Below are 81954 nucleotides of genomic sequence, written 5' to 3' on the forward strand. Positions count from 1 at the left end.
CGTCCGACGCTCTGGTGGGCGATGACGATCCTTTCAACAGCAAGCAGCAGCGGATGATGCGTGATTTCTATGACGATAAGCTGTCGCAAACCTTGGCAGCCCAGCATCGTAGCGGCATTGCCGACCTGCTTATCAAGCAGTTGGGTCAGCGAGAAAAGCCGTGATAATCGCCAACAATTTAAGTTTCAGGCGCAGCCGGTCGCTGAATGACAACAGGCAATATGCAGCCACTAACGCATTAAAACCGGATCAAGGGTAAACGATGAGCATGATGACAATCGCCTGCAGCGGTGCGCAGGCGGCCAAAATAAGAATGAACACCACGGCAATGAATCTCGCCAACCTCAAGACGGCCGGTTACAGCCGTCAACATGCCGACCAGAGTGCTGTAGGTCCTGTGGACAGCGCTCATCTCAGTCCCGGAGGAGGTGTTCAAGTAGAGCGAATTCGCCGGATATCCAGCCAGTATTTAACCGGCCAAGTGCGCAGCAGCATCAGTAAAAGCGAATATTACAAAAGCGGGCAAACCTTTTTGACGCCGATGGAATCGCTGTTGGGCAACTCAAATTCCGGTTTGGCCGAGGGGATCGACAAATTCTTTGCCACGCTGCATGGAGCCACTACTCAGCCAGACAACAACGCCGTGCGCCAGGCGGTGATCAACGAAGCGCAGGCAATGGCGACTCGGTTTAATAGCGTGAACGATTTTATTAAAAATCAGCATGTTGCCATACGCAGCCAGCGTGAAAACACAGTATTGACCGTCAATGCGTTAAGCAAGGATATTGCCAGCTATAACAGCAAGATAGCAGATTTGGAGGCCACCGGTTCCAATTCGAATACGATGCGCGACCAGCGCGACGAGCTGGTGAAAAAACTCAGCGGCTACATGGACGTCAAGGTGCTGGAAGACAGTCGCGGCAACTATAAGGTCTCGTTGAGCAACGGAGAGACGCTGGTCAGCGGCAGCAGCACCGGTAGGCTTTCTGTCAGCACTCTGCCCAACGGATCGCAGGAAATAGGTCTCGCTTTTGCACAGTCAAAAAGCAGTATCGGCCTCTCCTGCGGTGGAAAACTGGGCGCGATAAATGATTACGAAAATACCACATTGAAAACCATGCAGAGCGCCGTCAGTGATATGGCCGAGAATATGGCCAGGGAGATGAATCAACAGTTAGCAAAAGGGTTTGATTTACAAGGTCATGCCGGTAAGCCACTGTTTGTATTCAATGCTAAAGGTTCTGACGATTTGCTGCAAATAACTCAGATCAAAACCTCTGAGCTCGCGTTATCCGATAAAAAGGGCGCAACGGGCAATGACGGCAACCTTTTAGCTCTCATCGCACTGAAAAACAAAAAGTATTCGTTGAGTGGCGCAACCCCTGCCAGCTTAGGGGAAAACTGCGCGTCAATGGTCAGCGCGATTGGTATCACCAGTCGTCAGAACCAAAGCGAATCAACAGCGGCGGATGATATTTTGCAGCAGGCCGAAAGTCAGCGTGATGGTCTGAGCGGGGTCAACATGGATGAGGAAGCAATCAATCTTCAAGACTGTCAGCAAGAATATCAGGCCAACATGAAGGTAATTGCCACCGGAAATCGAATTTTCAGCGATCTTCTGGCGCTGTTCTAAGCCCATGCATAACAAGGAATTTCTATGAGAGTCAGTAGCACGTATCTGACAGCGATCATGACCCGCTCCTTTGAACGTAACAGCGGAAAAATCAGCAAAATCATCGAACAACAGTCAACGGGCAAACGGGTTAATTTACCGTCGGATGACCCGATTGCCAGTTCGCAGCTGGTAAATTTACAGCGTGAAAACAGCGCGTTAAAACAGTTTCAAAGCAATATTAGCCGTTTACAGACCAGCCTGTCACAGCAAGAAACGGTGGTTGCCGCAATTAATCAGCAGACAGATGCGATTATTGACGACTTGCTGTCAGCGGCCAATGCCAGCCATTCGCGGGCCGATATGGGCAGTTTTGCCCACAGCATCGATGGCAAAATTGAGTCTGTGATCGCCGCGCTTAACCAGAAAAATGAGGATAACCACGCGCTATTTGGCGGCACGCTAAGCGATAAACAGCCGATCGTTTTCGACGCCAAAACTCAACAGTATCGCTATCAGGGCAACGACCAAACTCGTGAAACCACGGTAGCCAATGGGATTAACATTAAAGAAAATACTCTGATGAGCGGCGTTTTTTCCAAGGCGGGGAATGATTTGGCAGTCCTTAATCAGTTGACCGCGTTAAGCAATAAAATGAAAAATTCTAAAATTGTGCCTTCCAGCTACCTGGCCGAGCTACAGAGCGCCCATGAGATGATGTTGCAGGCGTCGAAAAAACTGGGGGCAACTTTCACCGATTTAGGCGGCAGGCAGAATCGGCTGAGCATGCTCGCCGAGGCGCATACCGATATCGCGACCTCCAATTCTCAGGCCATGGACGCGCTGGCCAACAGCAATCCGGCTCAGGCCAGCACTGACCTTAATCTTTATAAAATGTCCATTCAGGCCAGTGGCATGACCTATATGAAGATAAGCCAGCTTTCCCTCTTTAATTATATGAGCTAAATGATGCAGGTTGGAATTACGTCTACCAAGTCTTCCGGGCTGGCGGCTCCGCTGGCTCAGGCGCGAGCTACCACGCCGTCGCGCGCAGTGGGTAAATTATTGGCTGAGAGTGCGGCACAGCTGGGTGATTTTCCTGACCCACCGCTGATCTCCAGCCGCCCGGTTCGTTACAATATTGAGTTAAATCATCAGATCACCGCCGTCCAGCAGGCGGATGATTTTCTCGCGCGCGCGGAGAATCAGATTGTTGAATTACGTCACGCGATAAAAAGCGGGCCGCACGCGGCAATCAAAAAGCAGGCCGGAGAATTATCGACCCTGCTGGATGCCAGGCTGGTGCTCTCGGGCCATCGGGTCGACAGGCAACTCAATGTCACTCTGGTTGGCCAGCCGCAGACTGATTTTACCCTACCCGCGGCAGATACCCTGCTGTCTTCCCAACAACCCGAAACGCTTATGTTCGCTATCGCGGATGCCAGGCATCAGTTGGCGGCAGTGCGGCTCCCGCAAGATGCTGGTCCGCATCAGTCTTTAAGCCTGTTAGGGCAATGCCTCGGAAGGTTGGGGGTCCGCGTCAGTCAGTCCGCCGAGCAGCCGCTGAATTTTTCCGCCGATGAGCAATTCGCGACGCGCCTCTGTCAGCATTTAACAGTGCGTGGTGAAGGTGGGCGTTTTCCGGGGGAGCAGTTTACACCCGTCATGCTAGTGGCCGGGCATCAGCTGCTGGACAGTGTGAATAACATCATCAGTAAGCCTGTCAAAGCTGCCGCTATGATGGATGAGCTTCATCGCGCGCTGCAACATATCAGCGAGCAGCGCCAGCAGCTTTCGCAAAACAGGGAGCAAATCCGCGCCCAGTTCCAGTCGATGGCCACCTTTAAACAGGCGGGTTCGGCGCAAAAGGCGGCGGCACAGATAGGCAATAAGCTCGCGAATGCAGCAAACAATTTTGCCACGCTATCTCAGGCATTAAGCGGGCAGGCCAACGCCCGCAGCGCTATGGTTAAAAATGTTTTGCGCGTAACCAACTAATTTATAAAAGCTTTAGTCATATTAAATACGTTTTTTTAAATTCTATCCCTCACGCACTTAATATTTCCCCGCCAATGGTCGTTTTATCCTGATACCGAAACAAGAGGGCTAACCTAGCCCTCATCAGGAGATTATCCTCATGGCTTTATCAATTTTCACGAACGCTTCTTCGATGTCTGCCAACAACGCGTTGAACAAGGCTAACAGCCTGCTGACCACTTCAATGCAGCGTCTGGGCACGGGCAAACGCATCAATACTTCAGCCGATGACGCAGCAGGCCTGCAGATTGCCAGCCGCCTGCAAAGCCAGGTTAGCGGCATGTCAGTGGCCAAACGTAATATCAGCGACGCGACTGCAATGCTGCAAACGGCAGAAGGCGGTTTTGGTGAGTTGAACAACATCATGGACCGCATGAAAGACCTGGCAACCCAGTCAGCCAACGCCACTAACACCCAGCAGGATCATGATGCGCTGCAATCCGAATTCAAAGAATTGAACGGCGAGCTGAACAACATCATGAGCAATACCAGCTTCGGCGGCGAAAAGCTGATGTCTGCTGCGACTGCGGGTACTGCTGAAGTAAAAGCGAGTGGAGCGGTTGCTGCTGTAAAAGATGCAAGTGGTAATATAAAAACACCAGCCAAACCTGCGGTATTAGCCGCTCCAGCAAAAGATGCCACTGCTGGCGGCAAACTGGTTGATGCTAACGGTATGAACTTCCAGATTGGCGACAGCACCGGTGAAACGCTGAATGTGAATATTTCCGATTCTTTGGCGGGTGCCGGTGGTTTGCAGGGCATGATTACAGAGTTGGCCAAGCTCGACCTGTCCGTAGCCAAGGGCGGAACTCCAGCATCAGGCACCGGTGCAGGTTCTGTAGCGGCCGTGAAAGGTGATTTCGCAGCAACCGCTCAAGACGCGATGACTAAACTCAGCGCGGCGATGGAAAAAGTTACCACTATTCGTTCAAAACTTGGCGCTAACATCAACCGCCTGGGTCATACCGCAGCGAACCTCAGCACCATGCAAGACAACACCAATCAGGCGCTCGGTAACATTCGTGACGTTGATTACTCCACTGAAGCTTCCAATATGTCTCGCCAGCAGATGCTGTCACAGACCAGCATGGCGATGCTGAAACAGTCTAACAATATGTCGCAGATGGTCATGGGCCTGATGCAGCAATAATCTTTGACTGAGCTGATAAACACCGCCTGCGGGCGGTGTTTTTATTAATGACATCAGCTTCCGCCGCGCTTGAAAACGCGGAAACCCACCTTCCTCTTCAATCCATAAGCCATTAAAAATAAACAATTAAATAACTGGCATGCCCCTTGCAAAAGACCCTTGCAGATAATACCGCAGGCAGCGCCAATAACCGGGAGATTGACTATGTTCGATACAGGCAGTATTGACCCGCAAGGCCAGGCGACAAAGTTGGCCGGCCTGGATGTAAAAAGGCTCGACGATCAGCTGGCCAGAGAAAAACGCTCACAGGACGCGCAGCAAAAAGCATTGACCGCGATTTCAGGTGAAATGGGCCATTTCCGTGCTTCGCTCAAATCTCTAAACCGTGGTGAAAACGGTGTTCTACAAAATTCCGTTACAACTAGCGAAGAGCATATCGCCACCGTGACCGCCAACTCTACGGCCGCGAAGGGCAACTATGACATCACGGTAAAACAGCTTGCCACTGCACAGCAAATCGAACTCTCCGGGCTGGATGATGCCGCAGTCAAAGCGGCCAAAGGTACCTTGAGTTTAACCGTCGACGGTAAAACGTTGAAAATCGATTTGTCTAAACAGAATAGCCTGGCTGAACTGCAAAAAACCATTAATGCCGGTGGCAAAGACGCTCCCGCAATCACTGCCTCATTGGTCAGGGCCAATGGCAAAGTGTCGTTAATGCTTAGCAGCGATAATAGCGGCAGGAAAAATGCGCTTTCAATCAGCGGATTGCCGTCAGGTGTAAAACAAACGACGGTTTCCAACGCGCAAAACGCCGTGATTCGTTTCAACGGGCGCGATGTCGAGAGCGACAATAACAAAATTGAGAATCTGGTCGATGGCGTCACTGTTGAATTAAACAAGGCGCAGGCCTCGGGTGCCAAGCCCTTGCATATTCAGGTCGCGACCAGCAATAAAGACACCACCGCGCAGCTACAAAAATTAGTCGATGCCTACAACAAAATGCTGGATTCCATGAGCGCGAGCACGGCGATTGGCTCAAAAACCACACAACGTGGCGTTTTCGCCGGCGATGCGTCGATTGCCTCGCTGGATAGAAATCTTAAAAGGCTACTGCGCACTACGATCGGCGGCAAAAATATTTCGCAATTTGGTCTCAGCGCGGACAAAACCGGTCATCTCACTCTCGACAGCAGCAAGCTGGACAGCGCGCTGAAGCTGGACCCAAAAGCGCTGACCACTTTGTTTAACGGCAAGGACGGCTTAGTTAAAAAACTCGATCAGTCGCTGGATGCCTATCTGAACAAAAACACTGGGATGTTCAAACAGCGTCAGGACACTCTCGACCATCAGGGAAGAGCCAGCGTGAAGCAAAAAGAGGCGATAGATAAACGCTATCAGGCCTCATACGACCGCTATCTCGCCCAGTTTACTCAGCTGCAAACGGTGATGGGCAAGATGAACGACACGCTCGGCATGTTGGGTCTTATCCAGTAACGATGACGAGGTAGCAATGTACGGTAATTCAGAACAAGGCGTGGCGCTGTATCAAGAATCCGTGCTGGCGATGCAGGTGGCATCGGCAACGCCGCATCAGCTGGTATTGATGTTGTTCAGTGGCCTGATGGACGAACTGATGCGCGCCCGTAGCCATATTCTGGCAAAACGCTTTGAGCGCAAGGCACAAAGCATCAACAAATGTATTGATATTCTCAACGGCTTGACCAGCGCGCTGGACTATGAAAAAGGCGGTGAACTGGCGCTTAATCTGGCCGGACTCTACGACTATTCGGTCTATCGACTTTATGACGCCAGCCACAATCTTGATGTCGAACAACTGGACGAGGTTATCGCCATTTTAGACAACATCAAGCTCGGATGGGAGCAGATGGGCAGCCATGATGAATGACATTACCTTAATCCGGCAACGCATCGAACAGCTGCAACGGCGGCCAGCTATCGAGCGGCTGGAAGACATTGAGCAGATTAATATCGCCATCATGCAGTTATTGCCGAGCCTGGGCCAACGTGTGCTAACCCATGAAAGCAAGCTGGCGCTGGGTAAGCTGTATGCGGCGTTTGAAAGCCTGCTGCAAGATTTTAAAAAACTCAGCCAACGGCTTGATGCGACGATGAAAATGCACTGCCGTATTGATGAAGGCCTCAACGCCTACTCCTTGGTTTCAGCCGATGAGGATGCTTGAAATGCCCCTTTCAACGACGATTCCTGCTGCCGTGACCGCTTCGCCTGTATCGCAAACACAGCCAGCACCGGCGATTGCGGCTGCTTTGGCTTTCACCGCCGAAGCTAAAGGGGCGGTAATACCCTTTGTTGTGCAGTTTATTACCGCTAACGTTACCTCCGAGCAGGAAGAAGTGTTTCCACACACCTCATCGCCGCAGGAAAAATCGCAAAAAACGGTTTCCGAAGATGACCTTAATCAGCAGTGGATGGACTCCTTACTTCAGCTGACAAATCTGCCGCTGCCACTAGCGCCACCCCAGGGGACAGCGCCAGTGGTTCCGGCATCACCACCGTCAGAGGAAAAACCCTTACCGCCAGGCCCTCCACCAACAGCGGTATCTCAGTCAATTTCGGCGACTGAGGTGACAACAGGCTTTCCCAAAGTCCCGTCACTTGCTCAGCAGGTGCTGATCTTACCTGATGCTAAAACAGCGGGTGTAAACGCCGATACGAGCGCGATATTTCCTCTGCTGATTAAAAGTGAACGTGTTGAACGGCCGCCTTCACCCGCGACTCCAGCGCCGTTAATAGGTCTGAATCCGATCGCTGGAACCGACCCGAGCTTGGTGCCGTCGTCAACTACCACGACAGAATCGACGTTAAAGTTGCAAGGTAATAACGACCGATGGGCGCAGCAGTTGAGCGGCGCTTTGGGAGAAAAACTGCAAATGCAGCTTGAGGGCAAAGTTCAACACGCCATGATTCGGCTCGATCCGGCCGAGATGGGAAAAATCGATATTTCCCTGCATCTTGAGGCGGGAAAATTGACTGTACAAATCAATGCCGGCCAGCCCGACGTGTATCGCGCCTTGCAGTCAGTGAGCAATGAATTACGGCAAAATCTGCTGCAACCCAATGTGCAGGTCAACTTGCAAGTTTCATCTCACAGCCCGCAACAGCAGCAAATGCAGCAGCAGTCCCGGCAGCAGCAACCTCATTTACCAACCGACGATATTTTCGTTGCCCGACGAATCAAAGGCGATGAACACGTCAGTGATACGGATGGCAGCATTCTCATGACTATCTAAGAGTATTTAATGAATATTAAAAAGATTTTAATAATTTTATTTTCTGCCCTATTGGCAGCAATTGTGGCTGATATTTTAATTACCTATGTAAATCCATTAATCTTACAAAACGACCAAGCAAACTTAACAAAAGTAAATCATAAAGGACAAAAAGATATTCATTTTGTCGAAGTTAAGAACATTATTATTACTCTTCAGAGCAGCGAAGGGCGCGAAAGATATTTATTGCTTGAATTGGCTTTATCGACTGATTCTGAAGCAAACATGAATCGCACCACTGCTTTATTACCGGCTGTGCGAAGTTCGACGGTAGATTTATTGTCTAATCTAGATTTTAAAACAATTCATGATTTATCTATTCCGGAACTACGAAAAAAAATGATGGCGGCCTATGAACGAGACTTTACTACTCTCGATATTACTATGCCTTTTGACAACGTCATTATCAGCAAAATAGTTTACCAATAAAGTTAATATTATGGATCTGGCTCGACACAGTGACCTTACAGAAAAGGAAGAGAGCCAGATACTGCTGGCTTATGTGCCATTGGTTAAACGCATCGTAAAACAGTTGGCCTTTCAGGCGAGCACGATACTGGATATCCATGACATCGAGCAAATAGCCCTGATCGGTTTGCTTGAGGCGATAAGGCGTTACGGGAAACCAGATGAACGCTTTGGCGGCTATGCAAAACTGCGAATTCGCGGCGCCATTCTGGATGAGCTTCGTAATAAAGATTGGCGGCCTCGAGGGTTGCGACAAAAAACGCACAGGATTAACGATGCAGTGCGCGCTTTGAGCCGCAAGCTTGGCCGAGAGCCTTTTGCAGACGAAATTACCCAGTCACTGGGCCTTGGTATGGAGGAATATCAACAATACCTGCTGCTGGAAAGTGCTAAAAATATGCAAAGCCTAGATGAGTTGCTGACTCTAGGTACAGAAGCGGACGCGTTAATCAGTCAGGGACCGGAAGATCAGTTAATTAATACTGACAGTATGAAACATGCTCTCGCCACGCTAGAAAAACGTGAGCAAATAATCTTGGCCCTGTATTACCAACATGATCTGAGCCTGAAAGAGATTGCACTGACACTCGATCTGACAGAAGCCCGCATCTGCCAGATTAATAAAATTATCACTGAGAAAATAAAGTTTTTTTATAGGAACGAACACTAATCATGCAAAAAATATTCGGAATTTTTACTATCATGCTGTGTGTGATGGGCGGATTCATCATGTCTGGCGGTCATCTTATTTCGTTCTGGCAGCCCGGTGAAATCCTCATTATCTTGGGTTCGGGAGTAGGTGCAATGATCCTGGCCAACTCACGCTATGTATTAAGAGAAATATTAAGACAAATTATCGGCGTAATCAGCAAAAATGAATATACGGTAGATTTTCAAAAACAATTGCTGATGCTGCTTTATGAATTGCTGGAACTGGTACAAATTGGCGGCCTTAAAATGCTCGATGAGCATATTGAGATCCCCAATGACAGCACACTTTTCCAGAAGTATCCGTTAATTCTGAAACAAGAATCGCTGGTCACCTTTATTTCAGATAATTTTCGCTTAATGGCAATGGGGAAAATTAATCAACACGAGCTTGAAGGCATTCTGGAGCAGGAGCTGATGGCAGTCGAGGATGAACTGCTTACCCCTTCTCGATCACTACAGCGTACCGGCGAAGCAATGCCGGGATTTGGTATTTGCGCCGCCGTATTGGGCATCATTATTACTATGCAGTCCATTGACGGCTCAATCATTTTGGTTGGGATCAAAGTCGCGGCTGCACTGGTCGGCACCTTTCTTGGCGTTTTCATCTGCTATTGCTTTATGGACCCGATGGCCAACGCCATGGAACAACGAACCAAGAAAACGATCGCTTTTTTTGAGTGCGTGCGCATGGTGTTGGTAAATCATTTAGCCGGCAAGCCTAATCTGCTGGCTGTTGATGCCGGCCGCAAGATGCTGCCGCTGGACTGTAAGCCAACTTTTGCCAAGCTCGATAGCTGGGTTTCTGAAATGTCGGACCCATTAAAATGAATGACAAAAGTAAGCAAATTCACACCACAATTATCAGGCGCCAAGCAGCTCGTCACCATTCCAGACCGCACAGTGGGGCGTGGAAAGTCGCCTTTGCAGACTTCACTTTAGCCATGATGGCACTATTTATGGTGCTGTGGATTGTCGCGTCGGTATCTGAAAAAGATCGCCATGAGATTATTTCAAACCTCAATAATCCGCAACTGCTTGATGGTCGCGGGTTTACGGTAATCGATTGGGTAACCCATGCTCAACCAGCAAAATATAAAACTCCCGGCACGCCCGAAGAAGAAAAAAAATCGCTGATTTTAGACAGTAACATGCATAACTCTCTGATCGACTTGGGTTTCCCTAAAACCCGCCTGACCGATAGTGTGCTGGAGCGTTCTGCTGAAGAAATGGAGCAACTATCGCAGGCAATCATTAAAATAACCGCTGAACACCATGCACAGGCTAATCTGCAAATCGAAATTGTTCCTCAGGGATTGCGAATTAATATTCAGGACGACCAACACCGTGAAATGTTCTCCCGAAGTAGCGCCCTGCTTGGCCCATTTTTTAAAAGCCTTTTAAAAGAAATGGCACCTACGCTAAATCATCTGGACAACAAAATCGTGATCACCGGGCATACGGACAGTACAAAATTTCAGAATCAGGATTTATATAATAACTGGAAGTTATCCAGCGACCGAGCCGTCACTGCCGAGCAAACTTTGATCAATAACGGACTTAGCGAGAGCAAAATTTTGCAGGTCAGCGCCATGGCCGACAATATGCTGCTGAAACCGCAGGATCCGGCGGCAGCTGAAAATCGACGTATTGAAATCCTGGTATTGACCAAGACCGCTTCTGAAAGTCTCTATCAGTTTTATGGCAAGCCCGCAGTTAACCTCTCAACCTTGAAGAAAAAGTAGGATTTAGGCCAACAGCGAGGAATTAATGAGTTTGGGGGAAATTAAATGCCACATTTCAGCGCATGTCAGCAGCGCGATTGCCTGTAGATGGCGCATTAGGTCGGCTAATCAATCTCTTTGCCCCCTATTCATTGCTTACTGCTCGATTGGCATCAACCTTGCAGCTTTCTAAGGACTTGCATGCTTAGGAGGCTCATTTATGCCTATCGAACAATCTCAAAGTACTTATCGTTATCGCATTTTTGCGATGGTTTTCTTTATCGCGCTAATTAACTATATCGATCGCGGCGCGCTCTCCTTTGCGGCCAATGATATCTCGACAGAATTTCATCTGACAAAAATGCAGCTTGGCGCGGTGCTCGGCTATTTCGGCTACGGCTATCTTTTCGGATCGCTGTGTGGCGGATTTTTGGCTGACAGAATCGGAACCAAAAAAGTCTGGTTAATCGCTGGCGTGCTGTGGTCACTGCTGGAAATCGCGACTGCCTGGGCGGGAGAGCTAGGCATAGCCATGTTCAGCGGCTCGGCGATTATGGGTTTCGCCGTGTTGCGCATTATGTTCGGCTTCTCGGAAGGCCCGGCTTATGCCCTGATGAATAAAACCATCGCCCACTGGGCACCGCGTAAAGAAAGAGGATTTTCTCTCAGCATTGGGCTGTTAAGTACTCAGGTGGGCGCGCTGCTGACCGCACCTCTGGCAGTTGGCCTGCTGCTGTTGACCCATGACTGGCGCACCATGTTTATCGTGCTTGGCATCTTCTCGCTGTTAGCTATTACTATTTTCGCCCGTTCGTTTACCAACACTCCACAACAGCATCCCAAAGTCAGTGCCGCAGAGCTGGAAAAAATCACCGGAGAAGTGCAAGTTCAGGACAATGAGCCTGCTCGCCCGTGGTGGGCATTTTTCGCTAACCGCACGCTAGTGTTGAACGCGCAGGGGTATTTTTCTTTCCTGTACGTGACTTTTGTTTTGGTGACCTGGAGCCCGAAATATCTGCAAGATACCTTCCATTATGATCTGCATTCTCTGTGGTATGTCGCGATGATCCCATGGAGCGGTGCCTGTATTACCGTGCTGCTCGGTGGAAAAATTGCCGATAACCTGCTGCGCAAAACGGGCAATCTCAGGCTGGCACGCAATGTATTTGCGGCGGTAACGCTGCTGCTGACGGCGACCTGCTTTGTGCTCATCCCTTACGCACATTCGCCGTTTGAAATCATTTTGCTGATGACCTTGGGTAACGCTCTGAATGCGCTGGTTAATAACGTTTATTGGTCCGTGGTGATTGACGTCTCTCCGAAGGCATCGGTCGGCACCTACAGCGGAATGACGCTGGCGATTGCCAATATAGCGTCAATTTTGGCACCTACGCTGAGTGGTTATCTGGCGCAGTATCACGGCTACGGCGCGATGTTTACCGCCACGGCGGCAGTTTCGTTTTGCAGCATGCTGTGCATGACGCTTTTGCAGCCTGAAAAACGCATGAAACTGGAAACTATGCCGCAGGCTAAACAGGTTGTGCTTGCGCAGAAATAAAGGAGAGACCAAGATTGCGGAGACCGTTTTCCGCAATCTTGGAGCTTTAAAATGACACGCTGCAGCTGGGTATCGGACGATCCGCTATACATTGAATATCACGATAAAGAATGGGGCGTGCCGGTCAAAGACGGACGTGAACTGTTTGAAATGCTGTGCCTTGAAGGCCAGCAGGCTGGTCTCTCGTGGATTACCGTATTACGAAAACGCGAAAATTATCGCCGCTGCTTTCATCAGTTCAACCCTGAACGCATCGCGAAAATGACCGAGCAAGACGTCGATAATCTGGTGCTGGATAGCGGCATAATCCGCCATCGCGGCAAGATACAGGCGATCATTACCAACGCCAAGGTTTGGCTGGCAATGCAGGCCAACGGTGAAGATTTTTCTTCTTTTATCTGGCAATTTGTCAGCCACCAGCCCATCGTCAATAATCCACAAGGACCGGGCGAAGTTGTGGCTAAAAATGACGTTTCTGATGCTATGTCTAAAGCGCTGAAAAAACGCGGCTTCAAGTTTATCGGATCAACTATTTGCTATGCGTTCATGCAGGCCAGCGGCCTGGTGAACGATCATCAGGCCAATTGCCTATGCCATCCTCAATATCAAGCTGCATAATTCGCGAATCTGACAATAATGACCTCGATGAGTTGATGCTTCTTTGGTTACGCAGCACGATAGCCGCGCACCCTTTTATCACTCAAAGTTATTGGTTTGAGAGTGCTGCGATGGTCAGAGATACCTTTTTGCCGCAGGCGATGACTTGGGTCGCCTGCAATCCGGAAAACGGCGAAATCAGCGGTTTTATTAGCGTCATCAGCGAACAGTTTATTGGCGCTCTGTTCGTCAGAGACACCTTTCACGGCTGTGGCGTCGCTCAACAATTAATGGCTACTGCCAAAGCCGCCCATGACAAACTGCTGCTTGAGGTTTATCAGCAAAATCATCGCGCTGTCGCCTTCTATCAAAAGGAAGGTTTTACCATCACCGCCGATACCTGTCATCCTGGCACCGGCCTACCAACCTGGATAATGGGCTGGAAAATTTAATCTTTCAGTAAAGGTATTCAGAAAACCTCAGCATCACTGTTTATCCGAATTATATTCCTCGACTATGATTTCGACGCAGGCATTGGTACTTTGCAAACTCTCGGATTTATTGGCGCTGACCCGTGTGGAATAGCTTAATAAAAATAATTTCACATAATGGAAATAAGTTACATCCAATTAATTATCTATATTTTCAATGCATTATTTTCACCTCTCATTTCCCTAAGATAATATATAACTCTTGAAATTCTATATTTAAAATTAATTAAACAATCAGAAGATTTTTAAATAGCTTTAATACTACAGCGCAGATGCAGATTTATCTGAGTGATTAACTCTGCGTTTTCTCGCATAAAGAGCGCAAGCAGTTGGAATAGCCAAACCGCTAGACAGCAAATATTAATTCTTCAAAGGAAGAAAAAATGAATAAACGTATTTGGATTATTGCCGGTTCACTGTGCGTCACGCTCGGGTTATCGGCCTGTACCACCAATCCTTACACTGGAGAGTCTGAAGCGGGCAAATCAGGCATTGGAGCAGGCGTTGGCGCTGCATTGGGTGCCGGTGTCGGGATGCTTTCATCCTCTAAACACGATCGCGGCAAGGGTGCTTTGATTGGCGCTGCAGCCGGTGCCGCACTGGGTGGCGGCGCGGGTTATTATATGGATGTTCAGGAAGCCAAACTACGCGACAAAATGAAAGGCACAGGTGTCAGTGTGACGCGTCAGGGCCAAAACATTGTGCTTAACATGCCAAACAACGTTACCTTCGACAGCAGCAGCAGCACGCTAAAACCAGCGGGTGCGAATACGCTGACTGGCGTTGCCATGGTGCTGAAAGAGTATCCTAAGACTGCCGTTAATATCGTGGGCTATACCGACAGCACTGGCGGTCAGGCGCTGAACATGAAACTGTCCCAACAACGTGCCGACGGCGTAGGCAGCGCACTGATAACCCAAGGTGTCGCAGGCAATCGCGTACATACCTCAGGAGCTGGCCCTGCCAACCCGATCGCCTCGAACAGCACTGAAGAGGGCAAGGCACAGAACCGCCGCGTAGAAATCACCCTTAGCCCGCTGCAATAAAAACTGTCTGATCCGAGCCCCCCGAAGTGGAGGCAAAGCGGCAAAAGAGTGACCCCCTGGAGCTTGGATAGCTGAGTGAATGGGGGTCACCCGCCGCCAATGCAGCTGTCGCTTGCGGAACGAAGGGTAAGTTTCATTCCTTGCTACTGCGCTCTGTGCTAGTCTCCTTTATCAACAGAAATAACCTTTTTCTCTATCATCGCAACAGGTTATCTGGCGACTATTTCAGGAGATTTAACGTGAGCAGGGCTAAGACAGCGCAGACATCGACTCCCCGTGCAACTATCAGGGACGTGGCCAGTGCCGCTAAAACCGGAAAGACCAGCGTTTCGCGTTATCTTAACGGCGAACAGCATCTGCTTTCCGATACCTTGAAAGAGCGCATCGAACGGGCAATTGCCCTGCTGGACTATCAACCAAGCCAGATGGCTCGTAGCCTGAAAAGCGGTGAAACTCGCCTGATCGGCTTAATCATTGCCGATATTACCAATCCGTATTCGGTTGAAGTCATGCGTGGCGTTGAAGCCGCCTGTCGCCAACAGGGGCTGACTCTGCTGGTGTGTAACACCAACAATGAGTTCAATCAGGAAAAGCACTACCTGAGCCTGCTGAGCAGCTATCGCGTTGACGGCATCGTAGTTAACGCGGTCGGGATGCGTGAAGAAGCAATTTCTTCGTTGCAACAGTCGCAACTACCGATGGTGTTGATTGACCGTAAAATCGCTAATTTTTCCTGTGATGTCATTGGCTTGAATAATGCTGAAGCCACCACTGAAGTGACTCGGCATTTACTGAACCAGGGCTTTGAAGCCATTCTGTTTCTCAGTGAACCGGTCACCATTAATACTCGCCTCGAGCGTCTACATACTTTCCTGAAACAGATGCAAAAAGAGCCGCAAAAATTTGCCGAGCAAGGCGAAGTATTGCTGGATGACAGTGAAAGCCTGGAAAAATTGTTGCTGGATTTTGCAGCCCGCTATCCTGATAAACGCCGCGCCGTCATCTCGGTAAATGGCTCGTTAACGCTGGTCATTGCCCGCGCAATGCGCAGAGTTGGCATGGTCTGGGGCAAGGATATCGGCCTGCTCGGTTTTGATGACCTTGAATGGGCAGAGCTTGCCGGTGTAGGTATCACTACCTTGAAGCAACCCACGTACGATATGGGCTACGCGGCTCTGGGTCAGTTGGTCAAACGCATTCAAGGCAGCGATGAGCCTGTGCAGGAACATGCATTCTCAGGCGAATTAATTGTTCGCGGCTCAACCCAACTCGTTTAATAAATCCCTGAAAGCGATCCGTTGAAATCGTGACATTGATCTCGTTATTGACCCACGAGATCGTGTTTTCCTGTAACTGAACTTTTACTTGGTACCGGTTCCAGTTAACGTAATGTTAACAGAAACTACGCCTGAGGCTAAAATTAGCCTACCTTTAACTATCAAGTTTACCGAGTTATTTAGTTTCTCAAACAGCGAAAACACCTTGCTTAAAAAAACAACGGCGCATAAGGAAAATTGGCATGAGCAAACCAGAGAATGTGGCAGACATCGTGATAGTGACCGCAGCCTACGGCTATCAAGCGGTTAAAGATTTAGGCGGGCAGGAAGCATTACTCAAGCCGATTGCAGAATCAGGCGCCGATGGCGTTGAAATCCGCCGCGAATTGCTGGTCGAGGGAGAAATAGACCACCTCAAGGCGTTAGGTGAAAAAATTCGTCAGCACGGGCTTTATACTTTTTATTCGGTTCCAGAATCGCTCTTTTTATCTGACAGCAGCATAAACCCTTCCCTGGCAAAATTTTTGGCCGAAGCTGATAACCTTGATGCCCGAAAACTAAAAATTGCACTCGGTGCTTTTGCCCCCGGCGTTGATCTTACAGAATTGAAAGTTCTGCTGAAAGAACATGCGGTTGAACTGGTCGTTGAGAATGATCAAACCCCTGACGGCGGTATTCTCCACCCGATGAACGCATTCTTCTTTGCCGCTGAAGCCCTACATCTTCCGGTTGCGATGACCTTTGATATGGCGAACTGGCAGTGGGTCGGCCAAGACGCGCTTGAAGCCGCGAATACCTTAAGCCAGCATGTCAGCTATGTGCACGTAAAAGCAGCTCAACAACGTAATGGGAAGTTACACGCCGTCGCACTCGATGACAGCGACGGAAGCTGGAAACCGCTTTTGGCAAAATTGCCCCGCACTGCGCCGCGCGGCATCGAGTTTCCTTTAGAGGGCGAAGATCTTACTGCAGTAACTCGTTATTACGTTGAATTACTACGCAAGGAAGCAGCGGAAGCTTAGCAATTATCGGGTGGCAAGATGAGCAAATGTTCAAGTAAATGCAGCCAAAATACGCGCAGTCAGGGCGTGAATAATAACAAGGAGCATAAAAATGAGTGAGGTCAAATTAGCCGCCAAACGTTGGTGGTTTATTATGCCGATCATTTTTATTTCCTATAGTTTGGCATACGTCGACCGTTCCAATTTCAGCTTTGCCTCCGCCGCTGGCATCAACGATGACCTTGGCATTACTAAGGGTATGTCTTCCCTATTGGGCGCCCTGTTCTTTCTAGGATACTTTTTCTTTCAGATACCTGGGACGATTTATGCCGAAAGACGCAGCGTAAAGAAGCTGGTGTTCTGGTGTCTGGTGCTGTGGGGCGCTTTTGCTTCACTAACCGGCATGGTTAACAGCATCCCGCTATTGGCGGTTATCCGCTTTATGCTGGGTATTGTAGAGGCGGCGGTGATGCCCGCCCTTCTGGTGTATATCAGTAACTGGTTCACCAAATCGGAACGCTCTCGCGCTAATACTTTTCTGATATTGGGAAACCCGGTCACTGTGCTGTGGATGTCCGTGCTTTCCGGCTATTTGATCCATGCGTTTGGCTGGCGGGAAATGTTTATCTTTGAGGGCATCCCGGCGGTGATTTGGGCTGTTTTCTGGTGGTTTTTGGTAAAAGACAAACCTGAAGAAGTGAGCTGGCTAAGCGAGGATGAGAAAAAGGCTTTGGCCACCACGCTAGCCAAAGAGCAGGAAAATATCAAAGCGGTCGCCAACTACGGGCAAGCATTTCGTTCCCGTAATGTGATACTGCTGTGCATCCAATATTTCACCTGGAGTATTGGCGTGTACGGTTTTGTATTGTGGTTACCTTCAATCCTGCGAGCAGGAAAAAGCATGGGCATGGTCGAGGCCGGTTGGTTGTCTTCCGCGCCGTATCTGGCCGCCACGATCGCGATGATTGTTGCCTCATGGGCCTCAGACAAGATGCAGAATCGTAAGCTGTTTATCTGGCCTTTGCTGCTGATTAGTGCCATTGCTTTCTTCTGTTCATGGGCTATCGGGCAGCACAGTTTCTGGATTTCATACAGTCTGCTGGTGATTGCAGGTGCCGCGATGTATGCCCCTTACGGGCCATTTTTCGCGATTATTCCCGAAATGTTGCCGAAAAATGTCGCCGGTAGCGCAATGGCATTAATCAATAGCCTTGGGGCTTTAGGTTCGTTTTTTGGTTCGTGGTTTGTGGGCTATTTGAACGGCAGTACCGGGGGTCCGGCAGCCTCTTTTATCTTTATGGCCGCGTCGTTACTGATATCAGTGCTCCTTACGCTGATGGTCAAACCGGAAAAAACTGCGGAACCGCTTGAGGCTCACTAAAATAGTCTCTATTTTAATCAATGATTTGTCTTACTAAATAAACAGTCTACCTAATCGTTAGCTTGATGGAGTAAGTAATGAAGCCGTCTATCGTTCTCTACAAAAAAATCGCAGACGATCTGCATAAGCGCCTTGAAGAACATTTCTCAGTGGTAAAAGTTGATGGGATTAATGATCAAAACCGCACTCAGGTTTTCGACGCTCTGAAAGAAGCTGAAGGGCTGATCGGTTCCGGCGGGCCTATCAATAAAGAGCTGATCGCACAGGCTCCTCGCCTGCGTGGCGTGTCTACCGCTTCGGCAGGTTTTGACAGCTTTGACGTGGCCGAGCTTTCAAGCCGTGGCATACCACTGTTTAATGCCCCAGCTGCGCTGACTGACACCGTGGCTGATCTGGTGTTCTCTCTGGTACTTTCCACCGCGCGTCGCGTAGTTGAATTATCCAACCGCACCAAGGCCGGTGAATGGGACGGTAACGCCCCTGTAGACTGGTTTGGGATTGACGTACACCACAAAACTCTGGGTATTGTCGGCATGGGTCGCATCGGTCTGGCCGTTGCCCAGCGCGCGAATCTCGGTTTCGATATGCCGATCCTGTACAACGCACGCAGCCAGCATAAAGAAGCTGAAGAGCGTTTTGGCGCGCGTAAGTGTGACCTCGATACCCTGCTGGAAGAGTCAGATTTTGTGGTGGTGATTCTGCCGCTGAGCGATCAGACTTTCCATATCATTGGTAAGGATCAGTTTGCCAAAATGAAGTCTACCGGCATCTTGATCAGCGCGGGACGTGGTCCGGTCATCGACGAACAGGCGCTAATCGAAGCATTGAAGGACGGCACTATCTACGCCGCAGGCCTCGACGTTTACGAAAAAGAGCCAATGGCCAAAGATTCTGGCCTGTTGAAGTTGGAAAACGTCGTGACATTACCGCACATCGGTTCTGCAACGGCACAAACTCGTTACGATATGGATGCACTGGCGGTCGAGAACCTGATTGCAGCACTGTCAGGCGAAACCAACGAGTTCTGCGTTAACCAAAAAGATCTGAAGAAATCCTGATTTTTTTGTGATTTTATTCTGAGCTTGCGAAGCGGTGTCTAGCCTAGGCACCGCTTAGCGCCTTTAGTCTGCCATTCCTGCCCGCTCTGTGAATATCGTGCCGAATGACTTCCTCTGATTGCACTGCTACGGCGCAGGCGTTAAGGTGGGCGTCACATTCTGATAACACTCAAAGTAAGCTATGACGTTTTCTGTTTTCGGCGAAAAATTTACCCGTTTTTCTGGCATTACCCGCCTGATGGGCGACATGAACGACGGTTTGCGTACCCCTGGCGCAGTGATGCTTGGCGGTGGAAATCCGGCTCAAATTCCTGAGATGCAAGAGTATTTCCAGGAACTGCTCGGCGATATGCTGGCGGAAGGTAAACTCACCGAAGCCTTGTGCAACTATGACGGCCCGCAGGGTAAAGACGTTTTGCGTCACGCGTTGGCAAAAATGCTTAGCGAGGAGCAAGGCTGGGAACTAAGCGCAGAGAATATCGCACTGACCAACGGCAGTCAGAGTGCTTTCTTCTATCTGTTCAACCTGTTTGCCGGACGTCGCAGCGACGGTTCGTTGAGCAAAGTACTGTTTCCTTTGGCTCCCGAATATCTGGGCTACGCGGATGCAGGCGTTGATGAAGATCTGTTCGTCTCGGCCAAACCGAATATCGAGCTGTTACCAGAAGGCCAGTTTAAATATCACGTTGATTTTGATCATCTGCATATCGGCAAAGATATTGGCCTGATTTGCGTATCGCGACCAACCAATCCTACCGGTAACGTGCTGACCGACGAAGAGCTTATCCGCCTTGATGCACTGGCGCAGCAGCATGATATTCCCCTGCTGATCGATAACGCTTACGGCGTACCATTCCCGGGCATTGTGTTTACTGATGCAACGCCGTTATGGAATCCCAATATTATCCTGTGTATGAGCCTGTCCAAACTCGGCCTGCCGGGTTCTCGTTGCGGCATCGTGGTTGCCGATGAGAAGATCATCAAGGCTATCAGTAACATGAATGGCATTATCAGCCTGTCTCCGGGCAGTGTTGGTCCGGCGATGGCCTGCGAAATGATTGCACGTGGGGATTTGCTGCGACTGTCAGAAGAAGTGATCAAGCCATTTTATTATCAGCGCGTGCAGGAAACTATCGCCACGCTGCGTCGTTATCTGCCTGAAGAGCGCTGCCTGATCCACAAACCTGAGGGTGCTATCTTCCTGTGGTTGTGGTTCAAGGATTTGCCGATTACCACCGAGGTGCTTTACCAGCGTCTCAAGCAGCGCGGTGTGTTGATGGTCCCGGGCGACTACTTCTTCCCGGGCTTAGAGCATCCATGGGCGCATACACAGCAGTGTATGCGCATGAACTACGTGCCTGAAGCCAGCCAGATCGAGCGTGGTGTTTCAATTCTTGCCGAAGAGATTGAGCGTGCGCATCAGGAGCATCGCGCGGCCTAATCGATATGAGTCCCTATTGCGATGCGCTGCGGTTGAAGAGCCGCCGGCACGTCGCGAACCAGACTGATATGCAGCAGGCCATTCACAAACTCGGCGGCGTCAACCTGCATGTGTGACGCCAGGGTAAAGCTCAGGCTAAAGGCTTTGCAGACCAGACCCTGATGCAAATACTCGACTTTGTTTTCTGACAGCGTTGGGGTGCCGCTAACGGTTAATCGTGGCCCCTCAGCCTCAATATTCAGCTCGCTTTGCTTAAATCCGGCTAACGCGAGCGAGATGCGATAATGATTATCGTCTGATTTCTCGATATTGTAGGGAGGATAACTCGGATCGCTGCCCTCTAATGAACTGGCAAGTTTATCAAATCCAATCCATTGGCGAAGCAGTGGAGACAAATCGTGATTTCGCATATTAACTCCTTCTGTGAAGCGAGATGTATATACCCTTGCGCCGAGGTAATTAAATAATTTCAATGCGGCGAGGTTTTGACGCTTCTGGTACCACACGCTGTAAATCAATATAAAGTAAACCGTTAGCCAGATTTGCCGATTTAATTTGAATGTGTTCTGCTAATTGAAACTTGCGTTCGAAATTACGTTCGGCAATCCCCTGATATAAATAGGTTCGCTCGGCCGGTGGATGAGTATGTGCACCTTTTACCAGCAGCATATTATCCTGGGCAGTAATCTCTAATTCAGACTCTGCAAAGCCCGCAACCGCAATGGCAATGCGATAATGGTTTTCATTTACCAGTTCAACATTATAGGGAGGATAACCTCCACCTTGATTTTGACCGGACTCGATGAGATTAAACAAACGATCGAAACCAATTGCGGAACGATAAAGTGGGGAGAGATCGAAGTTACGCATTAAAACTGCCTCCTAATATTGCGGCGAGGAAAAAACTGATCTTCCATTTGGACAGATCGATAACGCACAAATACCCTAACGGCGTATTCTTTTGCGGCGTCGTATGATAAAAATGGCGATGAAAATTCAGAATTCAAGCTGCTTTAAAAAAATTTTTTTATTCACTCCGCTATTGCTCGGCAATATCAGACATTTAATGTGATTGGTTTCTATTAATCACGGTGAGTTAATTTTAATTTCTTAAATTGGTACTACAATTTCAAACGCACTTGCTAAACCTGTGGTTATAGGTTTTACCGTACATCCTCAGTCCGACAGTAAAAGATGAGTTGAAAGATGAAGAAATTGTTATTGCCTGTCGCGGCAGGATGCGCCTTTATGGCAAGCGGCTGTTCCAGCGTGATGAGCCATACTGGCGATTATCAGGGGTATTATCCAGGCTCAAAAGCCGACGTAAGAATGATTGGAAGTAATGATACAAGCTGGGCGATGACCCCGCTGCTGGCCATTGATTTACCGTTTACCGCGGTAATGGATACCCTGCTGCTACCTTATGATTATTATAATCGTCACACGGTGGGAACTCAGGATCGCATAAAAAATGATGAAAATCATAATCTTGCGGTGAGCCACGGCGTGGATATCAATCATATTCCACCTACCACCCCTGTCATCAATGTTAACTGATGCTCCCGATAGCGGCGGCCAAAACTCAGGCCGCTGTGATAAATATCTGATTAAATCCTGATATTTCGCGCATAAAAGCCACCCAGTGGCCGTCCGGTGAAAACACCACCGCGTCACCGCTGGGCGCTATCTCACTGCGAGAGGTTAGAGGCTGCATTTCTCCGCTTACGGTATTTAGCAGCATCACCGAATTATCACAAATTAACGCCAGCTTGCCACCATCAGGGTGCCAGCTGAATGCCGATTGAATGCTCGAGTCCGCATGGCTTATCTGCCAGGGATCACCGCCCAATGGCGAGACTCCCCACACCTGCACCACGCCGCGCTCGTCTTTCATTAGAAAGGCGATAATGGCACCGTCCGGTGATGCACGCACCCAGTGACGCGGCTGCAGGGCCACGCCCGGATAAGCTCGATGCTCGGTAAACGTGAGTCGTCGCTGAACGGCAGAGCCAGGAGGCGCGGGCAATCGGGAAGGAGTTCCCTGAAGTGGAAATTCTCCCGCCTGAGCATAGTCGTGATCCTGCTCTGGTAGATCAACCACAAAGATTTCTGGCAACTTTTCGCCCTGCGTCGAGAGCGTATCGCCAATAAAAGCTAGCGCCCAACGTTGACGCTGACCATCAGCTTGCATATAACCCCGCTGACCAATCCACCCCTCTTCATAAGCCCGGTTTATCTGGTCGCTGCCAGCCTGCGGCGTGGAAGTTGTCTGGCTGACCAGCACGCAAAAATGACTGCCGTCGTATTCCCGCGCATGCGATTTGGAGGCGGCCACAGGATGATTAGCCAACGCCACGCCCACATTACGCAAATCCTCTTTTAAATCGGATTCATGAAGGACGTGGTCATTGTAAGTGAAGCTTAGACGACTGCCGTCCGGACTAAACACGTGAACGTGAGATCCGCCGCGCAGTGCGCCAGGGGTGTAAGGCGGGGTGATATCAAACGCATCGAGGGTGACCGCAGCAGGTGAGACGGCAGGTTCGAGAATCACTCCCCGGCGATGATGAAAATCGTATTTCCACGAGGAGTCCGGATTTTCTGGCCCGTGAATAAAGGCATAACGTGGTTGGGCATCGGCGCTAACCGTCACGACGCCGACGTGAGCGCCCTGAGTTGCACGATAAAGCACTTCTAGCTCACCGCTGGCGATATTGATACGTTCAATGGTCGAACCGCTAAACTCACTGCCTTTGGGTCGAACATCGTAGGCTATCCACTGGCTATCCGCTGTCCAAACATTAATATTGGTCAGTTGATGACCCCGAGCATCAAAGGTCAGCTGCTTCTCACCCGCCACGTTATTTTCCTTAATCGTTCAGCACAAACTTTTCAACCGCGTAGGCCACGCCGTCTTCGGTATTGGATTTAGTCACAAACTGGCTCACGGCTTTGACGCTGTCCAGCGCATTGCCCATCGCAACCCCAAGCCCCGCATACTCCAGCATGGCGATATCATTTTCCTGATCGCCAAGAGTCATGACATTTTCGCGGGGAATACCCAGTTTTTCAGCCAGTTTTTGAACGCCTGTACCTTTGTTGACCGTTTTATCGAGGATCTCGAGATAATACGGCGAACTTTTCATGATGGTATAGCGTTCTTTGGCCTCTGGCGGAATTTGTTTGATTGCAACATCCAAACGCTCAGGGTCGTCTATCATCATGACTTTCGGAAAGGTCATCGAGCGATCGATTTGCTCCACACTGCGATAGCGCAATGGAATACCGGTTACCGAGGATTCATGAACCGAATAAGGGCTGATATCGGGATTTGTGCTGTAAAGGTCGCTATGAGACAGCGCGTGGAAGCCGACTCCCAGCTCGCGCGCCATCGCCTCAAAATAGGTAAAATCATCAAAACTTAGTGTCGTTTCAGCGAAGATGCTGCCATCTTTGGCATTGTGTACGAGTGCGCCATTGTTGGAGATGCAATAAAATCCATCCTGTTGTAAATCCAGTTCTTCAAGATAACGCTTAATGCCGATCAAAGGTCTTCCGGTTGCGAGAACCACCTGTACCCCTTTTTTAATTGCCGCAGTCAGTGCTTTTTTAACTGCTGGAGTCACATCATGTTGCGGATTAAGCAACGTGCCATCCATATCTATTGCGATCAATTCAATTGCCATAGCGTCCTCGAAGTTGATGGGATTTTTCTCATGCTAGCGCGTTTCCGTTGTGCAAAGCGAGGCAGAAAATGGGAATACGGCGAATCGCTGCCTGTCTGTAAATTTCGAAAAAACTGAATAAATTTTTCCCTCAGAATTCTGATTGCTTGATATTTAACTGTTCACCCGTGAAAATATTTTTAATTTTGAGTGAGTCATCGTAAGACACCTCAGTTATCTTTATAAAAAATATAGGCTTAGCAATTCTAGTCGGATTGCGAAAGGTTACCGGCGTGATAGCATCTATCTGGAAAAAGCTTTTGCGATTAAATAGATACTCGCCTTCCATACCGAATTGTGTCGATACTCCATTAACGAAGGGTTTGCCACTTTTGCCATTAATTTTAAAAATCACTATAGCAGCGCCCGGCTTATCCCTCCATTTTCTGATAAACATAAAACCTTGATTCAGCGCTATATTTGCAAGCTTCCCGGAACGCGACGCTGACATAAATGCGGGATAATTGCTGACAATATCACCAGGTGAAAACTTTGACATGGCCGCTTCAGACGCATCGACGACTCGAATAAGCTGCTGCGTATTTCCCATTTTAGGCAGGGCCTCTAGCGCTTCACTTAAATCATCGGCGATTCTCTGCATATCATTACTGGGTTTACCGCTAAACAGTGCTTGGTTAAGTTTAAAATTATTGTTACTTTTTCCCTGTGCCCAATTTAACAGAGAGGAGTCTCTATAGGGTTTCTGATTTTCTACATAAGTCCACCCCCGTAAAGCTTCTTTATATTTGTTTGGTAACAAGCTGAATATTCGCAGATAGTCGAGACGGTATAATACTGAAGGTTTCGTTCCTTTCCATTTAATAGGATTGAGAATAATTTGAGTAATAAATTCCTCCCATTTTGACGCATCGAATTCTTTATCAAAATAAAGAGTAAAAGTGTCGCAGGCTCCACCAATAGCTCGACGACAACGTTTTTGTCCCATTAACTTATTGGAACGTGGTTTTTTCAGTATCACTTTACGTTGTAAATTTTTTAATTTATTAATTGGACGACGCAGCAACCGTGCTAACATTCGAGTCAAATCTAAGGGCGGTATAATAAAACAGGCAACCTCTTTTGCAGTTAATGTCGTCATTTTTAAGAGGGTGGGTTTTATAGCATTAAAAATAGCCCGGCGTAACAGGCTCCCTACCAATCCCTGCAGACGTGCGGTTCTCAGAGCACTAAGTGCCACTTTTATCCCGGCACTGCCCAGCTTGTACAACGGGATACCCAACATTATTAACGTTAACCCTAGATCAATTAAGTCACCTAATAAATCTGAAAAGGTTGGGGAATAGTGCGGATCATTAACGGAGTGTTGAATAACATCGAAAAAAGGAACGAATGAGAGTATTTTCTCCGCTATCGTCTTATTCAGGTTATCTTCCCTAAAAGCGACAACCGTGGCGATAACTGCGTCATGTTGAAGTCTTATAAATGCGTCATTAAGAGTAGATACCTTACTATCTATGTTAATATTTTGATTATATTTCTTAATGACCCACTGATTGACCGGGATCGAATTCTCCGTTCCAAGCCACAGCAGATTATTCAAAGCTTGAATATTAATTGTAGAACCTGAAACAGTCTCATCGTTCCTCAAACGCTGTATCGACGCAATTTGGTGTTCAGATACTAGCGCACTAACATCAGCGGCGATAAATAACGGGTCCCAACTGCTGGCGGCGTAGATTTTCCCTGAATCACCCCGTAAAAAGTATATGTGTTTACCGCCTACCAACGTCCTCCAATTTACGGGCTCTCTTGGAAAAAATTTGTAGATCCCGATCCTTAACGAGAATAATGGGCGATAACCGCGCTCTAAATCCAGCGAGCTTATACCCTGCATAGCAGTAATTTGCTTAACGATAGACGCGGCGTCGTCAGATGCACTATCTTTGAGATAAACGTTAAACTGCGCGTAATATTTTTTAAGGTCGCCCATCTCACTGCGGGTTAAAAATGGCTCTGGGATTTTTCGTTGTAAAGGACGAAACTGCATCTCATAAAACTTTAAGATGGTCTCAGCATTAAAAATTCGCTGACGGGTGGCGTGGGCCGCTAAAAACTGATGCTCAAAGTCTTCATGCGAAGGATCCAGGCCCCACTCGATTACGCGTGCCTGAATGTAATAGAGTGAAGACTCATAGCGAATAAACTTTGTGGCGAGTGAAGAATTATAACTGTCGGAATTATTATCAAGCAATTGATTTACCTTAAAAAATAAATCCTCATCTTTCCATAACTCATACTCACTCATGCTGTATGCAATTCTGGCTGCCATCAGTCGATTACTTGCCAGTGATAGATAGCCGCCAAGCGGATTATCTTTCAGATAGCTAATAATCTGATGTATCGGCCCAATCCAACGCCTTGTCTTTTCTAGCTGCTGTTTAACGTTCAGCATGACGGGGTAAGTGACTGACGGCGTCGTCAGGTTAGAAAGAGGCTGCCAATACTGCTCATCCCCCTCATTTTTATGATTTTTTACGTCTCTGTCCAACTGCTGTTTTTTTGTTCTTACCCGCTCCACGTTTTTGCAATAAATCGTTTTGGCCTTAACTGCCTTGTTTTTTTCATGATGAGCTTGGGTTTGATTCTGATTTTTTAAGTCCGAACAGACGTTGTTAACTCGGTAATTCGCAGTATGAGAGGAGTAATCCTGCACTTTAAAACCCGAAGAAGATTGCCGAATGTTCTGCGTGGGGTTTGGCGGAGAAAGTTTTCCTTTGTCGCGCGGGTTAGTAAAGTGTTGTTTCTGTATGACAGAAGGTGATGCTTTAATTGAGAATGCTGACGAAATGTCGACACTCAGCGATTTATTATCGGCCAAACGTCTCCCTGTGACAGAAGAATTTCTTGAATCCGCCTTTACCCTGGAAACCGAAGCCAGCGCACTAATCCCTAAGGCAGCAGCCAAAAACAGCCCTTTTGGCTGTCTGTCAGACCTGCTTTTTAAGCTCGTTGGTTGATGTGAAACATTCTTGCTACCTTCCAGATAAATTCGCTCTGACTTTCCGGCTTGAGTATAAAAATCTCGGCCTTTTATTTCACTCTTGGTATAACTGGTTGGTATATGCTGAACACTCTTAATTCCTGGCATGTCAGTACATTTCCCTATGTATTTAACATAATGCGCCAACCGACTCCTGTCGATCGTAAACAGCCAAAGTTCCTTTATTAATCTGAAATTTCGGCGAAAAAAAATCCGAAGAGGTTTCCCGCTTCGGATTTACAGAGAGTATCAGCAGAGCTGTATAATTAAATATCGATATTCGCTGCTTTCAAGGCATTTTCTTCAATAAATGCACGGCGAGGTTCAACCGCATCACCCATCAGAGTGGTAAACAGCTGATCGGCAGCGATAGCATCTTTGATGGTCACGCGCAGCATACGGCGCTGTTCAGGATCCATCGTGGTTTCCCAAAGCTGTTCTGGGTTCATTTCACCCAGACCTTTATAGCGCTGTACGGACAGACCACGGCGAGACTCTTTTACCAACCACTCCAACGCCTGCTCGAAGCTGACAATCGGCTGGCGACGTTCACCGCGCTCAATGTAAGCATCTTCTTCGATCAGGCCGCGAAGTTGTACTCCCAGAGCACAAAGTTTGCGATATTCGCCGCCGTGAATGAAATCAAAGTCGAGATCATAGTCAGTATCGACGCCGTGGGTACGGATACGCAGAACCGGCTCAAAGATCTGGCGCTCACGATTTTCACGAACGATAGCGCTGTAACTGCTGCCGTGCGCTTCTTTTTCGTTAAGCAAAATCACCAGTTCTTCCATCCACTGCTGTACTTTTGCCTGATCGACAAGATCGGTTTCAGCCAACGTCGGTTGATAAACCAGATTGTTCAACAGCGCACGCGGGTAGCGACGCTCCATGCGACCAATCATTTTCTGTACTGAGTAATGTTCGGCCACCAGCTTCTCCAACGGCTCACCGGCTAAAGCTGGTGCGCTGGCGTTAGCGTGCAGAGTTGCGCCGTCCATTGCGATAGAGATCTGATACTGATCCATCGCTTCATCATCTTTAATGTACTGTTCCTGCTTGCCTTTTTTCACTTTGTACAGCGGCGGCTGAGCGATAAATATATGACCACGCTCAACAATTTCAGGCATCTGACGATAGAAGAAGGTCAGTAGCAGAGTACGGATGTGTGAACCATCGACGTCGGCATCGGTCATGATGATGATGCTGTGATAGCGCAGTTTATCCGGGTTGTATTCATCACGGCCAATGCCGCAACCCAGCGCAGTAATCAGCGTGGCGACTTCCTGAGAAGAGAGCATTTTATCGAAACGCGCTTTCTCGACGTTGAGGATTTTACCCTTCAACGGCAAAATGGCCTGATTCTTACGGTTACGGCCTTGCTTGGCCGAGCCGCCCGCCGAGTCCCCTTCCACCAGGTACAGTTCAGAGCGAGCCGGATCACGTTCCTGACAGTCAGCCAATTTACCCGGCAGACCGGCCAAATCCAGCGCGCCTTTACGGCGTGTCATTTCACGTGCTTTACGCGCGGCTTCACGAGCACGGGCTGCATCAATGATTTTTCCAACGACGATTTTCGCGTCACCCGGGTTTTCCATCAGATAATCAACCAGTTTTTCGTTCATCAGAGTTTCAACCGCTGATTTCACTTCTGAAGAAACAAGCTTGTCTTTAGTCTGAGATGAAAACTTAGGATCTGGAACTTTAACAGAAACCACAGCAATCAGACCTTCGCGAGCATCGTCACCGGTAGCACTGATTTTGGATTTCTTGCTGTAGCCTTCTTTATCCATATACGCGTTCAACGTACGGGTCATCGCCGTGCGGAAACCGACCAGGTGAGTACCACCGTCGCGCTGTGGAATGTTGTTGGTAAAGCAGTAAATGTTTTCCTGGAAACCGTCGTTCCATTGCAGCGCAACTTCAACACCGATGTCGTCTTTCACGGTAGAGAAATAGAACACGTTTGGATGGATCGGGTTTTTGTTCTTGTTCAGGTATTCCACGAAAGCCTTGATACCGCCTTCGTAGTGGAAATGGTCGTTTTTATCATCGCGCTTGTCGTGCAAGCGGATCGCCACACCCGAGTTCAGGAACGACAGTTCACGCAGGCGCTTGGCCAGAATGTCGTACTCGAATTCAGTGTTGTTGGTAAAAGTCTGGAAGCTTGGCCAGAAGCGCACGGTAGTACCGGTCTGCTCTGTCTCACCAACCACTTTCAGTGGATTCTGAGGCTCACCGTGGACGTAAGTTTGTTCGTGAACTTTACCTTCACGACGGATAACCAACTCCAGCTTTTCGGACAGGGCGTTAACCACTGACACGCCTACGCCGTGCAGGCCGCCGGATACTTTGTATGAGTTATCATCAAACTTTCCGCCAGCGTGAAGAACGGTCATGATCACTTCTGCGGCAGAAATGCCTTCTTCTTCATGGATGCCGGTGGGGATACCACGTCCGTCATCCTGCACGGATACTGAGTTATCCGCATGAATAGTAACCAGAATCTCTTTACAGTGGCCAGCGAGGGCTTCGTCGATAGCGTTGTCCACAACCTCGAATACCATGTGGTGCAGACCAGTGCCGTCATCGGTATCGCCGATATACATGCCGGGGCGCTTACGCACCGCGTCCAGCCCTTTTAATACCTTGATACTTGAGGAGTCATAAGAATTCGACATCAACGTTTCTCGCTCATTTTTAGTCCTGTGATAGAACGGCTATTTTACCTTGTTCCACGCGGAACATCTTGCCCTTTTCACCCACCATATCGGTTACTTGTTCAGCGCTGACCGCACTGACAAAAACCTGGGCCTGGGTTGCTATAAGGCGATCGGCCAGTAACCGGCGTTTACCGGTATCCAGCTCGGAGGCAAAATCGTCAAGAAGATACAGGCAACGCCGCCCGCTCTGTCGGGTAAGAAACTCACCCTGCGCTAATCGGAGCGCACACATCAACAGTTTTAACTGCCCACGCGAAAGCATATCTTCCACCGGCGTGCCGTCGGCACGGATGCGAAAATCTGCTTTATGCGGACCCGATGCTGTGTAAGTTAAGGCTCTGTCGCGCTCGAACTGGCGCTCCAGCAGTTCGCCGTAGTCACTTTCTTTGTCCCAGCCGCGCTGGAATGAGAATGTCAGGGCAAACTCGGGCAAAAATTGCGCACAGGTCGCGCTGATATCAGCAGCAATTGCCTGGCTGTATTCTGCCCGCCATTCGCTGATGCGCTCGGCCAGCGGGATCAGTTCTTGATCCCAGGCACGAATTTGCGCATAGCGACTCACCTGACGCAGCGCGGCGTTGCGCTGCTTGAGCAATCGACGCAGATTGCTCCAGGCGATGAAAAAACCAGGGTCGTGGTGAAAACAGCCCCAGTCTAAAAATGCACGGCGGTATTTTGGGCCACCGTTTAGTAATGTGAAACCTTCGGGGGTAATCAGCTGCATCGGCAGCATCTGCGCCAGTTCCGACACTTTATGGCCGTCGGTTCCGTCGATTCTGACTTTACTGTCGCCGGTCCGCGTTTTGCTTAATCCAACACTTAATTCGCGCTCACCGCCTTCATCGATACGGCCATGCAGCACAAACTCCGGCTGATCGTGACGGATAACCCTGCCCGCCTGCAAACTGCGAAAAGCGCGGCCATGCCCGAGGGTATATACCGCTTCGAGCACGCTAGTTTTACCGCTACCGTTGGGACCGACCAGAAAATTGAATCCGGGCGACGGCGTTAAATCCGCCGCCTCGATGTTGCGGAAATCTTTAATCAGTAATCGCGTCAGAGCCATAAAGCTTTATTTTTTCCAACAAACAAGGGCAAGACATAACCTACCAGGCAAGGGCGCAAGCGTCGCAGCCAGTTTGGAGACGGCCAGCGTGCAGGGCCCGGAACGTACAATAAGTACGTTAGCAGCACGAGCACTGCCCGGGTTCATAATGGCAAGTAAGGTAGCCCTTTTTAAAGTCTCATTGGCATGACGACGTAGGCGGCAGCCTGACTTGCCCCGTCTTCGATTTGCACGCTGGATACCGAGTCGGTAAGCAACAGACGAACTTCGTCACATTTCAGTGCATTAAGCACGTCGAGGACATAGCTGACGTTGAAACCAATTTCCATTTCTGTGCCATCGTAGGCGACATCAAGAATTTCTTCGGCTTCTTCCTGCTCCGGGTTATTAGCCGTGATTTTCAGCTGATTCTGGCTGACATAGAGGCGCACACCGCGGAATTTCTCATTGGAGAGGATCGCCGCGCGGGCAAAAGCCTGCTTGAGCAAATCACAACCAGCTTGCAGCGTTTTGTCGGGATTTTTCGGTAAAACGCGGCGATAATCAGGGAATCGGCCATCAACCAGCTTCGAGGTGAAAATAAAATCACCGACGTGAGCACGGATGTTGTTGCTTCCGATTTGTAGCTGCAACGGGGTATCGCCACCGTCGAGCAAACGCACCAGTTCCATCACGCCTTTACGCGGGACGATCACCGAATGCGATGGCAAAGTCTGACCAATCGGCATTGAACATACTGCCAGGCGGTGTCCGTCAGTAGCGACGGTACGCAGCTCTTCACCTTCTGTTTCGAACAACATACCGTTGAGGTAGTAGCGAACATCCTGATGTGCCATGGAAAACTGCGTGGCTTCAATCAGGCGTTTCAACGTGGCCTGCGGCAAGGTAAATTCTACCTCGCTTTGCCAATCGTCGAGATTGGGGAAATCGGTCGCGGGTAATGTAGAAAGCGAGAAGCGACTGCGGCCTGAACGAACCAGCATACGGTCGCTTTCCAGTACCACAGTAATCTCTGCGCCTTCCGGCAAACCGCGGCAGATATCAAAGAATTTACGCGCAGGCACAGTCGTTGCACCCACGTCATGAGGTTGAGACAGGGCCACTTTTGCGACCATCTCCATTTCAAGATCTGTCCCAGTCAGCAACAACGCGCCCTCTGTGACCTGCAACAACAGGTTACCTAGAATTGGCAGTGTTGGTCGTCCACCCAGTGGGCTACTGACCTGTTGCAGTGGTTTCAGCAAATGCTCACGTTCAACAATAAATTTCATAGCGCTAGGAGGATAGTGTCCTGATTAAGTTAGAGAAATCTTCTTTGATGTCATGGCTTTCTTCACGCAGCTGCTCGATCTTGCGGCAGGCATGCAACACCGTAGTATGGTCACGACCACCGAACGCATCGCCGATTTCTGGCAGGCTGTGGTTGGTAAGCTCTTTAGCCAGCGCCATCGCCATCTGACGAGGACGGGCAACCGAACGGGATCGCCGCTTGGAGAGCAGGTCTGCGACCTTAATCTTATAATACTCGGCCACTGTTTTCTGAATATTATCAATGGTGACCAGTTTTTCTTGCAAGGCAAGCAGGTCCCGCAACGCTTCGCGGACGAAGTCGATAGTAATGGCGCGACCAGTAAAGTTGGCATTAGCAATAACGCGGTTCAATGCGCCTTCTAACTCACGCACATTGGAACGCAGACGCTTGGCAATAAAGAACGCGACTTCACCAGGTAGACGAATATCGTTCTCGTCGGCCTTTTTCATCAGGATAGCCACGCGGGTTTCCAGCTCTGGCGGTTCAATAGCAACCGTTAATCCCCAGCCAAATCGCGACTTCAGACGATCTTCAACACCGTTAATCTCTTTCGGATAGCGGTCAGAGGTCAGAATGATCTGCTGATTGCCTTCCAGCAGGGCGTTAAAGGTGTGGAAGAATTCTTCCTGCGAGCGTTCTTTGTTGGCAAAGAATTGGATGTCATCGATAAGCAGTGCATCGACCGAGCGATAGTAACGCTTGAACTCTTCAATAGCGTTATTTTGCAGGGCTTTCACCATATCCTGCACGAAACGCTCGGAATGCATATAAACCACTTTGGCATTGGCTTTACGGGCCATAATACCATTGCCGACGGCGTGTAAAAGGTGCGTTTTACCGAGACCGGTACCACCGTATAAAAACAGTGGGTTGTACGCGCCACCAGGATTGTCTGCCACCTGACGAGCTGCTGCACGCGCTAACTGGTTCGACTTACCTTCTACAAAGTTGTCGAAAGTATGTTTAGGGTTTACGTTTGAGCGATATGAAAGCTCCGGCTGAGCAGGAGAACTGTCCCAGCTTGGTCGTGAAGGTGCAGCACGCGGGATTGTACGAGCCGCGACCGGAGAACTCACGGCGGCAGCAACGGTTTCGTTAACACGTTGAACCATTGGCTTGCTGCCAACTTCAAAACGTAATAAAGGCGCATCCGTGCCACAAAAATCATTCAACAGACCGTTAATGTTGTTTAAGTATTTGTCGCGCACCCAATCGAGGACAAAACGGTTTGGAGCATACAGCGCCAAAGTGTTGTCACTCAATTCCGCCTGCAAAGGGCGTATCCACATACTGAATTCTGTGGCAGGTAACTCATCCTGCAATCTGGCAAGACACTGCTGCCAAAGCGAAAGTGACACGGCGGACTCCACTCGAACAAGACCAAAAAAGAAAAAGGATCAGGATATTTTTTAAATCATGATTTTAGACACACGCCTCGCTCTGACATTTACAGCGATGCCACGGGATTTAACCGTAGTGGCTACTATAAATATTGAGGAGATGTCTTCAGGTCACCCTGTCAGCGACCAAAAGCGACGTGTGAACCGATTTATACGGTTTTTTGTCGGCTATAAGTTTCGTTTAAAAAATCTACAGGCCGATCAGGCGTCCGGGACGGATCGCGATCGGAATGGCGGATCATAACGCAAACCGCGGCAGAGATCCTCCCCTTCCTCACAGAATAGATCCATTTTATCCACAGGCGATGTCCAATGAGTGGGTAAGATTCGCTGAACCCGCGATTGAACCTATGAATAGTAGGCGGGTGTCAGCCGCTTTGCACCTAAAAATAAGTTTTCTCCTCAGGCCATTCACAGCTTTTCAACCGGGATCACAATAAGAATGTTCAAGGATCAAGCGGCGATCCTTGCGATTTGGGCAAGAGTCCGTATAATCCTCAGCCCTACGTGTGATACCTGTGCTCCTGATGGTCATCGGTGGGCACGGGAATATTTGGTAAACATTTAGGCACGCTTTCTAGCAATGTAAATTGACTCAGGACTGTACAATTATTACAATCCCGCTTCTTTATATGTTGCGACAAAGGCATCGGCTGCTTCGGCACCGAAAGCCCACGCGTTTACTGATCAGTTTTAATTTTAAGTTTAGGTAGAAATCGCCATGAAACGCACTTTCCAACCGTCCGTACTGAAGCGCAACCGTAGCCACGGTTTCCGTGCTCGTATGGCCACCAAGAATGGTCGTCAGGTTCTGGCTCGCCGTCGCGCGAAAGGCCGTACCCGTCTGTCTGCTTCTAAGTAATAAAAGCTAACCTGTTTAGTGGTTAAGCTAGCTTTTCCCAGGGAGTTACGTTTGTTAACTCCCCGTCATTTCACTTTCGTCTTCCAGCAGCCACAACGGGCCGGCACGCCTCAAATCACCATCCTTGGCCGCCTGAACGAGCTGGGGCATCCCCGCATCGGTCTCACAGTCGCAAAAAAACATGTCAAACGCGCTCATGAACGTAATCGGATTAAACGCCTAACCCGCGAAAGTTTCCGGTTAAATCAGCATGCGCTGCCGTCAATGGATTTTGTCGTACTGGTGAAGAAGGGGGTTGCCGATCTCGATAACCGTGCGTTAACGGAAGCGTTGGAGAAATTATGGCGTCGACATTGCCGACAGGCTCCCGCATCCTGATAACCTTGATACGCGGGTATCAACTGGTTATCAGCCCAATGTTGGGGCCTCATTGTCGTTTTCGACCAACCTGCTCTCAATACGGTATTGAGGCAATTGGTCGTTTTGGCATGGTAAAAGGTAGTTGGTTGACGCTGAAGCGCGTATTAAAATGCCATCCTTTAAACCCAGGTGGTGATGACCCCGTACCGCCGAAAACCGACAATAACAGAGAACACTAACGATGGATTCGCAACGCAATCTTTTCCTCATCGCTCTGCTGTTCGTGTCTTTCATGATCTGGCAGGCCTGGCAAACGGACCACGCTCCGCAACCAGCCAATCAGACCACGCAACAGACTGCGAACACAGCCACCGGTGATGCTGCCAACCAGGCTGTTCCTGGAAGCGGACAGGGCAAACTGATCACTGTTAACACTGACGTTCTCTCTTTAACCATCAATACCCGTGGTGGCGATATCGAGAAAGCGCTGTTGACCCAATATCCGGTAGCGCTGAAATCTACGGCTCCATTCCAGCTGCTGGAAACTTCTCCTAATTTCGTTTATCAGGCTCAAAGCGGTCTGACAGGCAAAAATGGCCCAGACAACCCTGCTAACGGTGAGCGTCCTCTTTACACCACTAGCCAGGACACCTTTACTTTAGGTGAAGGCCAGACTGAACTGCGTATCCCGATGACCTACACGGCTCAGAACGGCGCAGTTTATACCAAAACTTTCGTTATCAAACGCGGCTCTTACGCGGTGAACGTTGACTATAACGTTAACAACACCACCAAAGCTCCGTTGGATCTGACCCTGTTCGGTCAGCTGAAACAAACTTCAGAACTGCCAAAAGATCGCGATACGGGTAACCACAGCTTTGCTCTGCATACCTATCGCGGTGCGGCTTACTCTTCCAGCGATGACAAGTATCAGAAATACGCGTTCGACAAGAGCGAAAATCTGAACGTCACTACGCAGGGCGGTTGGGTTGCAATGTTGCAGCAGTACTTTGCAACGGCGTGGATCCCTTCTGCGAAAGATACCAATACTTTCTACACCGCGACCAACGACGGTATCTCGTCTATCGGCTTTAAGGGCGCACCGTTTGTTGTTCAACCAGGCGCTCAGCAGCAGGTGGGTTCTACCCTGTGGGTTGGCCCTGAAATTCAGGACAAAATGGCCGCTATCGCGCCACACCTTGACCTGACTGTTGACTACGGATGGTTGTGGTTTATTTCTCAGCCGCTGTTCAAGCTGTTGAAATTTATCCATAGCTTCATCGGTAACTGGGGCTTCTCCATTATCATCATCACCTTTATCGTGCGCGGTATCATGTACCCACTGACCCGTGCGCAATATACGTCGATGGCGAAAATGCGTATGCTGCAGCCGAAGCTGGCCGCAATGCGTGAGCGTATTGGCGATGACAAACAGCGTCAGAGCCAAGAGATGATGGCGCTGTACAAGTCGGAAAAAGTTAACCCGCTGGGTGGCTGTCTGCCGCTGGTTATTCAGATGCCAATCTTCCTGGCACTGTATTACATGCTGTCTGGTTCCATTGAACTGCGCCACGCGCCGTTTATCCTGTGGATCCATGACCTGTCAGCGCAAGACCCGTACTTCATCCTGCCAGTGATGATGGGTATCACGATGTTCTTCATCCAGAAGATGTCGCCGACTACCGTCACTGACCCGATGCAGCAGAAGATCATGACCTTTATGCCGGTTATCTTCACCGTGTTCTTCCTGTGGTTCCCGTCTGGCCTGGTGTGCTACTACATCGTCAGTAACCTGGTAACCATCCTCCAGCAGCAGCTGATTTATCGCGGTCTGGAAAAACGTGGCTTGCACAGCCGCGACAAGAAGAAAGCGTAAAAGTTAACGACGCTGTAGCTGTATAATAGGAACAAGCACACAGGAAGGCGGTCAATTAGACCGCCTTCTTTTTTAGTTTAAACACCGAGAATTTTATGAATACGTCAGACACTATCGTTGCTCAAGCTACGCCGCCAGGCCGCGGTGGCGTCGGTATTGTGCGCATTTCTGGTCATTCGGCCAGCCTGATTGCGCAGGAGATATTGGGCAAGCTGCCCAAGCCGCGTTACGCCGACTATCTGCCGTTCCGTGATGCCGATGGCAGCACCCTGGATCAAGGGATCGCACTGTGGTTCCCAGGCCCTAACTCCTTCACAGGAGAAGACGTGCTCGAGCTACAGGGCCACGGCGGGCCAGTTATCCTCGACCTGCTTATTAAACGCATTCTGGCTATTCCCGGCGTGCGTATTGCCCGCCCAGGCGAGTTTTCCGAACGCGCGTTCCTGAATGACAAGCTGGATTTGGCACAGGCAGAGGCGATTGCCGACCTGATTGACGCCAGTTCCGTGCAGGCTGCACGCTCTGCCGTAAACTCACTGCAGGGTGCATTTTCTACCCGTATTCATCACTTGGTGGAAGCACTTACTAACCTGCGAATCTACGTCGAGGCTGCCATCGACTTCCCGGATGAGGAGATTGATTTCCTCTCTGATGGCAAAATCGAAGCCAAGCTCAATCAAGTGATCGGTGATTTAGATGCCGTGCGTACTGAAGCACGACAGGGCAGCTTACTGCGTGAAGGGATGAAAGTGGTGATTGCCGGGCGTCCCAATGCGGGTAAGTCTAGTCTTCTCAACGCGTTAGCAGGCCGTGAAGCCGCGATCGTCACTGATATTGCCGGAACCACTCGCGACGTATTGCGCGAGCATATTCACATCGACGGCATGCCATTGCACATTATCGATACTGCTGGATTACGCGATGCAAGCGACGAAGTTGAGCGTATTGGTATCGAACGTGCCTGGAATGAGATCGAACAGGCCGATACTGTGCTGTTTATGGTTGACGGCACGACGACTGACGCGACCGAACCTGCGGAAATCTGGCCAGACTTTATGGCACGTTTACCGACCTCTCTTCCCATCGTCGTTGTACGAAATAAAGCCGATGTTACAGGTGAGACAATGGGTAAGACCGAAGTGAATGGTCACTCACTTATTCGCCTTTCTGCACGCACGGGTGAAGGTATTGACTTGCTGCGTGAGCATTTAAAAGAGAGCATGGGTTTTAATCAGAACATGGAAGGCGGATTTTTAGCTCGTCGCAGGCATTTGCAGGCGCTGGAGCAGGCTGCACAGCACCTGTTACAGGGTAAAGACCAGCTTCTGGGTGCCTGGGCCGGTGAATTATTGGCTGAAGAACTGCGACTGTCTCAGCAATCATTGAGTGAGATCACTGGCGAATTTAGTTCCGATGATCTGCTGGGTCGTATCTTCTCCAGTTTCTGTATCGGAAAATAAGACCCCCAGTGAATGTAAGCACTTACTCACAATGGATATATGAGGTTAAAAGTAAGTGCTTAACGTTTTTAGCCGATAAGTATTTGCAGGCTATTGATCACCGCCCCCAGCGATTTACTCAGGCTAACGAGATTTTGCGGGGTTTCTGCGCTCTCGTTGCTATTTTTCTTGGTGAAGTTTTCGAACAAACTTATTAACTTATTAACTTTTACTTTCACTGAAGGTATTGGTGCTTTTTCTATCTTATTAATTCCATCCTGCAATTTTATCACTTCATCTTTGGCTGATTTTAACCTATTAACCCTTGTTTCAATCTGTTTATTCTTAGGGCTGAGTTCTGTTTTTAACCATGCACTATTTTGATTGATGGTATCATTAAAATCATTGATAACAGGTTCAATCATTTGATTAATAGCATTTGTGATTTTCTTTAATTGCGTTCTTTTATTTAGAGCATTCGGCCGACCAACAGCTTGATTAAATTGCTTGATCATATCTAATGCGATATTTTGCCTAGCCTCTACCTCCATGTTAAATCCTCTATTGCCTAACGCAAATGTGCCGAACAAAGGATTCGCTGGCCGAGAAATATTAGGATGGGCAACAATGTGTTGTGCTGCTGATATATCCTCAACTTTATCAACTACAGAACGAGAACTGTGATTCATAGGATAGAATGTATCCTGAGCTGAAATAGGGGGACCATTAAAAGCAAAAGACTGTGCCCCCGGTAAATCCTCACCGCCATCAGCACCAGAGCGAGAGCTGCGATTCATCGTAAAGGCCGCCCCGCTACCAAGCAACATCATCACACTAACCGCAGCGAAAATTTTTGTCGCTGGCGACGGCAAAGGTTGTTTTACTGGAGTCTCGCAGGCTTCATATACCGTTATCGAAGTATCAACGGGAATAAATGGAACTGTAAAAGAACTGTTACTCTCTGGTAATAAGTATGCTTTATTTTTTACACTATCAACACATTTAACTATATTAGTTTTATTGGAATAGTTTTTCTTGATGGTATTGATCTCAGTATAACCTGGGTAATTTTTTATATTTATATTAGAGCTGCTGCTTAGTGGCATATCCGTATCCCTTTAAGTGTCAAATTAATTCCACTTAAAAATACACTAAAGCATTCGGTAATCAACAATTAAATAGAAACAGAATAAGGCTTCAATGATCAACATCAACTGGATATTTATTTTGCAATCCAAATAAATCATCTTAATTTAATTGAGCTTTAGTTTACTTTCACTTTATATTTACCATGGCATTCCAATTCCATTCTCTTACTTATATTTTTCACTTTTTTGTCGATATCTTCTGCAACATAATTCCTTAGCCTGTGCAAAAAAGTTGATTACTTTGTCTTTTGAAGGCCCTAACTGAAGGTTCTGGCAGAAGTTTCCTCATAAGAAACAATGACCAACGACAGGAACATTCTTATTCACCTTTTGCCCTCCCCGTATAATTATCTGATCGATTAGTTATTTATATAATTCACGTGAAGATCGTACTATAGACAGAATTTAATAGCAGCCGAACCATTACTCAGGGAGTGAACAATGGCGTGCCACTTTGCAAGATGGATTATGACGGATAGTGAGCCAAACACGCACCGCCTGCCCGCCGACGTCCTGGCTTTCGCCAACACCTTGCTCCCCAAGCTCCGCACCCGGTTTTTATATGGACGCGCGCTGCTGGCAGAAATCATGTTTTATTTGTATGGGACGACCAAACTGCCACAGGTTGTAACCTTGCCCAGCGGTCGCCCCAGCTTTGCTGCCAGCGGATTACCTGATTTCAGCCTGGCCTACGCCGGCAGCACTATCGGCGTAATGCTCAGCAGCGAAGGCAAAGCGGGGCTAGATTTAGAAATCTTGCATGCTCGCGGCCCTCTTCACCAGTCGCGCCAGTCAGCTCTTTCTACTGTTGAGAAAACCTGGATCGCTATGCAATCTGACCCTGATGAGTCCGCCACACAGCTAGAATGTATCCGGCAAAGCGTGCATAAACTCTCGGGGCAAAGTGACATCACCTCCGATACCCTGAGCCTGCATCCAAGTTCCGGGCGATTACGCTCGAGTATTACTGCCAATGTGCAGGTAATGAGCGATATTGAAGGTCCAGAGATCTGGGCATGCGCACACACCCCGGCCATTCAGCGACTGATCTGCTGGAATTACACCCCTTCTGAAGGTTTCACGCGTACGCAAACGTTTTCTCCCCAGCAACAGGTCGATTCACTACACTTTATGAAATTAACCAGCCTACCTCCGGCCAAGTAATCATCCTTTTGCAATCCAGCTAATCAATCAGGAGTCGTTTATGTCTAATCAACCACTGAAGTTTGTCACGCTGTTAGGCAGCCTGCGTAAAGGCTCATTCAATGCAATGGTTGCACGTACTCTGCCAAAGTTATCACCTGAAGGCGTCACCATTGAGGCGCTGCATTCTATTGGCGATATTCCGCTGTATGATGCTGATGTACAACAGGAATCAGGCTTCCCCGCCACTATTGAAAACATGGCCAAACAGATTCGCGAGGCGGATGGCGTTATTATCGTCACGCCGGAATATAACTATTCGGTGCCGGGCGGGTTAAAGAATGCCATTGACTGGCTCTCGCGAGTCCCTGAACAGCCGCTGGCAGGCAAACCCGTATTGATTCAAACCAGTTCAATGGGTGCGATTGGCGGCGCACGCTGTCAGTATCACCTGCGGCAGATCTTAGTGTTCCTGGATGCCATGGTTCTCAACAAGCCGGAGTTTATGGGGGGAGTGATTCAGAGCAAGGTCGATGCACAGCTTGGCGAGGTGATTGATCAAAGTACGCTCGACCATCTTACCGGCCAGCTCAGCGCATTTTCCGATTTTACTCGTCGTTTTAAAAAGTAAATTCGGGGCTAAGTGCAAAAAGAGAAGAGAATTTTGGGACGCGACCTTTAGCACCTCTCCTCTGTTGGTGGAGGAGAGGTAACAAGGATAACAGAGCCAGTTTATTTGTTATCGATAAAAACAATCTTCAATACAAACAGTATGGTAACCACCAGCACACAAGGCCTGATGTCTCTCCAGCGACCGCTTCCCAGCTTCATCACCACGTAAGAAATAAACCCCAGGGCAATCCCTTCTGTAATCGAGAAACTGAAAGGCATCATGACTGCGGTAACAAACGCAGGGACTGCTTCGGTTAAATCATCCCAGGTCACTCGCGCAAGGCTGGAAGTCATCAGCACGCCGACATAAATTAGCGCGCCTGCAGCAGCATAGGCTGGCACCATTCCGGCTAACGGGGAGATGAAAATAACCAGCAGGAACAAAAGCCCGGTGACAACGGCAGTCAGACCGGTACGACCCCCAATCGCTACGCCGGAGCAGCTTTCAATGTAAGCACTAATCGCAGAGGTGCCGATGAAGGAACCCACAACCGAGCTAACGCTGTCGACAAACAGCGCCTGTTTCATCTGCGGGAATTTACCTTCACTGTCGGCAAGCCCGGCTTTATCGGTAACGCCAATCAGCGTGCCTGACGAGTCGAACAGATTGACCAGCATAAAGGAGAAAATAATCCCCGCCAGACCAATATTCAGCGAGCCTTTAATATCAACCTGCCCAACCACGCTGGTAACGCTTGGCGGCATCGACCATACTCCCGCGTAGTGAACGTCACCCAGCGCCCAACCAATCAGCGTGGTGATAATAATGGAAATTAGCACCGCGGCATGAATGTTTCGCGCCGCCAGAATAGCGATAATAAAGAAACCCAGCGCACCAAGCAGCACCGAGTGCGAGGTCAATTTGCCGATCGAAACCAGTGTATCGGGATTAGCAACTACAATACCGGCATTTTTCAGGCCCATCATGCCGATGAACAAGCCGATGCCGCTGGTAATCCCGACTCTCAAGCTCACAGGTATATTCGCTATCATCCAGTAACGAACGCGGAAAATGGTCAGCAGGAACAGGCCAACCGCGCCCCAGAAAATCGCGCCCATGCCGGTTTGCCATGAGATCCCCATCGCACCGACCACCACAAAGGCGAAGAAAGCATTCAGGCCCATCGCAGGTGCCAGCGCGACGGGCAGATTGGCGATAAGCCCCATCAAAATACTGCCGAATGCCGCAATCAGACAGGTAGTAACAAATACGGCCTGCTTATCCATCCCCGCCACGCCCAATATCTGCGGGTTAACGAAGACGATATACACCATGGTCAGGAAAGTTGTGAAACCGGCAACTGTCTCCGTTTTCAGCGTCGTGCCATGGGCGCTCAGTTTAAACCAGCGCTCTAACATCCCTTTACCTGCGCCGGCATTATTTTGTGGTGTGCTCATTATTGAGTTCCAAAGAGGGGGAAATTCGTCGGCCGCTATCCTAACCTAAATCCTCCGCCGATTGAGATGATTGCGCTGCTTTTTATTGCATGTTTACACTTTTTAGACCGCTTTTAGGAGCAACTGCTGGTTTTTAATGCTCATTATTTTAGCTTTTATCGCACGGTCTCCAGGATAAGGAGTTCGGAACAGGCGAGTATTTTCTGTAAGATACCTTCTGGAGTCATGTCATTAACTAAGCAGTTAATTCAGAAAAAGGATGAAATATGCCCCGGATAGAATGCGTTTTCTTTGACTGTGATGGCACACTGGTCGACAGTGAGCGGCTGTGCTGCGAGGCTTACGTCCTGATGTTTGCCCATTTCGGCGTGACCGTTTCCTATGATGAGATGTTTAAAAAGTACAAAGGCGTAAAGCTGTACGAAATTATCGATATTATTAATCAACAGCACGGTCTTAAAGCCGGAAAAGAAGAGATGGAAGTGGTTTTCCGTCAGCACGTAGCTCGGCTGTTTGATGAAAAACTCGAACCGATTGCAGGCGCAAAAGAACTGCTGGAGTCAATAACTGTGCCGATGTGCGTGGTCTCCAATGGTCCAGTGACTAAAATGCAGCACTCTCTGGGACTCACCGGTTTGCTCCCTTTTATGAGAGATCGTCTTTACAGCGGTTACGATTTGCAGCGCTGGAAACCTGACCCGGCGTTGCTTTATCACGCAGCCGAGGCCATGCAGGTTTCAATCTCCACCTGCATTTTGGTTGAAGATTCTGTAGCCGGCGTTCAGGCGGGTATCGCAGCCAATATTCCGGTTTATTATTACTGTGCCGATACTCATAATCCGGTTATCGATCACCCGCTGGTTACCGCATTCACAGATATGCATCAACTTGCCGCTATCTGGCGCGAGAAAGGCTACAATATCGTCAAATAATGCGCTGGCATTTGATTTGTCACTGTATTTAGAGATAGTGACTGTTTTAAAAGACGACACCGATTCCGTTAAGGAGAAGACGCTGACTAGCCAAAGTCCCCAAACAACGGGGCGAAAGAACGATCCAATAGGCCTCAAGCAGCGCATTTTTGATAGCGCGCTTATCGAGTTCGCCGAGTCCGGATTAATGGGCGCACGGATGGAAAATATCGCCTCAAACGCTGATACCACCAAACGCATGGTGGTTTATCACTATAAATCGAAAGAAGCGCTCTACATGCAGGTGTTGGAGTATGTTTATCGCTGTTTGCGTAAACATGAGCTTGAGCTGGATTTATCAGCCTATCCGCCTGCCGAAGCCATTGTTAAGCTGGTAGAGGCCAGTTTTGATTTTCACGTTTCGCACCCGGAATTTATTCGCATTGTCTCCACCGAGAATATGCTGCGCGGTCGCTTTATTCGTCAATCCACCAACATCCGCGCACTAAACCAAACGGCGCTAACCTTGCTGGATGATATTCTTGAACGCGGCAAGAAAGGTCATCTATTTAAAGAAGATGCCCAGGCGCGGGACGTTCACCGCCTGATCAGCAGTCTTTGTGTTCACCAGGTCGCCAACCAATACACCTTTGGTGCGTTGTTTGAGAATCCGGATGAGTTTGATACGCAGAATGCGCATTATCGCCAGTTGGCAGTGATGGTAGCGTTGCGTTATTTAATGATTTAGCAAGCTCTGCGACACAAAATAAAACGCCCGATAATCAATTTATCGGGCGTCTGCATTTGTTGTATTGGGAAAGGTTAAAGCTATTCTGTTTTGTTTTCTTTACCGCTTTTACCATCAACCAGCAGCTTCTCCAGCGCATCGCCCCCGACATGACGGAAATCTTGCCCCTTCACGAAGTAGAAAATAATCTCGCTGATATTCTGGCAACGGTCACCGATACGCTCGATCGAACGGGCACAGAACAACGCCGTTAGAATGCTTGGGATCATGCGCGGGTCTTCCATCATATAAGTCATCAGCTGACGCACGATGCCCTCATATTCCTGATCGACCTTTTTATCTTCACGATAGACGCGGATCGCCTCATCGAGATCCATACGCGCAAAGGCATCCAGCACGTCGTGCAGCATCTGTACGGTGTGACGGCCCAATGATTCCAGACTCACCAACAGCGGCTGATGCAGATGAGAGAATTTCTCCAACGCGGTGCGACAGATTTTATCGGCCACATCGCCGATGCGTTCCAGCTCGGAAATCGTCTTGATGATCGCCATAACCATACGCAGATCGCTGGCAGTGGGCTGACGTTTAGCAATAATCCGCACGCAGGCTTCATCAATCGCCACTTCCATCATGTTTACTTTGTCATCACCCTTGATGACACGCTCGGCCAGCTCAGCGTCCTGATTATGCATCGCGGTGATGGCATCGGTAAGCTGCTGTTCAACCAGGCCGCCCATCGCCAATACCTGAGTACGGATATGTTCAAGTTCGGCATTGAACTGGGCTGAAATATGTTTATTGAGATTCAGATTGTCCATCTTGTTTCCTCTCTACCTTGAAGAGCATCAACCGTAGCGGCCAGTAATGTAGTCCTCGGTCTGCTTTTGAGCAGGTGAGGTGAACAATGAGTCAGTATCACTGTATTCAATCAATTCGCCGAGATACATAAACGCAGTGCGGTCCGAGCAGCGAGCTGCCTGCTGCATGTTATGGGTCACGATCACCACCGTATAGTCGGATTTCAACTCGGTAATCAGCTCTTCGATGCGGCCGGTCGAGATCGGATCCAGCGCCGAGCAAGGCTCATCAAGCAGTAAAACATCAGGACGAATGGCGATACCGCGAGCGATACACAAACGCTGCTGCTGACCACCTGACAAACTGTAACCGCTCTGATGCAGCTTATCTTTCGACTCATTCCAAAGTGCCGCTTTGGTCAAAGCCCACTGCACGCGCTCATCCATGTCGGTACGCGACAGCTTCTCAAACAAACGCACGCCAAAAGCGATGTTGTCGTAAATCGACATCGGGAACGGGGTCGGCTTTTGAAATACCATGCCGACCTTGGCGCGCAGCAGGGCGATATCCTGCTTATCTACCAGAATATTTTCGCCGTCGAGCAAAATTTCACCCTCGGCACGCTGATCGGGATACAGCTGATACATCTTGTTTAAAGTGCGCAGAAGCGTCGATTTACCGCAGCCAGACGGGCCGATAAAAGCGGTAACTTCGTTTTTGGCAATATCCAGGGAGATGTTTTTCAGCGCATGGAATTTGCCGTAATAAAAATTCAGATCGCGGACCTGGATTTTACTGTTGGATGCATCGGTCATTCGACTCATTAAGACATCTCTCTTTAATCAAAATTTTTATAATTACTGCTTTTTCTGGGCGAAGATCACGCGAGCAATGATGTTCAGCAGCAGTACGCATACAGTAATTAGCAGAACGCCAGCCCAGGCCAAGTCCTGCCATTCTGCAAACGGGCTCATAGCAAATTTAAATATGGTGACCGGGAGGTTAGCGATAGGCTGCATTAAATCGGTGCTCCAAAACTGGTTGGAGAGCGAGGTAAACAGCAGCGGCGCGGTTTCACCGGCAATACGCGCGATAGCCAGCAGAACACCCGTGATAATTCCAGAGACTGAGGCCTTCAGCGTAATGGCTGAAATCATTCTCCATTTCGGCGTTCCCAATGCATAGGCCGCTTCACGCAGACTGTCAGGCACCAGTTTCAGCATATTCTCGGTGGTACGAATCACGATAGGAACCTGCAGCAGCGCCAGCGCCAGAATCCCCGCCCAGCCTGAGAAGTGCCCCATTTTGGCCACGACAATGGTGTAAACAAACAGTCCGACCACGATGGAAGGAGCAGACAGCAGGATATCGTTAATAAAACGAATCACCTCGGCCAGCCAAGATTTACGCCCATATTCAGCAAGATACACACCGGCAAGGATCCCCAGCGGAGTACCAACCACTGTAGACCAGAGGATCAAAAGTCCGCTGCCGGCAATGGCGTTTGCCAAACCACCGCCTGCAGTGTTTGGCGGTGGCGTGTTTTGGGTAAACAGCGCCAGCGACATACCGTCGATACCTTTGGTTACCGTGGTAAACAAGATCCACACCAGCCAGAACAGGCCAAAAACCATGGTCGCCATTGATAACAACAGCGCGATACGGTTCTTCTGGCGTCGCCAGGCCTGACGTTTGCGACGGGATTCAAACAGCGCATCGTTGCTTTGCATTTCAAGAGTTGCCATCTTAACGCCCCTCATTCTTGGCCAGACGCAGAATCATCAGCTTTGATAGCGCCAACACGATAAAGGTGATCACGAACAGGATCAGGCCTAACTCCATCAGGGCCGAGGTATGCAGGCCCGATGCTGCTTCGGCAAATTCGTTGGCCAACGCCGAGGTAATACTGTTACCCGGCATGTACAGCGAGGCACTATCGAGCTGGTAAGTGTTACCGATGATAAAGGTCACTGCCATGGTTTCACCCAAAGCGCGTCCGAGGCCAAGCATCACGCCGCCAATCACGCCGTTCTTGGTGAAAGGTAAAACGATACGCCAGATAACTTCCCAGGTCGTACAACCGATGCCGTAGGCCGATTCTTTCATCATCACTGGCGTCTGCTCGAACACGTCGCGCATCACAGAGGCAATGTAGGGGATGATCATGATCGCAAGAATTACGCCAGCCGCCAGGATACCAATACCAAACCCCGGACCCGCGAAAAGTGCACCAATAATTGGAATGCCTGAAAGAACATCGCCGACAGGTGTTTGAAAATAAGTCGCAAATAAAGGAGCAAAGACAAACAGGCCCCACATGCCGTAAACGATACTCGGGATAGCCGCCAGCAGTTCGATAGCAATCCCCAGAGGACGTTTCAACCAGTTAGGCGCCAGTTCAGTCAGAAACAGTGAGATACCAAAGCTGACCGGGACAGCTATCAGCAGAGCAATGACCGAGGTAACAATCGTGCCGTAAATCGGCACCAGCGCACCAAATTGCTCATTGGGTACATCCCAGGTTTTATTCCACAGGAAAGAAAAGCCAAACTTTTCCATGCTAGGCAAGGAAGAAATGAATAACGAAACGATGATCCCGCCGAGCAGGAATAGCACAATCAGCGCAGCCAGTTTAACCAGCGCGCCGAAGATGATGTCACCGTTCTTGCTTGGTGCTTTGATGGACGGCGTTTTTTCAGCCATAACACTCTCTTCTTATTCAGATTTATTTCTCCCCCGACAAGGGTTTATCGGGAGAGATTGAGACAGAAGACTCGTACTTTATATCACCAGCAACCCTAAGCCAAAGGCTTAGTAGACTGACTTACCGCTGCTGTCTTTAACGTTGCTTTTCCAGGCTGTCTGGATTTGAGAAACAACAGACTGCGGCAAAGAAGCGTAATCCAGACCGGTAGTCAGCTTGTCACCGTTTTTATAGGCCCAGTCAAAGAACTTCAGCACTTCCGCGCCTTTGGCCGCGTCTTGCTGTTGTTTATAGACCAGAATAAAGGTGGTAGAAGAGATTGGCCACGCATTGTCGCCCTTCTGGAAAGTCAGGTCCTGAGCAAAGGTTTTGCTCCAGTCTGCGCCTTTGGCTGCCGCGCTGAATGACTCTTCTGAAGGAGAAATCGCCTTACCGCTGGCATCAACCAGTTTGGTGTAAGTCAGATTGTTTTGCTTGGCGTAAGCATACTCAACATAGCCGATTGAACCTGGCAGACGTTGTACAAAAGCAGCAACGCCGTCATTGCCTTTACCGCCCAAACCGACAGGCCAGTTTACGGTAGTACCCACGCCGATGTCTTTTTTCCAGTCCGCGTTAGCTTTGGACAGGTAGCTAGTAAATACGAAAGAAGTACCAGAACCATCGGCGCGACGAACCACGGCGATGTTGGTATCAGGCAGTTTTACGCCTGGGTTCAGCTTAGTTATCTCTGCATCATTCCATTTTTTGATTTTGCCCAGGTAAATATCACCCAGAGCTTTACCATCCAGCGTCAACTCACCGGATTTCACACCAGGAATGTTTACTGCCAGAACAACACCACCGATAACGGTAGGGAACTGGAACAGGCCGTTCTTCTCGAGATCAGCGTCGCTCATAGGCGCATCTGATGCTCCGAAGTCCACGGTTTTAGCAATAATCTGCTTTACGCCGCCGGAAGAACCGATGCCTTGGTAGTTAACTTGAACACCGGTAGATTTATTGTAAGCATCAGCCCATTTTGCATAAACTGGAGCAGGGAAAGTACCGCCTGCGCCTGTCAGATTAGTTGCTGAAAAGGCAGACATTGCTGTTAAAGAGAAAGTCGCTGCCACAATACCGGCGACGGTTGTACGCATCAGTTTCATATTCCACTCCTGGTGGTTATCTACCCTATGACATTGGAGTTGCAGCAACACAGTAAGTGAACGAATCCCGATAGGCCTACAGTAGTAAGTAATTCGGGTAAGCGAACGCCGCTGATACAGCTGTAGCTTCAATTACAACGGATAATTTTGATTCGACTCAAGTCGAAGCTTAGTAAAGTGTTTAGCACAGGAGCAAAATAGGACAGTTTAGTGACACTAAAATGTAGGTTATATGACAGTTTTGTGACAGCGTGCAATTTATGAACTTATACGTTACCGAATAACCTCCCGCAACCCCAGGCGCAGCTGGTAATCGCCGTAGGCGATCGATTTTTCGAAGGTAAATCCGCTTTTAATAGCTTGTTTAATCGCAACAATATTGTCGGGCATCACAAGACAACAAACAGGGCGGCTCAACGTTTTATCCTGCCAGTCGAGGATGGCACATTTCGCTTCATAGCCGTAACCATAACCATGGAAGTCAGAGTGTAATAATGTCCCAATTTCCAACATGTCAGGCATTGATGGCATGGTGTCTCGCTTAAAGTCTGCGAATCCTATCTCACCGATAATAGTATTACAGGGTTTCAGTTTGATTATCCAATACCCAAAACCCAGCGTTGCCCACATGCCATGGTACTGTAACCACAGTGACCAGCAGGCTTCTCGCCCTATCACCCCTGGAGGAACAAATCGCGTAGCTATATCATCTTGATAGATATGCAACATTGCAGGAAAATCCTCCACACTGCACCCGCAGAGAATTAATCTGTCTGTTTCGATAATTGGTATGACGCTTTCCATTATGATTCCTTCGCCAATTTAACATAATGCGCTTGTGAGGTTTTTATCTCGGGCTTGGATTTCAGCTGGTTTTTGCATGCCTGTTTCAAGCAGACGCGATCAATTTTACCGGTTGCCGTTTTAGGCAATTCCTCCATCACCGTAAAATCGTAGGGCAACATGTAGTCGGGTAGAATTTCAGCGATTTTTTCCTGTATCAGCGCTAACCCTTGATTGACGTCTTTAAGACTCAGGCAAACGTGAAGCGTTGCGCCGTATTTTTCATGAGGTAAAGAGACAACAGCCACCTCTTCTACTTCTTCAATAGATGTAAACGCGTTCTCAACGTCGCCAATTTCGACCCGATAACCGCGGGTTTTCACCATATTATCCATCCGGCCTTTGTAAATGATCTCCCCTTTTTCATTGATATAACCATAATCTCCGGTTCGAAAGGCCAATGTCGGATACTGATGAAAGGGGCTTTGAATCAGCTTCTCGCGCGTCAGTTCAGGCGCGGTAAAATACCCGGCAAACACCGTACTGCCGCGCACCAGGATCTCTCCTGACTCGCCGTGTGGCAGCAAACTCATTGCTTCATCAACGATATAGATTTCCGTATCGTCGACAGGAAAACCGATCGGTATTTCGCTAGTTTCCGTAGTTGGCTTTGAAACGTGCTGGCAGGTCACGATGTTAGTTTCTGTCGGACCATAAATGTTGGCCACGGCGGTAGTCGGCAGACAGTCCATGACGCGGCGTAGCCAGCAGGGCGAGAAAGGCTCTCCGGCGTAAAGCAGCGTTCGCAGACTCGGTATTCCGCGCTGCAATTCACCTTTACTTAACCAGCGGATATAGGCCGAAGGCACGGTGTACACCACGCTAACGTTTTTATCACGCATATAACTCACCACATTGAGCGGCGAGTTATCAAAATTCTCGGGGACGATGACCAGACAAGCGCCGCTGAGCAAGGTAGTAAAAATATCAAACACTGAAAGGTCAAACTGCAAAGGCGCGCGACTGAACACTCGATCGCCTGGCGTAATGGCAAACTCTTTTTGCATCCAGCAGATAAAAGAGCAAGCATTGCGGTGTGTGATCATGATGCCTTTCGGCGAGCCAGTCGATCCTGAGGTATAAAGGATATAGGCTACGTTATCGCTTAGATTCTTTTCATACAACGTGGTAGTTAACGAGTTGTCCTGTGCTGCGAAATTATCTAGAAATGTCACAAATGCGTTATCTCCAGGCGCATCTAATATTTCCCGGTATTTATTCTGCACCATGATATGTTTCAGTTCGGCAGATATAATTAAATCACTGACCCAGGCATTAGGTGCGTGTATATTAATGGGTATATAAATTAGCCCTGCGGATAATGCACCCAACATTGCGCCAATCGCCATAGGTGTGACATCGGAAAGAATACCGATATGATCACCTTTTTTTAAACCATTCGATTGGTAATAACGACAAAAATCTTGGCTTAGCTTTTCAATATATTGATAAGTGAATTTCTGATCGCCGTACTCAACGGCAATATTATCCGAGAACCGGCGTAATCCACCTGCCATTAATTCTGGTAAGGTCACCGCGTTTAATAAAAGCATACATTGCATCCATTAATGTGTGTTAATCAGTAAACTGACTGTTCCGGGAGCCTGATTCGACAGGGTTACCTGAGAAATCGTGCCGGTGGCAATTAGCGGAACGGCATCATCCCGAGCGGCAGAAGAAATCAGCCAGGCCAGTGCCCCTTCTCGCCAGCCAACGTCATTGGCGTTGACCGAAAGCTGGCCGGCATCTTTTCCCAATCCCCATGCTGTGGACTGGATATGCCCCATTAGATCGTGATTTTTTCCCTCCTCGACAAATCCCTGCAACAGAAATTGCTCTTGATTGGCAACGGGAGCTGGCAACGACATTTCAGGGCTGAGATGGAAAGGGGTGAAAAAGAACAGTTCGCCAATGGCAGAATGAGAGATACGTTTGGTCAGTCGGAAGCCAAACTCATTTAGCAATAGCTCCAAAGCACCAGATTGGTAAGCCAGAGATTCAAGAAACTCGCTTGATGAAATCTGTACCCCTCGTTCGGTATGCTGACTACTAAGATCGGTGCAGCCACATTTAGCGTAATAAGCCATTCTTGCGCTGGTGGTCTGCTCGCTGCTGGAAAATCCGGAGATAATAACCTCGGTATTTCTCCCCTTCAGCTCGGACAGCACTCGCAGCGGGTCACTTAGGTTGCCAAAACAGTTGAAGGGAAAGAACACGCAACTTTTTGAGGAAATATCGTGCTCACTATAGGGCAGCACGCAATGAAGATGATCCGCCGAAAGATGTTCTATCTGCGCGCTACAATTCTCGGGCAGCTGGCAGGCAGCAATTCTGGCTTTACCCAGCTCCGCCAACCAACGAACCAGCTCGACCCCGCGATAATTCACTCTATATTTCAACGCGACGTGAAGGTAACGGCCATAACCACAGCCGATTTCTACAAACTGACTCAGACCGCTGGCCGAGTTTTCCAGATAGCCAGCTATCTGGCGTTTTTCCTCATTCAAATACGCGGTGACTTCGGGAGTCAGCATTCTACCGTCAAACATTCGCCAGCCATTTTTTTGGCCATAGAACATTTCGACACGGTCTTTTGCAGCAACATCATACGTGAGCATAACTTTCCCCGTCTGGCGTCAATGCAACTCCCGCCTGCTGCCATTGCTGCTTGATATCGGCAAACAGCATTAGCATGTGATCAATTTGCTGCTGGGTATTCAGAGCTGTCACGGTAATGCGCAGCGCTTCTTTTCCTCTAGGCATGGTTGGATAAGGACAAGCAGTCAGGAAAATACCGTTTTGATATAGATACTTAGAGGCATCGATAAGCGTTTGAGTATTTCCCGCCCAAACAGAAATAATCGGAAACAGTGTCTGCGTCATAACGTGGAAACCGAGACCGCGCAGCCCTTCCACCAGCGACACAGTAAGTTTATAAACGTCGGCGCGACGCTGTTCACCGATTTTTGGTAATAAATCGAGAGCCGCATCGAGCACGCCGAGGCAGAACGGAGTGGAGGGATGGGTATAGTCCAGAGGTTTGGCGTAGGCCATCAGATACTCTTTCATCTCTGGCGTAACCGCGGCGAATGCGGCACTGGCCGCGAGACCTTTGGCAGTACCGGCGACATACATGGTATTGGCCGGCGAGGTTCCCTGATGGTTGATAATGCCGTTACCTTTGCTACCGTATGGGTGCTGCACATCAGGATTTTCACCGACAAATCCAAACCCGTGGCCGTCATCAACATAAAGCAGTGCCTGATATTTTTCGACCAAGGGAGTCAGCCCCGCGAGATCGGCATAATCGCCGGTCATGCTGTACACGCCATCTACGCAGACCATTTTTCTCGGGCAATGGCTATGGGTTTTCAATAAAGTTTCCAGCGCATCCATATCTCCCTGGGCAAAGCTTTTTAGAATCGCCCCCTTGTCCCGCGCCATCTGTGCAGCCTGATACATCGTGGCGTGTGCTGATTTATCAAGGATTATCAGATCTCCCTTTTGCACCAACGCCGGAATAATGCCGATACTGGTCAGCGTGGTGTTGGGAAACAGCAGCGTATCCTCGGCACCGATAAAGGTAGCGAGTTTCTTTTCAACCTGAGTGAAAAGTTCGTGGTAGCCCATTAATCGGGCACGACTGGTATGCATGCCAAAAGCCTTGGCAGCCTGCACGCCTTTATCGAGGAGCGCCTCCTGTTCACAGTCAAAACCGAGATAATTACAGGACGCAAAATCGAAAAGCTTCTTACCATGCACGTCAGTGAGCTCACGATGTTCAACTTTAGTAATGCGCACATCATATTGCTGGCTCTGCTTAAGCACTAAAAGCAGCGGATCGCGCTCACTGGAGCTTGCTTGCAAAAAACTGTTTTGAATATTCATTTTCATCTTCTTATATTTAGCAGAAATTACGTTGGATTAATAAAAACCAATCCGGAGACACAACAACGCCGAATTCCCTAAGAATTAGATAAATTAAATTAAAAAATGATGTAATAAAGCCTGTAGTTATTATAATTGATGATATTGAAGCAATTGTTTTGTTTACACTAATAAAACCCTGCATCTTTAATGATTTATTTATAAGTTATATATAGCACCTCAAATGATAGATAATAAATATAGATTGATTCAGCAAAGTAAACTTCGCGACAACTATATTTTATTTCCGCTGATATAAATATCAAAAAACACTTTTTCAATACTAATCTGGGAGATGTCTTGGGAAAATAAAAAAACCTCCTGTGCAAAAGCAACAGGAGGTTTATAACTAACGAACAGCTCGCCGCCAGTAACAGGCTTTGAGTACGACTTATTCCACGGTTACCGATTTCGCCAGGTTACGAGGCTGATCAACATCGGTGCCTTTGATTAGCGCAACGTGGTAAGACAACAGCTGTAACGGCACGGTGTAGAAGATTGGCGCAACAATTTGCTCGACGTGTGGCAGCTGAATAACTTTCATGCCGTCACTATCTGTAAAGCCTGCGTCCTGATCGGCGAAAACGTAAAGCTGACCGCCGCGAGCACGTACTTCTTCAATGTTGGATTTCAGTTTTTCCAGCAGCTCGTTGTTTGGAGCAACAACAATTACCGGCATATCGGCGTCAATCAACGCTAATGGGCCATGTTTTAACTCACCGGCAGCATAGGCTTCAGCGTGAATATACGAAATTTCTTTCAGCTTCAGCGCCCCTTCCATCGCGATCGGGTACTGATCGCCGCGACCCAGGAACAGTGCGTGATGTTTGTCGGAGAAGCCTTCAGCCAGCGCTTCGATGGTTTTATCCAGTGACAGCATCTGCTCGATGCGCGCAGGCAACGCCTGCAGGCCATGAACGATATCGTGTTCAACCTGCTCGCTCATGCCTTTCAAACGGCCAACGCGCGCCACCAGCATCAGCAGAACGGTTAACTGAGTCGTAAATGCCTTGGTAGACGCTACACCGATCTCAGTTCCCGCTTTGGTCATCAACGCCAGGTCAGATTCACGCACCAAAGAGGAGCCGGCTACGTTACAAACGGCAAGGGAGCCCAGGAAGCCCAGCTCTTTAGAAAGACGGAGTGCAGCTAGCGTATCGGCGGTTTCACCGGACTGAGACAAAGTGATGATCAGGCTGCCAGGACGAACGGCAGATTTGCGATAGCGGAATTCAGAAGCAATTTCTACGTCGCACGGCACACCGGCCAGCGCTTCAAACCAATAACGCGCCACCATACCTGAGTGATATGAGGTGCCGCAGGCAATGATCTGTACGTGTTGAACTTTAGCCAGCATCGCGTCGGCATCGGCTCCCAGCTCGCTGAGATCAATTTTACCGTGGCTGAAACGCCCTTCAAGGGTATTTTTAATCGCCTGAGGCTGTTCGTAGATCTCTTTTTGCATGTAATGACGGTACGCGCCTTTATCACCGGCGTCATACTGAACTTGAGATTCGATTTCAGGACGCTCGACCGGCTTGCCGGTTTTATCAAACACGTTAACTTCACGGCGTTTTACTTCTGCAACGTCGCCTTCTTCAAGGAACATAAAACGACGTGTTACAGGCAGCAAGGCCAGCTGATCGGAGGCAATAAAGTTTTCACCAACACCACGACCAATGACCAGTGGGCTACCAGATCGCGCAGCCACCAGCACGGAAGGATCGCGTTTGTCCATCACCACAGTGCCGTAAGCGCCACGTAGTTGAGGAATGACGCGAAGTACCGCTTCCAGCAAAGTACCACCTTGCAGCAGCTCCCAGTGCACCAGATGAGCGATAACTTCGGTATCAGTTTGCGACTCGAAGCGATATCCGCGCTCGATCAGCAATACTCGCAGCGGTTCGAAGTTTTCGATAATGCCGTTATGCACAACCGCAATGTAATCAGACACGTGCGGATGAGCATTAACTTCAGATGGTTCTCCGTGAGTTGCCCAACGGGTGTGAGCAATACCGGTACCACCGTGCAGTGGATGAGCTTCCAGCGCATCAGCCAGCTTCTGCACTTTACCAACACGGCGCAAGCGGCCCATGTGACCTTCGTTATCCACTACCGCCAAACCGGCAGAGTCATAGCCGCGGTATTCCAGACGGCGTAATCCTTCCAACAGAATTTCAGCTATATCGCGTTGCGCTACTGCGCCAACAATTCCACACATCGGTTTTATTCCTATAGAAGGTCTGTTCGCAGACCTTTTTTGATGCCTTGACCTGATTGATAGCCGCTCCGGTCATGGTTCCATGCCGTGCGGGTTCCCCGAGCCTGTAGAGAAGGGGATTATTATGTTTTGCGCTGACCATAACGTGGTGACGGGCAGAGCAAAACATAATGACGCCGAATAAAACGGGTGCAGCAAACCGCACCCTTGACGCTTACCGACTATTATCGTTTGGAAGGATGCTTCCAATTTGGCTTATGCACCTGAGTCACGCGGCTTATCACCAGGCCGCCGTCTGGAACATCGCGGACGACCGTGGTTCCGGCAGCAATACTCACATTGTTACCGACGTTAACCGGAGCCACCAGCTGAGTATCCGAGCCGACAAAGACGTTATCGCCAATCGTCGTTTGCCATTTATTCACGCCATCATAGTTACAGGTGATCGTACCTGCACCAATATTAACGTTATCGCCGATCACCGCATCGCCAAGATAGCTGAGGTGTCCGGCTTTAGTGCCAGCTCCGAGACGCGCTTTCTTGATTTCAACAAAGTTGCCGACGTGCGCTGCCTGACCCAGCTCGGCGCCAGGGCGCAGACGAGCAAACGGACCAACAGTACAATCTGCCTGCACGATAGCCCCCTCGAACACGCTGTACGGACTGATCACACAGTCATCGCCGATGGTGCAGTCTTTCAGCACGCAGCCTGCGCCGATAGTGACACGATTACCCAGCTTGACCTTGCCTTCAATAATTACGTTTACGTCGATGCTAACGTCAATGCCGTGCGACAGTTCACCGCGTAAATCGAAACGAGAGGGGTCCATCAGCATTACGCCCGCCAGCAGCAAACGTTCGGCTTGCTCCTGTTGATAAACACGCTCAAGACGAGAAAGTTGCAGGCGGTTGTTCACACCTTCAACTTCGCTAAGGCGCGCGGGATGCACGGTGGCAATCTTATGGCCTTCTGCATGCGCCATCGCAATGATATCGGTGATGTAATATTCACCCTGCGCATTATTGTTTGAAAGCTTGCTCAGCCAGCGCTTGAACGATGCACCGTTGGCGACGAGTATACCGGTATTAATCTCATTGATTTTCAGCTGCTCGGCCGAGGCGTCTTTCTGCTCGATAATGCCGACTACCTCCCCGTTTTCACGGACAATGCGGCCATAACCGGCAGGATCGTCCACCTTGACGGTTAGCAAACCAATTCCACCCTGTGGCTTGGCAGACAGCAATTTTTGCAAAGTCTCAACGGAAATCAGCGGTACATCGCCGTAAAGCATTAATACGTCTTCGTCATCAGCAAAGTGAGGCGCAGCCTGCTGCATTGCGTGTCCGGTACCCAATTGCTCAGCCTGCAACACCCAGTTTAAACAGCTGGTGGCCAGATTCTGCTTAAGCAGATCTCCACCGTGGCCATAAACCAGATGCACATTGCTTGCCCCCATACGAGTGGCAGCATCAATAACATGCTGAACCATCGCTTTTCCGGCAAGCGGATGCAGTACTTTGGGAAGATTGGAATACATGCGTGTGCCCTTGCCTGCGGCGAGGATCACGACACTTAATGCGCTGTTAGACATAAGCAACCTGACAAATCCAGTTTGATTGACAAAAGTAACCCGTTAGCCGATCGGATTACTACATATTTTTCATTAAAAACTACCCCCAAGCCGCACTGGGCAAGGGTTGAACACTCTGTAAACGACTCAGCAGGAATCGCGCTAAAAGTGTCTCCAATAGTAGACAGTATTTCATTGAAACGGCCGGAATTGAATGAAGAAGATGCTGAAAACAGGGCTTTTTTAAAGATAAAAAAAAGCGACCCGAAGGTCGCTTTTCAACTGGCAGTGCGTTTATCACTAATACGGCTTTCGCCAATCAGTAACCCGCTTTCCTGGTCAATTCGATCACGCGAAGTTTCGCGAGCGCTTTGGCCAGTTCTGCAGACGCCCGAGCATAGTCGACGTCGCCGTTAGAACCATTGATATGTTCTTCCGCTTTACGCTTAGCTTCAAGCGCGCGCGCTTCGTCGAGGTCTACTCCACGGATTGCAGTGTCAGCCAACACGGTAGTTGCGTTCGGTTGCACCTCAAGGATGCCGCCGGAGAGATAGATATACTCTTCTTCGCCGTGTTCTTTAACAATGCGCACCATGCCAGGCTTGATGGCGGTGAGCAGCGGGGCGTGACCAGGGAAAATACCCAGCTCACCTTCGCTACCCGTCACCTGGATTTTCTGCACCAGGCCGGAATACATTCTCTTTTCCGCGCTGACAACATCCAGATGGTAAGCTTTTTCAGCCATGTCACCTTCCTCTCTCAATACTGCAACGATCTTTATCCCCTAAGGGAGAACATTACAGTTTTTTGGCTTTTTCCACAGCTTCTTCGATCGGACCAACCATGTAGAACGCTTGTTCTGGCAGGTGGTCGTAGTCGCCTTCGATGATGCCTTTGAAACCACGAATGGTATCTTTCAGCGGTACGAATTTGCCTGGAGCGCCGGTAAATACTTCAGCAACGAAGAATGGCTGAGACAGGAAACGTTCGATTTTACGCGCACGGGATACAACCAGCTTGTCTTCTTCAGCCAGCTCGTCCATACCCAGGATCGCGATAATATCTTTCAGTTCCTTGTAACGCTGCAGAACAGACTGCACGCCACGAGCCACGTCATAGTGCTCTTGACCTACTACCAGCGGATCAAGCTGACGGCTGGTTGAGTCAAGTGGATCTACCGCTGGGTAGATACCCAGAGAGGCGATCTGACGGCTCAGTACCACGGTCGCATCCAAGTGGGCGAAGGTGGTTGCCGGAGATGGGTCAGTCAAGTCATCCGCAGGAACGTAAACGGCCTGAACAGAGGTGATTGAACCATCTTTGGTAGAGGTGATACGCTCTTGCAGAGCACCCATCTCTTCCGCCAGCGTTGGCTGATAACCTACCGCAGATGGCATACGGCCCAGAAGTGCAGACACTTCGGTACCCGCCAGGGTGTAACGGTAAATGTTATCGATGAACAGCAGAACGTCACGGCCTTCATCACGGAATTTCTCCGCCATGGTCAGGCCAGTCAGTGCTACGCGCAGACGGTTACCCGGTGGCTCGTTCATCTGACCGTAAACCAGTGCAACTTTGTCGATAACGTTGGAGTCAGTCATCTCGTGGTAGAAGTCGTTACCCTCACGAGTACGCTCACCCACGCCTGCAAACACAGAGAAACCTGAGTGCTCGGCCGCGATGTTACGGATAAGCTCCATCATGTTTACAGTTTTACCAACACCAGCACCACCGAACAGGCCGACTTTACCGCCCTTGGCGAACGGACACATCAGGTCCATTACCTTGATACCGGTTTCCAGCAGTTCCTGGGAGTTTGCCAGCTCTTCGTAAGAAGGAGCAGCACGGTGAATACCACGACGTTCTTCTTCGCCGATTTCACCTTTCATGTCGATTGGTTCACCCAATACGTTCATGATGCGACCCAGAGTCGCAGTACCTACCGGTACTTCGATTGGGTGCTGCAGGTCGTTCACTTTCAGACCGCGACGCAGGCCATCTGATGTACCCATTGCGATACAGCGAACAACGCCACCGCCGATCTGTTGCTGAACTTCGAGCACCAGCTTGGAGGTACCGTTTTCTACCTCAAGAGCAGTGTACACTTTAGGTACTGCATCTTGAGGGAACTCGACGTCCACCACGGCGCCGATTACCTGGATAATCTTTCCAGTAGCCATCTTGAATCCTCTACGTAATTCGTAAACCTAGCTTAAACCGCGGAGGCTCCCCCGACGATCTCGGTGAGTTCCTGAGTGATGCTGGCCTGACGAGCTTTGTTGTATACCAACTGCAGCTCTTTGATCAGGCTGCCGCCGTTATCGGTGGCGGCTTTCATCGCTACCATTCGCGCGGCCTGTTCGCTGGCCAGGTTTTCTACGACGCCCTGATAAACCTGAGACTCTACGTAGCGACGCAGGAGGACATCCAGCAGCGCTTTAGGGTCTGGCTCATACAGGTAATCCCAGGACTTGTTCGCCAGCCCGCCGTTTTCTTCCGCAGGCGGAAGTGGCAGCAGCTGCACGATTCTTGGTTCCTGAGACATGGTATTGACGAATTTGTTGCTAACAATGCACAGCTTGTCTAAACGACCTTCATCGTAGGCTTGCAGCATCACTGCTACCGGACCGATCAGTTCTGACAGAGAAGGGTTATCCCCCATGCCAGTAACCTGGGCAACGACGTTGCCACCCACGGAACCGAAGAAAGATGCAGCTTTAGAACCGATCAGAGCCAAGTCAACCTCGACGCCCTGCTCAGCCCAGCCTTTCGCTTCCGTCAGCAGTTTCTTGAACAAGTTAGTGTTCAAGCCGCCACAAAGACCGCGATCGGTAGACACGACCAAATACCCAACGCGCTTGATTTTACGCTCGTCCAGGTATGGGTGCTTGTATTCCAGATTACCTTGCGCAAGGTGACCAATCACTTTGCGAATGGTGTCTGCATAAGGACGGCTGGCCGCCATGCGTTCCTGCGTTTTACGCATTTTGGAGGCGGCGACCATTTCCATCGCTTTAGTGATCTTTTGCGTGTTTTGCACGCTGCCGATCTTACTACGTATCTCTTTTCCGCCGGCCATCTCTGCTTCTCCTCATTACTAACTGCCCTACCGAATTAACGGTAAGGCAGTTAAGTATTACCAGGACTGGGTTGCTTTGAAGGTCTCAAGGATAGATTGGAATTTACCCTCGATTTCCTTGTCGTACGCACCAGTTTGGTTGATTTGTTGCATAAGCTCAGCGTGCTCGCGGTCAGCATAAGCCAACAGCGCAGCCTCGAAGCTACCCACTTTAGACAGCTCGACGTCTTCCAGGAAACCACGTTCTGCAGCGAACAGAATCAGTGACTGTGCAACGATTGACATCGGTGCGTACTGTTTCTGTTTCAGCAGCTCGGTCACTTTCTGACCGTGGTTCAACTGTTTACGGGTCGCTTCATCCAAGTCGGATGCAAACTGTGAGAACGCAGCCAGTTCACGATATTGTGCCAGAGCGGTACGGATACCACCGGACAGTTTTTTCATGATCTTGGTCTGTGCAGCGCCACCAACACGGGATACGGAGATACCCGGGTTAACCGCTGGACGAATACCGGAGTTAAACAGGCTTGATTCCAGGAAGATCTGACCATCGGTAATCGAGATTACGTTGGTCGGAACAAACGCGGAAACGTCACCAGCTTGCGTTTCGATAATCGGCAGTGCAGTCAGAGAGCCGGTTTTACCTTTCACTTCACCCTTGGTGAATGCTTCAACGTAATCAGCGCTAACGCGAGATGCACGCTCCAGCAAACGGGAGTGGAGGTAGAACACGTCACCTGGATAAGCTTCACGACCTGGCGGACGACGCAACAGCAGCGAGATCTGACGGTATGCAACAGCCTGTTTAGACAGGTCATCGTATACGATCAGTGCATCTTCACCGCGGTCACGGAAGTATTCACCCATCGCGCAACCAGAGTATGGTGCCAGGTATTGCAGCGCAGCTGATTCAGATGCGGTAGCAACAACAACAATGGTGTTGGCCAGTGCGCCGTGCTCTTCCAGTTTGCGAACCACGTTGGAAACGGTGGAAGCTTTCTGACCGATAGCGACGTAAATACATTTGATACCGGAATCGCGCTGGTTGATGATCGCATCAATAGCCAGAGCAGTTTTACCGGTTTGACGGTCACCGATTACCAGTTCACGCTGACCACGACCGATTGGGATCATGGCATCGACTGACTTGTAGCCAGTCTGAACAGGTTCGTCAACGGATTGACGATCGATAACGCCCGGTGCGATAGCTTCTACAGGAGAGAAACCGTCGTTTTCAACCGGACCTTTACCATCAATTGGTGCACCCAGGGTGTTAACCACACGGCCCAGCAGGCCACGGCCAACTGGAACTTCAAGGATACGACCAGTACATTTTACTTTCATCCCTTCGGCGAGGTCTGAGTAAGGGCCCATTACTACGGCACCTACAGAGTCACGCTCCAGGTTCAGGGCGATAGCGTAGCGGTTACCCGGCAGCGCAATCATTTCGCCTTGCATGACTTCGGCCAGGCCGTTCACGCGGATGATCCCGTCAGAGACGGAAACGATAGTACCTTCATTGTGAGCTTCGCTCACCACATTGAACTGAGCAATGCGCTGCTTGATCAGTTCGCTGATTTCGGTGGAATTCAGTTGCATGCTCCAGTCCCCTTAAGACTGCAAGACGTCTGCCAGGCGTTCTAGACGACTGCGAACGCTGCCATCAATCACCATATCACCTGCACGGATTACGATCCCGGCAAGAACAGACTTGTCAATTTTGCAATTCAGCTTAACTTTGCGAGACAAACGTTTTTCCATCGCAGCAGCGATTTTCGCCTGCTGTTCTTCAGACAGAACGTTGGCAGAAATAACTTCTACTTCAACGGTCGCCTCCAATGCTGCACGCAGTTCAATAAACTGCTCCAGCACTTCAGGAAGAACGCGTAAACGTTTGTTGTCAGCCATAACCTTAATCAGGTTCTGACCCGCTTCGTCGAGTTGTTCACCACATACGCCGATAAAAACATTCGAAAGCGCTTCAGGTGCCATAGCACCTGTGAGCAACTCTGAAATCTGTTTATCGCGTGTGACTTCAGCCGTGAACGCGAGCATTGACTGCCAGCGATCCAAGCTTTGGTGCTCAACGGCAAAGTCAAAAGCTGCTTTGGCGTAGGGGCGAGCTACCGTAGTAAATTGTGACATCAGCCCCTCCCTCCTTACAGTTCAGCGACCAGTTTATCAACGATGTCGCTGTTAGCAGCTTCATCCACGGAACGTTCGATGATTTTCTCGGCGCCAGCAATAGCCAAAATACCGACTTGTTTACGTAACTCTTCACGAGCACGTTGACGTTCTGCGTCGATCTCTGCCTTCGCTTGCGTCACGATTTTGTTACGTTCCTGCTCAGCTTCAGTTTTAGCATCTTCGATGATCTGAGTTCTGCGCTTGTTGGCTTGCTCAATGATCACCTGGGCTTCCGCTTTGGCTTTAATCAGTTGGTCGGTCGCATCGGCTTGCGCTAAATCCAGCTCTTTTTTGGCTTGTTCTGCGGAAGATAAACCGTCAGCAATTTCTTTCTGACGCTTTTCGATGGCAGCCATAATTGGCGGCCATACGTACTTCATGCAGAACCAGACAAACAGGACGAACGCGATAGCCTGGCCGAGGATTGTTGCGTTAAGATTCACAGCACAATGCCTCTTTCAAAGTGAATTAGTTGATGTCTATCGTTTAACTCAGAGCGAACTCTGTGTTATGCAACAGCGAACATCACGTACAGGCCCAGACCAACAGCGATCATCGGGATGGCGTCGACCAGACCCATAACGATAAAGAACTGTGTACGCAGCAGAGGAATCAGGTCAGGCTGACGAGCAGCGCCTTCCAAGAATTTACCACCCAGGATGCCGATACCGATCGCAGCACCGATTGCCGCCAGGCCCATCATCACAGCGGCAGCCATGTACAGCAGATCCATACTCAGGTTTTCCATGACAGTCTCCAGTTTGTTTCAGTTAAAACGCAGTAGTGTTGAAAGAAAAATCAGTGTTTTTCAGATGCCATCGACAGATAGACAATCGTCAGAACCATGAAGATAAAGGCTTGCAATGTAATGATCAGGATGTGGAAAATGGCCCAGGGCACACTTAGAATCCACTGTGACCACCACGGCAGCAGGCCAGCAATAAGGATGAAGATCAACTCACCCGCATACATATTGCCAAACAGTCGCAGACCCAGTGAAACTGGTTTGGACAGCAGGCTGACACCTTCAAGAATCAGGTTAATCGGAATGAAAACCGGATGATTGAAGGGTTGCATTGTCAGTTCCTTAACGAAACCGCCAACGCCTTTCATCTTAATGCTATAGAAAAGAATCAAAATGAATACGCCCAGAGCCATCGACAACGTAACGTTTACGTCAGCGGTAGGCACAACACGCAGAGCTGGCAAACCGATTACATGCTCGCCAATGTATGGCAGCAGGTCGATAGGCAGCAAATCCATCAAGTTCATCAAGAACACCCAGACGAACACAGTCAGTGCGAGAGGCGCGATCACTTTGCTTTTGCCGTGATACATGTCACGCACATTGCCGTCGACAAAACCGACAATCAGCTCTACAGCCGTTTGCAGTTTACCGGGAACACCACTAGTGGCGTTTTTGGCGACGCGATGGAAAATAACCAAAAAGAGTACCCCGAGGACCACGGAGAAAAACATCGAATCGATGTTAATCGACCAGAATCCCGTCCCAACCTGAAGCTGTGTCAGATGGTGACCGATATACTCTTGTGGAGTAGAGATTTCTCCTGATGCAGACATGATGCCTCTTACCCTTTAGTAGTTAAGTACGGTTATCTACGGTTACGACCGGTTAATTAAGGCCGGAGCTACTATCTGCGTGATTAGCACAGATAAATAGGCCACACCCAACGGAGCTAAAGCAGCCTTGAAAAGGCCCAGCGCGATAACCAGCAAAGTTATGGTGACCACAACTTTCAGCGCTTCTCCAATGGCAAATGACCAGGCAACTCGTCCAGAGACCGTTGTTTGCGCCTGTTGGCGCCACGCATACAGCATAAACAGTGCATTCGGTAACCAGGCAGCCATTCCCCCCATAAGAGCGGAGGTAGACCACGACAGGCTTTTAAATCCAAATGCTGCACTGAGAAGGACAAACGTCAATAGCTGCAGTATTAACAGCTTTCTCGCTACTTTCCCGCCGTTCTTATCGTATAAGGAGTAAGACACAGACATGACGTTTATTCTCTCGTACCTAACTGGAGGTATGCTGAATGCCGTATAACACTGCCTTACCCCTAAAGAGTCAAGCAGCAAAAAACGTGCAAATTATACGGGCCACTCAAACGAATTCAATGGATAAGTAGCGAAAAGGTGAACAATTATTTAATTTGACCTTTTTAGAGCTATTTTCATAAGGAAACTATAGCCCTGAATAACTACAAATCGACTGTCGAATTATTCCATAGCCTAACAAATATACGTGCGCGAGATCACAAAACTACTATTTTCATGCCAGTTTATTTGCAAGCCGTGAATAATCTAAATTATTAAACTGTTATTAATACTCTTATAAAACAATATGTTGCAGGTGTTATTTTTTTATAAAAATGCAACAATCAATTACCTGGCTGTTTTTTCACAAACATATAACAAATAACAACAACTTGATTACATCAAAAATATCGGCCACTTAAAGGAAATTCAATTTCAACAGTGATTATTTCGCATTGGATTAAAGCCAAAAGGTCAATCCGATGATACTGGAGTGTAAAACTCCAGTAAAAAGCTATTAAATAACCAAACTAGTTAGCTTGCTTATTTTTACCTTAATTAAACATCCGCTTTATGACCGATTTATTGATGCAGGACAAACTTAGTTCGCTGTTAAAATCACCAGATGTCTTTCGCCTTCTAATTCTGGTACCCGCAGCTTGATAATCTCTTGTAGCTTAACGTTTTCTGGCAAAGTAGCTAATTCTTCATTCGGGCTTAATCCCTTCAGCGCATAAAAACGCCCCTGCCCTTTTACCGGCAAATGATGACACCAGGTAAGCATGTCTTGCAGCGAAGCAAAAGCACGGCTGATTACGCCGTCAAACGCAGGCTCGGGAATAAACTCCTCTACCCTACTCTGCACCGGCTCGACATTTTTCAGCCCCAACTCATGCTGCACCTGACGCAGGAAGCGTACGCGCTTGCCCAGGCTGTCTAACAGGGTGAAATGCGCATCGGGACGCACAATCGCCAGTGGGATGCCCGGAAGCCCCGGCCCGGTGCCGACGTCGATAAAACGGCTGCCCTGCAGATGTGGATTAACCACAATGCTGTCAAGAATGTGACGAACCAGCATTTGCATCGGATCACGCACCGACGTCAGGTTGTAGGTTTTATTCCATTTATGCAGCAACTCAACGTAGCCAATTAGCTGTTGTTTTTGTTGATCGGGTAGCGCTATTCCTGCCGCAGCAAGCAGCGAGTCCAATTTCTTTTGCATGGGTTATCCTTGAGACAATCTGCTGCCACCGCCGCTTTCAATAAAACCGCGGTGGCAAAGCTGATTAGGCGCTGCGACGCAGCAGGCCTTGCTTTTTCAGCCAGACTAAAAGTATTGATATTGCAGCCGGGGTAATTCCCGAAATGCGGGTAGCTTGCCCGATTGACGTTGGACGATGATCGTTAAGTTTCGCGATCACTTCATTCGACAGGCCGTTAACCTGCTTGTAGTCCAGCGTTTCCGGCAGCAGCGTATTTTCATTGCGCTGCTGTTTTTCGATTTCTTCCTGCTGACGAGCGATATAACCCTCGTACTTCACCTGGATCTCGACCTGTTCTGCGGCCTGAGCATCACTCACCGCTGGCGCGAAGGCCTCGAGGCGAGTCAGCAGATCGTAGGTCATCTCAGGACGGCGCAGCAGCTCTTCAGCACTGGCTTCTTTTGACAGCGGAGCAGAAAGTCGGGTATTGATTTCAGCAACCTGAGCGTGGTTTGGGCTAACCCAGATGCCACGCAAGCGCTGACGTTCCAGCTCGATCATTTCACGTTTTTCGTTGAATCGCGCCCAACGAGCATCATCAACCAGACCCAGTTCACGGCCTTTTTCCGTCAGACGAAGATCGGCGTTGTCTTCACGCAGCATCAAACGGTATTCGGCACGGGAAGTAAACATGCGGTACGGTTCTTTGGTACCCAGCGTGCACAGGTCGTCAACCAGCACGCCCAGATAAGCCTGGTCACGACGCGGCGCCCAGCCTTCCTGTTCGGTGGCGCTGCGTGCAGCATTGAGGCCGGCAAGCAGGCCTTGAGCCGCAGCTTCTTCGTAACCTGTCGTGCCATTGATCTGTCCGGCAAAGAACAGACCTTGAATAAATTTGCTTTCCAGCGTCGGTTTTAAATCGCGAGGATCGAAGAAATCGTATTCGATGGCATAGCCAGGTCGAACGATCACTGCGTTTTCCATGCCTTGCATCGAACGGACGATTTGCATTTGCACGTCGAACGGCAAACTGGTGGAGATCCCGTTTGGATAAACTTCGTTGCTGGTCAAGCCTTCAGGTTCAAGGAAGATCTGGTGAGCGTTACGATCTGCAAAACGCATGACTTTGTCTTCGATCGATGGGCAATAGCGTGGTCCGATCCCTTCGATGATCCCGGCATACATTGGGCTGCGATCCAGGTTATTACGGATCACATCATGCGTTTTTTCGTTAGTGTGCGTGATGTAACAAGGGATCTGACGCGGGTGCTGTGCAGCATTGCCCATGAACGAGAATACTGGAGCTACCTCATCGCCGTGCTGTTGACCAAGTACGCTGAAATCGATAGTGCGGGCATCGATACGTGGCGGAGTTCCGGTTTTAAGGCGATTAACGCGAAGCGGCAGTTCACGCAGACGTTGTGACAGTGAAATGGCAGGAGGATCTCCCGCACGGCCACCGCTGTAGTTTTCAAGGCCAATGTGAATCTTGCCGTCCAGGAAGGTTCCCACGGTTAAAACTACTGCTTTGGCACGGAATTTAAGGCCCATCTGAGTTACAGCGCCGACAACGCGATCGTTTTCGACGATCAAGTCTTCAACAGGCTGCTGGAAGATCATCAGATTTGGCTGATTTTCTAAAGCTGTACGCACTGCCTGGCGGTAAAGTACGCGGTCTGCCTGAGCTCGAGTGGCTCGTACAGCGGGTCCTTTACTGGCGTTTAGTATCCTAAACTGGATGCCGGCATGATCGATCGCCGTAGCCATCAAACCACCGAGTGCGTCCACTTCTTTTACCAGATGTCCTTTCCCGATCCCGCCAATGGCTGGGTTACACGACATTTGTCCAAGCGTGTCGATATTGTGGGTTAACAACAGGGTTTGACGTCCCATTCTGGCTGAAGCCATGGCCGCTTCAGTGCCTGCATGGCCTCCACCGATGATGATGACGTCAAATTGATCTGGATAAAACATGGTACTGCACCTCGAAGTTCAACGAACGATCGTATTGCGTTGGGAAAACGGATTCTACGCGAGTTTGGAGCTTCCACAAGCCCCAGGGGATCGTCACTAATTAAAAGAAGATCTTTTTATTTAAAGATCTCTTACTACTAACTCTTATTAGGATCGCGATCCTCTGTGTATAAGTCATTATTGTCTATTTAGATCAATATGCTATAGAGGATCGAATGCTGTGAATGATCGGTGATCCCATTGCGTATAAGCTGGGATCTAAATGGCGACTTATGCACAGCACCAAAAGCGGGCAAGGGTTGTTAGAGGGATAACTACCGGTTTTACACCGCTTTAGAGCATAGTTATCCACATCTGATCGGGTAAAATTTACACTTATCTGAGCAAATTAATCCAATTTAGTACCCAAACCTCGGCTGGATCTTCAGGAATTTCGTGTTGGGTCACGTCGATCTCTAAGCGATCGCCAATTCTTTGAGCACCTAAAGCTGTCAATTTTTGATCCAAAGTGCGGATCGCACCATTAAATGTGTCGTATTCACTGCTGCCTAAACCGAGCGCACCAAAGCGAACATTGGACAGATCCGGTTGCTGATCGTCAATTTGCTCAAGAAGAGGCTGAAGGTTGTCAGGAAGCTCTCCGGCACCGTGAGTAGAGCAAACCACCAGCCAAATACCGCTGGTAGGGAGTTCATACAGTTCAGGGCCGTGAAAAAGCTCAGTCGAAAAACCGGCTTCTTTAAGCTTCTCTTCTACATGTTCAGCGACATATTCTGCGCTGCCAAGCGTACTGCCACTGATCAGGGTGATGTCAGACATAAGGCTCTTACCCAAAAAAGAATGGCTATTGTACGCTGTGAATCAGCTGGGATCTACCTGTGGATAATAAGGTATTAAAATTTATTACTCAGGGCTGGATCGTACGCATGATGGGGTTCTGTAAGGAGATTAGTGTTTCTGTAGACTGAATTTCGTCGATGGTCTGGATCTTGTTGATAAGTACCTGTTGCAGGGCATCGATTGATCGGCACATGACTTTAATGAAGATGCTGTAATGGCCGGTGGTGTAATAGGCTTCCACAACCTCTTCCAGGCTTTCCAGGCGTCTCAGGGCCGAGGGATAGTCTTTGGCGCTCTTGAGAATGATGCCGATAAAGCAGCAAACGTCATAGCCGAGACGCTTGGGATCGACGTTTACACGGGTGCCGGTGATGATCCCCGCCTGTTTCATTTTCTCGACTCTGACGTGAATAGTGCCTGGACTGACGTTAAAAGACTTGGCCAATTCGGCATAAGCCACGCGCGCGTTGTCCATTAATGCGTTTAGAATTCCGCGATCCAGATCGTCAATTTGATAATTATCAGACATTAATTAGGTTCTCATTAGTGACGTTTCCATCGTCGTTGAACACGGCTTTTCATTCCTGTATCGAAACGCCAGATATGATCGAAGATACGCATGATTGCTGGTTTGCCATACTGCGACATAGCTAGCGCATGAAAACGATGATGATGCTGGATCTGCTGTTGTTTGACCCGTTTTTGAACCTCATCCGGCAATCGCTGGGCGATAAAGTCAGAAATGATCACCGCGTCTGCATCCTGCCATTCCGGCGTGGCCAGCTTGTCCAGTGTTGCAGTCAGGCAGGCACTGAGATCGGTGCCGCCTCTGAAATGCTGCCCCAAAAAGCGCATTGCCTGTTCCAGCCCGCTGGCCGAGGTCAGCTCATAATGAATCACTTCGCTGGCAAATAACATAATGTAGCAACGGCGATTATCCGCCAGTGCAATCCGCAGTAATGCCAGGCAAAAGGCTTTCGAGCACTGTTCGTTAAATCCACCCATTGAACCTGAGGTATCCACGCAAACCACAAATGGACCGCGCGGTTGTGGTTCCTGCTGTTGATAAACTACCGGCCGCATGACGACTTTCTCGCGCCAGACATCGCCCTGCAGCTGATAGGTCATCAGGCGCTTTTCCAGCAAGCGGCGATAAAACTCGACTTCAAGTTCCGGGATACCCAGCGTTGCCAATTCAGTTGGCAGCAGGCGCAAAATATCATCGCTTTGATGAATACCGTTGACCTCTTCCGGCACCGTCGCAGGTTCTCTGACCATCAGACGATGCGGTTCCAGACTGGCCTCTTCATGCGGATTGGCTTTGGCGGTCTGACTGCGGCCCAGCTGTTCGGCCAGATGCTGCAATTCAGGTTGCTGCTGGAGAAAAGTACCGTAGCGGATTAACGATTGGTAATCGCCACGCTGACGCCTTCCTTTACTCATGTCCCACAACCGACCGGCGGCGGCATCATTTTCCGCTAATAAAGGAGAGAGTTCACCGCTTAGCTCAAGCCGCTGTTCAAGCTCGTTTTGCAGTTGTTCTTGTTCCTGCTCTAGCAGCTGATGATGCAGGGTGACGGTTTGAAAGGTGATGTTCAGCCGCCAGCGCTGCATAAACAGGCCATGGAAGCTGTCATTAATCAGTGATTTACTCTGCGTAGACATATTTTCGCGCAGCGAGCGAGCCTCGGTCGCAAACGGAGAATTGAGCTGGCTCAGTTGATCAACAGTATCTTCAAGCTCACTGGTAAAGAGCGAGGTACTGCTCTGCTGGCAGTGCTGATAAAGATAGAACTCTTTTGCCAGTTCGGATGGAACCGGCGTATCGTGGATCCGCTGCTTTAACCTGAAGCGCCACTCGGGGACATCTTTAGTCAGCGCCCGTCTAAGTCTTGGGAATTTCTCAAAGAAAGCCTGTAACTGCGGAGCAGCCAAAAGCGCGACGATCAACTCGTCGATCAGTTCGGCTTCCTTTATAGCCAGCATCACATCCAGCGTTTCGAGGCTAAACATTTAGTTTTTACCGAACAACTGTTGCTGCTGGAGAAGCTGTTCATTTACGCGGATCAGGCTAGCTTCGATTTTAGTGGTCCATTCAACCGGCACAAACAGGCACGGATGATGCTGATTAAACTGCTGACGCTGCTGGATTAACGATTCGCCGATAGTGGCCAGCGTGGTTTTCATCTCTTCTGGCACGCTAATATGTTCGCTGCCGGGCATGGTGAGATAGCTCGGCTGGCGGCTGATGTCGAAAATCACCAGTTGGAGTTTTTCATCGACTTCAACATCAATCACCTGAGCAAAACCAATGCCGTTGAGTTTGCCTTTAAGCTGCCCACCTTTATTTAACCAGTCGGCCATATGTTCACGTTCCACCAGCACGTGAGTTACCTGAATGTCGTGCAAATGCAAAGGCTGCTGTAAAAGCAGGGTCAGAACTGAAGAAGACAGCGAATCAGGCAGCTGGTACTGCGGTTTGCGGCTGAACATTCCTGATTTTTTACTGACTTTTATGGCCTGACGAGTACTTTGCTGCTGCTGATAATGATTCCACTGCTGGTTGAGTTGCTGAATCTTTAAACTTAAGGTTTGCTGCAGGTAAGCTTGTTCAGTAATGCTCTGTTCTATCTGCGTTTGTAACAAATGATAAGAGCTCATGTCATGCCACAGGCAGTCTTTCAGTAGTATCAAGTCGACTGGCGACACCGATTGGCGTCCGCTGAAAAAAGCACAGGCCTGAAGCAATCTCAGGGTTTTCTTCCATCGACGGTCGGAAACGTAAGGCGCATTATCCAGCGCAGCAAGACGCTGACGCAGCTGAAAAATCAGTTCGAAGCAGTGTTCAGTCAGATTGACTTTTTCAATCTCATGCTGCCATTGTTGATACTCTTCATCGGTGATACTGAGATTTTCGGCCACCGGATGGGTGTTCTCTGAATGGCGGCTGGTAAGCAGCGAGCGGAAGTTCTGTTTATCCTGTACACGGTCGAGCCACAGGCGAATTAGCATACGGTCATAGAGGGCTTCCAAACCGCCATCGGCTTCGGGGAGTTCGTTGGAAGCACTGACCAATAGGCGCATCGGGATCGCCGCTTCGCTATCGCCGTTGCGAAAACGCCGTTCATTGATGGCGGTCAGCAACGTATTAAGGATGGCCGGACCGGCTTTCCAGATCTCATCGAGAAAAACAATTTCGGCTTCAGGCAGATAACCTTGAGTCAGTCGCTGGTAGCGGCCGTGGTCTTTCAAGGCTTGAATGGAGAGTGGACCAAAAACTTCTTCCGGCGTGGAGAAGCGGGTCATCAGATATTCAAAAGCCCTGGCATCGCGGAAGGCGTATTTCAAACGCCGGGCGATCAGACTTTTGGCGATACCCGGTGGGCCAAGCAGGAACACACTTTCACCGCAGAGCGCGGCCAGCAGGCAGAGACGTATTGCTTCCTGCCGTTCATAGAGGCCATTTTCCAGCGCATTCGCCAGTCGGGTGATTCGTTCTGCCAAAACAGGTGATTGCGCCATAATGTATTTTAAACTGCCCCAAATAGTGACTTACGTGATGGAATAGTGGACTGCAAGGCGATAATAAACCATGATTTTTATTGGCGATATAGCTTGTTGATTCTTAGAATCTTTCCATTCGCTGAAATGTGATCCGATCGGATGAATTGTTTGCTTGTCTTTGTATTAAAGGGTAGGCAATCTTATTTATTCGTGCATACTGTGCGCCTTTTGGTGGGTTTAAAGGAACTGCCAACCCACATAGCTTACGGATTTTTGGGCCAAGAATTTTTTTAGCCAAATACTCAAGTCAGCCAAATGACAAAGCATAAAAGAAACCAATTATGAGCACAGAACATAAACGGTCACTCCCAGCAGTAACCCTGGCCGCCATCGGTGTGGTTTATGGTGATATCGGTACTAGCCCCCTTTATACATTGCGAGAATGTTTTTCGGGCCACTACGGTTTTAATGTCGAACCCAGCGTTGTCTATGGTTTCCTCTCTCTGATTTTCTGGCTGCTGGTCATTGTGGTATCAGCCAAGTACCTGTCTTTCGTTTTACGTGCGGACAACGCCGGCGAAGGCGGGATATTAACGTTGATGTCACTGGCCGGCAGGAATACCTCGGCTAGAGCCACTGCTGTCCTGGTAATTCTTGGTCTGATAGGCGGTAGCTTCTTCTACGGCGAGGTGGTCATAACCCCTGCTATGTCGGTGCTTTCCGCGATGGAAGGTCTCGAAATCGCCGCGCCCAATCTTGATTCATATATTGTCCCGCTCTCCATTTTCGTTCTGACTTTGCTGTTTTTCATTCAAAAGCACGGTACGGGGCTGGTGGGCAAACTGTTTGCGCCGGTAATGCTGCTTTGGTTCCTGGTACTTGCGGTGTTAGGGATTAACAGCATTATTCATAATCCTGAAGTGCTGCGCGCCATTAACCCGATGTGGGCATTTAGCTTCTTCATCGAGCATAAAGGTTTTGCCTTCCTGGCACTTGGCGCCGTAGTGCTGTCGATTACCGGGGTTGAAGCGCTGTATGCGGATATGGGCCACTTTGGCAAACTGCCTATTCGCCTAGCCTGGTTCAGCATCGTGCTGCCTTCTCTGATCCTGAACTATTTTGGTCAGGGCGCGCTGTTGCTGAAAAATCCTGAAGCCATCAAAAACCCGTTTTTCCTGCTGGCTCCGGATTGGGCTTTGATACCGATGCTGATTCTGGCAACGCTTGCGACCATCATTGCTTCTCAGGCGGTTATTTCCGGCGTGTTCTCCTTGACCCGTCAGGCTGTGCGTCTGGGTTATCTGCCTCCCATGCGCATCATCCATACCTCCGAGATGGAAGCTGGTCAGATTTATGTGCCGGTGATTAACTGGTTACTCTATTTCGCGGTAGTGATTGTTATTCTCGGCTTCGAGCATTCAAGTAATCTGGCTGCGGCCTATGGTATCGCCGTAACCGGCACCATGGTGCTGACCACGATTTTGTCTTGTACCGTGGCCTACAAGAATTGGCATTGGAAAGGTTTTATCGTTGCCGTGCTGGCTGCGGTGCTGCTATTCATTGATGTGCCACTGTTTGCCGCCAATGCGACCAAAATCCTCTCTGGCGGTTGGTTGCCGCTGGTGCTGGCGCTGATGATGTTTATCGTCATGACAACCTGGAAGAGCGAGCGTTTCCGCCTTATGCGTCGTATGCATGAGCACGGTAACTCCCTTGAGGCGATGATTGCCTCGCTGGAGAAATCACCGCCGGTCCGCGTGCCGGGCACTGCGGTGTATATGTCTCGTGCCATCAACGTCATTCCGTTTGCACTGCTACACAACCTCAAGCACAACAAGGTGTTGCACGAACGTGTGGTGTTGCTGACTCTGCGTACCGAAGATGCGCCGTTTGTGCATAACGTTCGTCGTGTCACGATTGAGCAGATGTCACCTACCTTTTGGCGTGTAGTGGCGAGCTACGGTTTTAAAGAAACGCCAAACGTGGAAGAAGTCTTCCACCGCTGCGGATTGGAAGGCCTGTCATGCCGAATGATGGAAACTTCGTTCTTTATGTCGCATGAATCGCTGATTCTGACCAAACGTCCCTGGTATCTTTATTTCCGCGGCAAGCTGTTTATCGCCCTGAGCCGCAATGCCCTGCGCGCACCTGACCAATTTGAGATCCCGCCGAACCGCGTGATTGAGCTTGGTACCCAGGTCGAGATATAAGTTTTTTGGTCGTAAACATTAAACGCCGCTAGGTTAAAACCTGCGGCGTTTTTCGTTTGGTTTTTGGCTCTTCGATTAATCCGCCCGCCTGTTCTCCGATTCTCGTTTTATTCCACTTAAGTGTTTACCTGTTGTTTATCGTTCAGCGAAACGTTTCGACGGCGATCACAAATTCATCTTCTGCTCGTTGCCAGCGGCGACTTATTTCCTAGAATCACTGCAAGCGAAACGTTTCGCTGTTGGAGCCGATAATGAAGAAAGCCATGTTATTGAATGCCGAAGTCTCACAGCTGATTGCCAGTTTGGGTCATACCGATCGAATCGTGATTGCCGATGCCGGTTTGCCTGTTCCTGCCAGCACCCAGCGTATCGACCTCGCCCTGACCCACGGCGTGCCGAGTTTTTTACAGGTTTTTGCGGTGGTCACCGATGAGATGCAGGTTGAGCATGCCGTTCTTGCCGAAGAGATAAAACAGCATAACCCAGAGCTCCATGAAACGCTGATCGGTCAGTTGAAACAGCTTGAGCAACACCAGGGAAACACCATTACGTTGGAATATGTTAGCCATCAGGCTTTCAAACAACAGACTCAAACTACGCGTGCCGTCATCCGCAGCGGAGAGTGTTCGGCTTATGCCAACATTATTCTGTGTGCTGGCGTTACGTTCTGAGGCCCATATGCAACCTTTACTGCAACTCTCAGGGATTGATAAAGCCTTTCCCGGCGTGAAAGCGCTGTCGGGTGCCGCGCTGAGCGTGTATCCTGGAAAAGTCATGGCGCTGGTGGGGGAAAACGGCGCGGGCAAGTCAACCATGATGAAAGTGCTCACCGGGATCTATCAAAAAGATGCCGGTTCGCTGCATTTTCTCGGTAAGGAAGCCAGTTTTACCGGTCCCAAGGATTCTCAGGAAGCGGGGATCGGCATTATCCATCAGGAACTTAACCTAATCCCTGAACTGACCATCGCCGAGAACATCTTTCTTGGCCGTGAGTTTGTTAACGGCTTCGGGCGCATCCAGTGGAAAAAAATGTATGCCGAGGCTGACAAGCTGCTGGCCCGTTTGAATCTGCGTTACAGCAGTCACCGGCTGGTGGGCGATTTGTCGATCGGCGACCAGCAGATGGTCGAGATTGCCAAAGTGCTGAGCTTCCAATCACAGGTCATTATCATGGATGAGCCGACCGATGCGCTCACCGATACTGAAACTGCCTCTTTATTTAGCGTTATCAACGAGCTCAAAGCCGCGGGTTGTGGCGTGGTGTATATCTCGCACCGTCTGAAAGAAATTTTCGAAATCTGCGACGACGTCACCGTGTTTCGCGACGGGCAGTTTATTGCCGAGCGCCCGGTCGGCGAGCTGCAGGAAGATACGCTGATAGAAATGATGGTTGGCCGCCGTCTTGAGGAACAGTATCCGCGCATTAATCACGAACGCGGATTGTTGCGGCTCTCGGTTGATGATGTCTCAGGACCGGGCGTTAAAGACGTTAGCTTTAAACTTTACGGTGGCGAGATCCTTGGCGTTTCCGGACTGATGGGGGCCGGACGCACCGAGTTGATGAAGATCCTTTACGGCGCACGCAAGAAAACCGGCGGATCTATCACGCTGGACGGCAAAGAGATTAACCCTCGTACGCCGCAGGATGGATTGGCCAACGGCATCGTTTATATCTCTGAAGATCGCAAACGTGACGGTCTGGTATTGGGGATGTCGGTTAAGGAAAACATGTCGCTGACCGCGCTGCGTTATTTCAGTCGCCTGGGTGGCAGTTTGAAGCACGGTGAAGAGCAGCAGACGGTGGGCGATTTTATTCGCCTGTTCAATATTAAAACTCCGTCAATGATGCAGCCGATTGGCCTGCTTTCTGGCGGTAATCAGCAGAAAGTGGCGATCGCTCGCGGATTGATGACACGTCCGAAAGTGCTGATCCTCGATGAGCCGACGCGCGGTGTCGATGTCGGGGCAAAAAAAGAGATCTACCAGTTAATTAATCAATTCAAGCGCGAAGGTCTGAGCATCATTCTGGTCTCCTCGGAAATGCCGGAGGTGATCGGCATGAGCGACCGCATTCTGGTGATGCATGAAGGCCACTTAAGCGGTGAATTCCCTATAGAACAGGCGACGCAAGAAGCATTAATGGCTGCCGCTGTTGGCAAGCGATACGGCGTGAAGCAGGAGTAAGCAACGATGAGTTCTCAAATTTTACCGGCTAATAAAAAACGCTGGATCAGTAAAGAATGGTTGTTAGAGCAGAAATCCCTGATTGCGCTGCTGGTGCTGATTGCGGTGGTCTCTTCAATGAGCCCGAACTTCTTCACTGTTAATAATTTATTTAACATTCTGCAGCAGACCTCAGTCAACGCCATCATGGCAGTGGGTATGACGCTGGTGATACTGACTTCTGGTATTGACCTTTCCGTCGGCTCGCTGCTGGCGTTGACTGGTGCGGTGGCCGCGTCTGTTGTCGGCCATGAATCCAGCGCGTCATTGGCCGTAGTTGCTTCTCTGGCATTGGGCGCAGCGGTGGGCGGTATCACTGGCGCGATTGTCGCTAAAGGCAAGGTGCAGGCATTTATCGCTACGCTGGTGATGATGCTGTTACTGCGCGGTGTCACTATGGTTTATACCAACGGAAGCCCTATTAGCACCGGCTTCAACGACGTGGCCGATACTTTTGGCTGGTTCGGTATTGGTCGCCCGTTGGGCATTCCAACGCCGGTATGGCTGATGGCGGTAGTGTTTATCGCTGCCTGGTACATGCTACATCACACCCGTTTGGGTCGTTATATCTACGCGTTGGGTGGCAATGAAGCCGCGACCCGTCTTTCCGGCATTAGTGTCGATAAAGTCAAAATCATCGTTTACTCACTGTGTGGACTGCTGGCTGCGCTTGCCGGGATCATCGAAGTTGCCCGTCTCTCCTCGGCACAGCCAACCGCCGGGACCGGCTATGAGCTAGATGCTATCGCCGCAGTGGTTCTGGGCGGCACCAGCCTGTCTGGTGGCAAGGGCCGGATTATCGGCACGCTGATTGGCGCGCTAATCCTCGGCTTCCTTAATAACGGTCTGAATTTGTTGGGCGTGTCTTCTTATTTCCAGATGATTGTTAAAGCAGTTGTGATCCTGCTGGCAGTCCTGGTCGATAACAAAAGCAATAAATAACCTCCCCTACAGGAATGATTAACATGACGATGTCTATGAAGAAAGTTGCATTATGGGTTTCTGCTGCGGCGTTGACCGCCTCATTCAGTGCCAACGTGCTGGCGAAAGACACCATTGCGCTGGTGGTATCGACGCTAAACAATCCGTTTTTTGTTTCCATGAAAGAAGGCGCACAGCAGGAAGCCGATAAGCTGGGCTACAACCTGGTGGTGCTGGATTCGCAGAACAACCCGGCCAAGGAATTGGCTAACGTTCAGGATCTGACTGTGCGCGGCACCAAAGTACTGCTGATTAACCCAACTGACTCTGACGCGGTAGGCAACGCGGTGGCGATGGCTAACCAGGCCAAGATCCCGGTGATTACTCTGGACCGTCAGGCGTCAAAAGGTCAGGTGATCAGTCATGTCGCTTCTGACAACAAAGTCGGAGGTAAAATGGCGGGTGACTACATCGCCAAGAAACTGGGTGATAATGCCAGAGTTATCGAGCTGGAAGGTATTGCGGGCACCTCAGTGGCCCGTGAACGCGGTGCCGGTTTTAAAGAAGCGGTAGACGCGCATCACTTTAAATTGCTGGCCAGTCAACCGGCAGATTTCGACCGTACTAAAGGTCTTAACGTGATGCAGAACCTGCTCACCGCGCATCCTGACGTACAGGCAGTATTTGCCCAGAATGATGAAATGGCGCTGGGTGCGTTGCGAGCCTTGCAGACTGAGGGTAAAACCGACGTGCTGGTGGTGGGCTTCGATGGCACTGAAGATGGCCTTAAAGCCGTAAAAGGTGGAAAACTGGGGGCTACTGTTGCTCAACGTCCCGATCAAATTGGTATCATTGGCGTTGAGACCGCAGATAAAGTGCTGAAAGGCCAGGCTGTACCGGCGATTAACCCGGTTGCGCTGAATCTGGTTACCCAACCTTAATGAATACGGCGCCACTTTCATCGGTGGCGCATTAAAAGCAGGAATGAAGGCAATGGATAAAGGTAAGCTGGTGGTTCTGGGCAGCATTAACGCTGACCACGTGCTGAATGTCAGGCAATTTCCGCAGCCTGGCGAAACGGTGATGGGCTCACAGTATAATGTCGCCTTCGGCGGTAAAGGGGCTAACCAGGCAGTTGCAGCAGGAAGAAGCGGTGCCGATATTTCATTTATTGCCTGTGTAGGAAGTGACGAAATCGGCGAGCGGGTTCGCAATCAGCTGGCCAGCGACAATATTGATACCCGCCCGATCGAAGCAATTAAAGATACCACCACAGGTGTTGCACTGATTTTCGTTAATGCCGAGGGCGAAAACGTCATTGGCATTGATGCTGGAGCAAATAAATCTCTGACTCCAGAGTACCTGCAACGTTATCAGCAGCATATCGTCGATGCCTCTGCTTTATTGATGCAGCTTGAATCACCGCTGGAGTCGGTGATCGCCGCGGCACGTATTGCCCACGAGAATAATACTCAGGTTATTTTGAATCCGGCTCCGGCCTGTGAATTACCCGATGAACTGCTTTCGTTGGTGGATATGATCACTCCAAACGAAACCGAAGCAGAAAAGCTGACTGGCGTGAAAGTTTCTACCGCCGATGATGCCGCGCGTGCGGCAAAAATGTTGCACGATAAAGGCATTGCGACGGTAATCATCACGCTAGGCAGCAAAGGCGTCTGGCTGAGCCAGCAGGGTGAAGGCCGCAGCGTTCCCGGTTTTAAGGTTAAAGCCGTGGATACCATTGCCGCTGGCGATACCTTTAACGGCGCGCTAATTACCGGGCTGCTGGAAGGTAAGCCGATGGACCAGGCGGTGCGTTTTGCTCACGCAGCGGCGGCGATTGCCGTGACTCGAGCCGGTGCTCAGCCTTCGGTGCCGTGGCGCAATGAGATTGACGATTTTCTTGCGCGTCAGGAGTCTTAGTTGCCAACCATGAAAGATGTCGCCCGTCTTGCGGGCGTCTCCACTTCGACCGTCTCCCATGTGATTAACAATAATCGCTTCGTGAGTGAGGCTATCCGCGAAAAAGTTAACGCCGCCATTGGTCAGCTTAATTACGCACCTTCCGCGTTGGCTCGCAGCCTTAAGCTTAATCAGACTCGCACCATCGGCATGTTAATTACCTCCAGCAGTAACCCTTTTTACTCGGAAGTGGTGCAAGGCGTTGAAAGAAGCTGTTACGAGCGCGGCTATAGTTTGATTTTATGCAACACCGACGGCGACGAAGAGCGGATGAATCGTTGTATTGAAACGCTGATGCAAAAGCGTGTCGATGGGCTGATCATGATGTTTACGGAAAATCACTGCCCTTCGCAGGAAACACTGAGCCGCTATCCGACGGTACCGGTAGTGATGATGGACTGGGCGCCGTTTGCCGGGGTGAATGACATTATTCAGGAGAACGCGTTTATCGGCGGCAAAATGGCCACTGACTATCTGATTGCTCAGGGATATCAACATATTGCCTGTATTACCGGTCCATTGGATAAGACGACGTCTCAGCAGCGGCTCGACGGTTATCGTCAGGCCATAAGGGATGCGGGTCTTGTTTCTCGGTCGGATTTTGAAGTGACGGGAGATTTCGAATTTGCGGGCGGATTAGCGGCGATGCAGAAACTGCTGGCGCTGCCTCAGCCGCCGGATGCGGTATTTGCCGGTAACGATGCGATGGCTGTTGGCGTTTATCAGGCTGTTTATCAGCAAGGTTTGCGTGTGCCGCAAGATGTTGCGGTTATGGGCTACGATGATATTCAGCTGGCGCAATACATGACGCCGCCTTTAACGACGATTCACCAGCCGAAAGATGAGCTTGGCGAGCTGGCCATCGATACGTTGCTGCATCGCCTGAAAGACCCCGAAGCCGAAGCGCAGGTTCTGGTATTAACTCCGGAGCTGGTGGTTCGTGGGTCAGTCGGCAAAAAAGGGTAATCTCTTCTATATATACACTTTATATATAGAAGAAAGATTTACGCGGGGTCACGCAGCAAGGTTACGCAGGCTTCCAATGCCTCATTGGCATCACTTGCCAGAATAGCATCGACGATGCGCTGGTGATGTTCGAGCTTAATCACTTTATTGTCGGTGATTGCTCGAAAGTAACTTTGATAGACCGAGCTAAACAAATTGGCGAAAGAGGTGAGGAACGGATTTTTCCCCGCCTCATAGATAAGCTGATGAAATTGGGCATCAACGTTTATCCATCGCTCACGATCGAAGTTTTCATGCAGCTCGCGCATTTCCGACATATATAGAGAGAGTTGTTGTTTCTGCTGCGGGGTTGCCTGCACGGCGGCCAATGAACAGGCTTGCGGTTCCAACGCCTTGCGTAACAGAACGAAGTGCGACATCACCTGATCGAAATTCTCGCGGGTCATCCACCAGGTCAGGAGTTCCTGGTCGAGGAAGTTCCAGTTACTTTGCGGCATCACTCGCGTACCAATTCTTGGTCTAGGTAAAAGCATGCCTTTTGCGGTTAATGTTTTAACTGCTTCACGTACCGCAGTTCGACTTACGCCAAATAACTCACCTAATTCAATCTCGCCCGGCAAGATACTTCCCTCTATATACTCGCCAGACAATACGCGCTGGGCGATATTCTCTGCTAATTGATAGGAAAGGTTGCGTTGAGCAGCCTGTTGTTGGGCGTTAAGAGACATGAGTTGCATCCTATGCGAGTTAATTTCTCGTTATTCATTCCAGTTTACTCCACTAAAAGCGAAGTAAAGGGGGGAATTATGGCTAAAAACGGTGTTTTATTGGGCGTTCATAGTGTATTTGTAGAAAAAATAAACGGTTAGAAAGTTTTTTTAAATAAACGCTTGCGGCTCCTCAGAAACTCCCTATAATGCCGCTCCATCGACAGGGAACAACGCAGCAGCAACGCGGTGTGAACAAGTCGT

General features: G+C 49.4%; 77 protein-coding genes. 39 read left to right on the forward strand and 38 right to left on the reverse strand.

The genetic code is table 11. From position 1 onward, the window contains the following. The 22 genes from SPM24T3_RS14125 to SPM24T3_RS14230 form a co-directional block, all read left to right on the forward strand. On the forward strand, window positions 1-164 hold a 164-nt coding region (locus tag SPM24T3_RS14125; protein WP_009637453.1), incomplete at its 5' end, for a rod-binding protein. Window positions 165-262: 98 nt separating this feature from the next. After that, entirely contained in the window at window positions 263-1633 is a 1371-nt protein-coding gene (gene flgK, locus SPM24T3_RS14130; protein WP_009637454.1) for a flagellar hook-associated protein FlgK, read from the forward strand. Window positions 1634-1657: 24 nt separating this feature from the next. Continuing rightward, entirely contained in the window at window positions 1658-2578 is a 921-nt protein-coding gene (flgL, locus tag SPM24T3_RS14135) for a flagellar hook-associated protein FlgL (RefSeq protein ID WP_009637455.1), read from the forward strand. Then, complete coding sequence (locus SPM24T3_RS14140; protein ID WP_009637456.1) at window positions 2579-3610, forward strand: hypothetical protein; 1032 nt, start codon at window positions 2579-2581, stop codon at window positions 3608-3610. Window positions 3611-3749: 139 nt separating this feature from the next. After that, window positions 3750-4799 (forward strand): flagellin, encoded by a 1050-nt coding sequence (locus tag SPM24T3_RS14145; protein WP_009637457.1) that lies wholly within the window; start codon window positions 3750-3752, stop codon window positions 4797-4799. Between the two features lie 204 nt (window positions 4800-5003). Beyond that, on the forward strand, window positions 5004-6296 hold the full coding sequence (gene fliD, locus SPM24T3_RS14150; RefSeq protein ID WP_009637458.1) for a flagellar filament capping protein FliD: 1293 nt from the start codon (window positions 5004-5006) through the stop codon (window positions 6294-6296). Between the two features lie 16 nt (window positions 6297-6312). After that, window positions 6313-6708, forward strand: coding sequence for a flagellar export chaperone FliS (gene fliS, locus SPM24T3_RS14155; protein ID WP_009637459.1), 396 nt, complete (start codon window positions 6313-6315; stop codon window positions 6706-6708). Further along, complete coding sequence (locus tag SPM24T3_RS14160; RefSeq protein WP_009637460.1) at window positions 6698-7003, forward strand: hypothetical protein; 306 nt, start codon at window positions 6698-6700, stop codon at window positions 7001-7003. Before fliS ends, SPM24T3_RS14160 begins: the two co-directional genes overlap by 11 nt. 1 nt (window position 7004) lies before the next feature. Then, window positions 7005-8072: a flagellar hook-length control protein FliK gene (locus SPM24T3_RS14165; protein ID WP_009637461.1), complete on the forward strand. Its 1068-nt coding sequence runs from the start codon at window positions 7005-7007 to the stop codon at window positions 8070-8072. A gap of 9 nt (window positions 8073-8081) precedes the next feature. Further along, window positions 8082-8540: a flagellar basal body-associated protein FliL gene (gene fliL, locus SPM24T3_RS14170; protein WP_009637462.1), complete on the forward strand. Its 459-nt coding sequence runs from the start codon at window positions 8082-8084 to the stop codon at window positions 8538-8540. Between the two features lie 10 nt (window positions 8541-8550). After that, window positions 8551-9249, forward strand: coding sequence for a FliA/WhiG family RNA polymerase sigma factor (locus SPM24T3_RS14175; protein ID WP_009637463.1), 699 nt, complete (start codon window positions 8551-8553; stop codon window positions 9247-9249). A 2-nt stretch (window positions 9250-9251) separates the two neighbouring features. Continuing rightward, on the forward strand, window positions 9252-10118 hold the full coding sequence (motA, locus tag SPM24T3_RS14180; RefSeq protein WP_009637464.1) for a flagellar motor stator protein MotA: 867 nt from the start codon (window positions 9252-9254) through the stop codon (window positions 10116-10118). Then, on the forward strand, window positions 10115-11032 hold the full coding sequence (locus SPM24T3_RS14185) for a flagellar motor protein MotB (RefSeq protein WP_009637465.1): 918 nt from the start codon (window positions 10115-10117) through the stop codon (window positions 11030-11032). The genes motA and SPM24T3_RS14185 overlap by 4 nt, the downstream gene beginning before the upstream one ends. Before the next feature lie 199 nt (window positions 11033-11231). Next, the gene (locus SPM24T3_RS14190) at window positions 11232-12569 is read left to right on the forward strand and encodes an MFS transporter (RefSeq protein ID WP_009637466.1); all 1338 of its coding nucleotides are present in this window, start codon (window positions 11232-11234) and stop codon (window positions 12567-12569) included. A 51-nt stretch (window positions 12570-12620) separates the two neighbouring features. Beyond that, the gene (locus SPM24T3_RS14195; protein WP_009637467.1) at window positions 12621-13187 is read left to right on the forward strand and encodes a DNA-3-methyladenine glycosylase I; all 567 of its coding nucleotides are present in this window, start codon (window positions 12621-12623) and stop codon (window positions 13185-13187) included. Window positions 13188-13222: 35 nt separating this feature from the next. Continuing rightward, window positions 13223-13618: an N-acetyltransferase gene (locus SPM24T3_RS14200; RefSeq protein ID WP_009637468.1), complete on the forward strand. Its 396-nt coding sequence runs from the start codon at window positions 13223-13225 to the stop codon at window positions 13616-13618. A 422-nt stretch (window positions 13619-14040) separates the two neighbouring features. Next, on the forward strand, window positions 14041-14703 hold the full coding sequence (locus SPM24T3_RS14205) for an OmpA family lipoprotein (RefSeq protein WP_009637469.1): 663 nt from the start codon (window positions 14041-14043) through the stop codon (window positions 14701-14703). Window positions 14704-14942: 239 nt separating this feature from the next. Then, complete coding sequence (locus SPM24T3_RS14210) at window positions 14943-15980, forward strand: LacI family DNA-binding transcriptional regulator (RefSeq protein ID WP_037378619.1); 1038 nt, start codon at window positions 14943-14945, stop codon at window positions 15978-15980. Between the two features lie 242 nt (window positions 15981-16222). Next, window positions 16223-17002: a sugar phosphate isomerase/epimerase gene (locus SPM24T3_RS14215; protein ID WP_009637471.1), complete on the forward strand. Its 780-nt coding sequence runs from the start codon at window positions 16223-16225 to the stop codon at window positions 17000-17002. Between the two features lie 91 nt (window positions 17003-17093). Further along, window positions 17094-18362 (forward strand): MFS transporter, encoded by a 1269-nt coding sequence (locus SPM24T3_RS14220; RefSeq protein ID WP_009637472.1) that lies wholly within the window; start codon window positions 17094-17096, stop codon window positions 18360-18362. Window positions 18363-18439: 77 nt separating this feature from the next. Beyond that, on the forward strand, window positions 18440-19420 hold the full coding sequence (gene ghrB, locus SPM24T3_RS14225) for a glyoxylate/hydroxypyruvate reductase GhrB (RefSeq protein WP_009637473.1): 981 nt from the start codon (window positions 18440-18442) through the stop codon (window positions 19418-19420). Between the two features lie 181 nt (window positions 19421-19601). Then, window positions 19602-20861 (forward strand): valine--pyruvate transaminase, encoded by a 1260-nt coding sequence (locus tag SPM24T3_RS14230; RefSeq protein WP_009637474.1) that lies wholly within the window; start codon window positions 19602-19604, stop codon window positions 20859-20861. Here the strand turns inward: SPM24T3_RS14230 and ibpB are convergent. Both ibpB and ibpA read right to left on the reverse strand, forming a co-directional pair. After that, a complete protein-coding gene (gene ibpB, locus SPM24T3_RS14235; protein ID WP_009637475.1) occupies window positions 20858-21271 on the reverse strand; it encodes a small heat shock chaperone IbpB in 414 nt (137 codons plus the stop codon). The genes SPM24T3_RS14230 and ibpB overlap by 4 nt on opposite strands. Before the next feature lie 49 nt (window positions 21272-21320). Then, window positions 21321-21731 carry a small heat shock chaperone IbpA gene (ibpA, locus tag SPM24T3_RS14240; RefSeq protein ID WP_009637476.1) on the reverse strand — a complete coding sequence of 137 codons (411 nt, stop codon included), beginning with the start codon at window positions 21729-21731 and terminating at the stop codon, window positions 21321-21323. Between the two features lie 336 nt (window positions 21732-22067). Between ibpA and SPM24T3_RS14245 the strand changes: the two genes are divergently transcribed. After that, complete coding sequence (locus SPM24T3_RS14245; protein ID WP_009637477.1) at window positions 22068-22418, forward strand: YceK/YidQ family lipoprotein; 351 nt, start codon at window positions 22068-22070, stop codon at window positions 22416-22418. 25 nt (window positions 22419-22443) lie between these two features. On the opposite strand, the gene SPM24T3_RS14250 is transcribed toward SPM24T3_RS14245, so the two are convergent. The 7 genes from SPM24T3_RS14250 to dnaA form a co-directional block, all read right to left on the reverse strand. Beyond that, complete coding sequence (locus SPM24T3_RS14250) at window positions 22444-23721, reverse strand: DUF3748 domain-containing protein (RefSeq protein WP_009637478.1); 1278 nt, start codon at window positions 23719-23721, stop codon at window positions 22444-22446. A 10-nt stretch (window positions 23722-23731) separates the two neighbouring features. Continuing rightward, a complete protein-coding gene (yidA, locus tag SPM24T3_RS14255) occupies window positions 23732-24547 on the reverse strand; it encodes a sugar-phosphatase (RefSeq protein WP_009637479.1) in 816 nt (271 codons plus the stop codon). Between the two features lie 130 nt (window positions 24548-24677). Further along, window positions 24678-27695, reverse strand: a complete 3018-nt coding sequence (locus SPM24T3_RS14260) for a hypothetical protein (RefSeq protein WP_157135313.1) — start codon at window positions 27693-27695, stop codon at window positions 24678-24680. A 158-nt stretch (window positions 27696-27853) separates the two neighbouring features. Next, window positions 27854-30268, reverse strand: coding sequence for a DNA topoisomerase (ATP-hydrolyzing) subunit B (gene gyrB, locus SPM24T3_RS14270; RefSeq protein WP_009637482.1), 2415 nt, complete (start codon window positions 30266-30268; stop codon window positions 27854-27856). 19 nt (window positions 30269-30287) lie between these two features. Beyond that, the gene (gene recF, locus SPM24T3_RS14275) at window positions 30288-31376 is read right to left on the reverse strand and encodes a DNA replication/repair protein RecF (RefSeq protein WP_009637483.1); all 1089 of its coding nucleotides are present in this window, start codon (window positions 31374-31376) and stop codon (window positions 30288-30290) included. Window positions 31377-31546: 170 nt separating this feature from the next. Continuing rightward, a complete protein-coding gene (dnaN, locus tag SPM24T3_RS14280) occupies window positions 31547-32647 on the reverse strand; it encodes a DNA polymerase III subunit beta (protein WP_009637484.1) in 1101 nt (366 codons plus the stop codon). Between the two features lie 4 nt (window positions 32648-32651). Continuing rightward, the gene (dnaA, locus tag SPM24T3_RS14285; protein WP_009637485.1) at window positions 32652-34046 is read right to left on the reverse strand and encodes a chromosomal replication initiator protein DnaA; all 1395 of its coding nucleotides are present in this window, start codon (window positions 34044-34046) and stop codon (window positions 32652-32654) included. Between the two features lie 763 nt (window positions 34047-34809). Between dnaA and rpmH the strand changes: the two genes are divergently transcribed. From rpmH to mnmE, 5 genes are all read left to right on the forward strand, one after another. Then, window positions 34810-34950 carry a 50S ribosomal protein L34 gene (rpmH, locus tag SPM24T3_RS14295; protein WP_009637487.1) on the forward strand — a complete coding sequence of 47 codons (141 nt, stop codon included), beginning with the start codon at window positions 34810-34812 and terminating at the stop codon, window positions 34948-34950. Window positions 34951-34968: 18 nt separating this feature from the next. Continuing rightward, window positions 34969-35328, forward strand: coding sequence for a ribonuclease P protein component (rnpA, locus tag SPM24T3_RS24730; RefSeq protein WP_009637488.1), 360 nt, complete (start codon window positions 34969-34971; stop codon window positions 35326-35328). Further along, window positions 35292-35549: a membrane protein insertion efficiency factor YidD gene (gene yidD, locus SPM24T3_RS24735; protein WP_009637489.1), complete on the forward strand. Its 258-nt coding sequence runs from the start codon at window positions 35292-35294 to the stop codon at window positions 35547-35549. The genes rnpA and yidD overlap by 37 nt, the downstream gene beginning before the upstream one ends. Before the next feature lie 2 nt (window positions 35550-35551). Beyond that, window positions 35552-37186, forward strand: coding sequence for a membrane protein insertase YidC (yidC, locus tag SPM24T3_RS14305; RefSeq protein ID WP_009637490.1), 1635 nt, complete (start codon window positions 35552-35554; stop codon window positions 37184-37186). Between the two features lie 95 nt (window positions 37187-37281). Further along, entirely contained in the window at window positions 37282-38646 is a 1365-nt protein-coding gene (mnmE, locus tag SPM24T3_RS14310) for a tRNA uridine-5-carboxymethylaminomethyl(34) synthesis GTPase MnmE (protein WP_009637491.1), read from the forward strand. A gap of 68 nt (window positions 38647-38714) precedes the next feature. Here the strand turns inward: mnmE and SPM24T3_RS14315 are convergent, their stop codons facing one another. Continuing rightward, window positions 38715-39731, reverse strand: coding sequence for a hypothetical protein (locus tag SPM24T3_RS14315; RefSeq protein WP_009637492.1), 1017 nt, complete (start codon window positions 39729-39731; stop codon window positions 38715-38717). Window positions 39732-40214: 483 nt separating this feature from the next. Between SPM24T3_RS14315 and SPM24T3_RS14320 the strand changes: the two genes are divergently transcribed. Together SPM24T3_RS14320 and SPM24T3_RS14325 are read left to right on the forward strand one after the other, a co-directional pair. Next, window positions 40215-40937, forward strand: a complete 723-nt coding sequence (locus SPM24T3_RS14320) for a 4'-phosphopantetheinyl transferase superfamily protein (RefSeq protein WP_009637493.1) — start codon at window positions 40215-40217, stop codon at window positions 40935-40937. 40 nt (window positions 40938-40977) lie between these two features. Then, window positions 40978-41547, forward strand: coding sequence for an NADPH-dependent FMN reductase (locus tag SPM24T3_RS14325; protein WP_009637494.1), 570 nt, complete (start codon window positions 40978-40980; stop codon window positions 41545-41547). A 101-nt stretch (window positions 41548-41648) separates the two neighbouring features. Here the strand turns inward: SPM24T3_RS14325 and SPM24T3_RS14330 are convergent, their stop codons facing one another. Then, window positions 41649-42986 carry an NCS2 family permease gene (locus tag SPM24T3_RS14330; protein ID WP_009637495.1) on the reverse strand — a complete coding sequence of 446 codons (1338 nt, stop codon included), beginning with the start codon at window positions 42984-42986 and terminating at the stop codon, window positions 41649-41651. A 266-nt stretch (window positions 42987-43252) separates the two neighbouring features. Here SPM24T3_RS14330 and yieH point away from each other — a divergent pair, with 266 nt between their 5' ends. Beyond that, window positions 43253-43918, forward strand: a complete 666-nt coding sequence (gene yieH, locus SPM24T3_RS14335; protein ID WP_009637496.1) for a 6-phosphogluconate phosphatase — start codon at window positions 43253-43255, stop codon at window positions 43916-43918. An 82-nt stretch (window positions 43919-44000) separates the two neighbouring features. Next, a complete protein-coding gene (locus SPM24T3_RS14340) occupies window positions 44001-44645 on the forward strand; it encodes a TetR family transcriptional regulator (protein WP_192807952.1) in 645 nt (214 codons plus the stop codon). An 80-nt stretch (window positions 44646-44725) separates the two neighbouring features. Here SPM24T3_RS14340 and phoU read toward each other — a convergent pair whose 3' ends face one another. From phoU to ravA, 26 genes are all read right to left on the reverse strand, one after another. Beyond that, window positions 44726-45466 (reverse strand): phosphate signaling complex protein PhoU, encoded by a 741-nt coding sequence (phoU, locus tag SPM24T3_RS14345; RefSeq protein ID WP_009637498.1) that lies wholly within the window; start codon window positions 45464-45466, stop codon window positions 44726-44728. 27 nt (window positions 45467-45493) lie between these two features. Then, window positions 45494-46261, reverse strand: coding sequence for a phosphate ABC transporter ATP-binding protein PstB (pstB, locus tag SPM24T3_RS14350; RefSeq protein WP_009637499.1), 768 nt, complete (start codon window positions 46259-46261; stop codon window positions 45494-45496). 42 nt (window positions 46262-46303) lie between these two features. After that, the gene (gene pstA, locus SPM24T3_RS14355; RefSeq protein WP_009637500.1) at window positions 46304-47191 is read right to left on the reverse strand and encodes a phosphate ABC transporter permease PstA; all 888 of its coding nucleotides are present in this window, start codon (window positions 47189-47191) and stop codon (window positions 46304-46306) included. 1 nt (window position 47192) lies between these two features. After that, entirely contained in the window at window positions 47193-48149 is a 957-nt protein-coding gene (gene pstC / locus SPM24T3_RS14360) for a phosphate ABC transporter permease PstC (protein WP_009637501.1), read from the reverse strand. A 108-nt stretch (window positions 48150-48257) separates the two neighbouring features. Next, on the reverse strand, window positions 48258-49298 hold the full coding sequence (pstS, locus tag SPM24T3_RS14365; RefSeq protein ID WP_009637502.1) for a phosphate ABC transporter substrate-binding protein PstS: 1041 nt from the start codon (window positions 49296-49298) through the stop codon (window positions 48258-48260). Between the two features lie 273 nt (window positions 49299-49571). Further along, window positions 49572-50102 carry a GNAT family N-acetyltransferase gene (locus SPM24T3_RS14370; protein ID WP_009637503.1) on the reverse strand — a complete coding sequence of 177 codons (531 nt, stop codon included), beginning with the start codon at window positions 50100-50102 and terminating at the stop codon, window positions 49572-49574. Continuing rightward, window positions 50102-51694 (reverse strand): amino acid adenylation domain-containing protein, encoded by a 1593-nt coding sequence (locus SPM24T3_RS14375; RefSeq protein WP_009637504.1) that lies wholly within the window; start codon window positions 51692-51694, stop codon window positions 50102-50104. Before SPM24T3_RS14375 ends, SPM24T3_RS14370 begins: the two co-directional genes overlap by 1 nt. A 12-nt stretch (window positions 51695-51706) precedes the next feature. After that, window positions 51707-52759: a hypothetical protein gene (locus SPM24T3_RS14380; protein WP_009637505.1), complete on the reverse strand. Its 1053-nt coding sequence runs from the start codon at window positions 52757-52759 to the stop codon at window positions 51707-51709. Next, window positions 52746-54029, reverse strand: coding sequence for a pyridoxal phosphate-dependent aminotransferase family protein (locus tag SPM24T3_RS14385; protein ID WP_009637506.1), 1284 nt, complete (start codon window positions 54027-54029; stop codon window positions 52746-52748). Before SPM24T3_RS14385 ends, SPM24T3_RS14380 begins: the two co-directional genes overlap by 14 nt. A gap of 430 nt (window positions 54030-54459) precedes the next feature. Further along, a complete protein-coding gene (glmS, locus tag SPM24T3_RS14390; RefSeq protein ID WP_009637507.1) occupies window positions 54460-56289 on the reverse strand; it encodes a glutamine--fructose-6-phosphate transaminase (isomerizing) in 1830 nt (609 codons plus the stop codon). 224 nt (window positions 56290-56513) lie between these two features. Then, window positions 56514-57881, reverse strand: a complete 1368-nt coding sequence (gene glmU / locus SPM24T3_RS14395; protein WP_009637509.1) for a bifunctional UDP-N-acetylglucosamine diphosphorylase/glucosamine-1-phosphate N-acetyltransferase GlmU — start codon at window positions 57879-57881, stop codon at window positions 56514-56516. A gap of 298 nt (window positions 57882-58179) precedes the next feature. Next, the gene (locus SPM24T3_RS14400; RefSeq protein WP_009637510.1) at window positions 58180-58605 is read right to left on the reverse strand and encodes a F0F1 ATP synthase subunit epsilon; all 426 of its coding nucleotides are present in this window, start codon (window positions 58603-58605) and stop codon (window positions 58180-58182) included. Between the two features lie 52 nt (window positions 58606-58657). Next, on the reverse strand, window positions 58658-60040 hold the full coding sequence (gene atpD / locus SPM24T3_RS14405) for a F0F1 ATP synthase subunit beta (RefSeq protein ID WP_009637511.1): 1383 nt from the start codon (window positions 60038-60040) through the stop codon (window positions 58658-58660). Window positions 60041-60072: 32 nt separating this feature from the next. Continuing rightward, window positions 60073-60939, reverse strand: a complete 867-nt coding sequence (gene atpG, locus SPM24T3_RS14410; RefSeq protein ID WP_009637512.1) for a F0F1 ATP synthase subunit gamma — start codon at window positions 60937-60939, stop codon at window positions 60073-60075. 57 nt (window positions 60940-60996) lie between these two features. After that, window positions 60997-62538: a F0F1 ATP synthase subunit alpha gene (gene atpA / locus SPM24T3_RS14415; RefSeq protein WP_009637513.1), complete on the reverse strand. Its 1542-nt coding sequence runs from the start codon at window positions 62536-62538 to the stop codon at window positions 60997-60999. 12 nt (window positions 62539-62550) lie between these two features. Then, window positions 62551-63084 (reverse strand): F0F1 ATP synthase subunit delta, encoded by a 534-nt coding sequence (atpH, locus tag SPM24T3_RS14420; RefSeq protein WP_009637514.1) that lies wholly within the window; start codon window positions 63082-63084, stop codon window positions 62551-62553. A 14-nt stretch (window positions 63085-63098) separates the two neighbouring features. Then, a complete protein-coding gene (gene atpF / locus SPM24T3_RS14425) occupies window positions 63099-63569 on the reverse strand; it encodes a F0F1 ATP synthase subunit B (protein ID WP_009637515.1) in 471 nt (156 codons plus the stop codon). A 65-nt stretch (window positions 63570-63634) separates the two neighbouring features. Then, entirely contained in the window at window positions 63635-63874 is a 240-nt protein-coding gene (gene atpE / locus SPM24T3_RS14430) for a F0F1 ATP synthase subunit C (RefSeq protein ID WP_004093904.1), read from the reverse strand. Between the two features lie 50 nt (window positions 63875-63924). Then, window positions 63925-64707: a F0F1 ATP synthase subunit A gene (gene atpB, locus SPM24T3_RS14435; RefSeq protein ID WP_009637517.1), complete on the reverse strand. Its 783-nt coding sequence runs from the start codon at window positions 64705-64707 to the stop codon at window positions 63925-63927. Between the two features lie 42 nt (window positions 64708-64749). Beyond that, on the reverse strand, window positions 64750-65142 hold the full coding sequence (atpI, locus tag SPM24T3_RS14440) for a F0F1 ATP synthase subunit I (protein WP_037378640.1): 393 nt from the start codon (window positions 65140-65142) through the stop codon (window positions 64750-64752). A 640-nt stretch (window positions 65143-65782) separates the two neighbouring features. Further along, on the reverse strand, window positions 65783-66403 hold the full coding sequence (rsmG, locus tag SPM24T3_RS14445; RefSeq protein WP_009637519.1) for a 16S rRNA (guanine(527)-N(7))-methyltransferase RsmG: 621 nt from the start codon (window positions 66401-66403) through the stop codon (window positions 65783-65785). A 64-nt stretch (window positions 66404-66467) separates the two neighbouring features. Beyond that, complete coding sequence (mnmG, locus tag SPM24T3_RS14450; RefSeq protein ID WP_009637520.1) at window positions 66468-68357, reverse strand: tRNA uridine-5-carboxymethylaminomethyl(34) synthesis enzyme MnmG; 1890 nt, start codon at window positions 68355-68357, stop codon at window positions 66468-66470. Between the two features lie 375 nt (window positions 68358-68732). Then, entirely contained in the window at window positions 68733-69176 is a 444-nt protein-coding gene (gene mioC / locus SPM24T3_RS14455; RefSeq protein ID WP_009637521.1) for an FMN-binding protein MioC, read from the reverse strand. Between the two features lie 88 nt (window positions 69177-69264). Then, window positions 69265-69726 (reverse strand): transcriptional regulator AsnC, encoded by a 462-nt coding sequence (gene asnC, locus SPM24T3_RS14460; protein ID WP_009637522.1) that lies wholly within the window; start codon window positions 69724-69726, stop codon window positions 69265-69267. Window positions 69727-69740: 14 nt separating this feature from the next. Then, entirely contained in the window at window positions 69741-71210 is a 1470-nt protein-coding gene (viaA, locus tag SPM24T3_RS14465; RefSeq protein WP_009637523.1) for an ATPase RavA stimulator ViaA, read from the reverse strand. After that, window positions 71211-72719, reverse strand: a complete 1509-nt coding sequence (ravA, locus tag SPM24T3_RS14470; protein ID WP_009637524.1) for an ATPase RavA — start codon at window positions 72717-72719, stop codon at window positions 71211-71213. Window positions 72720-73042: 323 nt separating this feature from the next. Between ravA and kup the strand changes: the two genes are divergently transcribed. The 7 genes from kup (at window position 73043) to rbsR (ending at window position 80983) form a co-directional block, all read left to right on the forward strand. Continuing rightward, the gene (gene kup, locus SPM24T3_RS14475; RefSeq protein ID WP_009637525.1) at window positions 73043-74911 is read left to right on the forward strand and encodes a low affinity potassium transporter Kup; all 1869 of its coding nucleotides are present in this window, start codon (window positions 73043-73045) and stop codon (window positions 74909-74911) included. 251 nt (window positions 74912-75162) lie between these two features. After that, window positions 75163-75582, forward strand: coding sequence for a D-ribose pyranase (gene rbsD / locus SPM24T3_RS14480; RefSeq protein WP_009637526.1), 420 nt, complete (start codon window positions 75163-75165; stop codon window positions 75580-75582). Window positions 75583-75589: 7 nt separating this feature from the next. Continuing rightward, window positions 75590-77095, forward strand: coding sequence for a ribose ABC transporter ATP-binding protein RbsA (gene rbsA / locus SPM24T3_RS14485; protein WP_009637527.1), 1506 nt, complete (start codon window positions 75590-75592; stop codon window positions 77093-77095). A 6-nt stretch (window positions 77096-77101) separates the two neighbouring features. After that, window positions 77102-78076 carry a ribose ABC transporter permease gene (rbsC, locus tag SPM24T3_RS14490; protein ID WP_009637528.1) on the forward strand — a complete coding sequence of 325 codons (975 nt, stop codon included), beginning with the start codon at window positions 77102-77104 and terminating at the stop codon, window positions 78074-78076. Window positions 78077-78105: 29 nt separating this feature from the next. Beyond that, the gene (gene rbsB / locus SPM24T3_RS14495; RefSeq protein WP_009637529.1) at window positions 78106-78996 is read left to right on the forward strand and encodes a ribose ABC transporter substrate-binding protein RbsB; all 891 of its coding nucleotides are present in this window, start codon (window positions 78106-78108) and stop codon (window positions 78994-78996) included. Between the two features lie 52 nt (window positions 78997-79048). Then, the gene (gene rbsK / locus SPM24T3_RS14500) at window positions 79049-79978 is read left to right on the forward strand and encodes a ribokinase (RefSeq protein ID WP_009637530.1); all 930 of its coding nucleotides are present in this window, start codon (window positions 79049-79051) and stop codon (window positions 79976-79978) included. Beyond that, window positions 79979-80983 (forward strand): ribose operon transcriptional repressor RbsR, encoded by a 1005-nt coding sequence (gene rbsR, locus SPM24T3_RS14505; RefSeq protein WP_009637531.1) that lies wholly within the window; start codon window positions 79979-79981, stop codon window positions 80981-80983. It abuts the gene before it with no gap. Between the two features lie 38 nt (window positions 80984-81021). Here the strand turns inward: rbsR and SPM24T3_RS14510 are convergent, their stop codons facing one another. Continuing rightward, window positions 81022-81711 (reverse strand): FadR/GntR family transcriptional regulator, encoded by a 690-nt coding sequence (locus tag SPM24T3_RS14510; RefSeq protein ID WP_009637532.1) that lies wholly within the window; start codon window positions 81709-81711, stop codon window positions 81022-81024. Between the last annotated feature and the right edge of the window lie 243 nt (window positions 81712-81954).

Origin of the sequence: Serratia sp. M24T3 (genome assembly GCF_000257645.1) — a bacterium.
GTDB lineage: Bacteria > Pseudomonadota > Gammaproteobacteria > Enterobacterales > Enterobacteriaceae > Rouxiella.

Coding starts and splice junctions, on each gene's coding strand:
- SPM24T3_RS14245 (WP_009637477.1), top strand. CDS start 22,068: ATGAAGAAATTGTTATTGCCTGTCGCGGCAGGATGCGCCTTTATGGCA.
- SPM24T3_RS14215 (WP_009637471.1), top strand. CDS start 16,223: ATGAGCAAACCAGAGAATGTGGCAGACATCGTGATAGTGACCGCAGCC.
- pstC (WP_009637501.1), bottom strand. CDS start 48,149: ATGGCTGAAAAAACGCCGTCCATCAAAGCACCAAGCAAGAACGGTGAC.
- SPM24T3_RS14260 (WP_157135313.1), bottom strand. CDS start 27,695: ATGCCAGGAATTAAGAGTGTTCAGCATATACCAACCAGTTATACCAAG.
- gyrB (WP_009637482.1), bottom strand. CDS start 30,268: ATGTCGAATTCTTATGACTCCTCAAGTATCAAGGTATTAAAAGGGCTG.
- ghrB (WP_009637473.1), top strand. CDS start 18,440: ATGAAGCCGTCTATCGTTCTCTACAAAAAAATCGCAGACGATCTGCAT.
- mnmG (WP_009637520.1), bottom strand. CDS start 68,357: ATGTTTTATCCAGATCAATTTGACGTCATCATCATCGGTGGAGGCCAT.
- SPM24T3_RS14325 (WP_009637494.1), top strand. CDS start 40,978: ATGTCTAATCAACCACTGAAGTTTGTCACGCTGTTAGGCAGCCTGCGT.
- atpG (WP_009637512.1), bottom strand. CDS start 60,939: ATGGCCGGCGGAAAAGAGATACGTAGTAAGATCGGCAGCGTGCAAAAC.
- flgK (WP_009637454.1), top strand. CDS start 263: ATGAGCATGATGACAATCGCCTGCAGCGGTGCGCAGGCGGCCAAAATA.
- yidD (WP_009637489.1), top strand. CDS start 35,292: ATGGCGTCGACATTGCCGACAGGCTCCCGCATCCTGATAACCTTGATA.
- SPM24T3_RS14175 (WP_009637463.1), top strand. CDS start 8,551: ATGGATCTGGCTCGACACAGTGACCTTACAGAAAAGGAAGAGAGCCAG.
- yidC (WP_009637490.1), top strand. CDS start 35,552: ATGGATTCGCAACGCAATCTTTTCCTCATCGCTCTGCTGTTCGTGTCT.
- motA (WP_009637464.1), top strand. CDS start 9,252: ATGCAAAAAATATTCGGAATTTTTACTATCATGCTGTGTGTGATGGGC.
- mioC (WP_009637521.1), bottom strand. CDS start 69,176: ATGTCTGACATCACCCTGATCAGTGGCAGTACGCTTGGCAGCGCAGAA.
- flgL (WP_009637455.1), top strand. CDS start 1,658: ATGAGAGTCAGTAGCACGTATCTGACAGCGATCATGACCCGCTCCTTT.
- glmU (WP_009637509.1), bottom strand. CDS start 57,881: ATGTCTAACAGCGCATTAAGTGTCGTGATCCTCGCCGCAGGCAAGGGC.
- SPM24T3_RS14140 (WP_009637456.1), top strand. CDS start 2,579: ATGATGCAGGTTGGAATTACGTCTACCAAGTCTTCCGGGCTGGCGGCT.
- SPM24T3_RS14510 (WP_009637532.1), bottom strand. CDS start 81,711: ATGTCTCTTAACGCCCAACAACAGGCTGCTCAACGCAACCTTTCCTAT.
- kup (WP_009637525.1), top strand. CDS start 73,043: ATGAGCACAGAACATAAACGGTCACTCCCAGCAGTAACCCTGGCCGCC.
- SPM24T3_RS14320 (WP_009637493.1), top strand. CDS start 40,215: ATGGCGTGCCACTTTGCAAGATGGATTATGACGGATAGTGAGCCAAAC.
- SPM24T3_RS14205 (WP_009637469.1), top strand. CDS start 14,041: ATGAATAAACGTATTTGGATTATTGCCGGTTCACTGTGCGTCACGCTC.
- ibpB (WP_009637475.1), bottom strand. CDS start 21,271: ATGCGAAATCACGATTTGTCTCCACTGCTTCGCCAATGGATTGGATTT.
- SPM24T3_RS14220 (WP_009637472.1), top strand. CDS start 17,094: ATGAGTGAGGTCAAATTAGCCGCCAAACGTTGGTGGTTTATTATGCCG.
- SPM24T3_RS14190 (WP_009637466.1), top strand. CDS start 11,232: ATGCCTATCGAACAATCTCAAAGTACTTATCGTTATCGCATTTTTGCG.
- phoU (WP_009637498.1), bottom strand. CDS start 45,466: ATGGACAATCTGAATCTCAATAAACATATTTCAGCCCAGTTCAATGCC.
- atpD (WP_009637511.1), bottom strand. CDS start 60,040: ATGGCTACTGGAAAGATTATCCAGGTAATCGGCGCCGTGGTGGACGTC.
- fliL (WP_009637462.1), top strand. CDS start 8,082: ATGAATATTAAAAAGATTTTAATAATTTTATTTTCTGCCCTATTGGCA.
- atpE (WP_004093904.1), bottom strand. CDS start 63,874: ATGGAAAACCTGAGTATGGATCTGCTGTACATGGCTGCCGCTGTGATG.
- atpA (WP_009637513.1), bottom strand. CDS start 62,538: ATGCAACTGAATTCCACCGAAATCAGCGAACTGATCAAGCAGCGCATT.
- atpB (WP_009637517.1), bottom strand. CDS start 64,707: ATGTCTGCATCAGGAGAAATCTCTACTCCACAAGAGTATATCGGTCAC.
- yieH (WP_009637496.1), top strand. CDS start 43,253: ATGCCCCGGATAGAATGCGTTTTCTTTGACTGTGATGGCACACTGGTC.
- rbsD (WP_009637526.1), top strand. CDS start 75,163: ATGAAGAAAGCCATGTTATTGAATGCCGAAGTCTCACAGCTGATTGCC.
- SPM24T3_RS14370 (WP_009637503.1), bottom strand. CDS start 50,102: ATGGAAAGCGTCATACCAATTATCGAAACAGACAGATTAATTCTCTGC.
- SPM24T3_RS14195 (WP_009637467.1), top strand. CDS start 12,621: ATGACACGCTGCAGCTGGGTATCGGACGATCCGCTATACATTGAATAT.
- SPM24T3_RS14380 (WP_009637505.1), bottom strand. CDS start 52,759: ATGCTCACGTATGATGTTGCTGCAAAAGACCGTGTCGAAATGTTCTAT.
- rbsB (WP_009637529.1), top strand. CDS start 78,106: ATGTCTATGAAGAAAGTTGCATTATGGGTTTCTGCTGCGGCGTTGACC.
- pstS (WP_009637502.1), bottom strand. CDS start 49,298: ATGAAACTGATGCGTACAACCGTCGCCGGTATTGTGGCAGCGACTTTC.
- SPM24T3_RS14165 (WP_009637461.1), top strand. CDS start 7,005: ATGCCCCTTTCAACGACGATTCCTGCTGCCGTGACCGCTTCGCCTGTA.
- SPM24T3_RS14330 (WP_009637495.1), bottom strand. CDS start 42,986: ATGAGCACACCACAAAATAATGCCGGCGCAGGTAAAGGGATGTTAGAG.
- recF (WP_009637483.1), bottom strand. CDS start 31,376: ATGGCTCTGACGCGATTACTGATTAAAGATTTCCGCAACATCGAGGCG.
- atpI (WP_037378640.1), bottom strand. CDS start 65,142: ATGTCTGTGTCTTACTCCTTATACGATAAGAACGGCGGGAAAGTAGCG.
- dnaN (WP_009637484.1), bottom strand. CDS start 32,647: ATGAAATTTATTGTTGAACGTGAGCATTTGCTGAAACCACTGCAACAG.
- mnmE (WP_009637491.1), top strand. CDS start 37,282: ATGAATACGTCAGACACTATCGTTGCTCAAGCTACGCCGCCAGGCCGC.
- pstA (WP_009637500.1), bottom strand. CDS start 47,191: ATGGCAACTCTTGAAATGCAAAGCAACGATGCGCTGTTTGAATCCCGT.
- asnC (WP_009637522.1), bottom strand. CDS start 69,726: ATGTCTGATAATTATCAAATTGACGATCTGGATCGCGGAATTCTAAAC.
- SPM24T3_RS14230 (WP_009637474.1), top strand. CDS start 19,602: ATGACGTTTTCTGTTTTCGGCGAAAAATTTACCCGTTTTTCTGGCATT.
- rbsC (WP_009637528.1), top strand. CDS start 77,102: ATGAGTTCTCAAATTTTACCGGCTAATAAAAAACGCTGGATCAGTAAA.
- yidA (WP_009637479.1), bottom strand. CDS start 24,547: ATGGCAATTGAATTGATCGCAATAGATATGGATGGCACGTTGCTTAAT.
- rbsA (WP_009637527.1), top strand. CDS start 75,590: ATGCAACCTTTACTGCAACTCTCAGGGATTGATAAAGCCTTTCCCGGC.
- fliS (WP_009637459.1), top strand. CDS start 6,313: ATGTACGGTAATTCAGAACAAGGCGTGGCGCTGTATCAAGAATCCGTG.
- SPM24T3_RS14160 (WP_009637460.1), top strand. CDS start 6,698: ATGATGAATGACATTACCTTAATCCGGCAACGCATCGAACAGCTGCAA.
- fliD (WP_009637458.1), top strand. CDS start 5,004: ATGTTCGATACAGGCAGTATTGACCCGCAAGGCCAGGCGACAAAGTTG.
- SPM24T3_RS14385 (WP_009637506.1), bottom strand. CDS start 54,029: ATGAATATTCAAAACAGTTTTTTGCAAGCAAGCTCCAGTGAGCGCGAT.
- SPM24T3_RS14315 (WP_009637492.1), bottom strand. CDS start 39,731: ATGCCACTAAGCAGCAGCTCTAATATAAATATAAAAAATTACCCAGGT.
- ibpA (WP_009637476.1), bottom strand. CDS start 21,731: ATGCGTAACTTCGATCTCTCCCCACTTTATCGTTCCGCAATTGGTTTC.
- rpmH (WP_009637487.1), top strand. CDS start 34,810: ATGAAACGCACTTTCCAACCGTCCGTACTGAAGCGCAACCGTAGCCAC.
- glmS (WP_009637507.1), bottom strand. CDS start 56,289: ATGTGTGGAATTGTTGGCGCAGTAGCGCAACGCGATATAGCTGAAATT.
- rsmG (WP_009637519.1), bottom strand. CDS start 66,403: ATGCAAAAGAAATTGGACTCGCTGCTTGCTGCGGCAGGAATAGCGCTA.
- pstB (WP_009637499.1), bottom strand. CDS start 46,261: ATGACCGATGCATCCAACAGTAAAATCCAGGTCCGCGATCTGAATTTT.
- SPM24T3_RS14185 (WP_009637465.1), top strand. CDS start 10,115: ATGAATGACAAAAGTAAGCAAATTCACACCACAATTATCAGGCGCCAA.
- SPM24T3_RS14375 (WP_009637504.1), bottom strand. CDS start 51,694: ATGCTTTTATTAAACGCGGTGACCTTACCAGAATTAATGGCAGGTGGA.
- atpH (WP_009637514.1), bottom strand. CDS start 63,084: ATGTCACAATTTACTACGGTAGCTCGCCCCTACGCCAAAGCAGCTTTT.
- SPM24T3_RS14200 (WP_009637468.1), top strand. CDS start 13,223: ATGCTTCTTTGGTTACGCAGCACGATAGCCGCGCACCCTTTTATCACT.
- rbsK (WP_009637530.1), top strand. CDS start 79,049: ATGGATAAAGGTAAGCTGGTGGTTCTGGGCAGCATTAACGCTGACCAC.
- ravA (WP_009637524.1), bottom strand. CDS start 72,719: ATGGCGCAATCACCTGTTTTGGCAGAACGAATCACCCGACTGGCGAAT.
- SPM24T3_RS14400 (WP_009637510.1), bottom strand. CDS start 58,605: ATGGCTGAAAAAGCTTACCATCTGGATGTTGTCAGCGCGGAAAAGAGA.
- viaA (WP_009637523.1), bottom strand. CDS start 71,210: ATGTTTAGCCTCGAAACGCTGGATGTGATGCTGGCTATAAAGGAAGCC.
- SPM24T3_RS14145 (WP_009637457.1), top strand. CDS start 3,750: ATGGCTTTATCAATTTTCACGAACGCTTCTTCGATGTCTGCCAACAAC.